Source organism: Pantoea sp. X-Soil-YNGN-785, assembly GCF_059730585.1.
The window spans coordinates 519,042-634,384 of sequence record NZ_AP035942.1 but is presented as its reverse complement, the minus strand read 5'-3'; the positions used below and the strand labels follow the sequence as shown (position 1 = coordinate 634,384).

The 115,343-nt window shown below is 54.7% G+C and carries 100 protein-coding genes, 4 tRNA genes and 2 pseudogenes (1 of these 106 only partly in view); 57 read left to right on the top strand and 49 right to left on the bottom strand.

Going from position 1 to position 115,343, the window contains the following annotated elements; all coding sequences use genetic code 11:
* The 3 genes in view from urtC to urtE are tightly spaced (at most 1 nt apart) and all read left to right on the top strand, a layout consistent with a single transcriptional unit that may run on beyond the window.
* Window positions 1-354, top strand: partial view of an urea ABC transporter permease subunit UrtC gene (gene urtC, locus AC6I8E_RS02825; protein ID WP_497824403.1) — the 3' portion only. The gene continues 720 nt to the left of window position 1, outside the view; the window shows 354 of its 1,074 coding nt (coding positions 721-1,074); the start codon falls outside the window, past its left edge; the stop codon is at window positions 352-354.
* Entirely contained in the window at window positions 351-1,142 is a 792-nt protein-coding gene (gene urtD, locus AC6I8E_RS02820; RefSeq protein WP_497824402.1) for an urea ABC transporter ATP-binding protein UrtD, read from the top strand. Before urtC ends, urtD begins: the two co-directional genes overlap by 4 nt.
* A 1-nt stretch (window position 1,143) precedes the next feature.
* The gene (urtE, locus tag AC6I8E_RS02815) at window positions 1,144-1,842 is read left to right on the top strand and encodes an urea ABC transporter ATP-binding subunit UrtE (protein WP_095706231.1); all 699 of its coding nucleotides are present in this window, start codon (window positions 1,144-1,146) and stop codon (window positions 1,840-1,842) included.
* A gap of 7 nt (window positions 1,843-1,849) precedes the next feature.
* Here the strand turns inward: urtE and AC6I8E_RS02810 are convergent, their stop codons facing one another.
* Genes AC6I8E_RS02810 through rbsK form a run of 3 tightly spaced genes read right to left on the bottom strand, consistent with a single transcriptional unit; the run spans window position 1,850 to window position 5,112 of the window.
* The gene (locus AC6I8E_RS02810) at window positions 1,850-2,863 is read right to left on the bottom strand and encodes an aldose 1-epimerase family protein (protein ID WP_147789372.1); all 1,014 of its coding nucleotides are present in this window, start codon (window positions 2,861-2,863) and stop codon (window positions 1,850-1,852) included.
* Window positions 2,860-4,185 (bottom strand): L-fucose:H+ symporter permease, encoded by a 1,326-nt coding sequence (gene fucP / locus AC6I8E_RS02805; protein WP_013356694.1) that lies wholly within the window; start codon window positions 4,183-4,185, stop codon window positions 2,860-2,862. The genes AC6I8E_RS02810 and fucP overlap by 4 nt, the downstream gene beginning before the upstream one ends.
* Before the next feature lie 9 nt (window positions 4,186-4,194).
* A complete protein-coding gene (rbsK, locus tag AC6I8E_RS02800; protein ID WP_497824401.1) occupies window positions 4,195-5,112 on the bottom strand; it encodes a ribokinase in 918 nt (305 codons plus the stop codon).
* 380 nt (window positions 5,113-5,492) lie between these two features.
* Between rbsK and deoR the strand changes: the two genes are divergently transcribed.
* Window positions 5,493-6,257, top strand: a complete 765-nt coding sequence (deoR, locus tag AC6I8E_RS02795) for a DNA-binding transcriptional repressor DeoR (protein ID WP_033784491.1) — start codon at window positions 5,493-5,495, stop codon at window positions 6,255-6,257.
* Between the two features lie 180 nt (window positions 6,258-6,437).
* Window positions 6,438-8,105, top strand: coding sequence for an energy-dependent translational throttle protein EttA (gene ettA / locus AC6I8E_RS02790; RefSeq protein ID WP_013356691.1), 1,668 nt, complete (start codon window positions 6,438-6,440; stop codon window positions 8,103-8,105).
* A 45-nt stretch (window positions 8,106-8,150) separates the two neighbouring features.
* On the opposite strand, the gene AC6I8E_RS02785 is transcribed toward ettA, so the two are convergent.
* Window positions 8,151-9,047, bottom strand: coding sequence for a LysR family transcriptional regulator (locus AC6I8E_RS02785; protein WP_013356690.1), 897 nt, complete (start codon window positions 9,045-9,047; stop codon window positions 8,151-8,153).
* 186 nt (window positions 9,048-9,233) lie between these two features.
* On the opposite strand from AC6I8E_RS02785, the gene AC6I8E_RS02780 reads away from it, so the two are divergent.
* The gene (locus AC6I8E_RS02780; RefSeq protein WP_095706235.1) at window positions 9,234-10,235 is read left to right on the top strand and encodes a zinc-binding alcohol dehydrogenase family protein; all 1,002 of its coding nucleotides are present in this window, start codon (window positions 9,234-9,236) and stop codon (window positions 10,233-10,235) included.
* Window positions 10,236-10,280: 45 nt separating this feature from the next.
* Here AC6I8E_RS02780 and nadR read toward each other — a convergent pair whose 3' ends face one another.
* The 3 genes from nadR to serB all read right to left on the bottom strand — a co-directional run bounded on the left by nadR (window position 10,281) and on the right by serB (window position 13,967).
* Window positions 10,281-11,522, bottom strand: a complete 1,242-nt coding sequence (gene nadR / locus AC6I8E_RS02775; protein WP_033781789.1) for a multifunctional transcriptional regulator/nicotinamide-nucleotide adenylyltransferase/ribosylnicotinamide kinase NadR — start codon at window positions 11,520-11,522, stop codon at window positions 10,281-10,283.
* Window positions 11,523-11,593: 71 nt separating this feature from the next.
* The gene (gene radA, locus AC6I8E_RS02770; protein WP_003854897.1) at window positions 11,594-12,976 is read right to left on the bottom strand and encodes a DNA repair protein RadA; all 1,383 of its coding nucleotides are present in this window, start codon (window positions 12,974-12,976) and stop codon (window positions 11,594-11,596) included.
* Between the two features lie 13 nt (window positions 12,977-12,989).
* On the bottom strand, window positions 12,990-13,967 hold the full coding sequence (gene serB / locus AC6I8E_RS02765; RefSeq protein WP_312217138.1) for a phosphoserine phosphatase: 978 nt from the start codon (window positions 13,965-13,967) through the stop codon (window positions 12,990-12,992).
* Window positions 13,968-14,074: 107 nt separating this feature from the next.
* Between serB and AC6I8E_RS02760 the strand changes: the two genes are divergently transcribed.
* Window positions 14,075-14,725, top strand: coding sequence for a YtjB family periplasmic protein (locus AC6I8E_RS02760; protein WP_497824400.1), 651 nt, complete (start codon window positions 14,075-14,077; stop codon window positions 14,723-14,725).
* A 325-nt stretch (window positions 14,726-15,050) separates the two neighbouring features.
* Here the strand turns inward: AC6I8E_RS02760 and yjjG are convergent.
* The 3 genes and pseudogenes from yjjG to AC6I8E_RS02745 all read right to left on the bottom strand — a co-directional run bounded on the left by yjjG (window position 15,051) and on the right by AC6I8E_RS02745 (window position 16,572).
* Window positions 15,051-15,731 (bottom strand): annotated as a pseudogene (yjjG, locus tag AC6I8E_RS02755) (pyrimidine 5'-nucleotidase).
* Window positions 15,732-15,749: 18 nt separating this feature from the next.
* Entirely contained in the window at window positions 15,750-16,190 is a 441-nt protein-coding gene (gene rimI, locus AC6I8E_RS02750; RefSeq protein WP_195857379.1) for a ribosomal protein S18-alanine N-acetyltransferase, read from the bottom strand.
* The gene (locus AC6I8E_RS02745; protein ID WP_022625367.1) at window positions 16,162-16,572 is read right to left on the bottom strand and encodes a DNA polymerase III subunit psi; all 411 of its coding nucleotides are present in this window, start codon (window positions 16,570-16,572) and stop codon (window positions 16,162-16,164) included. Before AC6I8E_RS02745 ends, rimI begins: the two co-directional genes overlap by 29 nt.
* Before the next feature lie 106 nt (window positions 16,573-16,678).
* Between AC6I8E_RS02745 and rsmC the strand changes: the two genes are divergently transcribed.
* From rsmC to AC6I8E_RS02725, 4 genes are all read left to right on the top strand, one after another.
* Window positions 16,679-17,710 (top strand): 16S rRNA (guanine(1207)-N(2))-methyltransferase RsmC, encoded by a 1,032-nt coding sequence (gene rsmC / locus AC6I8E_RS02740; protein WP_033731428.1) that lies wholly within the window; start codon window positions 16,679-16,681, stop codon window positions 17,708-17,710.
* Window positions 17,711-17,861: 151 nt separating this feature from the next.
* Window positions 17,862-17,948: transfer RNA gene (locus tag AC6I8E_RS02735), tRNA-Leu, on the top strand.
* A gap of 30 nt (window positions 17,949-17,978) precedes the next feature.
* Window positions 17,979-18,065 (top strand) — tRNA-Leu (locus AC6I8E_RS02730).
* Between the two features lie 28 nt (window positions 18,066-18,093).
* Window positions 18,094-18,180 (top strand) — tRNA-Leu (locus AC6I8E_RS02725).
* A gap of 131 nt (window positions 18,181-18,311) precedes the next feature.
* On the opposite strand, the gene AC6I8E_RS02720 is transcribed toward AC6I8E_RS02725, so the two are convergent.
* Entirely contained in the window at window positions 18,312-18,596 is a 285-nt protein-coding gene (locus tag AC6I8E_RS02720) for a DUF1435 domain-containing protein (protein ID WP_013356681.1), read from the bottom strand.
* A gap of 231 nt (window positions 18,597-18,827) precedes the next feature.
* On the opposite strand from AC6I8E_RS02720, the gene AC6I8E_RS02715 reads away from it, so the two are divergent.
* The 3 genes from AC6I8E_RS02715 (at window position 18,828) to AC6I8E_RS02705 (ending at window position 21,463) form a co-directional block, all read left to right on the top strand.
* A complete protein-coding gene (locus AC6I8E_RS02715; RefSeq protein WP_013356680.1) occupies window positions 18,828-19,925 on the top strand; it encodes a diguanylate cyclase in 1,098 nt (365 codons plus the stop codon).
* 184 nt (window positions 19,926-20,109) lie between these two features.
* Window positions 20,110-20,904 (top strand): siderophore-iron reductase FhuF, encoded by a 795-nt coding sequence (gene fhuF, locus AC6I8E_RS02710; protein ID WP_033781774.1) that lies wholly within the window; start codon window positions 20,110-20,112, stop codon window positions 20,902-20,904.
* Window positions 20,905-20,998: 94 nt separating this feature from the next.
* Window positions 20,999-21,463, top strand: coding sequence for a YbaK/EbsC family protein (locus AC6I8E_RS02705; protein ID WP_013356678.1), 465 nt, complete (start codon window positions 20,999-21,001; stop codon window positions 21,461-21,463).
* A 149-nt stretch (window positions 21,464-21,612) separates the two neighbouring features.
* On the opposite strand, the gene AC6I8E_RS02700 is transcribed toward AC6I8E_RS02705, so the two are convergent.
* The 3 genes from AC6I8E_RS02700 to AC6I8E_RS02690 form a co-directional block, all read right to left on the bottom strand.
* Window positions 21,613-22,599, bottom strand: a complete 987-nt coding sequence (locus AC6I8E_RS02700; protein ID WP_313679506.1) for a nucleoside hydrolase — start codon at window positions 22,597-22,599, stop codon at window positions 21,613-21,615.
* Between the two features lie 11 nt (window positions 22,600-22,610).
* Window positions 22,611-23,633 carry a LacI family DNA-binding transcriptional regulator gene (locus AC6I8E_RS02695; protein ID WP_041457176.1) on the bottom strand — a complete coding sequence of 341 codons (1,023 nt, stop codon included), beginning with the start codon at window positions 23,631-23,633 and terminating at the stop codon, window positions 22,611-22,613.
* Window positions 23,634-23,720: 87 nt separating this feature from the next.
* On the bottom strand, window positions 23,721-25,109 hold the full coding sequence (locus AC6I8E_RS02690) for an MFS transporter (protein ID WP_013356675.1): 1,389 nt from the start codon (window positions 25,107-25,109) through the stop codon (window positions 23,721-23,723).
* A gap of 580 nt (window positions 25,110-25,689) precedes the next feature.
* Between AC6I8E_RS02690 and AC6I8E_RS02685 the strand changes: the two genes are divergently transcribed.
* Window positions 25,690-26,244, top strand: a complete 555-nt coding sequence (locus AC6I8E_RS02685; RefSeq protein WP_033781772.1) for a histidine phosphatase family protein — start codon at window positions 25,690-25,692, stop codon at window positions 26,242-26,244.
* On the opposite strand, the gene AC6I8E_RS02680 is transcribed toward AC6I8E_RS02685, so the two are convergent.
* Window positions 26,226-27,191: a beta-propeller fold lactonase family protein gene (locus AC6I8E_RS02680; protein ID WP_201253220.1), complete on the bottom strand. Its 966-nt coding sequence runs from the start codon at window positions 27,189-27,191 to the stop codon at window positions 26,226-26,228. The two genes, AC6I8E_RS02685 and AC6I8E_RS02680, sit on opposite strands and share 19 nt — an antisense overlap.
* Before the next feature lie 504 nt (window positions 27,192-27,695).
* Here AC6I8E_RS02680 and AC6I8E_RS02675 point away from each other — a divergent pair.
* Window positions 27,696-28,709, top strand: a complete 1,014-nt coding sequence (locus AC6I8E_RS02675) for a glycosyltransferase family 32 protein (RefSeq protein ID WP_013356671.1) — start codon at window positions 27,696-27,698, stop codon at window positions 28,707-28,709.
* Here the strand turns inward: AC6I8E_RS02675 and AC6I8E_RS02670 are convergent.
* Window positions 28,686-29,603: a LysR family transcriptional regulator gene (locus AC6I8E_RS02670; RefSeq protein ID WP_013356670.1), complete on the bottom strand. Its 918-nt coding sequence runs from the start codon at window positions 29,601-29,603 to the stop codon at window positions 28,686-28,688. The two genes, AC6I8E_RS02675 and AC6I8E_RS02670, sit on opposite strands and share 24 nt — an antisense overlap.
* A gap of 102 nt (window positions 29,604-29,705) precedes the next feature.
* On the opposite strand from AC6I8E_RS02670, the gene AC6I8E_RS02665 reads away from it, so the two are divergent.
* Together AC6I8E_RS02665 and opgB are read left to right on the top strand one after the other, a co-directional pair.
* Window positions 29,706-30,095: a tautomerase family protein gene (locus AC6I8E_RS02665; RefSeq protein ID WP_013356669.1), complete on the top strand. Its 390-nt coding sequence runs from the start codon at window positions 29,706-29,708 to the stop codon at window positions 30,093-30,095.
* A gap of 210 nt (window positions 30,096-30,305) precedes the next feature.
* Window positions 30,306-32,597 carry a phosphatidylglycerol--membrane-oligosaccharide glycerophosphotransferase gene (gene opgB, locus AC6I8E_RS02660; RefSeq protein ID WP_013356668.1) on the top strand — a complete coding sequence of 764 codons (2,292 nt, stop codon included), beginning with the start codon at window positions 30,306-30,308 and terminating at the stop codon, window positions 32,595-32,597.
* A 178-nt stretch (window positions 32,598-32,775) separates the two neighbouring features.
* Here opgB and AC6I8E_RS02655 read toward each other — a convergent pair whose 3' ends face one another.
* On the bottom strand, window positions 32,776-33,303 hold the full coding sequence (locus tag AC6I8E_RS02655) for a hypothetical protein (protein WP_418162477.1): 528 nt from the start codon (window positions 33,301-33,303) through the stop codon (window positions 32,776-32,778).
* Window positions 33,304-33,357: 54 nt separating this feature from the next.
* Between AC6I8E_RS02655 and AC6I8E_RS02650 the strand changes: the two genes are divergently transcribed.
* Entirely contained in the window at window positions 33,358-33,531 is a 174-nt protein-coding gene (locus AC6I8E_RS02650; RefSeq protein WP_497824399.1) for a hypothetical protein, read from the top strand.
* A gap of 13 nt (window positions 33,532-33,544) precedes the next feature.
* Here the strand turns inward: AC6I8E_RS02650 and AC6I8E_RS02645 are convergent, their stop codons facing one another.
* Window positions 33,545-34,258, bottom strand: a complete 714-nt coding sequence (locus tag AC6I8E_RS02645) for a GNAT family N-acetyltransferase (protein WP_013356665.1) — start codon at window positions 34,256-34,258, stop codon at window positions 33,545-33,547.
* 100 nt (window positions 34,259-34,358) lie between these two features.
* Here AC6I8E_RS02645 and pdxR point away from each other — a divergent pair, with 100 nt between their 5' ends.
* Window positions 34,359-35,807, top strand: a complete 1,449-nt coding sequence (gene pdxR, locus AC6I8E_RS02640) for a MocR-like pyridoxine biosynthesis transcription factor PdxR (RefSeq protein WP_497824683.1) — start codon at window positions 34,359-34,361, stop codon at window positions 35,805-35,807.
* 5 nt (window positions 35,808-35,812) lie between these two features.
* Here pdxR and AC6I8E_RS02635 read toward each other — a convergent pair whose 3' ends face one another.
* Entirely contained in the window at window positions 35,813-36,898 is a 1,086-nt protein-coding gene (locus AC6I8E_RS02635) for a LacI family DNA-binding transcriptional regulator (RefSeq protein ID WP_497824398.1), read from the bottom strand.
* A 193-nt stretch (window positions 36,899-37,091) separates the two neighbouring features.
* Between AC6I8E_RS02635 and AC6I8E_RS02630 the strand changes: the two genes are divergently transcribed.
* The 4 genes from AC6I8E_RS02630 (at window position 37,092) to AC6I8E_RS02615 (ending at window position 40,649) form a co-directional block, all read left to right on the top strand.
* Window positions 37,092-37,904: an ABC transporter substrate-binding protein gene (locus tag AC6I8E_RS02630; protein WP_013356662.1), complete on the top strand. Its 813-nt coding sequence runs from the start codon at window positions 37,092-37,094 to the stop codon at window positions 37,902-37,904.
* Between the two features lie 61 nt (window positions 37,905-37,965).
* The gene (locus AC6I8E_RS02625; protein WP_013356661.1) at window positions 37,966-38,772 is read left to right on the top strand and encodes an amino acid ABC transporter permease; all 807 of its coding nucleotides are present in this window, start codon (window positions 37,966-37,968) and stop codon (window positions 38,770-38,772) included.
* Window positions 38,765-39,517, top strand: a complete 753-nt coding sequence (locus AC6I8E_RS02620) for an amino acid ABC transporter ATP-binding protein (RefSeq protein WP_013356660.1) — start codon at window positions 38,765-38,767, stop codon at window positions 39,515-39,517. The genes AC6I8E_RS02625 and AC6I8E_RS02620 overlap by 8 nt, the downstream gene beginning before the upstream one ends.
* A 19-nt stretch (window positions 39,518-39,536) precedes the next feature.
* Complete coding sequence (locus AC6I8E_RS02615) at window positions 39,537-40,649, top strand: NAD(P)/FAD-dependent oxidoreductase (RefSeq protein WP_195857383.1); 1,113 nt, start codon at window positions 39,537-39,539, stop codon at window positions 40,647-40,649.
* Between the two features lie 47 nt (window positions 40,650-40,696).
* Here the strand turns inward: AC6I8E_RS02615 and AC6I8E_RS02610 are convergent, their stop codons facing one another.
* Together AC6I8E_RS02610 and AC6I8E_RS02605 are read right to left on the bottom strand one after the other, a co-directional pair.
* Window positions 40,697-41,212 (bottom strand): RcnB family protein, encoded by a 516-nt coding sequence (locus AC6I8E_RS02610; protein ID WP_013356658.1) that lies wholly within the window; start codon window positions 41,210-41,212, stop codon window positions 40,697-40,699.
* A 125-nt stretch (window positions 41,213-41,337) separates the two neighbouring features.
* Complete coding sequence (locus AC6I8E_RS02605) at window positions 41,338-42,534, bottom strand: serine hydrolase domain-containing protein (RefSeq protein WP_497824682.1); 1,197 nt, start codon at window positions 42,532-42,534, stop codon at window positions 41,338-41,340.
* A gap of 286 nt (window positions 42,535-42,820) precedes the next feature.
* On the opposite strand from AC6I8E_RS02605, the gene AC6I8E_RS02600 reads away from it, so the two are divergent.
* The 9 genes from AC6I8E_RS02600 to AC6I8E_RS02560 all read left to right on the top strand — a co-directional run bounded on the left by AC6I8E_RS02600 (window position 42,821) and on the right by AC6I8E_RS02560 (window position 64,804).
* A complete protein-coding gene (locus AC6I8E_RS02600) occupies window positions 42,821-43,489 on the top strand; it encodes a YecA/YgfB family protein (protein ID WP_033781757.1) in 669 nt (222 codons plus the stop codon).
* Window positions 43,490-44,660: 1,171 nt separating this feature from the next.
* Window positions 44,661-55,157 (top strand): beta strand repeat-containing protein, encoded by a 10,497-nt coding sequence (locus AC6I8E_RS02595; RefSeq protein ID WP_497824397.1) that lies wholly within the window; start codon window positions 44,661-44,663, stop codon window positions 55,155-55,157.
* 106 nt (window positions 55,158-55,263) lie between these two features.
* Window positions 55,264-56,736 (top strand): TolC family outer membrane protein, encoded by a 1,473-nt coding sequence (locus AC6I8E_RS02590; RefSeq protein WP_370426005.1) that lies wholly within the window; start codon window positions 55,264-55,266, stop codon window positions 56,734-56,736.
* 28 nt (window positions 56,737-56,764) lie between these two features.
* Window positions 56,765-58,972, top strand: coding sequence for a type I secretion system permease/ATPase (locus AC6I8E_RS02585; RefSeq protein WP_497824396.1), 2,208 nt, complete (start codon window positions 56,765-56,767; stop codon window positions 58,970-58,972).
* Entirely contained in the window at window positions 58,969-60,150 is a 1,182-nt protein-coding gene (locus AC6I8E_RS02580) for a beta-barrel domain-containing protein (RefSeq protein WP_095706258.1), read from the top strand. The genes AC6I8E_RS02585 and AC6I8E_RS02580 overlap by 4 nt, the downstream gene beginning before the upstream one ends.
* Window positions 60,151-60,399: 249 nt before the next feature.
* Window positions 60,400-61,917 carry a BglG family transcription antiterminator gene (locus AC6I8E_RS02575; RefSeq protein ID WP_312216328.1) on the top strand — a complete coding sequence of 506 codons (1,518 nt, stop codon included), beginning with the start codon at window positions 60,400-60,402 and terminating at the stop codon, window positions 61,915-61,917.
* A gap of 15 nt (window positions 61,918-61,932) precedes the next feature.
* Window positions 61,933-62,406, top strand: a complete 474-nt coding sequence (locus AC6I8E_RS02570) for a PTS sugar transporter subunit IIA (protein ID WP_013359990.1) — start codon at window positions 61,933-61,935, stop codon at window positions 62,404-62,406.
* Between the two features lie 107 nt (window positions 62,407-62,513).
* Window positions 62,514-63,938 (top strand): PTS fructose transporter subunit IIC, encoded by a 1,425-nt coding sequence (locus AC6I8E_RS02565; RefSeq protein ID WP_497824395.1) that lies wholly within the window; start codon window positions 62,514-62,516, stop codon window positions 63,936-63,938.
* A gap of 5 nt (window positions 63,939-63,943) precedes the next feature.
* Entirely contained in the window at window positions 63,944-64,804 is an 861-nt protein-coding gene (locus tag AC6I8E_RS02560; RefSeq protein WP_497824394.1) for a ketose-bisphosphate aldolase, read from the top strand.
* Between the two features lie 129 nt (window positions 64,805-64,933).
* Here AC6I8E_RS02560 and AC6I8E_RS02555 read toward each other — a convergent pair whose 3' ends face one another.
* From AC6I8E_RS02555 to AC6I8E_RS02525, 7 genes are all read right to left on the bottom strand, one after another.
* Window positions 64,934-65,209 (bottom strand): type II toxin-antitoxin system RelE/ParE family toxin, encoded by a 276-nt coding sequence (locus tag AC6I8E_RS02555; protein WP_110331313.1) that lies wholly within the window; start codon window positions 65,207-65,209, stop codon window positions 64,934-64,936.
* A gap of 3 nt (window positions 65,210-65,212) precedes the next feature.
* On the bottom strand, window positions 65,213-65,461 hold the full coding sequence (locus AC6I8E_RS02550) for a CopG family ribbon-helix-helix protein (protein ID WP_497824393.1): 249 nt from the start codon (window positions 65,459-65,461) through the stop codon (window positions 65,213-65,215).
* Between the two features lie 303 nt (window positions 65,462-65,764).
* Window positions 65,765-66,583: a CDP-diacylglycerol diphosphatase gene (locus AC6I8E_RS02545; RefSeq protein ID WP_497824392.1), complete on the bottom strand. Its 819-nt coding sequence runs from the start codon at window positions 66,581-66,583 to the stop codon at window positions 65,765-65,767.
* Between the two features lie 73 nt (window positions 66,584-66,656).
* Window positions 66,657-66,959: a contact-dependent growth inhibition system immunity protein gene (locus AC6I8E_RS02540; protein WP_497824391.1), complete on the bottom strand. Its 303-nt coding sequence runs from the start codon at window positions 66,957-66,959 to the stop codon at window positions 66,657-66,659.
* Window positions 66,960-66,977: 18 nt separating this feature from the next.
* Window positions 66,978-67,403, bottom strand: a complete 426-nt coding sequence (locus AC6I8E_RS02535) for a hypothetical protein (protein ID WP_497824390.1) — start codon at window positions 67,401-67,403, stop codon at window positions 66,978-66,980.
* Between the two features lie 129 nt (window positions 67,404-67,532).
* A complete protein-coding gene (locus tag AC6I8E_RS02530; RefSeq protein WP_497824389.1) occupies window positions 67,533-67,889 on the bottom strand; it encodes a putative T6SS immunity periplasmic lipoprotein in 357 nt (118 codons plus the stop codon).
* Between the two features lie 72 nt (window positions 67,890-67,961).
* Complete coding sequence (locus AC6I8E_RS02525; protein ID WP_497824388.1) at window positions 67,962-68,222, bottom strand: hypothetical protein; 261 nt, start codon at window positions 68,220-68,222, stop codon at window positions 67,962-67,964.
* Window positions 68,223-68,439: 217 nt separating this feature from the next.
* Between AC6I8E_RS02525 and AC6I8E_RS02520 the strand changes: the two genes are divergently transcribed.
* Both AC6I8E_RS02520 and AC6I8E_RS02515 read left to right on the top strand, forming a co-directional pair.
* Window positions 68,440-69,486: a hypothetical protein gene (locus AC6I8E_RS02520; protein ID WP_497824387.1), complete on the top strand. Its 1,047-nt coding sequence runs from the start codon at window positions 68,440-68,442 to the stop codon at window positions 69,484-69,486.
* Entirely contained in the window at window positions 69,483-69,755 is a 273-nt protein-coding gene (locus tag AC6I8E_RS02515) for a hypothetical protein (protein WP_041457172.1), read from the top strand. Before AC6I8E_RS02520 ends, AC6I8E_RS02515 begins: the two co-directional genes overlap by 4 nt.
* 374 nt (window positions 69,756-70,129) lie before the next feature.
* Here the strand turns inward: AC6I8E_RS02515 and symE are convergent, their stop codons facing one another.
* From symE to AC6I8E_RS02460, 11 genes and pseudogenes are all read right to left on the bottom strand, one after another.
* Complete coding sequence (gene symE / locus AC6I8E_RS02510) at window positions 70,130-70,459, bottom strand: endoribonuclease SymE (protein ID WP_497824386.1); 330 nt, start codon at window positions 70,457-70,459, stop codon at window positions 70,130-70,132.
* Between the two features lie 225 nt (window positions 70,460-70,684).
* Window positions 70,685-70,865, bottom strand: a pseudogene (locus AC6I8E_RS02505) (restriction endonuclease subunit S); the annotation flags it as partial.
* A gap of 143 nt (window positions 70,866-71,008) precedes the next feature.
* Entirely contained in the window at window positions 71,009-74,071 is a 3,063-nt protein-coding gene (locus AC6I8E_RS02500) for a type I restriction endonuclease subunit R (protein WP_497824385.1), read from the bottom strand.
* A gap of 2 nt (window positions 74,072-74,073) precedes the next feature.
* Window positions 74,074-75,228, bottom strand: coding sequence for a restriction endonuclease subunit S (locus AC6I8E_RS02495; protein WP_497824384.1), 1,155 nt, complete (start codon window positions 75,226-75,228; stop codon window positions 74,074-74,076).
* Window positions 75,229-76,719: a type I restriction-modification system subunit M gene (locus AC6I8E_RS02490; protein ID WP_497824383.1), complete on the bottom strand. Its 1,491-nt coding sequence runs from the start codon at window positions 76,717-76,719 to the stop codon at window positions 75,229-75,231. It lies immediately after the preceding gene.
* A gap of 5 nt (window positions 76,720-76,724) precedes the next feature.
* Window positions 76,725-78,224, bottom strand: coding sequence for a type I restriction-modification system subunit M (locus AC6I8E_RS02485; RefSeq protein ID WP_497824382.1), 1,500 nt, complete (start codon window positions 78,222-78,224; stop codon window positions 76,725-76,727).
* On the bottom strand, window positions 78,224-78,451 hold the full coding sequence (locus AC6I8E_RS02480) for a helix-turn-helix domain-containing protein (protein WP_001608810.1): 228 nt from the start codon (window positions 78,449-78,451) through the stop codon (window positions 78,224-78,226). Before AC6I8E_RS02480 ends, AC6I8E_RS02485 begins: the two co-directional genes overlap by 1 nt.
* Window positions 78,452-78,734: 283 nt before the next feature.
* A tRNA-Leu gene (locus AC6I8E_RS02475) sits at window positions 78,735-78,819 on the bottom strand.
* Window positions 78,820-78,941: 122 nt separating this feature from the next.
* Window positions 78,942-79,973: a DUF1176 domain-containing protein gene (locus AC6I8E_RS02470; RefSeq protein ID WP_312216511.1), complete on the bottom strand. Its 1,032-nt coding sequence runs from the start codon at window positions 79,971-79,973 to the stop codon at window positions 78,942-78,944.
* 150 nt (window positions 79,974-80,123) lie between these two features.
* Window positions 80,124-80,498: a hypothetical protein gene (locus AC6I8E_RS02465; protein ID WP_195857399.1), complete on the bottom strand. Its 375-nt coding sequence runs from the start codon at window positions 80,496-80,498 to the stop codon at window positions 80,124-80,126.
* A gap of 41 nt (window positions 80,499-80,539) precedes the next feature.
* The gene (locus AC6I8E_RS02460) at window positions 80,540-81,001 is read right to left on the bottom strand and encodes a hypothetical protein (RefSeq protein ID WP_195857400.1); all 462 of its coding nucleotides are present in this window, start codon (window positions 80,999-81,001) and stop codon (window positions 80,540-80,542) included.
* Window positions 81,002-81,381: 380 nt separating this feature from the next.
* Here AC6I8E_RS02460 and AC6I8E_RS02455 point away from each other — a divergent pair, with 380 nt between their 5' ends.
* Both AC6I8E_RS02455 and AC6I8E_RS02450 read left to right on the top strand, forming a co-directional pair.
* A complete protein-coding gene (locus AC6I8E_RS02455; RefSeq protein ID WP_312216354.1) occupies window positions 81,382-82,395 on the top strand; it encodes an HNH endonuclease family protein in 1,014 nt (337 codons plus the stop codon).
* Between the two features lie 62 nt (window positions 82,396-82,457).
* A complete protein-coding gene (locus AC6I8E_RS02450; protein ID WP_497824681.1) occupies window positions 82,458-83,069 on the top strand; it encodes a class I SAM-dependent methyltransferase in 612 nt (203 codons plus the stop codon).
* A gap of 99 nt (window positions 83,070-83,168) precedes the next feature.
* Here the strand turns inward: AC6I8E_RS02450 and AC6I8E_RS02445 are convergent, their stop codons facing one another.
* Window positions 83,169-83,300 carry a hypothetical protein gene (locus AC6I8E_RS02445; RefSeq protein ID WP_497824381.1) on the bottom strand — a complete coding sequence of 44 codons (132 nt, stop codon included), beginning with the start codon at window positions 83,298-83,300 and terminating at the stop codon, window positions 83,169-83,171.
* A 129-nt stretch (window positions 83,301-83,429) separates the two neighbouring features.
* Here AC6I8E_RS02445 and AC6I8E_RS02440 point away from each other — a divergent pair, with 129 nt between their 5' ends.
* Both AC6I8E_RS02440 and AC6I8E_RS02435 read left to right on the top strand, forming a co-directional pair.
* Window positions 83,430-84,071, top strand: coding sequence for an Ssp6 family T6SS pore-forming effector (locus tag AC6I8E_RS02440; RefSeq protein ID WP_497824380.1), 642 nt, complete (start codon window positions 83,430-83,432; stop codon window positions 84,069-84,071).
* A complete protein-coding gene (locus AC6I8E_RS02435; RefSeq protein ID WP_033762275.1) occupies window positions 84,052-84,261 on the top strand; it encodes a hypothetical protein in 210 nt (69 codons plus the stop codon). The genes AC6I8E_RS02440 and AC6I8E_RS02435 overlap by 20 nt, the downstream gene beginning before the upstream one ends.
* Window positions 84,262-85,093: 832 nt before the next feature.
* Here the strand turns inward: AC6I8E_RS02435 and AC6I8E_RS02430 are convergent.
* Together AC6I8E_RS02430 and AC6I8E_RS02425 are read right to left on the bottom strand one after the other, a co-directional pair.
* A complete protein-coding gene (locus AC6I8E_RS02430; RefSeq protein WP_497824379.1) occupies window positions 85,094-86,077 on the bottom strand; it encodes a YsnF/AvaK domain-containing protein in 984 nt (327 codons plus the stop codon).
* 16 nt (window positions 86,078-86,093) lie between these two features.
* Window positions 86,094-86,495, bottom strand: coding sequence for a DUF2382 domain-containing protein (locus AC6I8E_RS02425; RefSeq protein WP_095706281.1), 402 nt, complete (start codon window positions 86,493-86,495; stop codon window positions 86,094-86,096).
* A gap of 57 nt (window positions 86,496-86,552) precedes the next feature.
* On the opposite strand from AC6I8E_RS02425, the gene AC6I8E_RS02420 reads away from it, so the two are divergent.
* The 4 genes from AC6I8E_RS02420 to AC6I8E_RS02405 all read left to right on the top strand — a co-directional run bounded on the left by AC6I8E_RS02420 (window position 86,553) and on the right by AC6I8E_RS02405 (window position 88,986).
* A complete protein-coding gene (locus AC6I8E_RS02420) occupies window positions 86,553-86,858 on the top strand; it encodes a hypothetical protein (RefSeq protein WP_497824378.1) in 306 nt (101 codons plus the stop codon).
* Between the two features lie 168 nt (window positions 86,859-87,026).
* Window positions 87,027-87,536 (top strand): YjjA family protein, encoded by a 510-nt coding sequence (locus AC6I8E_RS02415; protein WP_442798192.1) that lies wholly within the window; start codon window positions 87,027-87,029, stop codon window positions 87,534-87,536.
* Window positions 87,537-87,666: 130 nt separating this feature from the next.
* On the top strand, window positions 87,667-88,302 hold the full coding sequence (locus AC6I8E_RS02410) for a hypothetical protein (protein ID WP_497824377.1): 636 nt from the start codon (window positions 87,667-87,669) through the stop codon (window positions 88,300-88,302).
* Between the two features lie 15 nt (window positions 88,303-88,317).
* Complete coding sequence (locus tag AC6I8E_RS02405) at window positions 88,318-88,986, top strand: MarC family NAAT transporter (protein WP_013359964.1); 669 nt, start codon at window positions 88,318-88,320, stop codon at window positions 88,984-88,986.
* 43 nt (window positions 88,987-89,029) lie between these two features.
* Here the strand turns inward: AC6I8E_RS02405 and AC6I8E_RS02400 are convergent, their stop codons facing one another.
* From AC6I8E_RS02400 to AC6I8E_RS02390, 3 genes are read right to left on the bottom strand one after another with little or no spacing between them, the layout of a single operon-like run.
* The gene (locus AC6I8E_RS02400) at window positions 89,030-90,292 is read right to left on the bottom strand and encodes a c-type cytochrome (protein ID WP_033731367.1); all 1,263 of its coding nucleotides are present in this window, start codon (window positions 90,290-90,292) and stop codon (window positions 89,030-89,032) included.
* Between the two features lie 4 nt (window positions 90,293-90,296).
* Window positions 90,297-92,066: a GMC family oxidoreductase gene (locus tag AC6I8E_RS02395; protein ID WP_033731366.1), complete on the bottom strand. Its 1,770-nt coding sequence runs from the start codon at window positions 92,064-92,066 to the stop codon at window positions 90,297-90,299.
* Between the two features lie 30 nt (window positions 92,067-92,096).
* The gene (locus tag AC6I8E_RS02390; RefSeq protein WP_061061491.1) at window positions 92,097-92,825 is read right to left on the bottom strand and encodes a gluconate 2-dehydrogenase subunit 3 family protein; all 729 of its coding nucleotides are present in this window, start codon (window positions 92,823-92,825) and stop codon (window positions 92,097-92,099) included.
* 688 nt (window positions 92,826-93,513) lie between these two features.
* On the opposite strand from AC6I8E_RS02390, the gene AC6I8E_RS02385 reads away from it, so the two are divergent.
* The 3 genes from AC6I8E_RS02385 (at window position 93,514) to AC6I8E_RS02375 (ending at window position 98,031) form a co-directional block, all read left to right on the top strand.
* Window positions 93,514-95,091, top strand: a complete 1,578-nt coding sequence (locus AC6I8E_RS02385) for an ABC transporter substrate-binding protein (protein ID WP_497824376.1) — start codon at window positions 93,514-93,516, stop codon at window positions 95,089-95,091.
* A 121-nt stretch (window positions 95,092-95,212) separates the two neighbouring features.
* Entirely contained in the window at window positions 95,213-96,715 is a 1,503-nt protein-coding gene (locus AC6I8E_RS02380; RefSeq protein ID WP_497824375.1) for a helicase HerA-like C-terminal domain-containing protein, read from the top strand.
* A gap of 26 nt (window positions 96,716-96,741) precedes the next feature.
* Window positions 96,742-98,031, top strand: a complete 1,290-nt coding sequence (locus AC6I8E_RS02375) for a DUF445 domain-containing protein (protein WP_370425995.1) — start codon at window positions 96,742-96,744, stop codon at window positions 98,029-98,031.
* 107 nt (window positions 98,032-98,138) lie between these two features.
* Here AC6I8E_RS02375 and AC6I8E_RS02370 read toward each other — a convergent pair whose 3' ends face one another.
* The gene (locus tag AC6I8E_RS02370; protein ID WP_497824374.1) at window positions 98,139-98,984 is read right to left on the bottom strand and encodes a BtpA/SgcQ family protein; all 846 of its coding nucleotides are present in this window, start codon (window positions 98,982-98,984) and stop codon (window positions 98,139-98,141) included.
* Window positions 98,985-99,013: 29 nt separating this feature from the next.
* Between AC6I8E_RS02370 and AC6I8E_RS02365 the strand changes: the two genes are divergently transcribed.
* Window positions 99,014-99,895 carry a ribokinase gene (locus tag AC6I8E_RS02365; RefSeq protein ID WP_147789332.1) on the top strand — a complete coding sequence of 294 codons (882 nt, stop codon included), beginning with the start codon at window positions 99,014-99,016 and terminating at the stop codon, window positions 99,893-99,895.
* Here the strand turns inward: AC6I8E_RS02365 and AC6I8E_RS02360 are convergent.
* The gene (locus AC6I8E_RS02360; RefSeq protein WP_061061485.1) at window positions 99,888-100,838 is read right to left on the bottom strand and encodes an ABC transporter substrate-binding protein; all 951 of its coding nucleotides are present in this window, start codon (window positions 100,836-100,838) and stop codon (window positions 99,888-99,890) included. The two genes, AC6I8E_RS02365 and AC6I8E_RS02360, sit on opposite strands and share 8 nt — an antisense overlap.
* Window positions 100,839-101,162: 324 nt before the next feature.
* Between AC6I8E_RS02360 and AC6I8E_RS02355 the strand changes: the two genes are divergently transcribed.
* From AC6I8E_RS02355 to AC6I8E_RS02330, 6 genes are all read left to right on the top strand, one after another.
* Window positions 101,163-102,185, top strand: coding sequence for a LacI family DNA-binding transcriptional regulator (locus AC6I8E_RS02355; protein ID WP_033781712.1), 1,023 nt, complete (start codon window positions 101,163-101,165; stop codon window positions 102,183-102,185).
* A gap of 376 nt (window positions 102,186-102,561) precedes the next feature.
* Complete coding sequence (locus AC6I8E_RS02350; RefSeq protein ID WP_162470140.1) at window positions 102,562-103,308, top strand: ATP-binding cassette domain-containing protein; 747 nt, start codon at window positions 102,562-102,564, stop codon at window positions 103,306-103,308.
* 22 nt (window positions 103,309-103,330) lie between these two features.
* Window positions 103,331-104,332 carry an ABC transporter permease gene (locus tag AC6I8E_RS02345; protein WP_187266233.1) on the top strand — a complete coding sequence of 334 codons (1,002 nt, stop codon included), beginning with the start codon at window positions 103,331-103,333 and terminating at the stop codon, window positions 104,330-104,332.
* Window positions 104,333-104,335: 3 nt separating this feature from the next.
* On the top strand, window positions 104,336-105,415 hold the full coding sequence (locus AC6I8E_RS02340; protein ID WP_497824373.1) for a phosphotriesterase family protein: 1,080 nt from the start codon (window positions 104,336-104,338) through the stop codon (window positions 105,413-105,415).
* 12 nt (window positions 105,416-105,427) lie between these two features.
* On the top strand, window positions 105,428-106,183 hold the full coding sequence (locus tag AC6I8E_RS02335) for a glutamine amidotransferase (RefSeq protein ID WP_013359950.1): 756 nt from the start codon (window positions 105,428-105,430) through the stop codon (window positions 106,181-106,183).
* Complete coding sequence (locus AC6I8E_RS02330; RefSeq protein ID WP_041457296.1) at window positions 106,183-107,292, top strand: M20 family metallopeptidase; 1,110 nt, start codon at window positions 106,183-106,185, stop codon at window positions 107,290-107,292. The genes AC6I8E_RS02335 and AC6I8E_RS02330 overlap by 1 nt, the downstream gene beginning before the upstream one ends.
* 96 nt (window positions 107,293-107,388) lie before the next feature.
* Here AC6I8E_RS02330 and lptG read toward each other — a convergent pair whose 3' ends face one another.
* A complete protein-coding gene (gene lptG, locus AC6I8E_RS02325; protein ID WP_033781702.1) occupies window positions 107,389-108,465 on the bottom strand; it encodes an LPS export ABC transporter permease LptG in 1,077 nt (358 codons plus the stop codon).
* Complete coding sequence (lptF, locus tag AC6I8E_RS02320) at window positions 108,465-109,565, bottom strand: LPS export ABC transporter permease LptF (RefSeq protein ID WP_033731353.1); 1,101 nt, start codon at window positions 109,563-109,565, stop codon at window positions 108,465-108,467. The genes lptG and lptF overlap by 1 nt, the downstream gene beginning before the upstream one ends.
* Before the next feature lie 268 nt (window positions 109,566-109,833).
* Between lptF and pepA the strand changes: the two genes are divergently transcribed.
* The 4 genes from pepA to AC6I8E_RS02300 all read left to right on the top strand — a co-directional run bounded on the left by pepA (window position 109,834) and on the right by AC6I8E_RS02300 (window position 115,319).
* Entirely contained in the window at window positions 109,834-111,345 is a 1,512-nt protein-coding gene (pepA, locus tag AC6I8E_RS02315) for a leucyl aminopeptidase (RefSeq protein WP_009092357.1), read from the top strand.
* 65 nt (window positions 111,346-111,410) lie between these two features.
* On the top strand, window positions 111,411-111,869 hold the full coding sequence (locus AC6I8E_RS02310; protein ID WP_008925453.1) for a DNA polymerase III subunit chi: 459 nt from the start codon (window positions 111,411-111,413) through the stop codon (window positions 111,867-111,869).
* A gap of 5 nt (window positions 111,870-111,874) precedes the next feature.
* Complete coding sequence (locus AC6I8E_RS02305) at window positions 111,875-114,730, top strand: valine--tRNA ligase (RefSeq protein ID WP_497824372.1); 2,856 nt, start codon at window positions 111,875-111,877, stop codon at window positions 114,728-114,730.
* Window positions 114,731-114,806: 76 nt separating this feature from the next.
* Window positions 114,807-115,319: a GNAT family N-acetyltransferase gene (locus tag AC6I8E_RS02300; RefSeq protein ID WP_278495315.1), complete on the top strand. Its 513-nt coding sequence runs from the start codon at window positions 114,807-114,809 to the stop codon at window positions 115,317-115,319.
* The last annotated feature ends 24 nt before the right edge of the window (window positions 115,320-115,343 follow it).

The following is a 115,343-nucleotide window of genomic DNA, read 5'->3' as shown; positions in this document are numbered from 1 at the left end:
AACCGCCTGATGTTCTGTGGTTACGATCCACGCGGCTTCAAGCTGTTTGTCTGGACGCTCTCCGCCGTGCTGTGCGGCCTGGCCGGGGCGCTCTATGTGCCGCAGGTCGGCATTATCAATCCGGGGGAGATGTCACCGGCTAACTCGATAGAAGCGGCGATCTGGGTGGCGCTGGGCGGACGCGGCACGCTGATTGGCCCGCTGCTGGGCGCGGCGATTGTAAACGGCGCGCGCAGCTTCTTCACCGTCGCCTTCCCCGAATACTGGCTCTTCTTCCTGGGACTGATGTTTATCCTGGTGACACTGTTTCTGCCGCACGGCGTGATTGGCCTGCTGCGCCGGAGGAAAAAATGAGTGATGCCCTGTTTACCCAACCCCAGCGGGCGGATCGCCACCGGGCGCAGCGCGATCCGGTGCTGCAACTGGAGAAGATCAGCGTGTCGTTTGACGGCTTCCGGGCGCTGAACGATCTTTCGCTGCAGATTGGCATCGGTGAGCTGCGCTGCGTGATCGGCCCCAACGGCGCGGGGAAAACCACGCTGATGGATGTGATCACCGGCAAAACCCGGCCAGACGCGGGTCGGGTGATCTACGACCAGGACAGCGATCTGACCCGTCTTTCACCGGTAGAGATCGCCCGCGCCGGCATTGGCCGTAAGTTCCAGAAGCCCACGGTGTTTGAGGCGTTAACCGTGTTCGAGAATCTGGAGATCGCGCTCAAAGCCGATAAATCGGTCTGGGCCAGCCTGCGCGCTCGCCTCAGCAGCGAACAGCGCGATCGCATTGATGAGGTACTGAAACTGCTGCGGCTGGGCGGCGAACGCCAGCATCGCGCGGGTCTGCTGTCACACGGCCAGAAGCAGTTTCTGGAGATCGGCATGCTGCTGGTGCAGGAGCCGCATCTGCTGCTGCTGGATGAACCGGCGGCGGGCATGACCGACGCGGAGACGGACTACACCGCCGAGCTGTTCCGCAGCCTGGCGGGCAAACATTCCCTGATGGTGGTGGAGCATGACATGGGCTTTGTCGAGACCATTGCTGACCATGTCACCGTGCTGCATCAGGGACAGGTGCTGGCCGAGGGTTCGCTGCGCGAGGTTCAGGCTAATGAGCAGGTTATCGACGTTTATCTGGGGCGCTGAGATGTTACAGGTTACTGAACTGAATCAATATTATGGCGGCAGTCACATTCTGCGCGGCCTGTCATTTGAGGTAAAGATTGGCGAAATCACCTGTCTGCTGGGGCGCAATGGCGTGGGGAAAACCACGCTGCTGAAGTGCCTGATGGGGCTGATTCCGGCGAAGTCAGGCGAGATTCAGTGGCAGCAGCAGCGAATGAATGGTCGTAAGCCGCACCAGCGGGTGCAGGCGGGTATCGCCTATGTGCCACAGGGGCGGGAAATCTTTCCGCGTCTGACGGTGGAAGAGAACCTGCTGATGGGTCTGTCGCGCTTTCCGGCAGCAGTGGCGCGTGAAGTGCCGGAGGAGATCTACCAGCTTTTTCCGGTGCTGCTGGCGATGAAGTCACGACGGGGCGGCGATCTCTCGGGCGGTCAGCAGCAGCAACTGGCGATCGGCCGGGCGCTGGCCTGTCGGCCACAGCTGCTGATCCTCGACGAGCCGACCGAAGGGATCCAGCCTTCGGTGATCAAAGAGATCGGCGCGGTGATCCGCCAACTGGCGCAGCGCGGTGATATGGCGATCCTGCTGGTGGAGCAGTTCTATGACTTCGCGGCGGAGCTGGCGGACAGCTATCTGGTGATGTCGCGCGGGGAGATCGTACAGCGGGGCCGCGGCGACACCATGGAAGCTGAGGGTGTGCGCGGCCTGGTGGCTATTTAAATCCGGCTCACAGTAAACCGGTCTCCACTGAGAAGTGCCGCTGTTCACCGCTGGCCAGAGTGATCAGCGTGCCAGCCTGCTGCGCGGCAAGAAAGCCCTCTGGCCGACAGGTGGCAGGCAGAATGTAGGCCGCCACCTGCTGATCGTGGTTGTGCAGCAGCCAGCGGGTCGCGTGCGGGAACTGCGCGGTAGAGAAGCGCGTCATCAGCGCAAAGCCCTGCGGCGAGTGCAGCTCAAACTGCACCTCATCGCCATACTGCGGCAGATCGTCCGCGAAGAAGACGATCTCCGGATCGCAGAGCTGCGGCTGATCGAGCTGCTGTAACGCTTGTGGATCGCGCGATAAGCGATCCGTGTACTCGCGCCAGGCCGGTGTCGGTTTAAGGTGCGCGGGGATCGAGCGACGCTGCTGGAATGCCTCTTCGGGGATCGATTGCCGGAAGCGTCCCTGATCGACCCACGCGCTATTGAGGTGACACATATACTGCAACGGCATCGGTGCACCGGCGAGATTGGTCACCGTCATCTCTATCGTCAGCCGGGGCCGATCGGCCTGAATGCGGACGGCAGGTGCCGCAAGGTAGTGATGGCCGAACCCTTTAACATATTCACACTCCCCTTCCAGCGACAGCGTCTGATCGTCCAGCACCAGCCAGGCGCTATCCATGCGGGCGCAGGCCATTTCACCGTGCAGCGGATGGTCGTCCTCTGGCGCCGGGCAGCCGTTAGCCAGCAGCCCCGAATGAAACGCAAAACAGCCATAGGTGTCGATGATCGAACTGGCGGGCAGCGGCTGTTTAAAACTGTGGCCCATGGTCAGGTTATGATCGTCGAACTGCACGTCCCAGATCATCTGACCGAGAAACGGCAGCACGGTCACGCTGCCGCGCCGGTTATGAATGCGCACCGCCTCAATGCCCGCCGGATAGCGAAACAGCTCAACCCGGAAGTCATCGCTCTCTAATAGCACCCAGGGCGTGGCGTGAAACTGCTCACGCGCTAAGGGTAAACGGGTTTTCATGATAACTCCTCCACCAGACGACCAGCGGCAACCGGCTGTTTTTTATGGCGCAGTTCGCCATAGAAGTAGAATCCGACCCAGGCAAAACAGAGCAGCGAGACGCCAAACGCCAGCTGCATTGACCCCAGCGTGTCAGACACCAGGCCCTGCAGCGCCGGAACAAAAGCCGCGCCGACAATCGCCATCACGATAAACGCGCCTGCCACTTCGGTATATTTATTATCGACCGTCGCCAGCGTACCGGCATAGATCGTTGCCCAGCAGGGGCCAAACAGCACGCTGACAAACACGGCGGCGTAGACGGCGGTAAAGTTCGGCACCAGCATCACCCAGGCCAGCGTCAGCACGCCCAGCACCGAATAGGCGATCAGCACTTTCTCGGCACGGAAGCGGGTCATCAGGAAGTTCGCCACGAACTTGCCGATAAAGAAGCAGACGAAGCTGTAGATCATAAAGTTCGAAGCGTGACGTTCATTGGCCGCCCCCAGCGTCAGCGCCAGACGAATAGTAAATGACCAGACCGCCACCTGCATGCCGACATAGAGGAACTGGGTCACAATGCCCCGTTTGAAGTGACGATTAGCCGCCAGATAGCGGAAGGTTTCGCCCAGCGACGGCCGGGATTTCTCATTACTCTCTGGTTTACAGCGCGGATAGCGGGTGAACATAAACAGCAGCATCACGACCACCAGCACCATGACCAGATATTTGTAGGGCTCCAGCGTATGTTCCAGCATCGTCAGGCGGAAGGCATGCGCCTGCTCTGCCGTCATCGTCGCCATCTGACTTTCCAGGCTGTCGCCATCCTGGAACACCAGATATTTACCCAGCACGATCCCCATCAGCGCACCAATCGGGTAGAAGGTCTGGCTGACATTAAGGCGCAGCGTGGCGTGGTCCCGATGACCAATCATCGAGCTGTAGGTGTTAGCCGCAGTTTCCAGAAAACTCAGGCCAATGGCGATGGCAAAGATCGCTGCCAGGAACATGGTGTAGGTCGCCATGTGCGAAGCAGGATAGAAGGCGATACAGCCAGCAATGTAGAGCGCCAGGCCAATCATGATCGCCATCTTGTAACTGGTTTTGCGGATCACCAGCGAGGCGGGGATCGCAATCAGAAAATAGCCGCCATAAAAGGCGCTCTGCACCAGCGCACTGGCAAAGTCGCTCAGGGCAAAGACGCTTTTAAACTGGGTGATCAGGATATCGTTGAGACTCGCCGCACAACCCCAGAGCGGAAAGAGGCATGACAGCAGAATGAACTGGAACAGCGGCGTTTTATTCAGATAGCCATCAGATTGCTGAACAATTTTCTGTTGCATAGCAGCACCTCAGTTACGGTTGAGAAAACGCTGGAAAGCCTCGGCGTCGGGATAAGCACACTGCGTGCCGCGCCCGGTGACGCTGCAGGCGGCATAAGCCGAGGCCTGAGTCATGGCGGTGACCACATCGCCGGTTTCCACCAGCAGATACGCAAAGCAGCCGATAAAGGCATCGCCCGCGCCGCTGGTATCGACCGCCTGAACCGGCGTTGCGGCCACACGATGCACCTCGTCGCCGCTCATCCAGACCGAACCGCGACTCCCCAGCGTGATGATCAGATTTTTAAGGCCGCGCTTCAGCAGCGACTGACCGGCGAGGATCACCTCTTCATCAGTGCTGACCGGCAGGCCGGTGAGGATCTCCAGCTCGGTTTCGTTCGGCATGAAGAAGTCGCATTTGCAGGCGTAGTGGATATCCAGCGTGGCGACGGCTGGCGCCGGATTGAGGATCACCCGGATCTGATGCTGGCGGGCAAAATCGATGGCGTAATAGACCGTCTCCAGCGGAATCTCCAGCTGCAGGATGATCAGCTCACAGGCTTTCAGTGTCTCAGCCGCGTCGTCGATATCGGCTGGTTTAAGCTGCTGGTTGGCACCTTTGATAATCAGAATGCGGTTCTGCGATTGATCATCGACAAAAATCGGTGCCACGCCGCTGGAGGTGCCCGGTGCGGTGGTGACAAAACGCGTGTCCACGCCCTGCTGCTGTAAATTGGCTACGGTGTTGGGAGCAAAGAGGTCGTCGCCGACCTTGCTGACCATCATCACGTTGCCGCCCATTTTCGCGGCCGCGACCGCCTGGTTAGCGCCTTTACCGCCGCAGCCAATGGCAAAGTCGGGCGCTTCAAGGGTTTCGCCCGCTTTCGGCAGGCTGTTGGTGTAGGTAATCAGATCGACCATGTTTGAGCCGATGACCGCAATTGTCATGACGAACCTCCCCGATGTTTTTCACATTTAAAATGTTATTAAAGTAACAATAACCTTTCTAAAAGGTTAAATATGTGACAAAAACCACATCCTGAAGCGGCGGAAATTGCCGGGAGACGGCATAAGAAGGGATTCAGGGTGTTACTATTATAACAAGATCACATCATGGAGCGTGGCGACTGAGAGGCGTGATCGTCTGCAGGGAGGGTCCGTTATCACCGTATGGCGGAGGTTTGCGGCCCTTACAGATTGCGGGTAAGATTAACTGCCAGCCTGGCGGATGAGACGCAACTCATTCAAATCTGTGAGGTTTGTAGCGTATCGACGTCGATTATGACGTCCCTTCTCCGCACTGCAGGATAGGTAACAGAGAGATGACCATGGAAACCCGGCGCGACGAACGCATTCACAAGCTGACGCAGGCGCTTAAACGCACCGACAAACTGCATCTGAAAGATGCGGCCCAGCTGTTAGGTGTCTCAGAGATGACGGTTCGCCGTGATTTAACCGAGCCGGGTTCCAGCGTGGTCCTGCTGGGCGGTTACATTGTCAGCGATCCGAAAAGTCATGCCGGCCACTATTTTGTCAGCGATCAGCATGGGCAGAATGCCGCCAGAAAGCAGCGGCTGGCGCAGGCGGCGGCCAGCCTGATCAACGAGAACGATACGGTCTTTTTTGACTGCGGCACCACCCTGCCCTATATCGTCGATGCCATTCCCGACACCCTGTCATTTACCGCCATCTGCTGCGCCATGAACACCTTTCTGACCCTGAAAGAGAAACCGGCCTGCAATGTGATTCTCAGCGGCGGTGAATTTCATGCCGACAATGCGCTGTTTACGCCAATTGGCGTGCATACCATCCTTGACGATCTCTGTCCGACGTTGGCCTTTATCTCTGCCGCGGGCATCGACAAAGATCAGGGTGCGACCTGCTACAACACCAATGAACTGATGATGAAGCATCACGCCATGCTGCGCGCCCGTAAGTCGGTGCTGGTGGCGGACAGCAGTAAATATGGCAAAGTGCTGCCTGCACGCATCGCCGAGCTGCAGCGCTTTGATCTGCTGGTGAGTGATAGCGCGCCCGATCAGGCGTTACAAAACTGGCTGGTACAGCAGGCGATACCGCTGCGCCTGCCCTGAAGCCTGCCCCGGCACTATCGTCAGCGATTGAGCGCGGAAATCAGTCAGTTATCCCGCATGCTGCCCGGCATCACGTCCTACAGGGCATTATTCGCCGCCCCCCGGCTGGGATTAGACGGTGAAAAAGGCTAAACTTCGACATCATTCCAACGACCAACAGACCCAGAGGCTCAAACCAACGTGGCTCAATTCGTCTATAGCATGCATCGCGTCGGCAAAGTGGTTCCGCCGAAGCGTCATATTCTGAAAAACATCTCCCTCAGCTTCTTCCCTGGCGCAAAAATCGGCGTACTCGGTCTGAACGGTGCGGGTAAATCTACCTTGCTGCGCATCATGGCCGGCATCGATAAAGACATCGAAGGGGAAGCGCGTCCGCAGCCAGGCATCAAGATTGGCTACCTGCCGCAGGAGCCGCAGCTTAACCTTGAACACACCGTGCGCGAGTCGGTTGAAGAAGCGCTGTCAGAAGTGGTTGGCGCACTGAAACGTCTCGACGAAGTCTACGCGCTCTATGCCGAAGAGGGTGCAGATTTCGACAAGCTGGCCGCTGAACAGGGCCGTCTGGAAGAGATCATCCAGGCACACGATGGTCACAACCTGAATACCCAGCTGGAACGTGCTGCCGATGCGCTGCGCCTGCCGGACTGGGACGCGAAAATCGCCACCCTTTCCGGTGGTGAACGTCGCCGCGTCGCCCTGTGCCGCCTGCTGCTGGAAAAACCAGACATGCTGCTGCTGGACGAACCAACGAACCACCTGGATGCCGAATCTGTCGCCTGGCTGGAGCGCTTCCTGCATGACTTCGAAGGCACCGTCGTCGCGATTACGCACGACCGTTACTTCCTGGATAATGTGGCAGGCTGGATTCTGGAACTTGACCGCGGTGAAGGTATTCCGTGGGAAGGCAACTACTCCTCCTGGCTGGAGCAGAAAGATGCGCGTCTGGCGCAGGAAGCCTCTTCTGAAGCCGCTCGTCGTAAGTCGATTGAGAAAGAGCTGGAGTGGGTTCGCAAAGGACCTAAAGGCCAGCAGTCGAAAGGCAAAGCCCGTCTGGCACGCTTTGAAGAGCTGAACAACACCGACTACCAGAAGCGTAACGAAACCAACGAACTGTTCATTCCGCCAGGTGCCCGTCTGGGTGACAAAGTGCTGGAAGTCAGCAATCTGCGTAAGTCCTATGGCGACCGTGTGCTGATTGACGATCTCTCGTTCTCCGTGCCAAAAGGCGCGATTGTCGGGATTATCGGTCCGAACGGCGCGGGTAAATCAACGCTGTTCCGCATGATGTCCGGTCAGGAACAGCCTGATTCCGGCAGCATCGTACTGGGTGAGACCGTTAAGCTGGCCTCCGTCGATCAGTTCCGCGACAGCATGGACAATTCCAAAACCGTGTGGGAAGAAGTCTCCGGCGGTCAGGACATCATGCGTATCGGTAACACCGAGATGCCAAGCCGTGCCTATGTCGGACGCTTTAACTTTAAAGGCGTCGATCAGGGCAAACGCGTGGGCGAACTCTCCGGTGGTGAGCGTGGTCGTCTGCACCTCGCAAAACTGCTGCAGGTTGGCGGCAACATGCTGCTGCTCGATGAACCAACCAACGACCTGGACATCGAAACCCTGCGCGCGCTGGAAAACGCCCTGCTGGAGTTCCCGGGCTGTGCGATGGTGATCTCGCATGACCGCTGGTTCCTTGACCGTATCGCGACGCACATTCTGGATTACCAGGATGAAGGCAACATCGAATTCTTCGAAGGTAACTTTACCGAATATGAAGAGTACAAGAAGCGTACCCTCGGCGCCGACGCGCTGGAGCCGAAGCGCATCAAGTACAAACGTATGACGAAGTAATTGACTAAACGGGCGGCAGCGATGCCGCCCTTTTTTATCGCTGTATCAGCGATAAAACTCCCTGAACACCGGGGACTGCAGTGCGAACTCAATAAAGCGCGCCAGCGCGGGTGAGTTCAGCTTTCGCCCCGGATAGACCAGCCATAGCTCATTCCCCTCCACTTCCCAGTCCGGCAGCACCGGCACCAGCCGGGGATCCGCCATCGCGCCATCAGTCAGAAAGTGCGGCAGCAGCGTAATGCCCGCATCGCCCAGCGCCGATTCACGCGCATAGAGTAAATTGTCGGTGAGATGACCCGGCGGCAGCAGCCAGCGGTAGAACTCATCGTCACGCTGCAAAACCCATTCATTCCAGGCGCGATGCGCAATACAGCGGTGAGCCGACAGCTGCTGTGGATGCAGCAGCGGCGGGTGCTGGTTAAGATAGTGCTGAGAAGCCACCAGCAGCCGCGGGCAGTTGCCTATCCGGCGGCCAATCAGTGAAGATTCCTGCGGCTGACCGGTGCGCAGCGCCACATCAAAGCCCTCCTGCACCAGATCGCGCATCTCATCGGAGATCGAGACATCCAGCGTCACATCCGGATAGAGACGTAAAAACTCTGCATTACAGCGCGCCAGCAGCGTAGCGCCAATCCCTGCCGGGCTGGTGATGCGCAGGCGCCCGCTGGGGTTTTCCCGCAGGCTGGCAATCGCCTGATCGGCGCGTTCACTGGCCTGCATCATTTCCTGACAGTGCAGCAGATAACGCTCACCGGCAAAGGTCAGATTGAGCTGGCGGGTGGTGCGGTTCAGTAACCGGATCCCCAGCCGCTGCTCCAGCTGGCTGATGCGCTGACTGACGCTCGATTTGGGCAGACCCGCGCGTTCCGCCGCGCCGGTAAAGCTGCCGCACTCCGCCACCAGCGCAAACAGCGCCATATCCTGCCACTGACGAAACGCCATTGTTCACCTCAGACGAACACTCTATGAAAGATTGTCCATCTTATCACCGCTAAAATCAGGTTCTACACTTAAAGCCTGTCTTCATCATTACAGCCCGTCTGTCCATGGAGAGTATGTACACCGACTCCCGGCCAGGCTGTCAGAGAAAAGAGCCAGACTCTTTGCTTAACTACACAGGAAAACGTTATGTCTATTCGCGCTATCGCAATTAATCCGGAAAATCCTGAACACTTCACTGAAATTTTCCCTGAAACCCCAGCGCCAGGTGAGTATGACCTGCGCGTTGAAGTCAAAGCTGCGTCCGTCAATCCGGTCGATACCAAGGTGCACAAAGGGGCGAAGAAGAATGGCTTACAGCAGCCACGCATCCTCGGCTGGGATGCCAGCGGCGTCGTGCTGGAAGTGGGCAGCTCAGTCAGCAACTTTAAGCCTGGCGATGAAGTCTTCTATGCGGGCGACCTGACCCGTCCTGGCAGTAACAGCACCGAGCAGCTGGTTGACTCACGCATCACCGGTCACAAGCCAGAGAGCCTGGACTGGGCGCAGTCGGCGGCGATCCCGCTGACAGCCCTGACCGCCTGGGAAGGCCTGTTTGAACGACTGAATCTTGAAACAGCATCAGAAGATCAGACGCTGCTGATCGTCGGCGGCGCAGGCGGTGTCGGATCGCTGGCGATCCCGCTGGCGAAGCTGCGCAGCAAAGTGAAGATCATTGCGACCGCCTCGCGTGAAGATTCCGCCCAGTGGTGCCGCGATCGCGGTGCCGATCTGGTGATCAACTACAAAGATATGATTGGTGAGCTGGAGAAACAGGGCATTAAGCAGGTCGATTATATCTTCTGCCTGAATGACACCGACGGTCACTGGGAAACCATGGCGAAGCTGATCGCTCCGCAGGGTCATATCTGCACCATCGTGGAAAACGAACATCCGCTGTCGATGGATCAGCTGAAGCTGAAGAGTGCGGCACTGCACTTCGAACTGATGTATACCCGCAGCATGTTTAACACGCCGGATATGGCGCGTCAGGGTGAGATTCTGGATGCGGTATCAGCATTGCTGGACGAAGGGAAGCTGCAAACCACGCTGAGCGAAACGCTGCACGGTTTAAGCGTTGAGACCTTAACCGCCGCCCACCAGCGCGTGCTGGAAGGCCACATGCGTGGCAAAGTGGTGATGGTCTATTAATGCGCTGACCCGGCTGCCTTTCGGCAGACCGGGCCAATGCATGCGTTACGGCTGGGCGTTTTTCTCGCCCAGCATCGCTTTAACCAGTTCAATGCAGCGCAGGAAGCGAGTGTCATAATCATCTTCCTTCACATGCAGGAATTCGATGTTGTTTTCCCGCAGCATCGTGACCAGCATCGACTGAAACTCCCGTCGATCCACTGAACTGCCCAGGCTGCGCAAGCCATCCGCGACCCAGGGCACATTGTTCTCCAGCAGGATTACCAGATCAAAACGATATTCATCGATCAGCGCCTGCACAAACGGATGCTCACGCCCTTCATACTTGAGACAAAACGCCTGCGTGGTGACAAAGTCGGTGTCGATAAACGCCACTTTGTTGGCATATTTGACGGCGAAATCGATGTACTGCGCCTGGCCCAGCGCGATCTTGTCGTAATCGGAATATTGTAGCGCCATTTCGTCACCGCCCAGATGGGAAAAGACATAATCGCGGCCATATTCCCAGGCACTGGTGGTATTGAAGATGTTGGCGAGTTTATTCACCAGCGTCGATTTACCGCTCGACTCTCCGCCAAGGATCGCCACGGTGCGCACAAAGAACGGTTTCACTTCCGTGGGAATGTAATCCCAGAAGCGGAACGGATCCTGACGAATCTGCGCGCCGCTGATGCTCATAAAGGATCGGTTAGGATCGACCAGCACAGTCTGAATGCCCAGGTGCTGCTGGTACATCTCCGCATCGGGCGCTTCGCTGGTGTAGATGCAGTCTGGCGCAATGCCGTGCTCACTGAGAAACGCGCTGACGCCTTGACTCCAGACATCCCAGCCGTGCGGATAAGGTTCGATCCCCTCCTCATCAAAGGCGTGAATGCGGATATTCTTCTGATACTTAAAGGTCTGCAGCAGCCAGCGCAGGCGATCGCTGACCGTCGGCTGCTGTGACATCGCGCTGTTCTCAAACAGCTCGCGGTCGCGCGGCTCGTCATAACCCATAATGATATGCAGCTCATCCACCTGGCTACAGGCGCGCTGAATCAGATAGATATGGCCGGTATGCAGCGGATAAAACTTACCAAATACCACGCCCACCGTTTTATCACGGCGCGGAAACTCCAGGCCCAGAAAGCGGTGCAGCGCCTCCAGCTTTTGCGCGCTGGGACTTTTGATTTTGGCATTGAGCAACTGGCTCAGATAGCCTTTGGTCATGCCGCTGGCATCAGCGACCTGTTGCAGCGTATGGCCCTGCTGGCGAATGGCCGTTTTCAGATAATCAAACGACGACATGTCGTGCCTCCTGCATCAATGCGGTTAAGGTGGGAGCGGCCAGCCCGCGACGCAGGCTGGCCGCAGGCGCGTTACAGATCGTCCAGAATCGCCAGCGCATCGGCCAGCTTCTTCGCGCTGAAAACCTGCATCCCGGCAATCGGTTTTTTCGGTGCATTCCCCGCCGGTACAATGGCGCGTTTGAAGCCATGCTTCGCTGCTTCAGAGATGCGCTCCTGACCGCTGGGCACCGGACGGATCTCACCGGCCAGTCCCACTTCGCCGAAGATCACCAGATCCTGTGGCAGTGGACGATCGCGCAGGCTCGACACCATCGACAGCATCAGCGCCAGATCCGCACTGGTTTCGGTGACTTTAACGCCACCAACCACGTTGACGAACACATCCTGATCCGCCATCTGCAATCCGCCGTGGCGGTGTAAAACGGCGAGCAGAATCGCCAGACGGTTCTGCTCCAGACCCACCGCCACGCGGCGCGGATTGCCCATCATGGAGTGATCGACCAGCGCCTGAATCTCCACCAGCAGCGGACGCGTTCCCTCCCACAGCACCATGACCGAACTGCCCGAGGTGACCTCTTCGCCACGCGACAGGAAGATAGCGGATGGATTGCTGACTTCACGCATGCCCTGCTCGGTCATGGCAAATACACCCAGCTCATTCACCGCGCCAAAGCGATTCTTATGGCTACGCAGGGTGCGGAAGCGGGAGTCGGCATCGCCATCCAGCAGCACCGAACAGTCGATGCAGTGCTCCAGCACCTTCGGCCCGGCCAGCGAGCCATCTTTGGTGACGTGGCCGACCATGATGATCGCCACGCCGCGCGTTTTGGCGAAGCGCGTCAGGTAAGCAGCGGTTTCCCGCACCTGAGCCACGCTGCCCGGCGATGACTGGATCTCCGCCATGTGCATCACCTGGATCGAGTCGATCACCATCAGTTGCGGTTGCTCCTGCTCGGCGATCAGGCAGATCTGCTCAATGCTGGTTTCCGACAGCATATTCACATTTTCGGTGGGTAATCCCAGACGATGGGCGCGCATCGCCACCTGTTGCAGTGATTCTTCACCGGTTACGTAAAGGGTTTTCATCCCTTCTGACAACCGGCACATCACCTGCAGCAGCAGCGTGGATTTGCCCGCGCCCGGACTGCCGCCAATCAGAATAGCGCTGCCCGGTACGACGCCGCCGCCCAGTACACGGTCAAACTCTTTGAAGCTGGTCGAGAAGCGCGGTAACGCCTCCAGGCTGATTTCAGAGAGCTTCTGCACCCGGCTGGTGCCGGCGCTGCCAGCATAACCACTCAGGCGCTCGTTACGCGCAGCGGCGGGCGAGGCGGCGATGCGCACCTCGGTGATGGTGTTCCAGGCGTGACAGGCGCTGCATTGCCCCTGCCAGCGTGGGTAATCTGCGCCGCATTCATTACAGACAAATGCGCGTTTTGCCGCTTTGGCCAAATCAATACCTCTGTTAACGCTCTTCGTGGATCAGGCTGCCGGTGAGGATGCAGAACACACCCATTAAATCGGCATGGCGAATGGTGACCGCAGTCTGCTCATTCACCTTAGGTTTAGCATGGAACGCAATGCCCAGCGCTGAGGCTTTGATCATCAGCAGGTCATTGGCTCCATCGCCGATCGCCACCGTCTGTTCTGGCGCAATGTCAAAACGCTGCGCCAGCTTCTTCAGGGTATCGGCTTTGTACTGTGCGTCGACAATCGGACCCAGCACGTTGCCGGTCAGCTTGCCGTCGCGAATTTCGAGTTCATTGGCCACCACCGCGGACAGATGCAGCTTGTCGCGCAGGTAGTCGGCGTAGTAGGTAAAGCCGCCGGACGCGATGGCAACCTGCCAGCCCAGCGCCTGCAGTTTCTGCGTCAGCGTCGTTAAGCCTGGCATCAGCGGCAGCGCATCACGCACCTGTTTGAGAATATTGGCGTCCGCGCCCTGCAGGGTAGCGACGCGCTGACGCAGGCTGGCGGTGAAGTCGAGTTCGCCGCGCATTGCGCGCTCCGTCACTTCCGCCACCTGCTCGCCGCAGCCCGCCAGTTTAGCAATCTCGTCGATGCATTCGATCTGAATCGCGGTCGAGTCCATATCCATGACCAGCAGGCCCGGCGTTTTGAGATGCGGGATTTTGCCCAGCGGCGCTACGTCCAGCCCGGCGCCGTGCGCCAGCTTGCTGGCAAACGGCGTCAGCGATCCCGCCAGGCGAATCACCTGATACTCATCGACGTTCCAGGCGCTGACGATCACCATCGCCGCACCCAGTTGGTGCTGGTAATCGGTCAGCCGTTGCTTATCCAGCCCGCGGCCATACAGCAGCCAGCCGGTGCGGCCAGCGCGATAATCCAGCGGCATCACTTCATCACCGCTAAGAGAAAGGGGCAAACCCGGCCAGAGGGAGACATCGGCGGGAAGATCGCACCAGGTTAAACGATTTGGCATCAGAGCTCCTGTAGGGACAACAAAACCACGCAAGAGGCTACCTTGTCTGCGCCGCTTCTGGCAACATAATCTCCAGGCTTTCTGTTGTGATATGACCCGGATGATTAATGGCTAAAACCGCACTGAAATTTCGCTTACATCGTACCGTGATCGTGCTTATCTCGATGGCGCTGCTGGTCGTGCTGATGCAGGGCGCCTCCTGGTTCAGTCTCGGCCATCAGGCGGCGCGTTCTGAGCAGGTCGAGGAGCTGGCGCATACGCTGACCAGCCAGGTGGCATTCAGCCTTAAACCGTTGATGGACAACAGTGAAAATAACCGGAATCAGATCGAAGCCATTCTTAATCAGATGACGGCGAACAGCCGTATTCTGGATGCGTCCGTGTATGACGGCGACGGCAGCCTGGTGGCGCACAGCGGTGAAAACATCAATGTCCGTGACCGGCTGGCGCTCGACGGCAAGCGCGCGGGCAGCTATTTCAACCACCAGATTGTGCAGCCGCTGGCCGGAAACGATGGCCCGCTGGGCTTTCTGCGCGTAACGCTGGATACTCACGTGCTGGTCACCGACTCACATCAGGTCGACAACACCACCAATATTCTGCGTCTGATGATGCTGCTGGCGCTGGCGATCGGCATTATTCTCTCCCGCACTCTGCTGCGCCACCGCCGCACCCGCTGGCAGCAGTCACCGTTTCTGCTTACCGCCAGCACCCCGGTGAAAGAGGACCGGGATGAGGACGACGAGAAGAAAGAGTAACGCGCCGGCTGCGGTAAAGATAAAACGAGAAAGGCCCGCACAGCGGGCCTTTTTTATACTGCTCAAAAAACAAAATCCGGGTTTGTATGACCGCAATGAATAAGCTGAATGCGCAGGGAACACGGGCAGAGGAGGAAAGCGTCCCGCGCCAGGGACGGCGCGGGCCGAGCGGCCAGGGATGGTTTAAGCGACTTTCCGATCTGACCGTGTTTCCTTCGCAGACTCGATCTTACCGCTGGCCCGGACTGAGTTTGTCAAAAATGGAAAAGGCCCGCTGTGAGGGCCTTTTTTATGAGAAAGTTGCGGATTTGCGAGGCAGCTTCAATCAGCCGATCAACAACGTTTCCAGCTCACCCAGCGATTTGACCTGCCAGGTTGGTCTGATGTGTTCCGGCAACGGCCGGGTGCCATGATCGAGCCAGCAGGTTTTCACACCAGCATTCATGCCGCCCAGAATGTCTGATTCTGGCGTATCACCCACCATCAGCACCCGCTGACGATCCGGATTGCCCATCAGATCCAGCGCATAATCAAAGATCGCTGCCGCCGGTTTTGGCACGCCGACCTGCTCAGAGATCACCAGCGCCGAGAAGTAATCACGGAAACCGGTGCGCTCCAGACGCGTCTGCTGCAGCGCGGTAAAGCCGTTGGTGATAATGCCCATCTTTACCCGGCCATGCAGTTGATTCATCAGACTGACCGCACCCGGCAGCGGCGTGCAGATCTCCCCCATTGCGGTGAGAAAACCGCTGTTAAGGATCTCTGGCGCAACGCTGAGCTTTTCGCTCCAGTGGTTAAAACGCTGAGTCTACAGCTGTAACGCTGAGATGGTGCCGTTCTGATAATCGACCCACAGCGGTTTGTTGATCGCCTGATAATCGCTGTAATCCTGGTCAGTGAACTGCACGTCATAACCCGCGAACAGGCGTTGCAAACCAGCATAGGCGTCGAAATGAAAAAGGGTATCGTCGGCATCAAACAGGATGCAATCCCAGTTATCTGACATTAAAGCTCCTTAACACCACTACGGCGTCAGGGCCATGAGAATGGCATCTTCACGGCCGCTGGCGGTGGGATAATAATTGGGGCGACGACTGACCTGATTGAATCCAAGCTGCTCATAGAGCGCGATGGCGGGCAGGTTCGAGGCCCGCACTTCCAGCCACAGCGTCAGCACGTCGCGTTTGATCAGTTCATCGATCAGATGCTGCAACAGCTGGCGGCCCAGTCCCTGGCGCTGAAAGGCGGGATCGACCGCGATGTTAAACAGCGAGGCTTCGTCCAGCACCACCTGGGTAATGGCAAAAGCGGCCATTTTGCCGTCGATATCGAGACGTAAATTGATAAAGCGCTCGCCCTGATTGCTGGCAAACGTCTTTTCACTCCAGGGAAACGCGTGACTACGACATTCAATGGCGTAGGCCTGCGCCAGATCGTCAGGGGTGAGTAAAGAGATGGCTGTCATGGTTACACATCTGTTGCCAGAGCGCGCGTTTGGCGACGCCGCTACTGATCAGTTCATTGAAAGAGGCGCTGGTTAAAGCCACGCCATTAAAAGTCTGTTCGCTCTCTACGCCGAGCAGCCAGCCCGCGCAGTTCAGCGTCTCCGGCAGCATTTGCAGCTGATCCGGCGTCACCGTCATCACCTGAGCGGGTTGCAGGTTGAGAGCATGCAGCACGTCGCGCATCAGCGGTTCATGCAGACCGGGCGGCGCGTCAGCGACAATAATTAACTGCGTGTCCGGTGCCAGCGTGACGGCAATTTCGCCCTGAAGCACGCGCGGGCGGCGCAGCTGGTACTGTGTAATTCCCATTTGCTGTAAAAGCCAGTCGCGCCTGGACGTCATGGTGTTACCTGTTCTGCTGCCTGAATGCGACGCTATGCTAGCAAACCCATCGAACATGCGCCAACAAACCACTATAATCCCCGCTCAGATCTTACAGGAGCCCTACATGTCTGCTTTAACCCCGGCCAGCGAAGTCATTCTGCGCCACAGTGATGAATTTACCGCCCGCCATGTTTTATTTGCTGGCGATCTGCAGGATGACCTGCCCGCTCAGCTGGAAACCGCCTCGTCGCGCGTTCACACCCAGCAATATCATCACTGGCAAAACCTGAGCCGCCGTATGGGCGAGCAGGCGCGTTACGGCATGGTTGCGCAGGCAGAAGATGTGCAGGGCTGCGATACGCTGGTCTACTTCTGGACCAAGAATAAGCCGGAAGTGCAGTTCCAGCTGCAGAACCTGCTCTCTCTGCTGCCGGTCGGCTGTGACGTATTCGTGGTCGGTGAAAACCGCAGCGGCGTGCGCAGTGCCGAAGGCATGGTGGAGTCGTGGGTGAAACTGGAGAAAATCGACAGCGCGCGTCGCTGTGGTCTCTACCACGGTCGCCTGGACAAACAGCCTGAGTTTGATGCCAGCAGCTTTGGTCATCAGTATCAGCTGGATGGTCTGACGATTCATACCCTGCCTGGCGTCTTCAGCCGTGATGGCCTGGACAGCGGTAGTGCCCTGCTGCTCTCGACCTTTACTCCGCACACCAAAGGTAAAGTGCTGGATATGGGCTGTGGCGCAGGCGTGATTGCCGCCTCTCTGCCGGCCCGTTCGCCTAAAGTGCGTCTGTGGCTGTGCGACGTGCACGCGGCTGCGATTGAAGCGAGTAAATTGACGCTGGCCGCCAATGGCATCGAGGGAGAAGTCTTCGCCAGCAACGTCTTCTCTGACGTCACGGGGCGTTTCGACATGATTATCTCGAACCCGCCGTTCCATGAAGGTACCCAGACCAGCCTCGACGCCGCCCAGGCGCTGATCCGTGGCGCAGTGAAACACCTGAACACCGGCGGCGAGTTGCGTATTGTGGCGAACACCTTCCTGCCTTACCCGCAGGCGCTGGATGAAGCCTTCGGCAGTCACGAAGTCATCGCACAGACCGGTCGTTTTAAAGTTTATCGCGCTGTTTACGGTCGCGGAGCCAAAACGCGCTAATCGCTTTTCCCGGCGTTAATGGCGTTGCCGGGCTGAAAACGTTGCTTTTTACAGCGATCGTTTCAGCCCGACGAAATAGTTGTTGACGCAAAGAGTAAAATCTCTAGAATGCGCCTCCGTGGTTGTAACATTCTCAGGGTGTTACGGGTATGCGAAGGTGGCGGAATTGGTAGACGCGCTAGCTTCAGGTGTTAGTGTCCTAACGGACGTGAGGGTTCAAGTCCCTCTCTTCGCACCAAAATCACATGTTTCATATCGCGAGCACTGCGCGAAGGTGGCGGAATTGGTAGACGCGCTAGCTTCAGGTGTTAGTGTCTTAACGGACGTGAGGGTTCAAGTCCCTCTCTTCGCACCATTGCGGTGATATGAACAGACAACTCGATGCGAAGGTGGCGGAATTGGTAGACGCGCTAGCTTCAGGTGTTAGTGTCTTAACGGACGTGAGGGTTCAAGTCCCTCTCTTCGCACCAACGTTGTCATCCTCTGTTTTCCCCGCAATGCCCTTTTGCTTCCCTTGCAGTACCGTTTTATCCCCTGCTCATTTTAGTTTTCAGCTCGCTTTAGCTCACCCGGCACGTCGATTTCACCCTCTTCGCCTCGATTAAATCAGATGAAAATTCACAGAGATTGCCGCCAGGCCACCCGCTAATGCCAGGCAGGATGGCAACAGCAGATAGTGTCGCAGACGCTGATTAAACAGCATCACGACAGTCAGCAGCAGCGCCACCGTCATGACCATCCGCCACTGACTGAAGCTCGGTTCCCATAAGGCGAACAGCGGCAGTGCGATGCAGGGCAGCAATACGCCCCACGCGCTATCCAGTTTTTTACCCAATGCCCAGCTGACTCCCCACAGGCCGCAGGCCGCAATAATCGCTATCCCCATGACGCAAACCTCAAATGATAAGCATTCCCATTATCATATGACAGTTTTAACGGCCTTGCAGCCTGTTTTTGTCACGTCCGGCAACGAAGATGACAGACCAGTTGGAAAATGCTAGATTGCGGCCGATAACACCTTTAATAACAGCAACAGCAATAATTTGCTCACTCTCTGGCAGAATCTTTTTTTGCCGGCTTGCGCTTTGGTATTTCAGGGCCGTCACGAGTATTTATAATGAAATTACAATCATATGAAGAACTGAAACAGAGTAAATACCGGCTTTCAGTGATGCTTTTTCTCTTTTTAAATATCGCCGTTTCGCTATTTTATCTGCTGCCTGTAATGAGCAATGAGACCAATGACGCGACACTGCCGGTAATTTGTGTGGCTGCTTTTAGCGGCATCATGTTAATTACCTATTTAATATGGCCCAGACTAAAACTTCCCCTGTTAAATCCTGTGGCACTACTGCTGGGCATGCTCTGGGCCTGGCACATTAATTATCGCTTTCATCAGGTGTTCTATTTTGATGGTGGCTTTCTTATTATCAGTTTGATCAGTGTGTTATTTATCAGTGCTATCGCCCTGAGCGATTATCTGGGTGCATTTTGTCTGCACGTCGCGCCGCCGGTCTTCACCGTATTACTGCTCGACAATGGACAGCATCTGCCGCTGATCCTGCTGACCATCATCCTGCCTCTGATCGGTTTCTCTTTGCAGCATCTGATGCGCCGCCGTGCCGACAACTTTACCCTGCGTCTGATGCATCAGCTTTATGAAGAGAAAGAGACATTCAGTGACCTCAGCATGCTCGATCCGCTGACCGGACTCTATAACCGTCGCGGCCTGAAGAACCGGCTCGATAATATTCTGGAAAACCACGCCGGCAGCCACTACGTGCTGCTGCTGGATATCGACCACTTCAAGGCCTATAACGATAATTATGGGCATGCGATGGGCGATCAGGCACTGGCGCGTGTCTCTGTCGCGATTCGTGATGCGGTGCGTTCGCGCGATGTCGTCACCCGCTACGGCGGCGAAGAGTTTCTGGTGCTGATGACCAATGTGAACAGTTCGATCGCCATGAAGCTGGCAGAGCGAATTCGCCAGTATGTGCTGGATTTAGAAATCCCTCACCTTTTCAACGAGACCGTTTCCACCCACGTGACTATCAGTGCGGGCATCGCGCCCATTTATGATAATGAGTTCGATCTGGCGGTCGCCAATGCGGACAGCGCGTTATATGTGGCTAAAAATCAGGGTCGCAATACCATTCTCGCCTGGGAAGATTTGCCCCGACAGCAGCCTCAGACCTCCAGCGAACATGCCTGAGTAAGCATAACGCGGTCGTTGCTGACCGGAACAGTGGCGAGCGATGTGCTGCTCTGTCCGGCCTGATGACCGCTCTCAACCCCCGCCGATTTCCCGCCAGCAGCGACGATTTTTTACACGACTTGTAGAGTTAATCAATAACGATTATCATTTGCTTTCTTATCTACACTTTCTGCGAGTCGTCATGGCAACTGCTTCAGCTCAGGAACAGCGTTTTAGCGCTCAGTCGATGATCTTCCGGCAGAATGACCGCCCGCTGGCGGAAAGTCTGCATGAGCGGCTGCAGCAACAGCGCAGCTATCTGCTTGAATCGACGAAGTTAAGCCAGTCTGCTCCGCGCGAAACGCTGACGCTTGCCGACTGGTCGGAATCAGAGGCCTTTGCCCCGCTCATCCAGCGCTATAGCGATTATCTTTATCGCGATCATCCTGATGCCGTTCGTGAAGCGAAACCGGTGCTGTCACTCTGGGCACAGTGGTATTTTGGCCTTCTGCTGCCTCCGCTCATCATGGCGTTATTGCAGGAGTCACGTGCGCTGGACTGCTCGCCTGAGCATATTCGCGTCGGATTTCATGAGAATGGCCATCCGGCCACGTTCTGGATCGATGTGCAGGAAGATGAAGAAGCGCGCTATCTTAATTCGCTGCAGCGCATTGATCGGCTGATTCAGCAGCATCTGATCCCGGTGGTCAAAGGTATTACGCAGCATGGTGATATCAACGCCCGACTCATCTGGAACAACATGGGCTACTCATTCCAGTGGTTCCTGGGTGAGCTGAAAAGCCAGATCGATGAGGCGCTGATCCTGCAACTGGAGCAGGCGCTGTTCTTCAACCAGCGGCTGCTGGATGGCAGCGAAAACCCACTTTACCGCACCATGATCCCGCGCAACGGCGAACTGGTCCGTCGCAGCTGCTGCCAGCGTTATCGCATCCCTGATGTCGAACAATGTGGCAACTGCACCCTGAGCGGCAGCTAAACAGACTTAATTACAGCGAATTCTCCGTTTATCTCGTTTACAGGCACTGAGGCTTGTGGCAATTTTTACGCCTTCGATCAGCCTGGAGAGAAAGATGAGTCTGGAGTCCGTGCGCCAGTTCTTTGCCGAACACGCCCCTGAAATTGAAATTATTGAGCTGGCAGAAAGCACTGCAACGGTCGGGATGGCTGCACGTGCCCATGGCGTGACGCCAGGAGAGATTGCCAAGACCCTGTCACTGAAAGTGAAAAACGACGTGGTGCTGATTGTGACACGCGGCGATGCCCGGCTGGATAATCGCAAGCTGAAAGCGGCTCTGGGCGCGAAAGCGCGGATGCTGAGCGTCGACGAGGTGATTAACTGGACCGGCCACCCGGTGGGCGGCGTCTGTCCGTTCGGTCTGGAGAATCCGCTGACCGTCTACTGTGATGTTTCACTGCGCAGCTTTGAAGAAGTCCTGCCCGCCGCTGGCGCTATCCACAGCGCCGTCCGCATCTCGCCACAGCAGATGGCTGAACTGACTAACGCCCGCTGGATCGACGTATGCGAAGCGATTTAACGCTTTGCATCGGCTCACAAACCCTGCATTTCTGCCTGCGCCCGAATGCTGCTGACAACCTGACAGATTTTATCAGCCGATGATAATCACCGCCCCATCATGGCAGTTAATCACGCGCAGTAAGCGGGCGCAGTTAATCGCCCATGACTTCAGGATATCAGGCGCTTAAATGCCTGTTCGATGATCGACAACAGCAGCGTGTTATCGACGCTATGCAGCACATGCACTGATGCACCGCAGTGATCAGGCACACCGACAGTGAGCCGAAGCGGCTGACGATAACGCCAGCTTTTGCCACGCGTCGCACCGGGACGTAGTTCGATATCAACCCGGTAATCGATACCCGAGGCGACTCGCTGATTCAGCAACCAGGCGACCACCAGCGCATCGTGGATCCAGCATCCTGCCAGCTGACGGGTTTCCATTGAATAGTCGATCCACGGGCGCAGCGTGTCGCGTACAAATTCGGTCAGCGGATGATCGGCCGCGGTGAGACGTGTCAGATCCTGCTGGGTCAGCAGCGTCTGCGTGGTGACATCCATCGGCACCAGTGTTACCGCAGCACCGCTGTGCAACACCTGATGCGCCGCCTCGGGATCCAGACCAAAATTGGTGTCTTTGATGTAATCATCCAGCGAGAAGACGCCGCCCATGATCACAATTTCCGCCACCGATTCTGCCATGGCGGGATAGCGCTGCATCGCCAGCGCCACATTCGTCAGCGGACCAATTGCTACCAGTGTAATCTCGCCCGGATTGTCGCAAATCAGTTTGCCGATAGCGTCAGCCGCATCAAACGCATCCGCCGCAATATCGGCTGGCTGACGCACATCCTGCCAGAGCTTTTCCAGCGCAAGCTGATTGACCCGATGATCCAGCGTCTCGCGCCATGGCGCAGGATCTTCCTGTAACGCCTGCGTCGCGCCCTGTACGACCGGGATAGATAATCCCAGCCGGACGATCAGATCTTTGGCAACGCGTGCACCCACGTCACATGGCGTGTTACCCGCTACGGTAGTGATCAATTCCAGCGACAGGGCTGGTGAAGCTAAGGCCAGCGCAATCGCCAGCCCATCATCGGTGTTGGCACCCGCGATACCATTGCCGGGATCGCAATCAATAATGATTCTTTTCATATTTTTATAAATTAACTCTGACTTTGCGGCTGACAGCCGCAGGATTCACCAATTTCAAGATAGTGTGGAAACTCCTTTAATTGCGCTTCGCTCTGTCCCTCTTTCAGCATCTGAATCGCAGAGCGTGCCATCTCACGCAGTGGCTGGCGCACGGTCGTTAATGTCGGAACATGAAACGACGAGTGATTGGTCCCGTTAAAGCAGACCAGTGCCACATCCTGCGGCACGCGAAGGTGATGTTCGGAAAAGGCGCGAAGCGCGCCAATCGCCTGACCTTCATTGCTGGTAAACAACGCACGAGGCACACAGCCGCGGGCGATCATGGTTTGTGCCGCCTCGTAGCCGCCCTGTGGGGTGTAGCTGGCGGGGAACATCAGCGACTCATCAATCGGCAGGCCACGATCGTGCATGGCATCGCGCCAGCCCTGAATACGATCCTGTGCGTTGAGCATATCGACCGGGCCGCTGATGATCCCTACCTGCTGATAACCGTGACTCAACAGATGTGCCGTCACCTGCCACGCGGCCTGACGCTCATTGACCCGCAGCATGTTCACGCCCGGCTGAGGCTCAACCCGCTCCAGCATCACCAGTGGCGTTCCGCTGGCTTTAATCAGGTCGATGTAAGGATGGCGATCGACGCTATTGTAAAACAAACCATCGACCTGCCGATTGAGCAGCCCCTGAATTAACTCCAGTTCGCGTTTGCGGTCATCACCTGCATCACCCAGCAGCATGACGTGACCGTGGTTCATCGACTCCTGCAACAACACGTGCGCCATTGACGCCACGAAGGGATTGCCGATGTTGGGCACCACCAGCCCAAACGTTTTGGTGTTGCCGGAGGCCAGCGCGCGTGCTGCTGCATTGGGCCGGTAACCGGTGGCTTTAATCGCCTCCAGTACCCGCTGACGGGTCGCCTCAGCGACCGGACGAGGCCCGTTATTGATGACATAACTGACGACTGCCACTGAGGTGCCTGCCGCTTTCGCAACTTCACTGCGGGTCACTTTTCCCGTTAACGACTTAGGCACATCACGTTCCTCCATAAAAAAAACAGGCCGCTTTACACGGCCTGCTGTTTATCGCTCTCTCCTGGCAGACGGCACCTTCAGGTAAATCTAGATGGCATCTTCAGGCAGATTGAGATTCCGCCCTCGCGTCTCAGGAGCGACAAAAGTGGTAAAGAATCCAATGGCGGCCATTGCCGAGAAGTAGACCGCAATCGGCCACCAGTGACCGGTATAAGAGAGCATAGCAGCGGCAATAAGCGGCGCTGTGCCGCCGGATAAAATCGAGCCAAGCTCTTTGGCCACTGCCATTTTGGTGTAGCGATGTTGAACGCCGAACATTTCCACGCCCCATGCCGCCTGCACCCCATAAATACCCAGTGACGCCAGCGCCATACCGACCACGATAACCGGGATCACCAGCATCGGTTCACGCGTGTCCAGCAGCGTAAAGGCGGGCCAGGCATAGATCATCAGTAACAGGCAGAAGACGCGATAAACGATCCGGCGACCAAAACGATCAGAGAGCCAGCCCGCAAACGGAATAATCAGGAAGCCCAGCAGTGAGGCAAGGAACACCGCCGTCGTCGGTACGGACTTATCCACCATCAGCACCTTCGCGACATAACCCACCATGAAGCCCTGAGCAAGATAAGAAGGGCCATTTTCGCCGATGCGCAAACCTATCATGGTCCAGAAAGCGCGGGTACGCTGGAAGAAAGGACGCGAGTCCACGACTGGCGCGGCCAGTACGCCTGCACGTTCCGCTTCCATTTCCGCTTTCCTGCGCTCAAACACTGGCGTTTCACGCAGGTGACGTCGAATCCACAGCGCAACAAGGGCAATTAGCGCACTGCTGAGGAAGGGAATACGCCAGCCCCACTCCAGCAGGCTCTGCTGATCCATCTGCACTACCAGCAGCCAGACCAGCGAGGCCAGCAACGTACCGCTGTTAGACCCCAGAGCAATAACGGATGAAACCAGGCCACGACGCTTAACGGGCGCATATTCACCCAGCATCACCGTGCCGCCCGATAACTCTGCGCCCGCGCCGAAACCCTGGGTAAAGCGCAGCAGCACCAGACAGGCCGGAGCCCAGACACCAATCGCGGCATAGCTCGGTATTAAGCCGATAAAGGTGGTGGAAGCGCCCATCAGAATGATGGTGGAGATCATCACGACCTTTCGGCCTTTGCGGTCGCCGAGCCAGCCGAAAAAGAGTGCGCCGATAGGCCGGGCAACAAAGCCGACTGACCAGGTAGCAAAGCTGGAGAGCAGTGCCATTGCGGGAGTCGATTCCGGAAAGAATACGTCGCCAAAGATGATACCGGCAGCCAGACCGTAGAGCGCGAAATCCGCGTACTCCATTGCCGTTCCGAGCCAGCATGAGAAAGTGGCGCGCCAGAAATCTTTGCGGCCTGAAGAAGTGTTAAACCGCTCGTCGGCGGCTGAGGTGGAAGACAGTGATGCCTGCTGCTTAACGGAATTGTGTGCCGTCATAACCCTATCCCTGAATGAGTATGCAGATTGATAAACGCCCGTCCATGGGTCGATTCCCTGATGAAAGCGGAATTCCCCCGGTGGCGACGTTCAGTTGACTAACCATGATGAAAGGTTAAAGGATTCCCTGGTGTTGGAATCTTGTTCTTCGCCCCGTTTCGCCGATGTATTTTTCACCGGTCGCTTAAACTGAGCGAATGTAACTTAACAATCAATGGAGCCTACTGTGCATCGCACCGTGAGCAATCACTGGGGACCTAGTGTATCTACGCGCGTAGATAAATCAAGAGATCCCGGCGCAAATTGTTAGTAAAACTTCACTATCACATTGCGTCATCACACATTTTCAGCGCAAATTCAGCCAGTTAACTCCACTATATCGCACAATAAAAAATCACTCTGCGCGGTAAGTTAGCATTTTCTCTAATCATTAAGCGTTATAAGCGGGGCTAAAATCCTTTCATCGGGTTCTGTTGTCGCACACCCGGATTACCTGCAGATGACACTTCATCTTTATTCTGAAAAATCGCGGCAAGCGCAGACAATGCGTTACCCTGAAAAAAAGCCTGACAGAGGTGTTATGACCATTATTCTGATGCGACACGGTAAACCTGACCACCAGGCAGCGGGTCGCCAGAGCGTGCAGGCACTGGCAGACTGGTGCGAAGCTTACGATCAGTCCGGAGTCAGTGACGGACCGCCACCGCGCAGTATTAAGATTGCTCGTCAGGCCGCAATTATTGTCTGCAGTCCCCTGCCCCGCGCGCAATCTTCTCTGAGCCAGCTTGGCCTGCAGCCTCATGAGATTGATGCGCTCTACAGCGAAGTCGCCGTACCGCTGCTGCGAACGGGGGATTTTCAACTGCCGACAATCTGCTGGCTGGCCTTACTGCGGCTGTTGTGGTTCTGCGGTTATGCGGGTGAAGCGGAGTCGCTGCAACATGCGCGCAGCCGGGCCTCGGCGGCGGCAGAGAAGCTGATCGAGCACTCACGGCGTGGCACGGTGCTGCTGCTGGGCCACGGCATCATGAACAAGATGATTGCGCGAGAATTACGTAAACGCGGCTGGCAGGCAGAGAAACATGCCAGCAGCCGCCACTGGAGTTCTGCGATCTATCATCGTCCGTTTATCTGACCCATCGGAAAATAGCCCAGCACCTCACAGCCCGTTCCGACACGCGGTGTGGCAATCACTTTACGCTGCGCCAGATCGATCACACTCAGCGTGCCGTCATCCTGATTCGCAATCAGCAGCTGTTGCCTGTCTGGCGTGAAGCAGCCATCCATCGGCATGTTTCCCACGCTGATATCGCCCAGCGGATTCAGCAGGTCGTCAAACAGCGTTACCAGCGGTTCTTGATCGCCAATCGCCACCAGCTGTTCGCCATCGGCGCTGAAGCGAACCACCTGGCAGGGCTGCTGATGACCCGGCAGCGTAATGCGCTGGCGAATACGGTGGCTCTGTCGGTCGATCACATAGAGCAACGGCGCATCTGCTGCGCTGGCGACCAGATAAGGGTGTTTTGGTGAGGCGGCGATACCCGCAATCGGGCCCGGCAGCAGAATCGTATCAATCACCCGTCCCTCTGCTTCACAGAGATCCACGACGGTGATGGTCGCATCCTCTTCGTTATCGGTGAACAGTTTGCGGCCGCTGGGTGACAGCGTCAGGCGATGCGCGTTGTGAGAAGGAATCGGGATGATCTTTTCCACTTTGTCGGTCTGCGGATCGATTACGGCTACGGCGGCGCTCTGCTCACAGCAGAGATAGACTTTGCCATCGCGGCCCAGTTGCCCGCTGTGTGGTGCTCGCAACGGCGACAGATCGATAAAGCCGCTGATCTCACGACGCTGCAAATCAATGATCGCCACTTTGTGACCCGGATGCGGGTTATTGCCATGAACACCGTCACCATAGATAGGCACATACGCTTTACCCCAGGGTGCCAGCATCAGGAGTTCATGCGGCCGCGGTGGAAAAGCGTTCAGCTCGCGCTCGACCGCGAAGGTTTCCGGGTTAAGAAACAGGACGCGATTGCCCTGCTTATCAACCGCCAGTAAACCATAGGATTCACTCTGCATGCGCGCTCCTTTCTCAGTAAGTTCTTCTTAAGCGTAGACAATCTTCTTCAGGCTGTCCGATTCCGCAAATTGTTGAGCCGGGCTTACGCCACACGTTAAGCGCAATACTCACTGTTTCTGAGGTCCGGGCCCTGAGAGAAGCCAAAGGCTTAGCATAATATTCAGACATTCCTTAGTTATGCGTTCCGCCACATTTAAATAACTGATTAACAGTGGCGATATTATTATTCCATTAAGGTGACCGGATTATTTCCGTATTATCCTAAAGTCAAAAAAAGACATAGCTAATGTGTAAATAATGTTTTATTAAAAAGGTGCAGTGCAATTAAAAAGCCGTGAGGAAACTATCGCGCGCTCCCGCACTGCGTCGCCACCAGGGAAAACTATTCATTAATTCCCGCACTCATCGGGATTGCACTCAGTATGCAATGCCGCCCGTTCACGCCTCAGGCACAACGGGCAGAGCCTGCACTATAGCGGGAAAATAAAAATAACAGGTGTACCATGACTTCACATCGCCAACGTCCAGCGCATAAACTCTGGCGTAACTGGAAAAGAATATCGTTCAGTAGCCAGATGTTATGGAATAAGAAACAGCAGAGCCTCTGTCAGGCACCGGAATATGATCCGGGACAGGAAGATAATGTCGTATTGATTGCTCAGCAGAAAGATCTGCCCGAGATTCCAAAGATTGTCTGGATGGTCTGGCATAACGATCAGCTGCCGACGTCAATGGCGCTGAATATCAGTAAAATCCGGCGGGACAACCCCGACCACCAGGTTTATCTGGTCACGCAGCGCACTCTGTCGCAGTGGCTGCCCGAACTCAGCTTTATCTCTTCCGATCTAACGCTGGCACATAAAAGTGAAATAATCCGGCTTGAGCTGATTCACCGCTATGGCGGTATTGGCATCGACTGCAGCACCCTGCTGTTTGAAAATCTTGCCTGGGTGCATCGCGTTCACCATGCGCGGCCAATGGATCTCATCGGCTACTATCGCGAGCAATCAACGCTAAACTTGCTTGCGCCGGTCACCGAGAGCTGGTTTATTGCCGCGCCGCCGCAGAATGCCTTTATTCGCGAATGGCTGAAACAGCTGGCACCGGTTAAAAACGTCGGTATCCGCAACTATTTCCATGAGCTTAAGAAGCGTGATGATTTTCCGCTGATTGTGCAAAATGTAGATAATCCGTCACGCCAGCTTCTGTCGCTGGCGCAGCAGGTCGCGATGCGCGAATACCGGCGGGCTAATCTTTATCTGCGTAAAGGTGAAGCCAGCGCCTGGTACTATCAGCGCCTGCATGCCGACAGCAGCAGCGCGTTTGCGCAGTCTGTGATGTTTCAGCAGCGGCCAGAGACACCACCACCGATTATCAAATTAACCGGCAACGAGCGACTGCATCTCGACTTCAATCTGCGACTGGGTTTGTATAACCGCAGCAGCCTGATTGGCGAGATGATGCACACCCCATCATCTGCGCTGGCATTGCCATCAACGGTCAAAGCGCGCGCGTAGCCACTGCGTAAAAGTGGTGACCGCGCGGGGTACCTGCGCCGCCCAGGGTCGAACGATCCACAGGCGGGCGGCAAAGGCCTCCACCGGCTGCCACTCAGGTAACACCTGCTGCAAAGAGCCTGCGGCCAGCGCTTCACGGGCGCTGAAGTCGGGCAGCATCGCGATTCCCAGTCCCTGCAGAGCGGCATCACGTATCGACTCACTGTTGTTAGTGGCAAAGCAGCCCTGAATCCGCACCTGCACCTCTTCACCATCCGCTGCGGTTACAAACCGCCAGCGCGGTGATTCAACACCACGCGGATAGTAAAGGCAGTTATGCTGCATCAGATCCTGCGGCGTGTTCGGTATACCCTGTTGGTTAAGATAGGCAGGTGAGGCCACCAACACTGTCTGCGTATCACACAGCGGCAGCGCCACATGGGTTTCCGGCAGCGTGTCACTGTGCCGGATGGCCAGATCAAACCCCTCACTGCTCAGCGACACAATGCGGTCGGTCACATCCAGCTGCAGACGCAGCTGCGGATAGTCACGCAGAAACTCACCAATAATCGGCACCAGCTGCTGCCGGGCAAACGCTACCGGCGCGGTAATACGCACCAGACCACGCACTGGCCCGGCGGTATCACGCACGCTGAAAAAACTCTGTTCGATGCGGGCAAAAGGCTCGCGCAACTCCTCCACCAGCTTCTCACCCGCTGATGTCAGTCGTACGCTGCGCGTGGTACGCTGTACCAGCAGTACACCGGCTATCTGCTCCAGCTCTTTGATTTTCTGACTCATCGCAGCTTTGCTGACGTCCAGCCGCTCCGCCGCGCGGGTAAAGCTGCCCTGCTCAGCCAGTACGGTCAGCCAGTGAAGATGATCCCACAGCGTATCCGTTTTCATCTCTTTCATTGCGATTGTTCATTATAGTGAATAATCATTTCAGGCTACGCGCTTTTTCCCGCCGGATAAAGGGGTCACCATAGGCTCATTAATCACGATGAGGAATTCACCATGCCACTGCTGCAATTCGATGTTATTCAGGGTCGTTCAGAATCAGAGCTGCGTACACTGCTGGATGCGGCGCACCGTGCCGTGCTGACAGCCTTTAAAGTGCCTGAACGGGATCGTTATCAGATTGTTCAGGAAAACAAGCGCTATCAGATGGTGTTTCAGGATACCGGCCTGGGATTTAGCCGCAGCGATAATCTGGTGATGGTGCGGGTTTATACCAGCCCACGCAGTCGTGAACAGAAGCAACATTTTATGGCGGAGCTGGCGCGTGAGCTGCGTGAGCACTGTGGCGTGCAGGGCAACGATTTAATGATCAGCTTTATCACCAATGACAAAGGTGACTGGAGTTTTGCCGACGGAGAAGCGCAATACCTCACCGGCAAACTCTGAAAAACGTCCTGACTTCTGCTCTGCTGACGGTGCGCCAGCCACCGTCACGCCTGAAAACCTCACTTCTGAACCAATCTGCTCTCCACCGCACAAATCGGGCCGGATATGTTGCAGCCGGATGACAGCCAATATAGATTGTCGAAAAACTATCCCCCGAAGGTGGCCGGTTGCGTGAAGCCTCGTGCAACCCTGTAGAGAGAGGATTTACCGTTGTCCGAATTGGTCTCCGTCGTGCTGTTTCTGGCCGCTATTGCAATCTATTCCTGTAAAGCCGGGCGTAACAAATTCTGGTTTATTCTTGTTCTTATCATGCTGGTGCTTTTCGTTGTCCTGAACGCCACCCTTTATGCCAGCAACTATTTTACCGGTGACGGCATCAACGATGCGGTGCTCTATACGCTGACTAACAGCCTGACCGGCGCGGGTGTCAGTAAATATGTGGTGCCCGCGATTGGGCTGATTATTGTGCTGTTCCTGCTGTTCTGCCTGCTGTCGTGGATTCTGCGTCGGCGTAAGCGTCCCCATCACATGGGTTGGTCACTGCTGGCTGCCGCCTGCGCGCTCGGTTCGGTGCAGACCACCCCGGCCTTTCGCCAGGTCGCGACGCTCATCGTGTCGCATACCCAGATGGCGGACTCTGACTTCGACAACTTCTATAAAGTGCCGCGTAATCGCATTGAACAGCCGCGCCTTAACGTGGTTTACATCTATGGTGAAAGCTTAGAGCGCACCTATTTCGACCCCATCGCCTTTCCTGGCCTGGCGCCTGAGCTGAGCCGGCAGAAAGAGCAGAGTATCGACTTCAGCGAAACCGAACAGTTACCCGGCACCGACTACACCATTGCAGGCATGGTCGCCTCACAGTGCGGCATTCCGCTGTTTGCGCCGTTTGATGGTAATGCGTCGGCATCGCTCTCCAGCTTCTATCCGCAAAACGTCTGTCTGGGCGACATCCTGAAAAACTCCGGCTACCAGAACTGGTTTATTCAGGGTGCCGATCTGCGTTTTGCCGGTAAAGATGTCTTCCTGAAATCGCACGGTTTCGACCCCAAAAATCTTTATGGTTCGCAGGAGCTGAAAAGCCGCGTTGCCGATCCTGCTTATCGCAATAACTGGGGTTATTACGACGATACGGTGCTGGATGAAGTCTTTGAGAAGTATCAGGAACTCTCGCAGGCCGGTAAACCTTTCGCACTGTTTACGCTGACCGTTGATACGCATCACCCGGACGGGTTTATCTCACGCAGCTGCGATCGCAGGAGCTATAGCATTGATGGCAAACCGAATCAGTCCTTCAGCGCGGTCGCCTGCTCGCAGGAACATGTGGCGCGGCTGATCACACGCATCAAAGCGTCGCCGTGGTTTAAAAACACCGTGATTGTGGTGAGCTCCGATCATCTGGCCATGAACAACACGGCGCATCCGTGGCTGGTCAAACAGCCACGTCGCAATCTGTTCATGGTGATCCGGGGTGATAAACCGCAGGCGGAGCTGATGGAGGCGAAGCGCAGCACGCTGGATAATGGCGCGACGCTGCTGGATATTCTCGGCGGCGATAACGCGATTGGCCTGGGCCGCAGCAGCCTTTCTTCTCTTTCGCTCTCCACCCAGTTCGACGACATGAAGAGTAAGGTGGCGAGCTGGAAACCCGACATCATCCAGCTCTGGAACTTCCCGAAGAAGATAGACAGCTTCACGGTGGATCAGGCGAAGAATACCTTCAGCTTCTCAGGCACCACCTTTAAACTGCCGATTCTGTTCCGCATCAGCGATAAGCATGTTGAGCCGATGCCGGAAGGGGAATATTCGGCCCCGCTGCGCTATCAGCTGGCCGATTTCGCTTCAGCCGATAAATTCCTCTGGGTGGATCGCTGTTTTAAAATGGCGCGACTCTGGCAGCCTTCGCTGGCTCTTTCCGGCGATCTCTGTGTGGCGATGGGGCAGCTCGGCGGCACGCCAACCGTGACACATGTCGACAAACCGCAGTGGAAAGGCAAAGTGCAGTTCCCGGACGGCGCTGTCAGCGAGGCACGTTACCAGCAGAACCTGGCGCAGATCCGCATTGAAGATAATAACATTCGCTATAGCGCCGACAGCTTCCGGCTTGATGTGCCCGGCGCGCCGGAAACGATTAAAAGCTTCAGCGGCATCTCACGGCCAGAGAGCTGGGGGCGCTGGTCAAACGCCAATCTCGCGCCAGAAGTGCATATCGATTATGTCGATGCACTCCCGGCTAAGTTTGATCTGGTCATTACCGCACGCGCGTATGGCCCCAACGCACATCGCGCGATCCCGGTTCGGGTGGGCGATCAGCAGCAACTGCTGTCGCTGGGCGAAGAGGTATCGACGCATACCCTGCATTTCGACAACCCAGGCGCCAGCCATCAACTGGTCATTGCCCCCCCTGAGCCGCAGCTGAGTAACACCGGCAATATCACAGGTCAGGATCCGCGCAAACTGGGCATTGGCATGGTTGAAATTAAAATCGTACCACAGCCTTAAGACCCGTTTTTTCTTCTCCCGCCTCTGCGGATTACCGCAGAGGCGCCTCATCCTGTCATCGACTTCCTGTTGCGAGCCAACCCGCACTCCTCTGCACGTTACCTGTTGTACTAATTGATATTTTTTCGGCAAGGCGCGCAAAATATAACCGACTGAGTGGTGATACGCTTTTTGCCTGTCATAATGCGGTTATCGCCGAAGTACACAGGGAGGTGTCGTGAGACTCATCACAATGATGAGTACCCACAAAGCCTTTAAAGCGCTGCAACAGGCGGGGATCGACGATCAGCAAGCGGAGGCGATGGTGGAGGTGTTTACCGATATGCAGTAGAGGCAGCCAGGCGCACAGGTCGGGAAGCAGCTCGGTCAGATTCAGACCAAAGCCAAACATATTGACGTCCGGATCGGCCAGCTTCAGACAAAAGCCGAACAGACAGACGATCGACTCGGCAAACTTACGACCAAAGTCGACCAGATGGACGATCGGCTCGGCAAGCTTACGATGAAAGTTGACCAGATGGACAATCGACTCGGCAAGCTTACGACGAAAGTAGATCAGATTGACGAGCGGCTCGGGCATCTCACTACAAAGGTTAATCAGATCGACGAGCGGCTCGGGCACCTCACCATAAAAGTTAATCAGATCGACGAGCGGCTTGGGCATCTCACCATAAAAGTTAATCAGATCGACGAACGGCTTTGCCATGTTGAAAGAAAAACCGACAAGCTGGCCATCCGTTTTAATCACCTGGAAATCAAAGTGGATAAGATGGAAGCGATGCTCAGTGAAATGAATTTCCGATTAACGGGCGCTGTCGACAGCCTGAGAAATGACGTTGTGACACTGCGCACTGATATGCGCTGGATCAAACGGTTATCTATCCTCATGACCACCACCCTGCTGGCAGGGGTCCTGAAAGATATTCTACTGTGAGCCCACTACCCAATCAGGGTCTGTCGCGTAGTGCTTCCAGCTTCTCTCGCTGCTGACCGTCGGCGGTAAAGTTATCCTCCGCCAGCCATCGCTGAAAGCCCTTTTTCACCTGCGGCCATTCGCTATCGATAATCGAGAACCAGCTGGTGTCACGAGAACGGCCTTTGTAAACGATTGCCTGGCGGAAATCCCCCTCATAACGGAAACCGAGACGGGCCGCGGCCTTACGGGAAGGCCCATTACAGCTATCACATTTCCATTCATAGCGGCGATAGCCCAGCGTTTCAAAAGCGTAACGCATCAGCAGAAAATGCGCTTCCGTCGCCATGCGGGTCTGCTTCAGCCGGGGCGAAAACGTGACATGCCCGACTTCCACTACGCCATGTTCAGGCTGGATGCGCATTAATGAAAGGCTGCCCACCGCCTGCTCCGTAGCCAGATCGATGACGGCGAAATGTAGCGGATCGCGGCTGGCTTCAAGTTGTGCTGCATGGTCCTGCCACGCATTGTGCCCGGTAAAGGGCCCAACGGGCAGGTAAGTCCAGTCACGCCCATCTTCAGCCAGTGACCAGGCCTCATACAGTGCATCACCATGCCGTGCAGCACTGAACGGCTCCAGCCGACATGACTCGCCGGTGAAAACCTGATGCTGGGGCAAAGGACGGGGTTGCCAGTCTGGTAAAGGCTGGCCGACCGGCTGACCGAATTGATTCAGGTGTTGTGACATATCGCCTCCCGGCTGCAGATGATATCCACAGATTGCCACTATCATGGTGGGTTAAAAAGTACCACAATCAGGAAAAATGATAGATCCACGGGACCCGACTATGAAGCCAGAGATCCCCCCTTTGCTGCTGGCACCATTGATATCCGCCGCCGGGACCACGCTGCAGCAGCAACTTTATCAGCGGATAAAACAGGGCATTTTGCAAGGGCAGCTTGCCGCTGGCGCGATGTTACCGTCTACGCGGCAACTGGCAGTTGAGCTGCAGGTGTCGCGGAATACCGTGCTTAACGTCTGGACCCAGTTGCAGGCTGAGGGCTATCTGATGAGCGATCGACAGGGCAGCCGCGTCAGCCCACTGGCTTTGCCTGCCGGGCAGGCGGATGACGATACGCTAGCCCGCTGGCCGCTGGCAAAACGGATTGAGGCTTTTCACCAAAGCCAGTGGATCGACACCGGCTCATTGCCGCTGCGACCCGGCATACCTGCCCTGAACCATTTTCCGATGGCGGCCTGGCGCCGGGCGCTGAGTCAGGTAATGAGTCACCCGCCACCGTCGCTGCTCGGCTATGGCGATCCCTTTGGTGAAGCAGAACTGCGTGCCGTACTGGCGCAACAGTTGCGTATCACGCGCGGTGTACGGTGTGACCCCGGACAGATTGTGATTACTGAAGGTGTGCAGCAGGCGTTAACGCTGTGCGTCGCCCTGCTGAGTAATCCGGGCGATTATGGCTGGATTGAAGAACCGGGTTATCGTAATGCCAAATCGGCTCTGCAGGCCGGAGAACTTAACGTTGTCCCGATCCGCACCGATGACCAGGGAATGGCCCCCGAGCCGGAACACTGGAAACAGGCTCCACCCCGTCTGATTTATACCACGCCTACCCATCAGTATCCCACCGGCGTCGTCATGAGCGCGGCCCGGCGTCTGGCGCTGATTGCGGCTGCGCAGCAGCACCAGGCCTGGATTATTGAAGATGATTATGATGGCGACTTCCATTACCACGGCGAACCTATAATGGCGATGCAGGGCATGACCGATAATGCTCCGGTTATCTATCTCGGCTCATTCAGCAAGACTCTGTTCCCCGCGCTGCGCATCGGTTTTATGGTGCTGCCCGCGACGCTAGTCAGGCGTCTGCGACCGGCACTGCATCAGATCCTGCGCGGCGGAAACCGGCTGGAACAACAGGCGCTGGCGCGTTTTATTCTCAGTGGTGATTATCGCCGACATCTGGGCAAAATGCGTCGTCTCTATCGTCAGCGACAGGCATGGCTGCGAACCGAACTGCAGCGCGCTGCAGGTCAGGCGATTCCGTTGCTGGGTGGCAACAGCGGTATGCATCTGGTGCTGCCACTCGATCCTCATCGGGATGACGTCACTATTACCCGCACACTGCTCCAGGCGGGCTACGCGCCCACGGCTCTCTCGACCTTCTGTCTGCGCGAACCGGTGAAGCAGGGGCTGGTTATTGGCTATGGTAATTGCAGCGACACGCAAATTACCGCAGCTATGCGCCAGCTAAGTCGCCTGCTCGGCTGGCCCGGATGACCTAATCATTCCGCGCTGACAAGGCTGGCCGGCGCAGCAATCGATTGACGAATCATCAGGCGGGCATCAAAGCGCGGCATCGGCCCGACGGCTTCGCCGCGTATCTCCGCAATCAGGCGTCGTGCGGCTTCCCGGCCCATCTCATACACCGGTTGCGCCACTACAGTCAGCGGCGGCGTGACAATCTCACTCCACGGAAAATTGTCATACATCACAAAGGAGAGATCGGCTGGGATCCGCAGTCCGCGCTGCGTGACTTCCCGCAGCAGCCACATCGCGACCACGCTGTCTGAGGCCACCAGCGCCGTAGGCGGCTGTGGACGCTGCCATAGCTCAGCCACAATACGGGCAATCTCCGCTTCGTCCAGCGCGTTCACTTTCACCAGCGTTGGATCAAACGCCACGCCCGCGGCAGCAAAGGCCTGCATCATGCCGCCAACGCGCTGGGCGACTGGCGTCAGGCCAAAATCGCCCGGCGTGCTGTAGTCGGTTGCCAGCGCCATGCTGGTGACATAGGCGATATGACGATGACCTGCCTCCAGCAATCGGGTAGTCGCCTGTTCAGCGACGTCAGTAAATTCGCAGCAGATTGCTTCCACATCAAGGTCAGTCACTGCGCGATCAAATAATTTCAGCGCTCTGCCCTCTTCCAGTACCTGCGTCAGATGGCTGTTGTGCTGGTGCTCCGAACAGCATGGCGCAACGATAATGCCGTCGACCTGCTTTTCCAGCATCACCCGCACTGCATCCTGCTCAGCCTGCAGTTTCTCATCGCTGTTACTGAGCAGCAGATGGTAACCCGCCGTGCGTGCCACATCGGCCATCCCGCGCAGCGCAAGGCCAAAGTGAGGATTTTCGATATCGCCGACAATCACACCGATGGTATTAGAACGCCCGGTATTCATGCTGCGGGCCAGGGCATTCGGACGGTAGCCCAGCGCAGAGGCTGCGCTGCTGACCCGCTCCTGCACCTCATCACTGACCGCCCCATAGCCTCCCAGCGCACGCGCCGCCTGAGCTTTAGAGACGTTTGCTGCACGTGCCACATCCGCCACGGTAGGCGCTTTCGATTGTCGTTTCTGACTTGTCATAATTATTTTGAATCACAGGTTGATGACAGGAATATTGACGCCGAAAAAAGGCTGTGCTTAAACTCATTGTAACCCCTTGAGACCGGTCTCACAATGCCCACGTCTTAAGGTACCACCTGCGTTGAGACCGGTCTCAATTATAATTGCTGGCTCAACAGTCTCTGATGTTTAAACCTGCAAAAACGGATGAGCTATGAAATCGCAAACCACCCTGGGCACACTGCTCGGCACCGCCCTCGCACTCTGTTCACTTTCGTTCTGTACGCTGGCTGCCAGCGATAGTAATCCTTATGGGCTGATCGAACCCGGTCAGCTTCGCGTCGCCAGCGTCGGCGACTCCAAACCGTACACCTTCACGGATGCCAGCGGTCAGTTCACCGGCTTTGACGTCGAGTTCTTCCGGGATGTCGCCCACCGTATCGGGATCGATAAGGTCGATTTTATTGGTCAGGACTTCTCGGCGATCATGCCGGCCGTGGCTAACGGTCAGTATGACGCGGCGGTGGCGGCTATCGGCATCACGCCTGCGCGGGAAAAGACGGTCGATTTTTCGACGGGTTATCTGGCGGGATTTCTCACCGTTCTCACCCGATCTGACAGCGGCGTGAAGGATGTCGCCAGCCTGGCAAAACACCGGCTCGGCGTCGTTCAGGGTACGCTGCAGGAGAGCTATGCCGTCGAACACTTCCCACAGACCGATCTGGTGCGCTTCCCGGATAACAACAGCGCCGTCTCCGCGCTCAACAACGGCACGCTCGACGCCATCTTCCTGGACTACGAGGCGGCAAAAAGCTACGCCGAACGCTTCAAACTGGTCTCTGCCGCCGACATTCCCTCGTTTGATGCACCGGCTGGCATTGCCATAGCCAAAGGCAAACCCGCCTTTAAGGCCGCGCTGGACGGTGCCATCAAAGCCGCCATGCAGGATGGCACCTGGAAACGACTTTACGAGAAGTGGTTCCCCGGATCGCCGATGCCAAAACAGTATCTGCCTGGCGGGCAATAAAGAGGCGGACGTTCGCGTCCTGAATTAACCGGGGGATGCCCCGCTCTGCATGGAGACGGCGATGGACTTGCTCACGATTATTTCCCGCACCTTCTTTGATTTTCCATCAATGATGGAAGTGCTGCCGCAGATGCTGACCACCGGGCTGGTCAACACGGTGATTATCTCGCTGGCGGCCACGCTGCTCGGCACGCTGTTTGGGCTGCTGCTGGCGCTGATGGGCATTTCGCCCTCACGCTGGCTGCGCCTGCCGGCCCGGCTCTATACCGATCTGTTTCGCGGGCTGCCTTCGATTCTGACCATTCTGCTGATTGGTCAGGGCCTGGCGCGCTTCAGCTATCAGCTGTTCGGTCCGACGCCCTATCCGCTGGGGATCTTCGCCCTCAGCCTGATCGCCAGCGCCTATATGGGCGAGATTTTTCGCGCGGGGATTCAGAGCGTGGAGCGCGGCCAGATGGAGGCCTGCCGGGCGCTGGGGATGAGCTATGGCCGGGCAATGCGGCTGGTGGTGATCCCGCAGGGGATCCGCCGCGTGCTGCCCGCCATCGTTAACCAGTTCATCGCCATCATCAAAGATTCCTCGCTGGTCTACCTGCTGGGCCTGATGACCCAGCAGCGGGAGCTGTTTCGCGTGGGTCAGGATGCGGCGGTGCTCACCGGCAACCTCTCGCCCCTGATGCTGGCCGGGCTGTTCTATCTGATCATCACGGTGCCGCTGACGCACATGGTCAACTATGTCGATGTGCGCTATCGCACCGGCCGCCGTCGCCTGACGGCACCGAAAAGCGGCTTAAAAGAAGTGGATGAAGTCAGAGCGCCCGGCGTTTCACTGGTCACGCAACCCCGAATCGGAGGCACCCATGAATAACCTGAACGGCGCGAGCTGGCACGGCGCCAGTCTGGAGCTACGCGATCTGACGCTGGCCTATGGCCCGATTGAGGTGCTGCGTAACGTCTCGCTGCGGGTCGCGCCAGGCAGCACCACCTGCATTATCGGGCCATCCGGCTCGGGTAAATCGACGCTGCTGCGCGGCATCAACCGGCTGCACGAACCGCAGTCCGGGGATGTCCTGCTGGCTGACCGATCGGTGCTGCACGACAAGCCTGATGCGCTGCGGCTGCGGATTGGCATGGTGTTTCAGCATTTTAACCTCTTCCCCGATCACAGCGCGCTGGAGAACGTGGCGCTGGCCCCGTGGCGGGTCAAAGGCCTGCCCAAATCACAGGCAATGGCGATTGCGCGTCAGCGGCTGGAAGAGGTGGGCCTGGGTCAGCGCGCCGATCACCGGCCACGCGATCTCTCCGGCGGCCAGCAGCAGCGCGTCGCGATTGCCCGTGCGCTGGCGATGGACCCCGAAGTCATGCTGTTTGACGAGGCGACCTCCGCACTCGATCCCGAACTGGTGAAAGGTGTCCTGACGCTGATGGCGGATCTCTGCCGTCGCGGCATGACGATGGTCGTGGTGACCCATGAAATGGGTTTTGCACGCAAGGTGGCGGATCAGGTGGTGTTTATGGATGAAGGCGAGATTGTTGAAGCCGGACCGCCGGGTGCCATTTTTGATGCACCGCAGTCGCCGCGACTGCAACGTTTTCTCTCTGAAGTGCTGTAACTGAGCAAGGAACCTGATAATGGCGTTAAAAACTGAATTGAAAGTGGTGGTACTGGGCGGTGGCGTGATCGGTGTGTCGACGGCGCTGGAGCTGACCAAACGGGGTGCGGCAGTGACGCTCGTGACCGAAGCGGCGCTCTGTTCCGGCGCATCGGGACGTTCACTGTCGTGGCTCAACTCAGCGGGTGAGCGCTCCCTGCCCTACCACGCGCTGCGCATGGCGGGTATCGATCGCTATCGCACCCTGTTTGCTCAACATCCTGACCTCGACTGGCTGCGTTTTGATGGAGGGGTCTGCTGGTTTAAAGACGATGCAGCCGGAACCCAGGCGCGGCATGCCTATGAGAAAGCCCACGGTTACGACTCACAACTCATGACGTCTGACAACGTGGCACAGGCAGATGCGGCCATCGATCCCGACGCGCTGCCGTCGCAGGCGATATTCAATCCCGGCGAAGGCTGGGTCAGCCTGCCGCACCTGACCGATTATCTGGTAAATCAGTTCCGGGCGCGCGGGGGTGAAGTGATAGAGCATGCCGGCAAAGCCAGCGTGCTAACCGAGCAGGGCCGCGCCTGTGGCATCCGCAGTGAACAGGGTGAACTGCGGGCAGATGCGGTGGTGGTCGCCTGTGGCCCCTGGACACCAGATGTAGTAGCACCGCTTGGCGTGACAATCCCCAACGGATCGCCGGTCTCCATGCTGGTTATCACGGAACCGGGTAGCCATGAGTTGAAATCGGTGCTGAACACGCCCCGCGCCGCCATACGTCCCAATCCGGGTAACCGCTATGCGCTGGATCATGACTGGTACGAAGAGGATATCCGGCTGCTGCCCGGCGGTGAGTATCATATTGATGAGCAGGTCGTGGTAAAGCTGGCAGATGAAGCGAGCAGGCTGTTACGGGGTGATGAGCCGCTCAGCGTTCAGAGCTGGAAGATTGGCCTGAAGCCGATTCCGGGCGATGGCGATCCGGTGCTGGGACAACTGCAAAAGGTGCCGGGCTGTTATGTCGCGTTCACGCATTCCGGCGCAACCCTGGCGCTGATTGTCGGGGAATTACTCGCGGAGGAGATCGTAAGCGGTGAAAAGCATCCGATGCTGGCAGGCTTTGGTGCAGAGCGTTTCAGCTAACAAAAAGCCGGTCATCACGACCGGCTGATTTTTATTTATCCACGGAATCAGCCACGGAAGAAGATATCACCCGATTTACCCATGACGATTTTGCCGGTGTCATTGGTAATCAGAATGTAGTTGGCGTTGATATACGCCCAGTGGGTATTTTCCTGCGGTGCAGGCAGATTACGCTTTTGCCACTCGGTGATGGTGAAAGTTTTATCGGTGTACTTCTCTGGCACGATGTCACCGATGTTGTACTGTTTGTAGTCAATGATGATGGTGCTGAGATCGTAATTAGGGCGCGCACCATTGACCGTTGACGGCGTGTTTGGCGTAGTCGGCGTAATACCATCATTAGACTGTGAGCTGGTCGGTGCCTGGTTTTGCGCCGCACCGGCATCCGGCTGAGCGGTGCCGGTATCTGGCGTCGCGGGCTGAGCATCAGGATTAGCGGGCTGGATCTGCGGCGGTGGCGGAACGGTGTCCGTTGCTTCGCCAGCAGCCTGTACAGCGGGGATCAGGCTCAGCGAGCCAACCAGTAATCCCATTGATAAAAGTACACGTTGAGTCCTGCGCATAATGATTTCCACGTTGAATTTTGACAGTCAGGCTAAAGTTTATCGCACTTCAGTTCCATTGTGCTGATGCTATGTGCAGGGAAAACAGCGCGGTTCGCTTTACTGCACACAGGCCAGGTAACGGATCAGACCACTTTATCCTGAGTTGCCAGATCGACCAACAACGCAATGCCTAAATAGTTGCTCCAGTTAAAGCCGTTCTGTAGCACCACGATCGCATTGCCGTGACGTTTATCGTAGCCGATAAAACTGGCGTAGCCGCCAATATAGCCCACCTGATAAGTGATTTGCTGCCCTTCGATGGTGTCGGTAACCCAGGCGATATTCTGCGCCTGCGCCCCCTGCTGATACCACGGCCGGTTCACCGCCGCAAAAGCCCGATCCCGTGCCGTATCACCGGTCGCATCAAGATGCGCGCGCAGATAAGCACTCAGATCGCGCGCATTACTGTAAAGACTGGCCGCGGCCACCATATTGCCGTGAAAATGCCAGTCGGGCGTCAGCGTACCACGGCGGATAAATTTCGGCTGATCGCCGGCATGACCCAGCGCACGCAGTGGATAGCCCGTCAGCCGCTCCGGCACAAAGCTGCTCTGGTTCATCTTTAACGGCGTGAAGATGAGCTGTGACGCGAGCGTCTGAATGTCCTGATGAAAACGGGTGCGCACGATAAAGCCGAGCAGCGCATAGCCGAGATTGGAGTAGTGCGGCATGCGTACCGCAGGTACTGAGAAATGCGCCAGATAACTCAGCAGTTTGTCGCTGTCGAGATTGCCATAGAAGTTCTCCCCCGTGTCCAGATAACGAACGAACTGCAGCAGCATCGGCAGATCCATATCCTGACGCGGCAGACCGGAGGTGTGCGTCACCAGCTGCAGCAGCGTGATGCGCCGCGCGTCAGCGCTGAGGTGAACGTCCTGTGGCAAAAGATCGGCCAGAGTATCGCTCCAGCGCAGCTTACCCTGATCAACCAGCTGGATGATCACTTCTGCCGTCACGCCTTTACTCAGCGATCCCAGCGCAAACAGGGTATCGGGCGTGATCGGGTAGCGATGCACCCGATCGGTGACGCCAAACGGGTAATAACGTGTCGGACCGCCGTGATGAATCACCGCAATGCTGATACCGGGCACCTGCTTCTGCTGCATGTAGTGCTGCACGATGTCATCGACATTTTGGCGAAAGGTAGCGTGCGTCAGATAAACACGGTCGCCCACCGGCGCGGAGGTTTGCGACAGGGTTCCACAGCCCGCCAGCAGGAAGATTGCGGCGAGTATGCATCGCGTTGTTAATCTGCTCATCCACCGGCTGGCAGAAGCCATCCGTGTGAGGTGTACGGCCACAGCCTGCCTGCCGGAAAATCCATTTTTCATTTAATAATCATCAGGTTAATTTTCTTTGATACGCAGCAGACCAGATATAGCGCAAAAATGTACCATAAAGTACTGCGGGCTATCGCGTGCATAACGGGGTTAAAGTGGTGTTAAACACGGTTTAGCCACTGTGTACTGCCCTGGTTAGCTGTGTTGCAGCCCACAAGGGTGTACACTGCTGCGGTTTTGAGGCTTAACGCCGCGCTGAAATTTGATATGCCCGGGAGGCAACCGCATGAAAGAAGGCCCACTGTCCGAAAAAGAGCTGCAATGGCTGGAAGATATGCTGGAAAAATATGGCAGCGAAGCGTCGATTATTGATGTCTCCGAACTGGATGGCCTGCTGACTGCTGTCCTCTCCGGCCCTGTCACCGTCGAACCCAGCCAGTGGCTGGTGGCGCTGTGGGGTGGCGAGAAGCAGATTCCAAAATGGAGCAACGAGCGTGAAATGACGCGCTTTATGTCGCTGTGCTTCCAGCATATGAATGATGTGGCCGATCGCTTATCTGAATTCCCGGAGCAGTTCGAACCGCTGTTTGGCATCCGCGAGATGGAAGGTCTGGAGTTTACCGTGGTGGAAGAGTGGTGCTTCGGTTACATGCGCGGTGTCGCGCTGACTGACTGGTCTGCCCTGCCTGCCGATCTGCAGCCTGCGCTGGACGCTATCGCCCTGCACGGTGTGGAAGAGAACCTCGAAAAGATTGACGCCATGACGCCGGACGAGATGGAAGCCAGCATTGAGGCGATTCGCCCTGCTGCGCTGGCGCTGCACGATCACTGGATTTCCCAGCCGGAAGCCATCCCCGTGCCACAAAAACCTGTCTCCGCTGAAAAACTGCCTGGCCGTAACGATCCCTGCCCGTGCGGCAGCGGCAAAAAATATAAGCAGTGCTGTCTGCATTGATTGACTGATTAGCCCCATCATCTGCCGGGTGTTACTACCGCCCGGCAGGTCTCGCCAGATTATCTATCCGTTACTTTCCCCGATTAGACAGTGCATGCCCTGAGCAACAACAGACTTATCACTGAGGTAAGCGCGATTTTTACCGTCTGTAATAAACATCATTCCCGATTAGGAATAGAAGTTAACAGGCTTTCACGCTGCTTAGTTAAAAAAGTGAAATTTTGCTTTAAAAACTCATCATTAACTTCACATGAGATATAGCCTGCACGGGTTTAACACTCACTACAAGATTTGATAGATATACATCTTTATTTTAACAAAAGTTATAAAATTGCAATCTATTGCTGTTATCAATTAGCTGATTTTGAAAAGTGCATTTAATGCTAAATATGAAAGAGCTTTATTTATTGCCATATAATAACGCACGATTATTTTTTGTTAAAATAACATTAACTCTAATCGTATTTTCTACGTTTAAATTTATAATGAAAACAGTCAACAAGACCGGGAGATTACATATAACTTACTGATATTATTAGTAGTTAATCCCAGGAAAAATCAACGGAAATCATTTCTGCGCTGATAGCATTTTATTAAATACATTTACACAAGATTGACAAAAAAATCCGGCACGCAATGTCTGATTAGTTTTTTTTGGAGTTTAAAATCGCAAAAAATCCATACTAAATAATTTTATCCTGCCTGGGAACCTCAAGTTAGTTTTCTTCTCTACAGCGTGTGGATGAGAGTATGTAAATTCCCTTTCATCATTTTATTTGTAAGAATGCAGATTAACGTTGATGAACTAACTAAATCGTCCATCTCTCTATCAGACAGAAGTGATGAAAGTGATAAACACTTATCTATCCACTCAGATAAGTGCCTGGTCATGAAACAGGTTAAAGCCTTGCTATGGCAATAAACAACCAACCCTATAGCAGAGCTTAGAAAAGACCGATCAGCATTATTAAACAGAGTGTCAAATAACACTGATTATTAAGCGTTAAGATAAAAAATATATTTTTATTCATTTTTATTACACCGCGTTATCGGGTCATGACTTACTGCCATCTGGAGGTTAACTCACTGTTTTAAATTTTTTATGAACATAACACAGCAGTGTCTGGCTGTTTTTTAATCGCCAGATTCATTTCAACACTATTGGTGAAAAATGAAAATACAATTAATTATTAAAGACACGCAGGGCAATGTTATTGCTACACATGCTTTACAACCTGGAAAGTCGCTGGCATTGGAGTCCATGCCACAGGCTGCGTCCTATGAAGTTCACAGTGTTGATGGACGGCCTCCCCAGAAGATCATTGCGTCAAAAGCGAATGGCCAGATGAAATTCAAGCTGGTGGATGATGTCACGGGTGAGCAGTATGACATCATCCTGCAAAACATCAGCGCAGAAGAAATGCCGGTCATGACAGCCTCTGGTTCGGACGGTGTAATCTACGCGTATGACTATGATGCGACGAATAGCGTATATGAACTTGTTTCGACCTCGACGGATCCTCTTATAGCGGACAATGTCTATGTAGCGGGAGGTGTTTTAGGTGGTCTTGCTGCATTGATTGGTGTGGCTGCAGCGTCAAACTCTGGTGGCAGTGGGGGTTCAAGAAATAACAACTCTGTAGCAGCGAATGAAGATAACTCTGCAGCAACCGGTGAAGACAATAGTGCTGCCAGCGTTATTCCTGCCACAACGCCCTCTCTCGTCGACGACGCCGGTAACCCGGTGGCGGACGGATCTGCCACTAGCGACAGCACGCCGACCATCGGAGGCAGCGGCATGCAGCCCGGCTCCACCGTGACCGTCTCCGACGGCGACACCGACCTCGGCACCGCCACCGTTGACGCGGACGGCAACTGGACCTTCACACCGGATGCACCGCTGGCCGACGGCGAGCACGCGCTGGTCGTTGACGGCACCGATGCAAACGGCAACGCCAGCAGCAGCACCGTCGACGTCATCATCGATACCAGCGAAACCGTGCCCGGCATGACCGACGACGCCGGTAACCCGGTCGCCGACGGCAGCACCACCAGCGACAGCACGCCAACGATTGGCGGCGGCGGCATGCAGCCCGGCTCTACCGTGACCGTCTCTGACGGCGATGCTGAAATCGGCACCGCCACCGTGGACGCGGACGGCAACTGGACCTTCACACCTGACGCCCCGCTTGCTGACGGCGAGCACGCCCTGGTCGTTGACGGCACCGACGCGAACGGCAACGCGGTGAACGACACCGTGAACGTGACCGTCGACACCAGCGCCACCGTGCCGGGCCTGACCGACGATGCCGGTAACCCGGTCGCCGACGGCGCAAGCACCAGCGACAGCACCCCTACCATTAACGGCGGCGGCATGCAGCCCGGCTCTACCGTGGTGATCTCCGACGGCAACAGCGAACTCGGCACCGCCACCGTCGATGCGGACGGCAGCTGGACCTTCACGCCGGACGCGCCGCTGGACGACGGCGAGCACGCCCTCGTCATCGACGGCACCGACGCAAACGGCAACGCCAGCAGCAGCACCGTCGACGTCACTGTCGACACCAGCGAGACCGTCCCGGGCATGACCGACGACACCGGTAATCCGGTCGCCGACGGCAGCACCACCAGCGACAGCACACCAACGATTGGCGGTGATGGCATGCAGCCCGGCTCCACCGTGGTGATCTCCGACGGCAACAGCGAACTCGGCACCGCCACCGTCGGCGAGGACGGCAGCTGGACCTTTACGCCGGACGCACCGCTGGCCGACGGCGAGCACGCGCTGGTCGTTGACGGCACCGATGCAAACGGCAACGCCAGCAGCAGCACCGTCGACGTCATCATCGACACCAGCGAAACCGTGCCGGGCCTGACCGACGACGCCGGTAATCCGGTGGCTGACGGCGCGACCACCAGCGACAGCACGCCAACGATTGGCGGGGGCGGCATGCAGCCGGGCTCTACCGTGGTGATCTCCGACGGCGACGCTGAAATCGGCACCGCCACCGTGGACGCCGACGGCAGCTGGACCTTTACGCCTGAAACCCCGCTGGACGACGGCGAGCACGCGCTCGTGATCGACGGCACCGACGCGAACGGTAACGCGGTGAACGACACCGTGAACGTGAACGTCGACACCAGCGCCACCGCGCCGGGCCTGACCGACGACGCCGGTAATCCGGTGGCTGACGGCAGCACCACCAGTGACAGCACGCCGACGATCAGCGGCGGCGGCATGCAGCCCGGCTCCACCGTGACCGTCTCCGACGGCGACACCGAGCTCGGCACCGCCACCGTCGACGCGGACGGCAACTGGACCTTCACGCCCGATGCGCCGCTGGACGACGGCGAGCATGCTCTGGTCATTGACGGCACCGACGCGAACGGCAACGCGGTGAACGACACCGTGAACGTCACCGTCGACACCAGCGCCACCGCGCCGGGCCTGACCGACGACGCCGGTAACCCGGTCGCCGACGGTGCGACCACCAGCGACAGCACCCCGACGATCAGCGGCGGCGGCATGCAGCCGGGCTCAACCGTGACCGTCTCTGACGGCGACAGCGAACTCGGCACCGCCACCGTGGGCGAGGACGGCAGCTGGACCTTTACGCCGGATGCCCCGCTGGACGACGGCGAGCACGCGCTCGTGATCGACGGCACCGATGCGAACGGTAACGCGGTGAACGACACCGTGAATATCACCGTTGACACCAGCGCCACCGCGCCGGGCCTGACCGATGACGCCGGTAACGCAGTGGCCGATGGCAGCAGCACCAGCGACAGCACGCCAACGATTGGCGGCGGCGGCATGGAGCCCGGCTCCACCGTAACCGTCTCCGACGGAGACACCGAGCTCGGCACCGCCACCGTGGACGCGGACGGCAGCTGGACCTTTACACCGGATACCGCGCTGGCCGACGGCGAGCACGCCCTGGTCGTTGACGGTACCGACGCGAACGGTAACGCGGTAAACGACACCGTGAGCGTGACCGTCGACACCAGCGCCACCGCGCCGGGCCTGACCGACGACGCCGGTAATCCGATCGCTGACGGCAGCAGCACCAGCGACAGCACGCCGACCCTCAGCGGCGGCGGCATGCAGCCCGGTTCTACCGTGGTGATCTCCGACGGCGACACCGACCTTGGCACCGCCACCGTGGACGCCGACGGCAGCTGGACCTTCACGCCGGACGCCCCGCTGGACGACGGCGAGCACGCCCTCGTCATCGACGGCACCGACGCGAACGGTAATGCGGTGAACGACACCGTGAATATCACCGTTGACACCAGCGCCACCGTCCCGGGCATGACCGACGACGCCGGTAACCCGGTCGCCGACGGCAGCAGCACCAGCGACAGCACCCCGACCATTAACGGCGGCGGCATGCAGCCCGGCTCCACCGTGGTCATTACCGACGGCAGCACGCCAATCGGCGAAGCTACCGTGGACGCCGACGGCAACTGGACGTTTACGCCAGATACTGCGCTGGACGATGGCGAACACACGCTTATCACTGGTGGTATCGATGCCAACGGCAACAACGTCAGCAATTCTGTAGAGGTCATCATCGACACCAGCGCCACCGCGCCGGGCCTGACCGACGACGCCGGCAACCCGGTCGCCGACGGTGCGACCACCAGCGACAGCACCCCGACCATTAACGGCGGCGGCATGCAGCCCGGCTCCACCGTGACCGTCTCCGACGGCGACAGCGAACTCGGCACCGCCACCGTGGGCGAGGACGGCAGCTGGACCTTCACGCCTGAAACCCCGCTGGACGACGGCGAGCACGCCCTGGTCATCGACGGCACCGACGCCAGCGGCAACGCGGTGAACGACACCGTGAACGTCACCGTTGACACCAGCGCCACCGTACCGGGCATGACCGACGACGCCGGTAATCCGGTCGCTGACGGTGCGACCACCAGCGACAGCACCCCGACCCTCAGCGGCGGCGGCATGGAGCCGGGCTCCACCGTGACCGTCTCCGACGGCGACACCGAGCTCGGCACCGCCACCGTGGGCGAGGACGGCAACTGGACCTTTACGCCGGATAGCGCACTGGCCGACGGAGAACACGCGCTTGTGATCGACGGCACCGATGCGAACGGTAATGCGGTAAACGACACCGTGAATATCACCGTTGACACCAGCGCCACCGTACCGGGCCTGACCGACGACGCCGGTAATCCGGTCGCCGACGGCAGCATTACCAGCGACAGCACCCCGACCCTCAGCGGCGGCGGCATGCAGCCGGGTTCCACCGTGACCGTCTCGGACGGCGACGCTGAAATCGGCACCGCTACCGTCCATGCGGACGGCAACTGGACCTTCACGCCGGACGCACCGCTGGCTGACGGCGAGCACGCCCTGGTCGTTGACGGTACCGACGCTAACGGTAATGTCATGAACGACATCGTGAACGTGACCGTCGACACCAGCGCCACCGTACCGGGCCTGACCGACGACGCCGGCAATCCGATAGCCGACGGCGCAACCACCAGTGACAGCACGCCGACCCTCAGCGGCGGCGGCATGCAGCCGGGATCCACCGTGACCGTCTCGGATGGTGACGCCGAACTCGGCACCGCCACTGTCGACGCTGACGGTAACTGGACCTTTACACCGGATACCGCGCTGGCCGACGGCGAGCATACCCTGGTTGTCGACGGTACAGATGCCAGCGGTAATCATGTCAATGACACCATTAATGTCGTGGTGCAAACCGCGCCGTCTATGGAAATCGTTGATGATAACGGTACCGCTATTCTGGATGGCGACACCATCAGTGACAGTACGCCAACGTTCAATGGTAAAAACTTTGAACCTGGAACCACGATTGTCATCGCAGACGGCGATACCACGCTGACTACTGTGACTGTAGGCGCAAATGGCAACTGGACCTTCACACCAACCGCTGGATTGATTGACGGTGCGCATGCCATCGAGGTCACCGTTACCGATCCACAGGGCGTCAGTGCCAGCGGCGTCTTCAACGTCACTGTCGATACCACACCGCCGGAAGGGGTTGATATCTCTACGGTCACGATGGTCGATAACGACGGTGCCACCATCACCGCAGCCGGTATCACAGCAGATAATACGCCAACCTTCAGTGGTACAGCGCTGGAGCCGGGCGCGACCGTGATTATTCGCGATGGTGAAACCGTATTGGGTGAAACCACGGTCAGCGAAGATGGCAGCTGGTCCTTTACGCCTTCAACCTCGCTTGACGATGGTGAACATCAGTTCACATTCGAAGTCACCGATGCAGTCGGTAACAGCAGTGGCGTATCTGAAGCGCTGGACCTGTCAATCTCCGCAACTAAAGGTATCAACACCGGTGTTGTGGTGACTGATGATGATGGCAATGTGATCGTGAATGGTGAAGCCATTAACGACAGCACACCGACCTTTAGCGGCCAGGATCAGACGCCAGGCGTAACAGTCACCATCGCCGATGGTGAAACCGTGCTGGGCAGTGTCGTGGTTGCTGAGGACGGAAGCTGGAGCTTTACGCCTGATACAGCGCTGGCTGACGGTAACCATGCATTAATCGTGACCGTAACAGATGCGGAAGGAAACACCCGTACAGACACTGTTAACGTCGTGGTCGACACCGTTGCGCCAGAGATCATTGATCTGGCCGCAGTGGTCGTCTCTGATGATGCTGGTAATGCGTTAGCTGCTGGCAGCGCGATCAGTGACACCACGCCGACCTTCAGTGCCTCAGGACTGGAAGCAGGCACCACCGTTATCGTTCGCGATAACGATACGGTATTGGGTGAAGCGCAGGTTGCAGATGACGGCAGCTGGTCATTCACGCCGTCTGAAGCGCTGACTGATGGTGATCACAGCTTTACGTTTGAAACAGTCGATGCGGCAGGTAACAGCAGCGGTAAATCAGACGCTGTCAGCTATGTGGTGGACTCTGTGGCACCTGAAGGCGTGGACATTACTACGGTAGTGATCACGGATGAAGTGGGTGCAACTATCGATACAGCCGAAATCCAGAGCGACAGCAAACTCACCTTCAGCGGCAGCGATCTTGAGCCGGGTACCACTGTCACAATGTACGACAAAGGCCAGGTTGTCGGTGAAACCACCGTCGCCGAAGATGGCAGCTGGACTTTTACCGCCACTGACGGATTGTATGATGGCAGCCATGAAGTGACCTTTACTGTCACAGACGCGGCAGGCAACAGCAGCGATCCATCCGGCACGCTGGATCTGAATGTGCAGGCCATTACGCTGACGGCCTCCGACAATGTCAGCTCAGGTGCCGCGGTAGGCTTCACCTATCCGGTTGATGTCAGTGAGGATCTGGGAACCATCCTGCAGGACGGCGGGTTAATCGCGTTCAACAATAAGATCGTCAGTGATCCGATTGTGGTCGCAGACGGCACCATTATCGATCTTGATGTAACCGCGACTTCTTCTGCCTTCATTAACGTCGCCAGTAACTCGACACTGGTGTTGCAGAAGTATGACTCGTCAACCAGCACCTGGGTCACCGTGTCTGAAGAGAACAGCGGAAACCTGTTTGGCATGTTTGGACTGGGCGCATCGACGTCCACCATCACGCTAACCGGGCTGACTGCCGGCCAGTATCAGCTGGTTTACACCACCAGCGGTATTAACGTCGGCGTAAGCTTTAATCTGGACGCCTCTAAAACCGTCTATACGCTGGCGGAACAGGGCACACCGACCGACTACACCACCGCAACCGGCAATGTGATAACAGACGTCGACAGCGTTTATGGTGCAGATGGTATTCCGCACAGTGCCTACACCTCTGTGAGCGCGGCGAGCGTGACCAACAGTGATGGCACCGTGACCTCTGTCACGCTGGATGCTACCACCAAAACCGCCACGCTGGTCGGTCAGTATGGCACGCTGGTCATCAACGCTGATGGCAGCTATGTCTATACCCCGATCTCATCCATGGATAGCATCGGTAAGGTGGATTCGTTTACCTATACCATTACTGACTCTGCGACGGGACTGAGCTCATCAGCTCAGATTCACGTACAGATTGGTACAACAAACGAAGCGCTGGATCTGAGCTGGGATGCTACCGATCCTTCTGCAACAGCCGTGACGGATATCGCTTCCAGCAACGAGGCGAATGCCAGCGTTACGGTGACTTACGAGTCATCCAGCGCGACGAATACCGACGTTAAGCTGGTCGCAGGCGGGACCGAGAACTACAGTTCGACCTTTACCCTTGCAGGGAGTGACGACCTGGTTACCGGTTCGCTGACGTTAACCACCGAGTGGGGATTATTCGGCAACAACTTTGACTCACCATTGAACATCACTTATGCCGTGCAAATGCAGAATAGTGATGGCACATGGACCACGGTGAAAACGCAGACTGCCGTCGTAGCAGCCGGACAGCACAATGAAGAAGTTATCCAGAACCTGGAGATGTCGTCGCTGCTGGACGGCCTGGGTGAGGGGACCTACCGCGTGGCGATTTCAACAACTGGCGCAACAAACGTGGTGAAACTGGATATGTCAGTTCAGACAGTCAGCCCCACCGAGTACGTTATCACCGCGAATGAGGTCGCAACCGGCAACGTGCTGACCGACGAAGGCACAGACGGTGCAGTTGATAAGCTCAGCTCTATCTATACACGGATGTATGCCAAGGCCGGTGACAGCACCAACGATGTAACGGTCGATGACAGTTATACCTGGGTCACCGAAAGTGGCGTCTCCATAGCGGGTCAGTATGGCACCCTGGTGATCTATAACAACGGTGCTTATACCTACACCCCTGCCACGACTACACTGCCAGCCGGCTCTGAAGACGTCTTCACCTATGCGCTGAAAGGGGCCAATGGTGAAGTGGTTAATGCCACGGTTACGATCCATCTGGGTGTTGAAGTCAACGGCAGCAATGGCGGTGCGCTGGTGTTCCACGGCACTGAAGTCAATGATGTGTTTGATGTGTATGACACCAGCTTCTCCTCAGTAGATGGCGCGGCTGGCGACGATACGCTGGCATGGCATGGCAATGGCCAGCTGGTCTTGAGCGACGTCGCGGCGAAAGTCAGCAATATCGAATCAATCATGCTGACCTCAACCACCAGCAGTGACAACCTGGTACTGGATGCGCAGAGCGTGGAAGATGTCACCAGCGAAAGTAATGCTCTCTATATCAAGGGAATCGCTGGCGACAGCGTGACGCTGGAAGGCACCTGGATCAACAGTGGTACGGTGATTGTCGACAGCATCACTTACACGCACTACACCAGCACCACTGCTGCCGGTACCCTGGTCGATATCTACGTGCAGCAGGGGGTTAATCTCTCTTCAGCCACCTATACGGATAGCCAGAATGGGACGGAATATACCGTTACCGCTGCGCAGGATGTAACCGGTACGGCAAGCGACGATATCTTTAACGTGAGCGATACCAGCTTTACCCACATTGATGGTGGTGAAGGTCTGGATACGCTGGTGTGGAGCGGTACGGGCACACTCACACTCAGCGATCTGCAGTCGAAAATCAGTAACATCGAAGAGATCGAGCTGGTGAATGACAGCGCAGTGAATAATCTGGTGGTCACCGCGCAAAACGTGGCGGACATCACCGATGCTGATAACACGCTGTTTGTTAAAGGTGCCATCACAGACACACTGACGCTCTCTGGTAGCTGGACGCTGTCAGGCAGTGAAGTGGTCAACAATGTGGATTACGTCCATTACGTTGGTACCACCGCTGATGGTCAGACGGTGAATCTCTATGTTGATCGCGACATGAAACTGAGCAGCACCGAAACCGCGTCTGAAAACAATGCGGCCGACGTAACGGGCGATGTTGCCCTGCTCAGCGACAGCGTGGCACAGAGCACCACGATGAACACCGCAACCAGCAGCTTTACCAGTGAGAGCTTCACGGTTAACAGCATCAGCGATCTGCAGGAGATTAACGTCAGCGTGACCGGGGCGTCGATCAATGCCAGCAATACTGTTTCGGTGAACTGGTCGTTGCAGGTTTACAACGAGCAGACGCTGCGCTGGGACAACGTGACCACCGGCACACAGGCGATCACCAGCGGTAGTCCGCTGAATGTTTCGCTGGCGGGTCAGAATGCGGGAACCTACCGCATCGTGGTCGACAGCACGCAGTCCGGACATCCTGGCTTCCTGTGGTCTACCAGCTATGACGCGCTCACCGTGAAAGTGGCAGTGAACATCGTCAGCACCACCGACTATAAAGTCAGCACCAGTTCCAGCGTCAATGGTTCGGTCTTTACCAGCGACAGCACCAGTGACAGTTCGCTGGTAGTGACGTCGATAACGGCGGGTATTGTGACCGGTGCCGCAAGCTATACGTTGGTTGCCGCTGCGGGAACTACTATCGCGGGTACTTACGGCACGCTGACGATTAAGAACGATGGCAGCTATAGCTACACACTGAATAGCGACTCGGTGATCAAACTGACCGGCAGTGAAGATTCATTCACCTATGTTCTGGCGGATGGAAGCACCAAAAATCTGGTGATCACGCTGGGTGTCTCCGTGGATGGCTCTGAAGGTGGCGCGCTGATCTTTGCCGGTACCGTTGGCGATGACAGCTTCACCGTTCACGACACTCAGTTCACCTCGGTGGACGGGAAGTCGGGTCAGGATACGCTGGTCTGGAATGGCACAGGCGAGCTGAATGTCAGTGAGATTGCGGACAAAGTGAACAATATCGAAATCATCGATCTGCAGGATAACGCCCAGGCAACGGCGCTGCTGATTGGTGCCGATGATATTGAGAAAATCACGGATGCCAGCAATGTGCTGTATGTCAGGGGTGGCAGCAATGACTCCCTTTCACTGCAGGGCGTGTGGGCTGTTAACGGCGTGGAAACGCTGAATAACATCACCTACACCCTCTACACCAGCACGGCGCTGGATGGCACGGCAATCAAACTCTATGTTCAGCAGGGTCTGCAATTCAACGAAGTGACAGAGCATCTTGCCGGTTCTATCCAGGATGCCTCCGCCGATCTGACCGTGGTATCGGTGAGCCAGAACGGTGAAACCACCGCGATCACTGACGATGCGGTGAGCGTCAAAGGTGCCTACGGCACGCTGGTTATCGATGAAGCGGGTCACTACAGCTACGTGGTGGATGATGCGTATGCGCACAGCGGCAACACTGACACCTTCACCTATGCCCTGTCAGACGGCAGCAATGCTTCTCTGAGCTTTAACCTGGGCGTTGATGTTGATGGCAGTGCGGGCGGCGAGATCACCTTCACCGGTACCCGCGGTGGAGATGTTTTCGAAGTCTATGACACCGATTTCACCTCTATCAACGGTGCAGAGGGTAACGATACGCTGGCCTGGCATGGCACAGGAACACTGAACCTCAGTGATATCTCGGCCAGGGTCAACAATATCGAAACCATCGACCTGATGACGGATGCCGGAAAAGACAATCTGGTCGTAAGTGCAGAAAGTCTGCTGAAGGTCACTGATAACGATAATACGTTATATGTCAGAGGGGAAAATGGCGACACGGTGACGCTGAATGGTAACTGGGAGCAGGCAGACGGAATAGTGGCAAATGGGGTTAACTATAACCATTACACCAGTTCTGCAGCCGATGGCTCCGTGGTACAGTTATATATTGAAGACGATATCACCATCGGATAATTAATATCCGCATTAAAAGCAGGCTGGGTTATTTATACCAGCCTGCTACTTCCCCGCGCTTTAAGCCACCTTTTATGACGGAGATATATTTAATTATCTAAACATCATGAAAAAAATTATTATCATTTTGCACTGCATTCTTATTACCCAATATTCTTTTGCTGCCGATAAAAAACTTTTCTCAGGCAGCGAGCCAGCCATTAATGAAGCACCGGCAGGTTTCTGGGGCGTATTTTCTAAAACGCCGGATCCCGGAACCTTACCTGCAGGCGGCTCTGCGCTGGCAGACAAATTACAAATTAATCCGGCAGAAATTGAAATGCAGCCTGCGGCGTCGAACGGGGCTGAAAGCTTTCCGGCTGACTGGCAGGCGGCTATCCAGCTGGCGGTGAATCATCATCCCTCCATCAGCAGCAGCATTGCGACGCTGGAGTCATCAGGGTTCACCATTGATGCTGCAAAAGCGGGCTATCTGCCCTCTATAAAAGCGGGCATCACAACCGGTCGACAGCAGGATGAAGGCAGCGGCCATATCGCCACCGTCGGCCTCTCTCAGATGCTTTACGACTTTGGTAAAACCGGCAGCGCGGTCGATCAGGCCAGCGCGAAATATCTGCGCCAGCAGGCCACTGTTCTGATGCAGATCGACACCATTATCGAACAAACCGCACTGGCGCTGAATGAAGTTTATCGCTCGACGCAGCTGCTTGATAACTCTAGGAAAGAGGTGAAAGCCCTGCGGGATATCCTGGCGCTGACGCAAATGCGTGCCGATGCCGGAGCCAGCACACGGGTGGATCCGGTTCAGGCGCAGGCGCGTGTTGAAGCGGCCCAGGCAGAGCAACTGGATCTGGAAATCAAACTCCAGCAGCAGAAATACCATCTGCAATCCTTGCTGGGACAGCCGGTTGCCGAAAAGAAAATATCCGCGCCGATCTCGCTGCTGCCGCTGATTGAGCGTCAGAATGCCCGGATTGATTTAAACCGTAACCCGACTATTTTAGTTGCCCAGGCCGATGCCGCCGTGGCACTGGCCGAGTTACGTAATTACAAAGCGCAGCGCTATCCCACTTTATCGCTTGAAGCCAATACTAATAAATATATCGGCGATATTGCGGATTATCAGCGCCATAGCCAGTACCAGAACGTTTATCTGTCTGTTAACAGCACGCTTTATCAGGGTGGTGCATTAGTGGCGCAGGAAAGTGCCAGTGCCCGCGCACTGGAAGCGGCCAGAACCACTATAGCCAGTAAAAAACTGGAGATCAGCGATCAGCAACGGAATTATTTCCAGAGCGTAACGGGATTACAAAAAAATATCAGCCTGCTGACGCGTCGTATGAAAACGATTATGGAGACGCGCTCCCTTTATCGTGAGCAATATTTATCACTGGGTAACCGAAACGTACTCGACTTACTTAACGCCGAACAGGAAATAAGCCGTGCTCAGCAGGATTTAATTAATGCCCGCTGCGACCTGTGGGCCTCATCCGTTAATTATCTGGTAGTAACCGGTATGGCACGCGAAGCGTTTGATTTAAATAATAAGGTCATTCAGGGACTGCGCATTGCGCCGTAATTCTGTCAGCAATTAAGAGAAGATGATAATGAACACGATATCTGACAGCGAAAATGCATCAGCACAGCCTGAGGCTAAAAAGGCTTACACCCCCTGGCTCGACGCGCTGCTGCTGGTGGCGAAACATTACCGCCTTGATGGTTCACCTGAACGGGTGAAAGGCGAAGCGGAATGGCACATGCAGCACCTTTCACAGGATGCCCTGATTGAAAATATGGCGCGCCAGCTCGGCCTGCTGGTGATTTTTGACGCGTTTGACCCGGATCAGCTCGATCCGTGGCGCATGCCGTTGATCGTCGATTTCGGTCCTCGCGGCGTCGGCGTCATCACCACGGTGGATGAGGATGACCAGGTCAGCGTGATGCTGAGCGGTGAAAAACAGCTGCAGACCACGCTGAGTATTGAAGATCTGTCGCAGCATGCACAGCGCGTACTGCTGGCGAAGCCGGAGTCTTCCGTGCCGGATGCGCGGGTGGATGACTATATTAAGCCGCATCGTGCTGACTGGCTGTGGCAGACCATTCTTCGTGAGTGGCCAGCCTATGTAAACGTCATGTTTGCGTCGTTGATCTCCAACGTGCTGGGCCTCTCAGCGATGCTCTTCACCATGCAGGTGTATGACCGGGTGATCCCTTCCCAGTCCGTTCCCTCTCTCTGGGTACTGTTTGGCGGCGTCATGATCGCCCTGACCTGCGTGTTTGTGATGCGCATTATCCGCACGCATATCTCTGATGCAGCCGGTAAAAGCGCGGATCTGCGCATCTCCGATCGCGTCTTTGGTCACGCGTTGCGGATCCGTAACGATCAGCGTCCCAAATCGACCGGATCGTTTATTGCTCAGATCCGCGAGCTGGAACAGATCCGTGAGCTGATTACCTCGACCACCATTTCAGCAATTGCCGATCTGCCTTTTTTAATCATCTTTCTGTTTATCCTCTGGTTACTGGGTGGATGGCTGGTACTGGTTCCGCTGGCGGCGATTCCGCTGATTGTTATTCCGGGCCTGCTGGCGCAGGGTTCGCTGGCGAAGCTCTCCAAAGCGACCATGCGCGAGTCCGCAGTGCGCAGCGCTATGCTGGTTGAGACCGTACAGGGCATGGATGACATCAAGCTGCTGCGCGCAGAGCCCTACTTTCAGAACCAGTGGAATCACCTGAATGAGGTGATCAGTAAATCTTCACAGAAGCAGCGTTTTGTCAGCGGCCTGCTGATGAGCTGGACCAGTGAAGTCCAGACCGTTGCCTATGTCAGCGTGGTGCTGGTGGGTGCCTTTTTTGCCATGAGCGGTGACCTCTCTACCGGCGTGTTAATTGGCTGCTCGATGCTGGCATCACGCATGATGGCACCGCTGGGCCAGCTGGCGATGATATTTGGCCGCTGGCAGCAGGCCAAAGTGGCGCGTGAAGGACTGGAGAACCTGCTTAATAGCGAGGTCGATCAGCCAGAACGCAGCATCCGCATTCATCGCCCGCGCATTAACGGCGAATATGCTCTCTCTGACGTCATCTATCGCTACGACCCGAACTCCCCTGAACCGGTGCTGACGGTGAAAAAGCTGACCATTAAAGCGGGTGAGAAAGTGGCGCTGTTGGGGCGTAACGGATCCGGTAAATCAACGCTGTTGCAACTGATGGCAGGTCTGTTGCAGCCGGGCGAAGGTGCCCTGCTGCTGGATGGCGTGCGGCTTTCCTCCATTGACCCGCTGGATGTAAGGCGTGACGTCGGGCTGCTGACCCAGAACGCATCCCTGTTCTACGGCACGATCCGCGAGAACTTACGCCTGGGCATGCCACTGGCGACGGAAGAGGAGATGCTTCAGGCCCTGGAGATCAGCGGCGCCCTCGACTTTATTCAGCGCCTGCCGGAAGGCATGGATTATCTGTTACAGGAAGGCGGCAAAGGCTTATCTGGCGGGCAGCGTCAGCAGCTGCTGCTCGCGCGCACCCTGCTCCGCCAGCCCAGCGTGTTGTTGCTGGATGAACCTACCGCCTGGCTGGATGATGCTGCTGAAAAACATCTGATTGAACGACTGATGACGTGGATGGGCAACCGCACATTAATTATCGCCACTCACCGGCCGGCGGTATTGCAGCTGGTTGACCGCATCATGCTGATCGATAAAGGCAGGATCGCGCGGGATGGCTCAAAAGCAGAGATGCTGGTTACCCGGCCCGAAGCCAGTGCCGCGCCTCATCAGGGCAAAGTCAATGTTAAACCGCAGGGAGCACAGGCATGATTTTCTCCTTATTCCGTAAAAAGAAGCATCAGCGTTCCCGTCAGCGCGTCTCTTCCGGCGGTCTGATTATTATGTCAGTGCTGATCATGCTGCTGTTGTTCTTTATCTGGGCTTCGAACTTCGAACTGGATGAAGTCACCGTCGGTGTCGGCAAAGTCGTACCCAGTTCACACGAGCAGATCATCCAGTCACTGGAGGGCGGGATCCTGAAAGAGCTGAAGGTTCACGAAGGCGATGTGGTTGAGGCGGGTCAGGTGCTGGCATTGCTGGATCCCACCCAGATTGACTCGGGTGTGCAGGAGAGCACGTCGCGTTTACGTGCTGCGCTGGCGACGGCGGCCCGCTTGCAGGCTGAGACCGCAGGCACGCTGCTGATATTTCCGCCTGAGGTATTAGCGGATCCGCCACTGGTGGCTGCTGAGACGGCGCTTTATCACTCGCGTCGTGAGAACTACAGCAAAACCATCAGCGGCCTGACCGAAGCGCTGAGTCTGATTAACCGCGAGCTGCAGCTGACCTCATCACTGGTGGCAAAAGGCGCGGCAAGTAACGTGGAAGTACTACGCCTGAAACGTCAGGCTAACGACCTGCAAAGTAAGCTCAACGACGCGGAAAATAACTATATCGTGCAGGCCCGTGAAGAGCTGGCAAAAGCCAACGCCGAAGCGGCATCTCAACGCTCCATTATCATCGGGCGAGCGGACTCACTGAAGCGCACAGTCGTTGTCACGCCGGTCAGAGGGATCGTTAAAGATATCGAGGTGAACACCGTTGGCGGCGTGATCCCGCAGCGCGGCAATCTGATGGAGATTGTGCCGCTGGATGAGCAGTTGATGATTGAAGCGCAGATCGCCCCGCGCGATGTCGCCTTTATCACGCCCGGCCAGCGTGCAGTGGTGAAGCTGACCGCGTATGACTACAACATCTATGGCGGTCTGGAGGGCAAAGTGGCTTCTATTTCACCCGACACCATTCAGGATGAAGTGCATCGCGACCAGTACTATTATCGCGTCTACATCCGCACTGATAAGGATTATCTGGTGAATAAAAAGGGCAAAAAGTTTCCGGTTTATCCGGGGATGATCGCAATGGGTGAGATCCATACCGGCAGTAAAACCATCATGGAGTATCTGATGAAACCGCTGAACCGGGCGAAAGAAGCGCTGCGGGAGAGGTAAACATAAGATTTGCTGCCCCTGCTGGTGGGGCAGCTAACACCGGATTTCATGCCCTGCCCATCAGGCACCCACTCATCTTCCACTTCCCTGTTCTGATATTCTTTAACCTCCTCTCAAAATATTTCGAAAATTCACTTTCAGGTGGTCAGCCTGACCGTCGGGTTGTGGCCATGTTTTAATATTTACATGGCATAGTCCCTTTGCTTAGATGATAACTGACAAGGTGAATAACTGATTAAGCGGACCCTGATGATGATGAAGGCGCTGACTGAGCGGCAACTGACGATTATGCGACAGCTTATTTCTCATAACAGTTATGTGAGCCTGCACACTATTTCAGAAAAAACAGCCATCACCACCCGAACCTTACGCCGCGACATCGCTGATATTAATGAAAAACTCTCTGACCAGGGAATCAACCTCAGCGGTAAAAGTGGGAGAGGCATCACAATTAAATTTGCTGACGCACAGTCAGAAATAGCCGCACGCCGGATTTTCTCAACAGAAGCGGATGATTTCAGCAGCAACTTCAGGATGCTGAAAATAGCGTCAGACCTGTTAATGCTGTCACCCAGAAGTTCATCGATCAGTGAACTGGCAGACAAATATTTTATCAGCCGGGCTTCGATAGTAAATGATTTAAAAACATTAGAAGCCTGGTTACATCAGTTTGATTTAACCTTATTAAAAAGTCGGGTCGGCACCAGCATAAAAGGCAGTGACCAGAATATTCGCATGGCGATGAAAGCGCTGGTATTAAAATCCATTTATAACCGTCAGGACATGATGGAAAGCCGCCTGGATGAAAGCACGTTGCAGGAGCTTTCAGAGAAATTTGGTCAGCAGGCTGTCCACTTTACCCTGCAATTAATTAATTTTATTGAACAGCAACTGCAATATACGATTAGCGATCCTTACTACATCAATTTATTTACTCATATTCTGGTGCTGATCCATCGGAGTCATTCGCCGATGCACAGGACCGATGCCCGCGCGGTGACCATGAGCCGGGTCAGCGACCATCACGCCTGGCAGGTTTCGCTGGCAGTGATAGAACGCATCGAAACCGCTTACAACACGGTACTGGTAGCTGAAGAGTCTCACTCTATCTATCAGTATCTGGTCTCCTCCGGTAAGGCGGGCGGCGAGATGCCACAGCATGATGACTCGCTGATATCCGAACGTGAAACCCGCTTTGCTGAGGCGCTGATTGCCCGCGTAGCGCAGCGCATCAACATCGAAATCACCACTGACCAGAAACTGCAGGCTTCGCTGTCCTCGCATATCAAGCCGATGCTGAACCGCCTCCGATATCACATCCGGATTAAAAATCCGCTACTGCATGATATCCGGACCGAGCTGGGAACGGTCTTCGCCGCCGTCAAAGCGGTCATCAGCCAGCTGACGGAGGAGTACAGCCTGGATGAGATCAGTGACGATGAGGTGGCGTACCTGACCGTGCATATTCAGGCCGCCATCGAAAACAGCATCAAGGTCAAGCGGGTATTGCTGGTCTGCTCCAGCGGTTTGGGCACCTCACAGCTGCTTTACGGGCGGATTATCCGCGCCTTTCCCGACTGGAAGATTATCGACATCGTGCCAGGGAAAAACATCGCGGATTCCCTGAAACGACATGAGTGTGACGTGGTGATCTCCACCATCCGGCTGGAGCCGCTGGAAAAACCGGTGGTCTATGTCTCGGCCCTGTTTTCAGCGAAAGATATCGCAAGAGTAACGGAGTGTCTGGTATCGAATTCGATTAATTAATAATGGAGAAGCAACATGACGACAGCTGTAGCTATTAATGAAGTCCTGAAAGAAGAATGTATTATTCTCGATGTCGACTGCCAGACAAAAGAACAGATTATTTCTCAGCTGACTGACCTGCTCTGCCAGAGCGGCGCGGTCACTGATAAAGCTGCGTTTCTGAACGATGTGTATCTGCGTGAGGAATTAGGCTCAACAGGTTTTGAAAATCACATTGCTATTCCGCATGGCAAATCTGCTGCCGTGGCCAAAACCCGGATTGCCGTCGGGCGTTTACGCCAGGATATTCCCTGGGAGACTATTGACGGCACCAAAGTCCGGCTGGTTATTCTTTTCGCAGTGAAAGAGTCTGATAAAGATGTCGGACATATCAAAATGCTCGCCAGAATATCCATCGCGCTAGGTGATGAAGATGTGGTCGAACAATTACTGAATGTGGAACACCGCGAAGAGATGTTTCATTTACTGCTATCCCGATCGGGGGCCTGAATAAACCGAAGCTATTTATGAAATAAAAGATTAAGGAGGTATTCCAGGTTGTAGCCATCCCTTCAGACCGAAAAACATAAATATAAAATTTTCACTGGAGAACGTTTATGAACATCATTGCCATTACCGCCTGTCCTACAGGTGTCGCCCACACCTACCTTGCCGAAAGTAATTTAAAAAAAGCGGCTAAAAAACTGGGCCTGAATGTATTAGTTGAAACCCAGGGCGCGATTGAGAGCGAATATATTTTCAGCGACGACGATATTCATCAGGCCGACGTGGTGTTAATCGCCGCAGATAAGAAAGTTGAGATGGCGCGCTTCCAGCACAAAAACGTGATCGAGGTCCCCGTCACCCGTGCCGCGAAAGACGCTGAAGGATTACTCAGCGCCATTGTGAACGGAGAATTGGCGCCCAGGCTGGTCGATTCCGCCCCTCAGAACAATACGTCTGAACCGGCTAACAGCGCGCGCGAGGCGTCAGGTTCCCGTTCCTGGATCTCAGAGTTTTATGTGCACCTGATCACCGGTGTGAACCTGATGATCCCGTTTGTAGTGGCTGGCGGTATTCTGATCGCCCTGAGCTTTTCATTCGGGATTACGGCGGCCACACCAGGGGACGCTAATTTCAGCCCGATAGCGAAGATGCTTTCGGACATCGGGGGCGGTTCGGCCTTTGCCCTGATGCTGCCGATTCTTGCACTGGGGATCAGCCAGTCTATCAGCGGCAAAGCGGGCATCGTGGCGGGCGCGGTGGGCGGGATGATGGCGATCCACACCGGCTCCGGCTTCCTCGGTGCGCTGATTGCCGGCTTTCTGGCCGGATATATCACGCTACTCATCACCAACCATATTCATCTGCCCAAAGCGGTCGCCGGGTTAAAACCTATTTTAATCGTGCCGCTGCTGAGCGTGCTGCTGACCGGCGCACTGATGGTGCTGCTGATTGGTGAGCCCATCAAAATGCTGCTCGGCTGGCTGACCGCCTTCCTCAGTTCACTGGGTAACACCAACGCAGCCATCTTCGGCCTGCTGTTCGGCATGATGGTGGCCTTTGATATGGGCGGCCCGCTGAATAAAACCGTCTGCATGTTTGCGATTGGCCTGATGTCGAGCGGCATTTATGGACCGATTGCGGCCTGTATGGCGGCGGGCATGGTACCGCCGCTGGGCATCGCGCTGGCGACCACCCTCTTCCGCCGCAAGTTTACCGAGCAGGAGCGCGAGACCGGCAAGGTCACCTACATCCTCGGCCTGTCATTTATTACCGAAGGCGCTATCCCTTTTGCGGTCGCCGATCCGCTGCGCGTCATCCCGGCCATTGTGGCGGGTTCCGGTTTAGCGGGCGCCCTGTCAATGATGCTGGGCTGTGCTTCCCGCGCGCCGCACGGCGGCATTTTCGTCATCTTCATTCCCAACGTGATCAGCAATGTCATGGGTTATCTGTTTGCGATTGCCGCAGGCAGTTTACTGACGGCGCTCATCCTGTTGTTCCTGAAAAAAGATATCTCCGTTCCTGCAAAACAAGGATAAAACCTATGCTTTACAACATGAAAGATCTGCTCAGCGTTGCCCAGCGTCATCAGTTTGGTGTGGGCGCGTTTAACATCGCCAGTGCGGAGTTTGGCCGCGTGGCGGTTGAGACAGCCGAGCGACTGGATTCCCCGCTGATTCTGGAGATTCATCCCGAAGAGATGGCGTTTACCGGCCCGGAATTTATCGGCTATCTGCGGACGCTGGCGATTCAGGCGCGTGTGCCGGTGGTGATCCATCTGGACCATGGCCGCTCTCTGGAAGAGGTGATGAAGGCGATCTACGCCGGTTTTACCTCGGTGATGATTGACGCCTCATCTCACCCTTTTGAGCAGAACATTGCACTGACGAAGAAGATTGTCGAGATAGCGCACACGATTAATGTCTCTGTGGAAGCGGAGCTGGGCACCATCGGTGTGGCAGAAGGCAGCGGCGAAGGCGGCAGTAACGAGATTCTCTATACCGATCCACAGCAGGCCGAGACTTTTGTGCGCGAGACCGGCACCGACACGCTGGCCGTCGCTATCGGCACCTCGCATGGCCTCTACCCCAAAGGGAAGCAACCGAAGCTGGATATCGAGCGCCTGCAGCAGATCCGTAAGGTGGTGGATATCCCGCTGGTGTTGCATGGCGGTTCGGGAAATAAAGACAGTGAGGTCGCGGAGTCGATCCGTTACGGCGTGGGTAAAATCAATATTTCCAGCGACATGAAGAAAGCGTTCTTCGTGGCGCTGGAACAGGAGCTGAAACAGGGCGGACACGAGCCTAATGCTCTGTTTGTTAAACCGATGCAGGCGGCGAGTGAAGTGGTCGCGGCAAAGATGGCGTTGTTTAGTTCGGTGGGGAAAGCGGCGCTGTATCGGTAAGGGGTTTTGGTGGTCGATGGGCTGCGAGTTGAGATTGGGAAAGGCACTGATGGAACGGTGTCTTTTTTGGATTTAATAGATGAGCTTTAAAATACGTTTCAGGCGAGTCGGCAACAGCTATCAACGTGCTCATCGCTCTTCTTTTGTATGCCAGAAATCCACAATATAGATGGCGTTATCACGGAGTTCGTAGTGAATCTCGTAGTCATCCAGTATCACCTTTCGAACTTCCCGAGGTTCATATCGAACCTGCTTAATGCCGATTGCTGGGTGCGCCTTGAGGCCAGCACTGCCGGTTATCAGACGGTCTAAGACATCATTAGCATGCTGGCGGCTGTACTGAAGAGCAAAACGGTAGATGCGTTCCAGGTCATCCTGAGCTTTAAGCGTCCAGTAAATTTCCATTTATCAGGTTTTCTTTAAACGATTACCCAATTCAACCATGTCCGAGTGACTCACGACACGCCCGGCATCCACATCGGCAAGACCAGCCTGAATGCTCTGATGTCGCCGTTCCCTTTCAGCCAGCATAGTGGTCAACGCTTCCTTGATGATCCAGCTTTTAGAACGATCCAGCTCAACAGCCAGATTTTCTATAGCATTAGCCAGCTCGGCAGGTATCTGTGCGCTAATGGTCTGTTTTGTAAGAGAACCCATAGGGAACACCTCGATTAATAACAGTTAATAACTTCTATTAAGTTTAGCATGCGTTTGTTTATAAAAACATCGGATCGCATTTTATGGGCAGCATCCTGAGGTTGGTTTTGCCCTTAAAGTCACCTATTGACGGGTCTGACAAACCACTACAAGACCTTACTATACCGGCAGATACGAACCTGATTCATTGTTTACGGAACCGATGCTCGGGCGATCGTCTTCGTCAGCAGGTTCGTGCTATCAGAGGGTTTGATTACACCAGAGTGGCTGGGTCGGAAGAGGATTCCGGGGGATGAGGTTTAGTTACTCCGCGGCTGAAACGTCAGCTGGCGGCGCTGAAAGAATAGCGCAGCGTTTATCCAGTAGCGACTCAACAGACGCCCGGTTACCCTTATCCCAGCCGCGCCGGGTGGTTAGCAGGATAAACCCTTTTTCTCCCGAGAAAGTCGTCGGGATAAGCGCCACCCCAGACTCTGCCAGCTGCGGCGGCGACAGATGGAAATGGCGCGCCACGGAGGAAACAGGATAGATATCCATCGCCGTCGGCTGCAAAACGCGACGGGCATAGTAGGTGTGATTCAGCAAACGGTCAGGCAAGGGCCGCCAGTCATTATGAATAAAGGGGCGCTGGGCCTGAAGCTGGCGATACACATCCTCCCGCAGGCAGGTCAGATGAATATGTAGTTGATTCTGGCTGCGGCCATAAGCGGAATTCAGCGCCATGCCGAGACGATCCTCAGGCACTTCAGCACCATAGGCCGCCATCAGACGATAACGCATTAACCAGGCGTAGCCGAAATAATCGGGACGTCCGGGGCGCGACAACGCAATGCTCTCAATGCCGGACATCGCCACCGTCGGCACCAGAATAAAGTGCAGCTTATGTCGAGGATTCTGGATGATGCTGTAGCCCTGGGTTTTGTCCTGCGGCAGATAGATTTGCTGGCAGGGTGCCGGATCACGACGATAGTGATAGTTATTCATGCAGAGATCATGCGTAACCGTCCACAGCGCGTCAGAGCGGGCACATCCTGTGAGCAGCAGCGCGATGCCCAGCGGCAGAGATCGGCATCGCCACAACCATTTCCCGTTCAGTGGATTGCGTCCGGTCAGGCGACTCAATGCAGGTACAACCTCATCAGCAAGGGTTCATATTGGGGGAGCGTTTATCCGAATGGCAAATCAGCATTTAGCCTTAAGAGAGAGATGCACTAACCTTTTGCCTCAAAAGATTCAGGAATTCTGCAGGCGTAGTTTCCCATAAGTCTGTAGAAAATTCCGCGCCATAGCGGTTTTTGAAGTCCTCCTCCAGGTTGTCACACTCTCTCATAAACTGCTCAATGTCACCAATCAAGCCATGTCGGGAAGCAGCGGTGGAATCTGCAATCCATGCGTTTATTTGAGCATCTACACTTTCACCACTCCCGAACAGGTCATAGTCTTGTCCAAAGTAGATGGCAATAAGACTATCCAGTCCGGCTATGTTAATGTTTTTCATAATTGTAGCCAGGGAACCTCATTTATTCAGAATCTTAGTCAGCTCAATCTCACGGGTAGTAGGGTTAACGTACAGATAAAACAGATCCCCATCCAGCTGATCAGGCTTTGCCCATATCTCCTTCTCACCCAGACTACGCTTTTGCTTCTCGTATCCCAGCTTTTCGAGATAAGTGCGCAGCGATGCAGTATCGGAAGCTCCTTTAAATACGATGCTATTTGAAGGGGAATAACCGTCACCAGGATGCGATTCGAAGTAGTAGTTGTCCGTTATACGCGGGGCATTTTCAATATCCGGGTCTGTCAGCATATGGTAGTTAAAGAAATCATTTTCTTTATAAACAGTCGCCTCATCAGAGCCCGATTCAACAAACCAGACAAACAAGCCGCCACAAACAAGCATGGTGACAGCTATAAGTGCGAACCACTTAAACAGGTTTTTCATTGCTTCGTCCCTATGAATGAGAGTGATGTCCCATCATTGGTAACGACCTTAACTATCGCAGATGTGAAGTCGTTAAGCCTTGCCTGATGACATGCGTGCGTTTATGAGAATCAAAAGGCCATTATGCCCCTATTCTTTTGGATAAGAAAAGTCAGCAGTGACTAAATGCGACATTGATTTATCAGATTGAATATCATAGGCGAAATAGTAACGCTCTCCCGTTGTAAACTTAAATCCGAACACAGGAAGGCACTCACCTTTTGGAACATAAACAGGTTTGTCATCAAAAACCTTGTGAAAGGAGTTGCTTTTATCGCTGTTGATTTGAATGGCAGTAATCCTTTCTTGTGGCTCCAGTGGCGAAACCACACAAACTTGCTTGTCTTTGATAAATGCCGTTGTAGATTCGCGCTCCATCATTCGGTCCCCAGGTCCAGGGCATCCCGTTAAGAGAAATACGACACCTAGCATCATTTTGTTCTTCATGATTAACGACCTTTCCCTGTTACAATTTTCTGATAAAGCGAGGGGACATAAACTACTTTACTCGTTATAAATTTATTTATTATTAATTTTCTTCTCTATCGCTCTGATTATAATCTGATAACCGATGAGCGTTACCACTGTACAGATGACTATTAACGAGGTGCCTACAAAACCCTCGATATCACGTTGATTAAATAGCTTTGCTAACGCTGTCCAGAACTGCCGCTCTCCTTCTGTCGAGGGATCTGACGGCCTTGCAATAAGAAAAGTAAACACAAACAAGGATAATGCGACCAGGATTCTAAACCCCACCGGTACACGTTTTGCTGCCATTTATAACCACCTCAATTGTTCCAAAAGACATTAGTCCATTACGTAATTTCACTTGTGCAGTAGAGAGTAATGCTTGCCGGATAGCGATGAAATCAATTTTGTGTCGCTTAGCGATCATCCAACACTTCCCCTTTCTTAGGCCAAAGGGTAGGCTTAAATTTTGTTCAACATCGATTAGCTTAAAATCGATGCGCGACGATGGCGCTAAAGGGACATTATGCTTCATCACTATCAGGCAAAGTCACTGGAAAATATATACCTCGAGGACATTCCTCACATAATCCACCCGGACTATGCGGCACGAGATCTAGCGGATACCACCCTGCCAAACCGGAACATCCAGGAGTGGAATTTACCTCAGGGCTACAGCTATTTTGTCAGCCGGTATCACCAGTTTCACTGGCAACGCCCCTGGATGTCATACCGTGACACACTGGACGACATCAAATCCGGAAAGGTTGTTCTGCTGAAAAAAAACATGAGCGGCAATGCCTTAATGGGTGTGCTGACCTCCTCCGGCAACCTCCGAAATGATCTGCCCTTGTTCCTTAACTCCCACCTGAGCTATCTCATATCAAAGCAACAAAAACGCCCGTTGTACTACGTTCACCCGTCAGCGCCCGTGCAACACGCTCAAGCAGCAAAAACCATCAACAGCAAATCAGCGGGCAGGCTTTTGGCCGCGGGAGGCGTTTATAACGGCAACATAGATGGATTCAGGAAGACAGCAGAGCAACTCGGCGGGGATGCGCCAGCAGGTTACAATCAGGTAGTGGATAACAAAGGTCTGCTGATTGCAGGTGCATCTCTTACCGCCGGGCTGACAATGGGAAGAATGCGTTTTCCTGAAATAGAGGAGCTTGAGCATTTTGGGGCCAGAGGCGCTGCCTCTGGAAGAGAGTTTGATCCTGAAAAAGCTGGTGGGCCGATTGAAAACCTGACAACGGATGGCGTTAATATAACTCATGAAGGGATCGCAACCGTTGAGAAACATATATCTCGTTTTGACCACGACCCGGCAAATGACGTAATGGTAGGCAGGCTGAAAAACATCGCAAAAGGAGAAATGCCCCCTGAGCAAGTGGATTTAAACTACTACACTCATGAATGTCGGGAATATCAGCGTTACTGTAACCTGGGATGGGAAGCAGGTGAACCAGACGGTGTTGCAGGTTATGATATGTGGAACAATGCCCATACGGCAACACTGGAAGATTTTAAACTCAAAGACGGTGATTTATTCCACCCGGATGCACTGAAATGAAAATAACGAATACAGAATTTAATGTATTGAAAGTCATGGCAGAAAAAGACATAGACTGGACATGGATGATACTGGATCGCACTCTTGCTACAAGGGATATTCCAGGGTTTAGCAATGTCGCGAACATAGTAACCAACCTGATGAATGAAGGGATGGTCGATGCTGTTCATAACGAAAGCTCATCGAGACCACGTTATCGCGTATCAGAGCAAGGTCATCAGTTGTTGGGACAAATGGCCAGGGATACAAAAAATTACGATATCTCATGATTTTTTGCGACACGCGGCTCCATGATTAAGGTAAACACCGCCGTAACGCCTACTGATCCTTCAAACGGAAGGTGGTCTGTGCCCCAGCTAATCTTCCACATCATCATGCATAAGTTGACGATAATCTTTGAGGATGATCAGACAAGGAATGTTCACTTCGATTAAGAAACTTGCTACTGACGCGTTAACTTTGTATCACAGCGGAATAATTTCTAAACCAGTGATGAATTTTTTCAGGCAGGTAATATGGCGCTGGCCTTAAGGAAGGAAATATGGCCGACAGTGAAGAAAGCCCGGCAACGAATGTGTTGGTGGAGGTTATCGCGTCCTGATAATTAACCGCTCCCGATGCGATATCGGAAGCGGCTTTGCATTCAGACGACTTTCTGTTTACCGGATATCACCTGAATAAACTCCTGCACCTGCTTTTGTTTCCGCGCCGACAGCTTGCATACCTGGCGCAGCGACTGCATCAGTTCGCTCTCCTGCCGGGCGGTAAGCACAATACAGCCTTCCATTACCTTTACATCTACTGCTGTGCCAGTGGCAAAACCGGCAGCTTCCAGCCATTGTCCTTTCATGGTGATGGCGGGAATCCGGCTATAGTCCGGATAGCGACTCGCGTAGCCAACCGTTAATTGACGGTTATTTCCCGGCGAGACTTCTGGTTCAGACAGTTGTGCAATAGAATGGGCGTCAGTCATGATTACTATTCTCCGTAAATAGTGATTGTGATTAGCGGTGCGGATGTGTTGCAGCACATCCGCACCGCGCTAAATACCTGTATATATCATCAGGAAAGAGAAGAAAAGTCCAGTTTAAAACAGCCCTTAATAAGCTATTTATAAAATCATTTGAATATAAAAATTAAGGTTTATCTGATAGGAAATAATAAGATCCGCACCTGTAAGATGTGCATTAAATAAGAATCAGAATTTTTTACGCCAGGCTTTTTTACCTGCACTGGCTGCCCGTTCGGCTTTTTATTTTTTCCAGCAACGCGGCGGCACTGTTTTCTCCGCTAATCAATTCCAGGTTTTCTACACGCCACAGGGCAGTGAGTTCACCACGGAATAGTTTTGCCAGGATGGATTGAGTGGGTGAGGTTATTGACGCGGACCTTATCATCTCACCAACTTATCCGTTTATAAGCTAACTTAACTATCACTTAGAGTTCAACCCAGACCAATAATGCTCAAAGCGTCTCAACTGTACTCTGTAATCAGCGAATAAATTTAATTCAGTGAATAAAATTAATAATACTCCACAATGTATCCATAGGCCTTCCGGAACAACTCTTTATCTTTCCCTAGTCCAAACTGGGCCAAGGTCAACAAAAGCGCCTTTTGGATTTCACGCGGGCCACTGTTGGAGTTTTGCCAGCCATCAAAGCGTGTAGCTTTGACGATTTTATCAATTTGCTCTACAACATCACCGATTAACTTAGGGGTAGTTTCCGGGCGTGTTTCCAGGAAAAGCTTGGTCAACGCCTGTTTATTATCAGCTTCAGTTACTGGGCGCTCGCCCGTTTCGCGCTCGGCTTGTACGGTATCTTTCGCAGCATCCAACAGGCCTTTCAACCAGTCGATGGCCTTGATAACACCAGCTTCATAGTCCTGACGCAGTTTTTCCAGACGCTCGCCCAATGCCACAAATTTAGGGTCATGACTGCCGCGCAAACGCCCCATAAGATCAATCTCTAGGCGCTTGGCGCGTTGTTCCTGTTCTTTAGCGGTCAGGGTAAAAATTGCGTGCTCATCCATGATCAACTCGTCAATATCATCGCGAATACGATTGATATCAGTATGCTCATGGATCATTTTGATGGTTTCAGGACCAAGCGCAGCCCAAACAAGCGCACCTGTCTGCCCCACCGGACGCACCGATTCATAAATTTGCGCCAGCCATTTATAGTCCTGACGATAAGGGGTTAAAAAAGGATCTGGATTGATAGCTGACCATAACTTAGATAACACTCCAAAGCTGGCAGCGAATTCATCACGCTTCTCGTTAGTTGGCAGACATTCTTGCGCAGCCATAATACCTTCAAAACCTTCTATGGAACGATCCACACCAGGGAAGAAGGCCAGACATTTATTCAGTTGTAACGGCAATAGCTCTTTAAATGCCTCGATTCCCTCTACAACCCCTTCAATTTCTTCAGGGTTGTAGGCCAGAGCGGTACGCAGATTTTCGAAAACGCCGAGGTAGTCGATAATTAATCCCATGTCTTTTCGTGCATCATCGGTTTCATACAACCGGTTGGTACGGCACATGGCCTGAAGAAGAGTATGATCGCGTAGAGGCTTATCGAGGTACATGCAGTAGCAAATTGGTGCATCAAAGCCCGTAAGCAGCTTGGCGGTAACGATGATAAGCTGTAACGGATGCACAGGATCTTTAAAGCATTCAATCAGATCCTTTTGTACCTGCTCTTCTGCATCAATGTGCTGCCAGCGTTCGAAATCAGCTTGTTTAACAGGTAGCTCCAGTTCGTCATGCCATTTGAGCCAGTCCTTGTTGAGCTTATCTTTTTTACCACCCTCTTCAGCTTTAACCGGAGCCTGGTCAACGTTCATAACCACTTCAACTGCATCAAAACCGAGCTTTTCACCGAGCAAATAATACATCTGCACACAGGCTTCGCGATCGTATACCACAACCATGCCTTTCATCTTTTTCGGCATAACATGGCTGGTAAAATGCTCAACAATGTCATTACTCACCGCAGCCATGCGTCTCGGAGATTTCAGCATGATGGCCAGCTTGCCGGCGCGTCTGGACAATGCTGCTTTTTCTTCTTCATCCAGGTTGTTTTCGGTAGCCAGTTGCTCGAATTCTTCGTTGATAGCATCACGATCCACTCGGAGTTCAGCCAACCGAGGTTCGAATTTCACCGGGTTAGTCGCGCCGTCACGGATCGACTGCTTATAGCTATAGCGGCTCATATAGCGGCCAGGATCTTCTTCGGCACCGAACAACTTAAATGTATTACGATCAATGCCAGAAATCGGAGTACCCGTCAGGCCATAGAAGTGGGCATTGGGCAACGCCCAGCGCATTTTCTCGCCTAACCCACCTTCTTGGGTACGGTGAGCTTCGTCAACCAACACAATGATGTTGTCACGGTTGTTCAGGCCATTGGGGTTGCTATCGTCAAATTCGATATCTTTAAATTTAAAGATGGTGGTGATTAAAATGCCACGGCTATCTTGCTCAATGTATTCGCCAAGTTTTTTACAACTTTGCACTTTAATCAGATTCTTAACGTCGGCCCCACCAAAGGTCTCATTAATTTGGCTGTCCAGATCTCGCCGGTCCACAACGATGAGTACCGTCGGATTTTTCAACGCATTGTCGGCACGCAGCATTTTAGCAGCGTAAAGCATCAGCAAGGATTTGCCCGATCCCTGGAAATGCCAAATCAGACCTTTTTTTGGATAGCCTCTGCGAACACGCTCAACGATTTGTTTTGCTGCTTCAAATTGCGGATAACGCGGCAGGATTTTAACGCGTTTAGGTGGAGTATTTTTGCCCGTTTTGACGGTTGAAAATAACGCAAATGATTCCAGTAGCTGCAATAAGGTCTGTGGATTTAACAAACTCTCGCAACTGTTGAGTACTGATGCTAATCCCGGCAGAATCTCATCACGAAGCTCAGTATTATGCCAGGGCCCCCAGTCTTTAACTCGGGCATTAATTGCACCATAGGCAAAAGTTTTACCTTCGCTGGCAAAGCACAACAGGTTAGGTACAAAGAAAGATTCAACATTTTTCCAATAGTACTTTTTGCCCCCCATGAAGTCGGCGGCACCGTCTTGCCAGGTCACACTAGGGCGCGTTGCAGTTTTAACTTCGCCCACGACCAGTGGTATACCGTTCACATAAAGGACAATATCAAAATAGACTTCAGTGGCCGCGATATAGTGGACCTGCTGTGCCACCACAAAGTGGTTGTTATCTATATTGTCAAAATCAATCAGATTGATGGTGATATGGTCGCCATTCTCGCCAAAAGGCAAGGTTTTGTCAGCCATCAACCATTCCTGGAAGTTTTCATTGGCCTTTACCAGACCGGTATGGCGGGCTTCTAAAACCACTCCCCTCAGTTTATAGATAACCTCATCGGCATAGTCAGGCTGTCTGCCGATATCAGGGTTTAACGAACAAAGCGCATCTTTTAGCCACTCATCAACGAAGATATCCTGAGCTTGTTTAGGCAGATTTTCTCCGTGGCAGTATGCCCACTTGACCCCGCTTAAACCTTTTAAACGGTCGATAATTCCATTTTCTGTGACGGTTTGTTCGTTAAACATTATTATCCAACCTTTGTTCCCAAATAGTTTTTCTTTATAGTATTAACTTTTCCTAAATAACACTCCAAGGATAAACCTGTATTTTTTATATTAAGAAGTATCTTGGACAAATTCAACTGTTCCTCAATGGCAGGAACAGGTATTTTCAATCGCTTTAGATTCTTTAAACTTATTCCAGCCTTAGCGCCACCATCATTTAATGATAGCAATAGTTTTTGACCATATTCAGATGAAAGCATGAATGCCAAATAATAAGGAGATATTTTTTCTGGCTTAGGCCTTAATAAGGCTATATGCTGATTAACATATGCTACAGGGAAATCTTTTTCTATAATTGAAACTAGCCCTAAATCAGCAGTAATTGAAACCAGAACGTCACCTTCCTGGACTTTTGTTCTTACGCCCTCGGTACTACCTTCCGGTAAATTAACAAACTTGTTATCTGAAAGATTAATATCTATCCTACCTCTTTGCATATTAGTTATTCTTAGGAACAGATCGCCTTCATCACCGCAAAACTTAGCCCAACCTCTAGAGCCACTAGTAACAAACTCCACCACATCTTCAATTAAAGCAAATGCATTTACATTAGCAAATTGTTTTCCAAGTGTTTTTTTAAGCGAAATATTTCCATCAATAGTATTGACGATTTTTTCGTTAGTTTTAGCAATTGATTGGCAAATACTAACAATACGCTTTTGCTCTTCCTTATCTGGTAATGGAAATTTCTGTTCAGCAAGAACTTTCCATTTTATCGTAGGCGAAAGGGAGCCCTCAGAGATCGCTACCGCACGATTCATAAATACATCAGACTGCATAAATACTGGCAAAAAATCCGGTATTACAGTCTTTGAATTTGCCTCCAGCACCATGGCATGAGCCGAACAGATACAGTCCCAATCCGCTACTGCAACTTTACGTTGATAAGCACGACGCTTGCCAAAAATTATCTGGCCTTTTTTCACTAAAAGCTTCTGTCCTTCAACGTCGCTAGGTGTACCATGACGTTTGATCTTCAGGCTATCAGGGTCTAAATGCTCCAAACCGACATAAATTTCAAGGTCTGTCTCGCTCGGTTCCACTCGTTTAGAGATATGTTTCGCGATATCGCCAAACTTCACCATTTGCCAGCCTTCCGGTAATTGCTGTTTCGTCATTTACTGCTCCACCTTGCTTTCAACGTTATATCCAAGCTCTGCAAGGCTCTGGAATAATTTATTAGTTTGCTTTTTCAACTGAGTACGGCTTACTTTCCACGCTTCAATCGCATGTTCAATATTATGTACTTCACCGTTGTTTTGTGCTTGCACATACAGTGGAATTGACAGGTTATAAAGGTTTTCTTTAATAGCTTCGATATCCACTAAAGCGGTTATATCTTTTTTTTTCTCCGGATTAAAATAAGCCTCGCATAATACCTCCAAATCCTCATCGGATAGGCGACTATGAGCGCGTTCACGGGTAACATGCTCAACCCCGTTGATAAACAATATCTTGTTTTTGCGTTCGGCTGGCTTATTGTAATTAAGCACAACCACGCACGATTCCATCGGCGAGTTATAAAACAGGTTCGGCCCTAACCCAATCACCGCTTCAATAATGCCCGATTCAATCACCTGTTTACGGATAGCCTGCTCAGAATCGCGGAACAGCACGCCATGTGGCCAGAGCATAGCAGCACGACCGTTATCGGGTTTTAAACTTTTCATTATATGGGTATAAAAAGCATAATCAGCGCAGCCTTGCGGCGGCACGCCATAAAGGTTACGACCATATGGATCGGCAGCAAACTTGTCACGATTCCATTTCTTGATGGAATATGGCGGGTTGGCAAAAATCACATCAAACTGCTTGAGCCGATCGTTTTCAATAAACTTAGGTTCGGCCAGAGTGTCTCCACGTAGCACATCAAATTCTTCGATATCATGCAGGAACATATTCATACGGGCGATAGCGGAGGTCAACAGGTTCACCTCCTGACCATAAAGGTACACTGAGCGCCACTCTTCTCCTCTAGCACGAAGATCCATCACCGCATTTAGCAACATCCCGCCAGTGCCGCACGTTGGATCATAGGCAGTTTCACCCGGTTTTAAGCCCATAATGCGCGTCATTAAATGTACGACTGTTCGGTTGGTGTAGAACTCTGCTGCCGTATGACCGGAATCATCAGCGAACTTTTTAATCAGGTATTCGTAGGCTTCACCAAGATCATCCTGGGCGACAGATTTAATACCGAGCGGAATTTTACTGAAATGTTCAATCAGATCAGCCAGCAGATGATCGGGCAGGCGCTCTTTATTGGTCCACTGCGCATCACCGAAGACGCCATGTAAACGCGGGTTATTGGCTTCAATCAGTCGAAGCGCATTCTGGATCGCTTCACCAATGTTTTTACTGGTATTGCGGACCTTTTCCCAGGCTGCCTCAGAGGGAATATTGAAACGGTGAAACATCGGCATGGCGGCGTATTCAGCATCACCTTCATGGAGTTCTAGCGCTTCGGTATATTCTTCCAGATAAACATCTGACAGACGTTTGTAAAACAGCAAGGGGAAGACATACTGCTTGTAGTCTGATGCGTCAATTTGACCACGAAGAAACTCAGCTGCTCCCCAGAGCAGCTCTTCCAGCTTTTTATTACTCATAGTACTCATACCTCGAACCCTTCTTTGATAAGCAGGGCTTCCAGCTCCTCTTCTGCTTTTTCCAGCTCAGCCAGCTTACATTGAAAATCTTTTAGCGCTTCTTCCACAGTGATGGTTTCTTCTTCGAGTGGTTTTTGCACATAACGAGCAATATTAAGATTGAAGTCATTCTCTTCAATCTCCTTCAGAGGAACCCAGCGCGCTACGCCTTCAATTTCTTTTGCATCTGGCCCCTGCTGAGCCTGGTCATGGTAGATTTTGTATATGTCATCAGCCTGTTTGTTGGACAGCGTGTTCTGTGCACGTCCCTTTGTATAGATTTCTTCGGCATTGATGATCAATACATGATTTTCATGAGCTGCCGAGCGAGATTTGCGCAGCACCAAAATACACGCAGGAATACCAGTGCCGTAGAATAGATTGGAAGCGACACCAATAATCGCCACAATGCGATTTTCTTGCAGCAATTTGGTTCGAATTACCCCCTCAGCTCCGCCGCGAAACAGCACACCATGAGGCAATACGACAGCCATACGTCCATTGTCGTTAAGTGAAGCAAACATATGCTGCACCCAGGCAAAATCACCATTTGTTTTAGGTGCCAGACCATATTGCTTACGGCCATAGGGATCGTTCGACCACAGATCGTATCCCCATTCCTTTAAGCTAAATGGTGGGTTGGCAACAACGCAGTCGAAGGTTTCTAAACGATCGCTTTGTAAAAACTTAGGTTCCCGTAATGTATCACCCCGAACAATATCGAAATCCTCCTGACCGTGCAGGAACAGGTTCATACGCGCAATAGCTTCCGTCGTCAGGTTTTTTTCCTGACCCTTTATTTTTAGCAAGCGCGGATCGCCACCGTTTTCTTTAACATGGTGAATAGTCTCAAGCAGCATACCACCAGTACCACAGGCGGGATCGTAGACACTCTCACCGGCTTTTGGATCAAGAATGTTAACCATCAAGCGAACGATAGTGCGTGGGGTATAGAACTCACCGGCTTTCTTGTTAGCTTTGTCTGCAAAGCGTTTGATCAGATACTCGTATGCGCGCCCCATATCATCGTCACGGACACTTGAAACGCCAAGGTTCACCTTGTTGAAGTGATTGAGTAACGTAGCCAGTAACTCATCAGAAAGGCGTTCTTTATTGGTCCAGCTGGCATCCCCAAAAATGCCATGTAGTTTAGGGTTTGCCAGTTCTATACCACGGAAGGAGTCTTTCAATGCCTGGCCGATGTCTTTGGTCTCAGCAAAAACATCACGCCAGTGGCAATTTTCAGGTATCTGAATACGGTGAAACATCTTACCCTTGGCAAGCTCTGCATCCCCAACGCTCTCCATCGCATCGGCAAATTCTTCGTCATATACGTCACAAATGCGCTTGAAGAACAGGATGGGGAAAATGTACGTTTTGTAATCTGACGCATCGATAGGCCCGGTGATAATATGGGCAGCATGCCAAAGATGGGCTTCGAGATCTTTTAGGTTAATCAGTGTCATTAATTTTTCTCTGTACGATTCTGCGAAGCAGGAACCTTTTGCAGTAAATCGTGTATTTCACAGTCAAAAAGCACGCAAAGCCTTTCTAATGTATCCAGGTCAACTTTCTGAGCCGTCTCTTTGTAAAGCAAAGTGATAGTGTTGCGACTCAGGCCAGTTTCCCTGACAACATCAGCTATTCGCATCTTATGTTCGCCCATGAGCCGAGCAAGATGGCAGCGGATCATAATGGTCCTTATCGTTGTGCTTAACGATGCGAATCGTAACCAAAAATGCGAAAAAAATAAAAAAATTCAAGCTGAAATGAAATTACATAAGTTGATGTAAGCATTTATTGATATGTGAAAATAATTTTCAAGCAATATATAGCCCCGAATTTACTAGCATCGGCGGCCTGACTCAAAGAGGTAGACGCTGACTTAGATGGAGAAAAAAGGTATGAAAAGTTTTGTTTGGCACAGATTTCAGGTACAAAAAAAGCCGCCCTTAAGCGACTTTAATTTCCATACCTGGTGCCGAAGGCCGGAATCGAACCGGCACGCCTCGCGGCGGTTGATTTTGAATCAACTGCGTCTACCGATTTCGCCACTTCGGCACTGAAGGGTATGCGGAAAACGTTGTGGATTATACCGTTACCCCCTGTTTCCGCAACCCTTATCCGCAGGCTGAGGTGCAACTGCTGAAAAAAACGTCTTTTGGGATCTCAGGTTCACCGGCTTAACCCGAAACAGGCTTCACATCCGTTACCAGCGTCGGCAGATCCCAGGTGCCGCCCGCATGGATGTAACGGCACATACCGGTTCCGCCGTCGTAGCTTTTACGGAAAGCCTTGCCGTCCCATACCCAGCTTTCCTGGCTCATGCAGTCCCCGATCCCCCGGCCTTTCTGCACACTGGTAATCTCGCCCTTGTCGTAATCAGACCCGGAAATGGTCACCAGCTCAGGCTTGCCTTTCAGCTGGTTATCAATGACCCAATAGCCATATCCTTCATTATAAGCGGCACGCCAGCAGAGTGCTGAAAGCAGAGCGTGGCTGTCATCCAGTGGCGTAAGGGTGAGTCCGTCGGTTTCCGGATCACTGTTTTCTGCAGGTGAATAGAGACTGTCGCACGTGTCATCATCATTATGATTGACCGTTGCAAGCAGTCGGGTTTTCAGTGCGTCGCTTTCTGTAGCGGTCAGCAAACGCGGTTCGCCGCCGAGGGTTTTCGCTGCCTGGATAACCGGTGCGGGCACAGCCTTAACCACGCTGCTTTCCGGTTTATTGCCCTTTTTGGTGAGCGCACCTGGCGTGCCGATACGGCCCTGTACGTCGTCCGCTTTCAGCAGCACGGCATACGCACCCTCGCCAGAAAGCTGGAATGGCTTGGTGCCGCCTTTAAACTCGACTTTACCGCTGCCTTTCACGGCGCTGATTACCGCAGAGGTCTGGCTGGCCGACATTCGCCAGTTGTCATCAGCCGCAACCAGATCACCGGCTGATTTCCCGTTGATCCACAGCGTCAGCTTTTCCGCCGGTTCGCTGTCATCTTCGGTGTCGCCCAGCGTCACTTCGCCCACTGTCTCCGTTCCCGGTCCAGCAGCACGGGTGAGCAGGATGGAGCCGGAGGGATCCTCTTCTTTGGCATAACCCGCAATACGGCAGGTCAGGGTGTTATCACAGACCACTTCCCAGTCTTTGTGCTCGAGCGTTTTTCCGCTCTGGGCGGCCTGAGCCGACAGGGAGAGCATTGCCAGCACGAAAAGCATCGGTTTACAGTTCACTTTAATCCCTCAGGTTTTATTTCTGATATCAGTGCTGATATCACTCTTACACCACGAGTGCGAGGAAACCAACAGCCATCGTTTATTGCCGCCAGACTTTGACGAGAGGATACGCCGCGTTCCTGGGCAATGCGGCTACAGGGCAACTCTCTCTTTTTTGTTACGAGCTTCTACCAGCACGCTGTGCAGCTGGCCGACAGAGAGATCGCGGATGACAGGCGCAGGAATGCCGCGTAGTCGTCTGCAAAGATAAACAATACCCAAAAAGTCGATACCTTCACTGTGGAAAAGATATTCATTTTCTTGCAGGGAAAACGCCTTCCGGAAATCATCTTCTTCTGCAAAAAAGCTCACGCCGAAAACTTTTTCTGCTTCTTCCAGCAATTCAACACCATCATCGCCGGTAATACCCAAATCGTTTTCCAGGCAGGTATTTTCATCGATGTTTTCACGTCTGCATCCTGAAAACTCACGAACAAAAGCGATAACGTCAGCCAATGAAGGTTCCATATCCTTGCTCCTGCTAACGCGCTCCGCGCCTTTCTGTCATTTTACACTCGCCACAGAGTCATTTTCTGTACCTCAGCCGCTGGATTGGCCTCTCTCACGGCGGCAAGAAAACCCGCAAAATCCCGATTAAAAAGGGTGTAGTTGTTCAGGACTCTGAACTCCCTTTCGGTGCGATAAGACCCGGTGACGTATCGCACCAACCATACCCGGCGGCTGCTGACTTCAGTTCCGGTGACTTTTATCCTGATGATATTTTCCAGCGGAACTTTGCAAAGCGTTTCGCCTTGACGCTGCTGATACAGGAAGTCGCTGTCATAGTAATAATCTTCCGTGTTCATGCCCAATTTTTTTAATATCGGGGTGTTAGCCGATATTTTTTTCATCTCGCCTTTAGACGGAAAGAACGACTCTTTATTGAATAACGGCCAGAAGAAACACCTGATGATCCAGATGACAAAAACCAACGTTAATAGAGTGGACAGGATAGCGGAAATATCGTGCATTTAAATGACCCGGACTGCGCGGAGATTTGCTGATTATATCGAATGAGTTATGATACCGTTATCCGTTTTTTTTACCGCCCTGCCCGATCATCTTTCAGTGCAGTACAATCTGTCTAACCAGTGCCAGTTCCAGACAGCGCTGAGCGCCTGCCTTACGAATAAGTTGCCTTAATAAAACCGGCAATGACCCAACGCTTTAGCCTGAACATCCTCCCTCTACTTACCTCTCAGGCCGATGCTGTCTCAATCGACTTACAACGCTTGTTCGCCTTTAGAAACGCCTAACCCCCTACCCACCTTTACGGTTTACATTTATCGGTATTTGTTATGTGATCCTGTTACGTGAATTCTTCGAGCCGTCTCGCAAAACAGGATCCTGCATGCGCTTTTACCAGGCCGATCCCCGCCTTGAAAACTACTGGCGCGGCGTTATTCTTTTTGGCAAAAACGTCGCGTCCTATAAATTTGCTCTTGCCCATGCGCTGTACGACCTGAAGCAGCCGGACAACGATTTGATTACGCTGGACGAGCTGGCCGTGCCCTTTGTGCGGCATTTATGCGCCCACCTGCGCCATGCGCCAAAGCAGATCACCAGTAAAAGCAGTGAGTTTCTGGAGGCATGCAGACAATTCAACGCAGGCGAAATCAGCGAAGAACAGTTGATCGCTATTACCGTTAAGCGCGGTTTTGCTAACGTCATCGATGCTTTTCATAATGTGAATCACGCTGAGATCGACAAACGCTTTTTCCTGGATGAACGGCGAAGCCATAAAGGCATCCGGCTTACGGACAACTTTTATCAGCTGACGGAAACCGAACAGTTCGCCAGTCTGGAAGCGGAAACGGATGCCAGATGGCGGCTGGTTGAAGAAGCCTGGGCGATGAACGTTTCACGCAACCTGATTGCGGTTGATTATGACGATAATGACAAGATGCTTTTCAGCCGTCAGAGCGGTCGCCGCATCAACATTACCAGCTGTCGCAGCAGCCTGAACGGCTACCAGAAAGGCCTGTGCTTTTACTGCTTCCGTACCATTGGCGTGACGGGCGGCGAGGAGAATCTGGCTGATGTCGATCACTTCCTGCCTCTGATGCTCAGCGAGCAAATCGGCAATCTCAACGGTGTCTGGAATCTGGTGCTGGCCTGCCAGACCTGTAATCGTGGCGCTCAGGGTAAGTTTGCACGCATCCCATCGATAACGCTGCTGCAGCGGCTGCATGATCGAAACGAGTACTTTATTAACAGCCATCTGCCATTGCGGGAGACGTTACTCCGCCAGACCGGCGCAACGCCGATGCTGCGGCACAGCTTCCTGCAAAACAGCTGGGATACGGCAAAGTTTGCCCTGCTCCACGAGTGGCAGCCAACGGCACAGGGAGGCAGTCTGTTTTGAGCAACGAAGAGTATTACCGGCAGAACGCTCAGCGGTTTTTTACCGATACGGCAAGCGTGGATATGTCTGCGCTCTACCCCCCTTTTATTGACTGCCTGCCGCCAGGCGCGCGCATTCTGGATGCGGGCTGTGGTTCAGGTCGTGACGTTAAAGCCTTCAGCGAAATGGATTTTGACGTCGAAGCCTTTGATGCCTCGGCGGAGCTGGTGACGCTGGCGCGTCAGTTATCCGGAAAGCCTGTAGTGCAGATGCGATTTCAGGATGTTGATGCGATTGAAAGATATGACGGTATCTGGTGCTGTGCATCGCTGCTGCATGTTTCCGACACTGAACTCCCTGAGGTCATGACAAAGCTGGCCATAGTGCTGAAACCTGGCGGCGTATGGTATCTCTCTTTCAAACATGGCCGCGGCGAACGGGAAAAGGATGGGCGCAGATTTACGGATATGGATAGGGCTGGGTTACAGAAACTGGTCGAGAGGATAAATACTCCCGGCGGCGGCCCCCTGACTAAAAATATGACGGAGATAAAAAGTGAGGCTGGCTCTGAGGACATAACGGTAAAGGGATTTGCTCTTGAAATAGATAAAATCTGGCAGACCGGCGATGTTCGTATCGGACGCGGCGGCGAAGTGTGGCTGAATGCGATTATCAGGAAAAGTTTAATCTTCTAGCTGCACTGTAAAAGGCCCTGGCTCTTTCTTGCATATCACATGCTCAGCATCAGACATTATCAGTGCCCATCAGCGCCTGTCGTTGTCAGGATGAGCGCCTCAATGCGTATGGTCATGATGCAATTTGTTTTCGACTTTATCTTTCACTTCGCCAGCTTTGTCCTTCACCTTCTCAGTCAGGCTCTCTTTGTGGTCATGGTTATGCGCGCCGGGTACCCGCTGAAAGTTCATGGAAAGTTTTTTACATAAAATCTTTAACAGCTGTCATTTTGGCGCGGTCAGGCCCCTCAAAAGATTGCCATGACAATTACAATATTTTAATGTTAATTCACCAATGGACACGGTTTCCGAGGAAAAGCAATGGACGCAACAATGCTCGCCAGTTCAGTCTTATCGGGCGTAGTTTCAGTACCGATGGATTTTTATCTGGGACTGGAGCGAACCTTTCAGGATTTAAACCTTTCTGATGGCGGCAGAGGTATCCAGTCACGCAATATGCATGACGACGTCCGCGTTGGCCGGGCTGTCTATCAGGCCTTCAGGGACAGAAATAAGATAGCGAAAATCGTTAATATCATCATTGATGATTCGTTGCAGTACCTTCCCGAACCTGCACTGCGTAAGGTTTATGACAAACTGATAGGCAACGCAACGTCAATGACCAGCCGGACGGCTACGCAACTTACATTTTCTTCTTACCTGGGATCAAAGGTCGTCAGTGGTGTCATGCTGTCATTCATTTCCCGCGTGGCACTCCGGGGACTGACCGGTGGCCTGACTGGCGGCGTCATCGCTCAGGGCGTGATTTCTCGCGCCTGTGAAGCCTCCAGACGACTTCAGATACAAAACCCTGAATTGTGGCGAAAACTACGGATTAACGACTACGACATGCTCTATTTCATGTTTGAAGAGCCTCTGCAGAATTTCATCAAAATGGGTGAAATGTTACGTAAAAACCCCTCAGCCTCCAGAGAGTTTATTAATGCTATCGAAACTTATTAGACTTCTTCGTAAGCTCATCGCCGAAGTATCCGGCGGTCTCGTATTAATGGCTATGGTTGTGGGCATTTTTTTGGCAGCCACGCTGAATGAGGGTGCCATGCGCATCATTGTTCCGCTGCTCGTTCTTGTCGCGGGACTGGTTGTTTACGGCCTGACGTGGCTGATAGCTGAAAAACCAGACCGCCGTTAACCCTGTGCTGACTAAAGCCCGGACAACAAGCGTAAGTCGCCATAAGTTCAGACCAGATATCTAACGAACACGCTGTCCTTGCCTCCTGCGTAATCGGTCTGTCAGGAGGTATATATGGCGATTTTCGCAAAGCAGGATAATAAACAAATCTTTCAACCTTAAATTAATCGCGGCATTCAATTCATCAGCATGCCTATTACTCTATTAACAATAAGAGAACTAAAACGAAGACTCGGCAAATATAACTTCAAAGATAAGTATCACCCAGCCCGACGAAGACGCTTATAAAACAAGCTACAAGTAAAGCGGAAATTTAATTTTAATCAGGCCAGCTCATGATGAAATCAGAAGGGATATTAAATAATTTTTCAGCTGAACGTGATTATTACTGAATTAAAAAATCACTTAACGAAACAATAATAAGCACAATCATCTGAATATTTTATCATTTTTAATACAAAAGATTCCCAGAGCGCTATTTAATGAAGAAAGTCAGAAACGTTCTGCTACTCAGCCTTTTTTAAGAACACTGAATAAGTACATACCGAGGTTGAGATGGAACAAGCACAATGCAGTGCGTAGGGATGGGAACTGGTGGCATGTCTGTTAGCAGGCAGTGCATCAGCGGTAAGCTGGCAGGATCAGCGGAGCAATGCAGCGTTACTGCTCAGCCAGTAAAATAACGGCAGCACCACCTTAACAAGCCGCAACCTTAACCACTCATCTCCCCCACAACGCAAAAGAGCCAACCTAGCGGTTGGCTCTTTCTTGCATCTTCAGCATCGAATATCAGCGATACCCATCAGCGCCTGTTGTTGTCAGGATAAGCGCCTCAATGCGAATGATCATGCAGCTTATGCTCCACCTTATCTTTCACTTCGCCAGCTTTGTCCTTCACTTTCTCAGTCAGGCTCTCTTTGTGGTCACGGTTATGCGCACCCGGCGACTGCGTACCTGCGGCAGGTTTCACCCCTGCTGTTGTACCCGGCAGTTCGCTCTCCAGACCACCTCGTGCATGGTCGATGTCCACTTCCTGACGACGCACTGTGTCGTTGATGGTCTCAGTACGATCGCTGCCGTCGGTACGCACCACCACTTCTTCTTTCACGTGGGTCGTTTTGTTAATCACCGGTTGCTCATGTGTCTCAGCGACTTCGACGGTTTTTTCGGACCAGTCCACTTCGCCGGCCAGCGCGGGTTCATTCACCGAGCGGCGGAAGATGTCAGCGTGCTGCTCATGCAGCGAGATATCTTCAGATACGGTATCGGTCACGGTATAGCGGCGTACACGGGTTGAACCTTCGCTGACCAGACGTTTACCCACTTCCACCTGCTCTTCGGCCAGACGAAGAATATCAGCTTCACTCTCATCACCGGTCAGTGAGGTGCGTAGTGGCTCAGCCGGGCGGTCGTTAGTCTCACCGGCAAACTGCTTCCCAGCTGTCGGGTTGATGCCCGGCGCGGTAGTGCCGTTATTAACTGAACTTTGCATACGTGACGGCACATCCACTGAATCATGAGAATGGAGAATCGTCATGGCGCGGGCCAGCTTCTCTTCCTCGGTGCGGATGGTCAGCACTACGCCGCCCTTGTCCATTGCTCGGGTATACACATCCGCCTCATCTTTATCGACGTCGTGCCCAAACAGACGCTGCCACAGGCTCGGATGGCGGATAGACTGCCCTTCCTGCTGCAAACGTTCTCCACTGATAAGACTGATGTCCCGATCAGAAAAGCCTGCTTTCACGAGATTTCTTTTCGCGGCCTCTGCCTGAATTGCAGAATCGAACAGTGTTACGATTTTTTCCTGTGCCATGATAGGTTCCTCTCTGTTAGCTGATTTGATCGTCATCTCTCTCAACGTTCACCTGCTGCTCACGTCGGGTCACCACCTCCTGAAAAGGAACATTCTCCTGCACTTTTCGGATGTGGATTTCCTCTTTAAGCACCAGCTTTCTGACGATTTCGATTTCTTCCTCTACTACCGGGACAATCAGTACACCGTTCTCTTCCCTGATTTCGGGCATCGTTTCAACGGGCTGTGCTTTCGCTACATGCTTAACCTCAACCTTCTCCTGGGTAAGCAGTGTACTGATGACCTCGTCATGCTCAGTTGTGGAACGGGTAACGCGGACATGTCCATCCACAATCTTTTGCTTCGTCAGGGCTATTTGCTCTTCAGCGAGTTTAAGCGTGACCTCTGCATTATTATTGTGCTCTGGCTGTCCAGCCATAATAACTCTCCCGTTAATTTAAATATCGGCCACAACTGCCTGACACAGTGATTAAGCATGAACACCCTCACGATTTTCGCAAGGCGGAATAATAAAATTTTTTGCGGAACCAATTTAATTACGGCACGAAAAAACCAGAATAAAACCAGTAAATCCTCTTTCACTACCGCTACGCTAAAAATAAAAAATCCATATAAAACTGAATCCTGCGAAGAAGTAGTTGCGAAGGTAAATATTAACACCGCAGACACAAAAACTTATAAAATCGCTTATAGAAAAACGAATTATTTAATTCAGACCAGGACAATTCCTGATAAAACCGCCGAGAATATTAAAGAATGTTTCAGCAAAATAGATAATTAACGCATCAGGGCAAGTCATCTCACGAAATAATAACACCTGTGCTCATCCGGATATTTCATTGCCTTTATTACAGAAGATTCCCAAAGCGTTATTTATGAAGGAAGTTCAGGAACTTTCTGGTCGTCAGACTCTCTTAGCAAAACTGAATACGCAGATACTGAGGTTAAGATGAAACAGGCACAACGCAGTGCATGGATGTTGGGCATGGCGGCACTTCTGGTGGCAGGCAGTGCATCAGCGGCAAGCTGGCAGGATCAGCTGAGCAGTGCAGCATCGCAGCTCAGCCAGCAGAACAACGGCAGCACCACCAGCACCACGCAGCAGAATGGCGGCATGTCGCTCTCTTCTATTACCAGCATGCTGGGCGGCGGCGACAAAGCGGTCAGCGCCAACAGTATGACCAATGCGGCCGGTGTAATGCAGTATTGCGTCGAACACAACGTGGTGAAAAATAATGTGCAGTCGGTGAAAGATCAGGTGCTGAGCAAGCTCGGTCTGAACACCACCACCGCGCAGGAGCAGAAAACCGACTACACCCAGGGCGTGGCAGGACTGCTGAATACCGGGAACGGCCAGCAGCTGAATCTGCAAAGCCTGAGCAACTCACCGATGGGTGAGAAGCTGAAAACCAAAGCCTGCGACGTGGTCCTGAAGCAGGGCAAAAACTTTATCTCCTGATCCCTCTCCTCTTCTCTCCCCTCTCTTCTCAGAGGGGAGCGTTAAACCCCGCTTTGCTGTGATGCCTGACATTCCCTTAACCTGGGGTTGAGCGCTATAGTGTTGTTTTGGTTTCTACAGGACAGCACGCATGAAAGGCATCAACATCGCACTTTACTTCGACCCCGATCAGATTCAGGCCTGCGTTCACGAACAGGACGACAGCTATCTCAGCAAAAAATTCGAGTATGACGATGGCGTGATTGAAGAGATCTACCAGTGGCTGGAGCAGTACGAACCTAAACGCACCCACATCTGCCTGATTGAAAACGAAACCGCCGAGTTGCTGGCCGATGAGCTGGTCGACAGCGGCTATCGCGTCCATCAGGTCACTATGCATCAGCTGCTGAGCTGGTTTGCTACCGAGCCGCCCTCCACGCCAGACGGCACGCCGATGCGCGCCATGCTGCGCTTCCTGGAAGATGAACATCCGCGTGAATATGAGTCGCGCACGCCGCAGACCGAAGCGCTGATGGAGATGTTCGACGAGCTGGATGCGCTGGAGATGGTCGATGACGCCGATGATGAAGACGCGCTGCCAGGCGATCTGCTGCGCGCCATGAAGAAGCACAAAATCACCGCCAGCGCCGCGGCCCAGCGCCTGCTGCCGGACGTTAATGAGCGTATCCGCGAACATCTGATGCAGTATCCCGAACTGATGACGCCCGAAATCCTGCAGGACTTCTTCCCGGAATTGCTTGAGGCGCTGGAGCGCCCGAAACACTAATCAGGGAGATCGGACATGCTGGAGCTGATTAAAGCGGTCAGCCTGGGGCTGGTCGTCATCCTGCCGCTCGCGAACCCGCTCACCACCGTGGCGCTGTTTTTAGGGCTGGCGGGTGAGATGAACTTCCAGGAGCGCAACCGCCAGGCGCGGCAGGCTTCTATCTATGTTTTCGCCATCATGATGGTGGCGTGGTACGCGGGCAGTGCGGTGCTGAATACCTTCGGCATCTCCATTCCTGGCCTGCGTATGGCGGGCGGCCTGATCGTCGCCTTTATCGGCTTCCGGATGCTGTTTCCGGCGAAGCCGGCGGGTCATTCGGTCGAAGCGAAGCACAAACTGGATGAACAGGAGGCAACGAAAGAGCCGGTGAATATCGCCTTTGTGCCGCTGGCGATGCCAAGCACGGCGGGACCGGGAACCATTGCGATGATCATCTCTTCCGCCTCAACGGTGAGAAGTGGCGTCGATTTCCCCGCCTGGGTGATCAGCGTGGCACCGGTACTGACTTTCCTGCTGGTGAGCCTGATCCTGTGGATCTCGCTGCGCAGTTCGGGGGCCATCATGAAGCTGGTGGGTAAAAGCGGTATTGAGGCGATTTCACGCCTGATGGGATTTTTACTGGTCTGTATGGGCGTGCAGTTCATCATTAACGGCGTTCTGGAAGTGGTGCGCACCTTCCATTAATGCGGGTTTTCCCCTCTCCGGACAGGCAGAGGGGAAAGCGCGATTACTTCAGCGTTTTACGCACTTCAGCAACCTGATCTTTGCTCACCGCAGGCGCGGTGTTGCTCCAGCCCTGACGAATAAAGGTCGCCAGCTGCGCGACTTCATCATCATTCAGCCGCTGGGCAAAGCCCGGCATCGCCAGTTTAGACGGTGCTTTCTCGGTAGAAGGCTGCTGCGCGCCGGCCAGAATGGTGTGGATCAGGCCGGTTGGATCCTTAGCATTGACGATGGTTGCGCCATCCAGCTCCGGGAAGATCCCGGGTGCGCCTTTGCCGGTCACGAAGTGACAGGCGCCGCAGTTATCCAGATAGAGACGCTCGCCTTCGCTGAGGTTCTTCGCGGCAGTGAGTTTCGCTTCCGTTGCCTGCTGCGCCTGCACGTTGAAGGCCTGCAGTGGCGGATTGCCGCCCAGGAACTTCAGGTAAGCCGCAATGGCTTTGAGATCGGCATCGGTCATGTGTGAGCTGCTGTGCTCAACCACCGAGGTCATCTCGCCGCCGACTGCCGCTTTATCGTTACGCCCGGTCTGCAGGTAATCAATGACTTCCTGCTCGCTCCAGTGTGGCAGGCCACGCAGTGACGGGACATCCCAGTTGTTCAGGCTGCCGCCCGCCAGGAATTTATCGTCACCGCTATCCAGCGCTTTCTCGTTCATGCCCAGACCGCGCGGCGTATGACAGCTGCCGCAGTGACCCAGACTCTCCACGATATAGGCACCGCGGTTAACTTCGGCTGATGCACCGCCAATCGGCTGGAACGGTTTATCGGACGCGAACGCCCAGTTCCAGAACCGCATGCCCCAGCGCTGACTGAACGGGAAGCTCAGATCGGTTTCCGGTGGCTGTTCTGCGCTCGGCTGCACGCCTTTCATAAAGTAGACGTAGAGCGCGTGCATATCGGCATCGCTGATTTTGGCGTAGTCAGGATACGGCATGGCCGGATAGAGATGCGATCCGTCCGGTAATACGCCCTTGCGCACCGCGTCAGAGAACTGCTGCTCGCTGTAGTTGCCGATACCGTGCTGCTTATCCGGCGTGATGTTGGTCGAGAAGATGGTGCCGAGGTTCGACTCAATCGCCAGACCACCCGAATAGGCCGGTTTGCCGGGCAGCGAGTGGCACGCCATACAGTCGCCCAGCCGCGAGAGATACTCGCCCTGCTTAATCAGTTGCGCTTCATCTTCGGCGTGAACCGGCAGCGCAAATCCGCTGGCCAGCAGCACCGCGTTGGCAAAAATAAAAGACTTCAGTTTCAGCTTATTCATGCGCTTATGCCTGTACCAGTGGGCCGGGATTTTTCAGGTAGTGATCTTTGATCGCCTGCGCCGCCATCAGAGTAATCGCACCGATGGTATCGGTCGGGTTCGCCTGGAAGTTCTGCGGGAAGGCGTTGCCGCCCGGCACAAAGACGTTATGCACATCCCAGCTCTGCAGATACTTGTTCAGCGCCGAGGTTTTCGGGTTATCGCCCATCACCGCGCCGCCCACGTTGTGGGTAGAGACATACTTGGTGATATCGAAGTCCGCGCCCATCGGCAGGAAGCTCATGCTCATGCTGTCGGGGTTCAGTTCTTTAGCGATGTTGCCGACGATGCCTTTCAGATGCTGCTGCAGCTTCAGCTCATTCTCTTTCCAGTTAAACGTCATACGCAGCAGTGGCAGGCCACGGTGATCGTTGTAGTTCGGATCGAGATCCAGATAGATGTCGCGATAAGACTGGCAGGTGGTGGTGATACTGATCTTCATCGAATGGCCGTACCACTCTTCCAGACCTTCCTTGTAGCCCATGCCCCAGGTCGGCGTGCCTTTTGGCAGCGCGGTACTGATCGGCGTGCCGGTCGCCTGTGAGCTGTGGATCTTCGCGCCGCCCAGGAAGCCGAGCGAAGGACCGTCGAAGTTGCCTGGCGAGATATCGTTAAACATCTGGCCGGTCGCGCCCGCAGTCGCATACGGATTGAAGTTTTTATCTTTGAAGAACAGCGTTGCGCCGCCGTTCGACAGGAACGCGTAGTTACGGCCGACCACGCCCTCTTCGGTAATCGGGTTGTAAGGCTTGCCGATGCCGGAAAGCAGCATCAGACGCACGTTGTAAAGCTGGAAGCTGCTCAGCACCACGATTTTGGCGGGCTGGAAGCACTCGTTGCCCTGTGCATCGATATAGATCACGCCTTTGGCGGTTTTCTTATCATCGTTCAGCACGACCTTAATCACTTCCGCATTCACTTCATAAGAGAAGTTCGGCATACGCTTCAGCGAATCCATCACCGCGGTCTGCGGCGACGCTTTGGAGTAGTTCAGGCACGGATATTTACTGCAGTAACCGCAGTAGTTGCACGGTGCGATCTGGTTGCCGTACGGGTTTTTCCATGCGCGCGACACACAAGCTGACGGGTTCGGGAACGGGTGGTAACCGAGCTTCGTCGCCACCTCTTTGAACATCACGTTGTTCAGCGTGTCATCCAGCGCGGGCAGCGGATAAGGCTCGGAACGCGGGCCTTCAAACGGGTCGCCGCCTTCCAAAATTTTGCCGCGCAGGTTGCCGGTGTTACCAGACTGGCCGCAAATCAGTTCAAATTTGTAGTAATAGGGCTCGATCTCTTCCCAGCTGAACGGGAAGTCCATCACCCGCATATCATCCTGCAGAATGCCGGGCTTGTAAGCCTCGTCAACGTAGGTTTTAAGTTTGATATCGGTCGGCGTCGGACGGATCAGTACTGCCGTCCAGTGCAGGCCGGAACCGCCTACGCCGGTGCCCGGTGCGAACGCGCCCCATTTACGGGTTGGCAATGCCGTCTGGCTGCTGTTGTAGCGCACGGTGACCGCCACTTCGGCGGGTGTCGCAAACACTTTGTTGCGCACCGCATAGGCGTATTCATCCGCCGGTTTAGGGTAGGCGAACTCGTCATAATCGCGATCGCCGCCGCGCTCCAGGGCGCGCACGTCCAGACCTGCCAGTGCCAGCTCGATGCTCATCAGCGAGCCTGCCCAGCCGAGGCCGCAGACCACGACGTCGACTTCTTTTTTAGTAACCTGTGCCATGATAATCCTGTTTACCTGATGTGGAAGCGCTTATGCGCGTTCACCTTTGATGCTGACCGGGCCGAGTGGATAAGGAACGTTGTGCTGTTTCACCCATTCGGTGAAGCTGGCACGCGCCCCCGGGAAGCCGATGGCGATCCAGGCTTTCATGCCTTTATTACCGCCGTACATCGGGTCGGCCAGGTAGCCATGCTTGGTATCGGAAAGCAGCTGGCTGAAGAAATGGGAAGGCTTAAGATCGGCTTCGCCCAGCGCGGCAAAGTCGATCTCGTTTTTGTTGACCTGGGTCAGCACCGCATCTTTCTCTTCCAGCGTCAGCGCATGAAACGCTTTCTGGTGCGTAGTCTGCGACCACTGATTGATCAGCCGGATACCGGTCTGATACATCTGCTGGGGACGGAACGGGATCTGATAACCCATCGTGGCGGGTGCTTTCGTGTTGAAAGGTCCCTGCATATAGATTTCGCTGCCAAACGCTTCGCTGTGCAGCTGCTGATCGATAAAGATCGGCACGTTAGTTTCCAGCGCGCCTGGCGCTTTGCCTTTGCCGCCCGCCGGAATCAGGCGGTCGGTGGCGGCCAGAATAAACTGCCACTCATCGGCACTAAAAAAGATCGGTTTGTAATCGGCTAACTCGGGTGCGGCCATCTCTGCAGCCTGTGCCGCAGTCATGCCTTTCAGGACCAGCTCACTTAATGGCAACGCCAGCAGTGAACCGAGCAAAAATTTACGCCTGGTGGTGGGTTTTTCTAAAAGCATATCCGCACGACTCTCATCTGCTAAATACCCGCTTACGGTGTTATGACGCTGAAAGGCCTGGTGCAGGCAGAAAACTTCCCGCAGGGATGAACGCACACAGCACAGACAACGGCAGAACAGAGAAGGCAGGTAGAATTATGGTTCGGTGACTAACGGAACATATCGGTTAATAACCTGGCAATATTAGGGATATAACTATGTCTGAATGTAAAAATTGAATTTAAAATGTGTCGCAGTGAAAGTTTATCATGGTGTTGCGGAAGGGTTACGGATAGGTAAAAGATTTACAGCGAGGAAATTGCGTCTAAAACCGCATAAACATCGGGTATTTAGCCGTTTTAACGCAGGAGCGACGGATATTATTTTCGTCCTGTCATCATCACGCTGAATAACCGATAAAAAAATATCATACTTCCATACCAGAGAATCATTCTCATCGATAACACTATAGTGACTTTGATGGTCATACAATCAGACAGTGCGCAAATTGTGATCGCCTGGATAAATCCGGCTTTATTCCGCCTGCTGTAAAATGACGCTGAAATAATAACTGACCGACATTATCTTAATTCGTCTTTTTGCCTGAATAACTAAGCATGTAATTGTGCAAAGCTCATAACAAACCGGCATTTTGAGATTATCCGGCGCCCGATAGAGTAGAGCGATCAACGACTCAGGATAACTCTCGATGCGCAAATCGCTACTCTCACTCTCCTTATTGACTGCACTGGCACTGGTTCACCCGGCACACGCCGCGACGCCTGCCGACACGCTGGTGGTTGCCGTTCCCCTGGATGGCATCATTAGTTTCGATCCGGCGGAAAGTTTTGAAATGGTCAGCAACAGCAGCCAGCGCAATATCTATCAGAGGCTCGTGGAGCCGGACCATCAGAATCCGCAAAAATTATCGCCGCTGGCCGCTACGCACTGGCAGGCCGGGAAAACGCCGCACAGTCTCGTTTTTGATCTCAATCCGCAGGCCCGCTTCTCCAGTGGTAATCCACTGACGGCTCAGGATGTGGTGTTCTCATTAACCCGTGCGGTAAAACTCAACAAGGCGCCCTCCTTTATCCTGGGTGAGTTTGGCTGGACGCCGGAAAATATCGATCAGCAGTTCACGGTGATCAACGATCACCAGATTGAGCTGCGCTGGCCGGCTGAGATCGGCAGCGATCTGGCGCTGCGCCTGCTGACTGCGCCGGTCGCCTCCATCGTTGACAGTAAACTGGCACAGCAGCACGTCAGCAACAATGATTACGGCAACGCCTGGCTGAAAACGCATTCGGCTGGCAGCGCGGCATATGCCATCAAACAGTTTGTCCCGCTACAGGCGCTGGTGCTGGAAGCTAACCCTTACAGCACGCAGAAGCCGCATCTGAAGCGGGTATTGCTCAAGGGCGTCGCCGAAGCCGGCAGCCGCCGACTGCTGCTTCAGCAGGGTGACGTGGATGTCGCCTACCAGCTCGGCCCGGACCAGATTGCCGCGCTGAAAAATGTGGCCAATGTGCGGGTCGACGCCTTCCCGTCCAGCCTGGTTTACTACGTTGGCTTTAATACTCAGAGCGCGCAGCAACCGGCGCTGGGCAATCCGGCCCTGTGGCAGGCGGCACGCTGGCTGGTGGACTATGACAGCCTGGCAAACCAGTTGCTGAAAGGTCAGTACCGCATCCATCAGAGCTTCCTGCCGGACGGCTTCGATGGTGCGCTGAACACCACGCCGTTCCATTACGATCTGAAAAAAGCCCAGGCCATTCTGCAAAAAGGCGGCATCAAACCGGGCACCCATATTGCGCTGACGGTGGTGAACCAGCCGCCGTATATCGATGTGGCGCAGGCGCTGCAGGCGAGCTTTGCCAAAGCGGATGTGCAGCTCGATATCCAGCCGGTGGCGGAGTCAGAGCTGTGGAGCAAAATGCGCAGCCGCGACTTCCAGGCCATCTTCACTTACTGGGGCGCGGACTACGTCGACCCCAACACCAATGCCAGCACCTTTGCTTCTAACGTGCCAGGCGGCGGTAAAACCCTGGCGTGGCGCGTCGGCTGGACCATTCCGGAGCTGAGTGCGCAGACCCGCGCCGCCGCCGGAGAGAGCGATGCGGCTAAACGCCGTAGCCTCTATACCGGGCTGCAAACCCGTATCCAGCAGGATTCGCCGTTTATCGTACTGTTACAGGGCGCGACTCAGGTGGCGGTGCGCAGCAACCTCAGTCACCTGCAGCAAGGCATCGGCGTCAGCCTGCTCAATTTCGAAGAGGTGCAGAAGTAATCCCGCGTTTCAGGCCGCTGCTCTAGGGGCAGCGGCCGCGTTTTTGACGAATTGTTCTCCTCCTGTCTATGCTCCGCTTGCTATCCTTCAGGCATAATCCTTTGACTGAGAGTGGAAAACCATGACTTCCCCGCTACTGATTGCCCGTACGCCAGACGTCGAACTTCATCTGTTACCGCAAATGGCCAACCGTCACGGTTTAATTACCGGTGCGACCGGCACCGGGAAAACCGTGACGCTGCAGAAGCTGGCCGAATCGTTCTCTGCGAGTGGCGTACCGGTCTTTATGGCTGACGTCAAAGGTGATTTAACCGGTGTGGCGATGGCGGGCCAGTCCAGCGAAAAGCTGCAGGAGAGGCTGGCGAAAATCGGCGTCACCGACTGGCAGCCGCAGAGCAATCCGGTAGTGCTGTGGGATATCTTTGGCGAGAAAGGCCATCCGGTGCGCGCCACCGTCTCCGATCTCGGTCCATTACTGCTGGCGCGGCTGCTGAACCTGAATGAAGTCCAGAGCGGCGTGCTGCAGATTATTTTCCGCATCGCCGATGACCAGGGCCTGCTGCTGCTGGACTTCAAAGATCTGCGCGCCATGACGCAATATATCGGTGACAACGCCAAAAGCTTTCAGACGCATTATGGCAATATCAACAGTGCCTCAGTCGGCGCGATTCAGCGCGGATTACTGACGCTGGAGCAACAGGGTGCGGAACACTTCTTTGGTGAGCCGATGCTGGATATCGCCGACTGGATGCGCGTCGACGACAACGGCAAAGGCGTCATCAACATCCTCTCTGCGGAGAAGCTCTACCAGATGCCAAAACTCTACGCCACCAGCCTGCTGTGGCTGCTGTCGGAGCTTTACGAGCATCTGCCGGAAGCGGGCGATCTCGATCAGCCAAAGCTGGTGTTTTTCTTTGATGAAGCGCACCTGCTGTTTACCGACGCGCCAGCCGTGCTGCTGGAGAAAATTGAGCAGGTGATGCGGCTGATCCGTTCCAAAGGCGTTGGCGTCTGGTTCGTCACTCAGAACCCGGCAGATATTCCCGACCGGGTGCTGGGCCAGCTCGGCAACCGCGTCCAGCACGCCCTGCGTGCCTTCACCCCGAAAGATCAGAAAGCGGTGAAAACGGCCGCCGATACGCTGCGCGCCAATCCGGCGTTTGACAGCGTGGAAGCGATTCAGGCGCTGGGCACCGGCGAAGCACTTATCTCTTTCCTGGATGCCAAAGGCAGCCCGTCGGTAGTAGAACGCGCCATGGTCATTGCGCCAGGCTCGCGCATGGGTCCGGTCACCGGCGATGAGCGTAACGGCCTGATCAACCATTCGCCACTTTATGGCAAATATGACACCGAAATCGATCGCGAATCGGCGTTTGAAAAGCTGCAAAAAGGCTTTCATGCCGCCAGCGATGAGGCGAGTGCACCCCCGGCCAAAGGCGATGCTGTCGCGGTCGACAATGGCATTCTCGGTGGTCTGAAAGAGATTCTGTTTGGCCGCACCGGCCCGCGCGGCGGCAAACACGACGGCGTGGTGCAGACCATGGCGAAAAGCGCCACGCGTCAGATTACCAATCAGATCATTCGTGGGGTGCTCGGCAGCCTGCTGGGTGGCCGTCGCCGATGACCCCCGCTCTCTGCTAAGATCAGGTTATGGATAAACACTACGAACTGAAACGGATGAAACGTCTGGCGCTGCTGCTGTTGCTGCTCGCCGCCGCGACCTTCATCGTCACCCTTTTCCTGCCGCCCGGCTTCTGGGTCAGCGGCGTCAAAGCGATTGCGGAGGCCGCAATGGTCGGCGCACTGGCGGACTGGTTTGCGGTGGTGGCGCTGTTCCGGCGCGTGCCGGTGCCTTTTATCTCGCGCCATACCGCTATCATTCCGCGCAACAAAGATCGTATCGGTGAAAACCTCGGGCGCTTTGTGCAGGAGAAGTTTCTTGATACCGACTCCCTGCTGAATCTGATTCGCCGTCACGATCCTTCAAACCTGCTGGCCCAGTGGCTGAATGCGCCAGGCAATGCCGACCGCGTTGGCCGCCATTTGCTGCAGGTGATGCGCGGCTTCCTTGATCTCACCGATGACGCGCGGATCCAGACCTTTATGCGCCGCGCCGTGCATCGCGCCATCGACAAGGTCGATCTCACCCAGACCAGCGCCATGGTGCTGGAGAGCCTCACCAAAAATAACCGTCATCAGGCGCTGCTGGATGCGGCCATTGAACAGCTGCTGAAGCTGCTGCATAAACCCAGCACCCGCGAGTTTATTGCGATGCAGCTGGTGCGCTGGCTCAAACGCGAGCATCCGATCAAAGCCAAAATGTTGCCGACCGAATGGCTGGGCGAACACAGCGCCGAGCTGGTGGCCAATGCGGTCGATTCCCTGCTGGATGATGTGGCGCTGGATCAGGGCCATGAGCTGCGCCTCGGCTTCAACCGGGCAGTTGATAAACTGATCGTTAAGCTGCAGACCGACCCGGAAATGGCCGAGCGCGCCGAAGAGATCAAAGGCTGGCTGAAAGAGGATGCCTCGTTCAATCGCTACATCGGCGAGCTGTGGAATGATATGCGTAACTGGCTCAAGGCCGACCTCAGCAGTGAGGATTCGCGGGTGCAGGAGAAAGTGCGCGGTGCGGCTCTGTGGCTGGGCGAAACCCTGGCCGCCGACCCGGCGCTGCGTGACTCCATGAACCAGCATCTGGAACAGGCGGCGCGCAGCGTTGCGCCGGAGTTTGCCAGCTTCCTGACGCGTCACATCAGCGACACCGTGAAAAGCTGGGATGCGCGCGACATGTCGCAGCAGATCGAACTCAATATCGGCAAAGACCTGCAGTTTATCCGTATCAACGGCACGCTGGTCGGCGGCACCATCGGGCTGATTCTCTATCTGCTGTCTCAGCTGCCCGCCGTGCTGCCGGTGGTAAAAAGCTGGCTGATCTGAACCTGGTGTAGCACGGTGGCCGCCACACTCCACCGTGCTCACCTGAACAAAAAACGTTGCCTCATCTACGGGATTTTCTGTTGCCTGCGTCAGGTGCTAAACGGCGGCTACGCCGGGTACAGCGCAGCCTGCGCCACCGCCATAAAATGTTTTACCCTGTCCCGATCCACATCGTTCCACCAGACGCCATCGACTTTGAGCGCGCTGGCCACAATGACAGCCTGCGTGCGTTCCAGAATCTGGCAGACGTTGGCAGGCGTCACGCCCGATCCCACCAGCAGCGGCAAAGTGGTGGCGGCGCGGATCTCGTCGATTTCCTCCAGCGTGGCGCTGTCACCGGTACGTTGTCCGGTGGCGATAACCGCATCCGCTTCGAAGAAATCGACATCGCGGGTCAGCTCCTGAATGGAGCGATCGGCCACTATCGCATGGCTGCCGTGTTTAACGTGGCTGTCGGCGAACACCCGGATATGTTCGGCGCGAAGCTGGCTTCGGTAGCGCAGCGCTTTTGCCGCGGCCCCTTCAATAAAGCCTTCATTGGCGATATACGCATTGGCCCATTGATTGACGCGGATAAAATCCGCCCCGCCCGCCAGCGCGGTGGCAAAAGCAGGTAAGGCTGCGTTCGCCAGCACGTTAATGCCCAGCGGCACGCCGAAACGCTCCCGCACTTTTTCCGTAATTACCGCCATCAGCGCCGGCGTTTCCGGGCCAATATCCTCAGGTTTTGAAAAAGGAATATCGCCATGATTTTCCACAATCAGGCCGTGAACACCGCCAAGAATATAATTTTCGGCATCACGTAATGCCCGATCAATTATCGCGCTGACGGATTTACCGCGATATTTTGGCGAACCCGGAAAGGGGTCGCAGTGAATAACGCCAATAACCGCTTTAGGGCGTGAAAATATCGCTTGTATTGCATCAATTTTTTCTGCTGATATAGCAACCATCGCTTCTTTATCCTGTTCAGGAAAACACTATGCGTGTTTATGTGGCTGGTAATATTACTGTCGATGAAACCTGGTCTGTCACAGACATTCCGGCTAAGGGCGCCTCTGTTCACGGTTATCAACGTTCGCAGGATATCGGCGGTAAAGGCGCGAATCAGGCGATACTTTTATCCCGTTGCGGCATTGAAACCTATTTAATTGCCGCGACCGGTTATGACAGCAATGGAAAATGGATCCGCCAGCAGCTCATGAACGAGCCCGTGACGTTATTGCCCACGCAGCCCATGACTGCGTTGAGTGATACCTCGCTTATTCTGCACAGCGCCGATGGCGATAACGCCATTATTACCAGTACAACGGCGGCAGATGCGCTGGACATCGATACGCTTAAGCACCATCTTGCCAGCTCGCGTCCGGGCGATCTGCTGGTGCAGCAGGGCAATTTCTCGCCCGATAAAACCTATGCGCTGTTCAGCCTGGCCAAATCCCACGACCTGATCACCGTATTTAACCCCTCGCCCGTGCACGCAGGGTTCAGCGCATGCTGGCCGCTGGTGGATATTGCGGTGGTCAATCAGCACGAAGCCCAACAGCTGCAGCCCCGCGTAGTGAAAACGTTAGTGACCACATTCGGCAGCGCCGGTGCCTGGCTGACGCAGGGTGACCAGCGAACCTTTTACCCGGCACAACCCGCCAATGCCGTCGATACTACCGGCGCAGGTGATACCTTTCTGGCCGTGATGCTGGCGTCCGCACTCCTGCGTGGGGGTGAAATTGATACCCTGGCACTGACTCATGCCAGTCAGGCTGCTGCGCTGACCGTCAGCCGTCATGGGACACTTCAGGCCTTCCCCACCGCAGAGGAACTCGCCGCGCTGCTCCAGACAGGCGGCGAGTCAGCGATTACTTAAATATCGCGCGGTAGCTGTCCACATTGGCTTTGGTGACCACCGTGGCCGGCACCAGAATGGTTTTTGACACGGTTTTGCCCGACGTAAGCGCGTTCAGGGCCTTAACCGCCTCTTCACCCATCTTTTTCGGATCCTGCTGCAGCACGGCCTCGACATAACCGCCATCAATTCCGCTAATGGCTTTTGACGTCAGATCCCAGCCAAAGACTTTGATCTCCTTCTGACGGCCCTGGTTTTCAACAGCAGCAATCGCCCCCAGGAGTGCCGGTTCACCGGTCGCATAGATAGCGGTTAAATCCGGGTTACCGGTCATCAGGTTTTCTGCCGCCGTCATTGCGGTATCCTGCACGTTCTGGCCATCAACCACGTCTGCCACGGTGATGCCCGGATTGCTCTTAATGGTGTCTTCAAACCCTTTCTGACGCTGGTTCTGCACGGCTGAATTCAGCGCGCCCACAATGCCCAGTCGCGCTTTGCCGCCCATACTTTTCGCCACGTAGTCGACAAAATATTTACCGATAATTTTGCCGCCTTCCAGATTATCCACGCCCACCTGCGCCGCCTGAGGGCCCGCCGGTAATACCGCATCAATCGCAATCACCGGTATTTTAGCGGCGGCCGCTTCTTTTATGGCTGGCATAATGCCGTTGACGTCAATCGCATCCACCAAAATACCCTTCACGCCCTGTTGAATATAATTTTCGATCGCATCGTTTTGCGACACAGGATTATCGTTGGCGTTAAAGATCACTAACTTTTTACCGCTGGCGTTTGCTGCGTCCTGGGCGCCCTTATTCATCTGATTAAAAAACAGGGCCTGCTGATTAATCTGAACCAGCGCATAAGTGGGAGCGGCCTGCGCCAGTGAAAATAAAGAACCCGCAGACAGTAAGCCGGTTGCCAGCGCAACAGCACGCAGTTTTCTGGTGTTAAATGCCATCATCTTAAAATTCCTCGTCGGGAATGAGCGATAACCAGTTGATCTCCGCATCGAAATGCAGAGGGAATAGTGTTGGCGGGCAAATATCGTCTGAATGGCTGCTTGAGCCAGAACCTGAATAATCGACTTTCTGCACACCGTCCATTATGGTGCACGTGTGAAAGGGATTAATCGGGTTTGGGAGTGACTCCCGGGTAATGCGGTAAACTGCCTTTAACATTCGCTTTTGGCTAAATTTTGTCAAGCGATTATTTTATCGTCAGCGGGCAGAGAAAAACTGTATTCGCTGCGCGCAACGGTGTTAACTGAGAGCCGATTCCGGGCAAGATGGCAGGTGATATGAGTAAAAAACGGGTGCTGTTATCCGATGTCGCAGCGCTGGCTGGACTGTCTAAAGCGACCGTATCCCGCTATATGAATCAAAGCATTATGCTGCCGCAGGAGACGATTAACCGTATCGAAGCGGCGATTCGTCAACTGGATTATCGCGGTAACAGCCTGGCACGCCGACTGAGTAAGGGCGGTAGTGAAACCCTGGGGCTGGTGCTGCCTGATATTACCAATCCCTTCTTTGCCGAACTGGCAGATGCCGCCGAAGAAGCCGCCTCTGCCCATGGCTACAGCCTGGTGCTGTGTATTACCCGCAACCATCCAGACAAAGAGAGCCAGTTTATCCGCTGGCTGGATACCTGCCAGGTAGACGGCCTGCTGTTTACCACCAACCATCCTGATAACGGCCTGTTGTGCAAAGAAATTAACCGCCACCAGCGCATCGTGCTGCTGGATGAGGACATTCCTGGCAGCGAAGTGCCCAAGGTGTTTGTCGATAACGTTCAGGGTGGCCGGATTGCTACCGAAAAGCTGATCGCTGCGGGTCACCGGCATATCGCCTTTGTCGGCGGTCCGGACGAACTGATGAGTGTGCGCGAACGCTTCCAGGGGTTTTGCACCGCTATGGAGCAGGCTGGCCTGTGTATCCCGCCCGAATGGGTGATGTACGGCGAATACCAGCGTGAGTTCGGTAAACAGGCGCTGGAACAGCTGTTTAGCCGCGCTAAACGCCCTACTGCCGTCTTTGCCGCGAGCGATTTTCTCGTGCTGGGATTGATGGATGGCCTGCGCGCGCGTGGACTCAACGCGCCCGACGCGCTGTCGCTGGTCGGCTTTGATGACGCGACCTATGCTGACTTTACCCAACCCCGTATTTCAACCATCCGCCAGCCCGCCCGTGAACTGGGCCGCACGGCGGTAGAGATCATGCTGCGCATTCTGAATGACGACCTCCCCGTCCCCGCCGAAACCCGTCTGCCAGTAGAATGGGTGGCGCGCGATTCAATACAAATGTGTTAACAACGTCCCGAAATGGCGCAAAAGCGCACAGTTTTAGCGCAAATAACGCGCTTTTTAATTTCTCAGCATTATAGTAAGTAAACCGGTTTACCTGAAGTTAACATTTAAATGTTCTTCATTACAAAAGGTTAGACCGCGAGTGTAGCGCCTGTTCCCAGGCTGGCACGGAAGCTGCAATGTCTTACCCGGCAAACAAATATCGTTGTAGCGTGTTGTTCTGTGTGTTGTGACAAAGGTTTTATTCTGCAGGTAAACCGGTTTACATGGGCGTAAACCGTGCTGGATAACCCTTTTTTGCATACAGAGTAACGGTCCCGTTAATGGTGATGGGAGTAATCACATGCAGCAAGCACAAACTGCCCGGACTCGGGTAGAGATGGTGAATATTACCAAGACCTATGGCGCGATACGGTCTCTGCGCGGCGTCAATCTGCAACTGGCGCCGGGTGAAGTACTGGGCCTGGTGGGCGACAACGGTGCGGGGAAATCCACCCTGACCAAGGTGCTGTCAGGTGCGGTCGTACCGACCAGCGGCACGATTCGTATTGATGGTGAGGCTCAGCATTTCAGCAACCCGGCGGATTCACGCCGCTGCCATATCGAGATGGTTTATCAGGATTTGTCGCTGTGCGACACCGTCGATGTGGCAGGCAATCTGTTTATGGGACGTGAGCCGATGAAATCGATTCTCGGCATTCCGTTTCTGGATGAAGAGAAAATGCACGCTGACGCACGGGAGATGCTGAAGGGACTGGGGATTTCTATTCCGGACACACGACTGCTGGTGCGCAATTTATCCGGCGGACAGCGCCAGGCGATTGCCATTGCGCGCGCCGCCGCCTTCGATCCCAAAGTGCTGATCATGGATGAACCCACCGCCGCGCTGGCCGTCGCCGAAGTAGAGGCGGTGCTGGAGCTGATCCGGCGGGTATCGGCACGTGGCGTGAGTGTCATCCTGATCACGCATCGCCTGCAGGATCTGTTCCTGGTCTGCGATCGCATCATGGTGATGTACGAAGGCACTAACGTGGCGGAACGCCGGGTGGCCGAAACGGATCTGACCGAGATCGTCAATTTGATCGTGGGTGAGAAATTTGTCGCCCGCTCGGCCGCAGCGCACTGAGCGAGGTAACAGGATGACTATTATGAATCTGAGCAGTTCCCGTATGGCACAGCACTCGCTGCCGCGTCGCCTTCTGCACAACCACTCTGGCGTGGTCAGCATCGCGCTGTTTTTCGTTTTCTGCTGCGTGGTGTTTTCCCTGATCACCGGCAACTTTCTCAGCAGCGCGAACTGGCTGAATATCATTCGTCAGAGTGCGCCGCTGCTGATCGTCGCCACAGCGATGACGCTGGTGATCACCACCGGTGGGATTGATCTTTCGGTGGGATCGACACTGGCGCTGGTCGGCGCGCTGTCCGCTATCGCCCTGAATAACTGGGGCCTGCCCTGGCCGGTGGTGTTGCTGGGCGGTCTGCTGCTGGGCGCGCTGGTCGGTGCCATCAACGGCTTCTTTATTGCTTACGAAGGCATCCCGGCCTTTATCGTCACGCTGGCGACGCTGGCGGTGGTGCGCGGCGTGGCGCTGCTGGTCACCCAGGGTTACTCCATTCCTATCCCTGCCGACAGCCTGTTCGCCTTTATGGGACGCGCCTGGGTGCTGGGCGTTCCGATGCCCGCACTGATTGGCATCGTGGTGCTGGTGGTCGGCCATATCGTGCTGAACCATATGCGTTTTGGTCGTTATGTCACGGCAATTGGCGCGAATGCGGAAGGCGCACGCCGTAGCGGGATTAACACCAAAGCCGTGACCATGAAGGTCTACATCCTCAGCGGCATGGCGGCAGCGCTGGCGGGCATGATCATCACCGCCCGTCTCGGCAGCGGATCCTCTAATCAGGGCGAAGGCTTTGAGTTGCAGGTGATCGCTGCGGTGGTGCTGGGCAGTACCAGTCTGTTCGGCGGCTTCGGCACCGTTATTGGCACGCTGTTAGGCGCGCTGTCGATTGCCATCATCCAGAACGGCCTGATTTTGTCGCATATCTCCCCGTTTTACACGCAGATCGCCACCGGTACGATTATTCTACTGGCGATCTGGCTGAACACCCGCATTCTCAACCCGACGCGATCGGCGGCGAAAGGATAGCTGATGAAACATTCGATTTTTCGTCATCCTGACCCCCTGCCGCTGGGCATTAACAGTGGCTATGTGATGACCGTACTCGGCCCGCTACCTGTCTGTGAGATGGGTGTGACGCTGATGCACGAACATATTTTGCTGGATGCCTCCGGCAAATGGGTGCCGCCCTGCTGCTGTAGCGATCGTCATCTGGCGGAATTGCCCGTCAGCATCGAAAACCTGGGCGAGCTGTCGCTTAATCCCCTCATCAGCCGCGATAACTGCCAGCTGTTTGATGTCGATTTAGCGGTTGAGGAGCTAATGAAGTTCCGGGCGCTGGGCGGCGATACCGTGGTGGACCCCACTAATATTGGCATTGGCCGCGATCCCAAAGCACTGCAACGCATCGCACGCCTGACCGGGCTGAATATCATCATGAGCACCGGGTTATATCTGGAACCGTCGCATCCGGATTGGGTGAAAACGATCAGCATCGAAGCCCTGACTGAGAAGCTGATTTACGACCTCGGCGGCAGGGAGGAAAAACCCGAGGTGCTGGCTGGCCTGATTGGCGAGATTGGCGTGTCCAGCCGCTTTACGCCCGACGAGGAGAAATCCCTGCGGGCGGCGGGCCGTGCCAGTGCCGCGACACGTGTGCCGGTTGAGGTGCACCTGCCCGGCTGGGCACGATTAGGCCATCAGGTGCTGGATATCCTTGAAGATGAAGGGGCAGACCTGCGCCATGTGGTGCTGTGTCACATGAACCCCAGCTTCGCCGACAAACGTTACCAGCGCGAACTCGCGCAGCGCGGAGCCTTTCTGGAGTACGACATGATCGGCATGAGCTATTACTATGCCGACGAGTCCGCACAGTCACCGTCCGATGAGGAAAATGCCCGTGCTATTCGCGAGCTGATCGATGACGGCTTTATTGAACAGATTTTATTGTCGCAGGACGTGTTCCTGAAAACCATGCTGACCCGCTACGGCGGTCATGGCTATGGCTACATCCTTAAACATTTTGTTCCGCGTCTGAAACGCCACGGCGTGAGCGGCGAACAACTTGAAACCTTACTGATTGATAACCCACAGCGCGTTTTTGGTGGGTAAGGGAGAACCGTAATGCAGAAGAAAATTTTACTGGTCGGCGAGTCCTGGACCAGCACGTCTGTTCACGTCAAAGGCTTCGATCAGTTTGCCACCGCTACCTGGCATAATGGCGCAACCGACTTTATGGCGGCGCTGGCCGACAGTGATTATGCCATTACCTACATGCCCGCCCATGCTGCTGCCACCGAGTTTCCTTTAACACCGGACGGGCTTCAGCAGTGGGACGCGATCATTCTCTCCGACATCGGCGCGAATACATTGCTGCTGCACCCGGATACCTGGTTGAAGAGCCAGCGCACGGCGAACCGTCTGACGCTGATTCACGACTATGTGGCCGCGGGCGGCGCGCTGATGATGGTGGGCGGCTACTTTAGTTTTCAGGGTATTAATGGCGGCGCGCGCTATCGCAACACGGCAGTTGAGAAAGTCCTGCCGGTGCGCTGCCTGGCCTGGGATGACCGTATCGAAACGCCCGAAGGCGTTTACCCCAGCGTGACGGAATCCCACGCGCTGTTCACCGATATGCCAGACGAATGGCCGTGGTTGCTGGGTTATAACGAAGTAGAAATGCACCCTGAAGGCACATTGCTGGCAACCATTGATGGTACGTCACATCCGCTACTGGCGGTGCGCGAGTATCAGCAGGGCCGCTCACTGGTCTGGACCAGCGATATGTCTGCGCACTGGCTGCCGCAGGAATTTGCCCGGTGGCAGGGTTATCGCCAGCTGTGGATCAACTGTCTGGACTGGTTAACGGTGCGCGGATGATGAGCCAAAGCCAGACGCTGGCGCAGCAGCTGCTGCGCTTTGACACCATTAATCCACCGGGCAATGAAGCGGCCTGCATGCACTTTCTGGCGAACTGGCTGATGGAACAGGGCTTTGACGTCACCTTGTCCTCCTTCGGTGAAAACCGCCTGAACCTGATGGCCAGTCTGCCTGGCAGTCAGCCCGGACCGCAGCTGGCGTTTACCGGCCATCTGGATACCGTCCCGCTCGGCAATGCTGACTGGCAGTACGATCCTTTCGGTGAAATCGTGGGTGACAGACTTTACGGGCGCGGGTCGAGTGACATGAAGGCCGCTGTCGCGGCGTTTGCTGTTGCCTGCGTGACTAATCAGCAGGCGATTCTGCAGGGTTCCGGCGTAGTGCTGTTGATCACCGGTGGGGAGGAAACGGGCTGTGACGGCGCGCGGGCGCTGATTGATACCGCTGACCTGCCCGATATTGGCGCATTGATTGTCGGCGAGCCTACCGCCAACTATCCGGTTATCGGCCACAAAGGAGCACTATGGCTACGCTGTGAAACCCGCGGGAAAACAGCCCATGGCGCAATGCCGGAACTGGGCATCAATGCCATTTATCTGGCGGCGGAGGCACTGGGAAAGATTCAGCACTTCTCACCTGGCGCACCCCATCCGCTGATGAAGCAGCCGACCATTAACGTCGGACGCATTGCAGGCGGCCTGAACATTAACTCGGTGCCCGATCGCACACATTTTGACGTGGATATCCGCAGCGCACCCAATCTGCAGCACGCCACCATTCGTCAGCAACTGACAACCTTACTGGGAGACAGCGTAACGGTGACGACGCTGGTGGATCTGCCGGCGGTGCTGAGCGAAGACAATCAGGCCTGGATTCATTCTGTTTATCAGCATTGTCAGGCGTTACATGACGCCCCGCTGACACCGCGCATTGTGCCCTACTTTACAGATGCGTCACTGTTGTTACCCGCGCTGGGTTCGCCGCCCTGCATTATCCTCGGTCCCGGCGAGCCGTCAATGGCGCACCAGACCGATGAATACTGCCTACTGAGCCGGTTAGCGGAAGCGGAAGTGTTGTATGGTGCGTTGATTAACGACTGGATGAGGTAATGGAGAGATGCATCAGACGACTGGACGAATAAACTGACGCACAGTGCCTGCCATAAAAAAGGCCGCCCTGAGAGGCGGCCATTTGCGTGATGACGGTCAGCGCCGCTTAATCAACATAAACATGCTGATAGCAAAGAACGCAAAGCTCGGCAGAATCGCCCCCAGAATCGGCGGCAGGCCGTAAACCAGGCTTAGCGGACCAAAAATCTGGTCCAGCACGTAGAACAGGAAACCGAAGCTGATACCGGTTACGACGCGCACACCCATCGACACGCTTCGCAGCGGACCAAAGATAAACGACAGCGCCATCAGCATCATCACCGCGACGGACAGCGGCTGGAAAATCTTGCTCCACATATTCAGCTGATAACGTCCCGCTTCCTGACCGCTCTGCTTCAGATACTTGCTGTAGCTATGCAGACCGCGAATCGACAACGCGTCAGGGTCCAGCGCCACCACACCCAGCTTGTCTGGCGTCAGATTGGTTTTCCATTCGCCACTCAGACTCTGTGAACCGGTAATCTGCTTCGGATCGGTCAGGTTTGACTCATCGACCTGTGACAGCATCCAGCGCTTTTTAGCCGCATCCCAGGTCGCCGTCGCCGCGTAACGCACGCTCTGCAGACGACGCTGATCGTTGAAGTTATAGATGCTCACACCATCAATTTCATTGTCGCCTTTGATGCGCTCAATATAGATGAAGTTATTACCATCTTTCGCCCACAGACCATTCTGCGTTGAGACCAGTGCGCCGCCATAAAGCTGCTGCGCCCGATAGTTACGCGCCATCTGCTCGCCCGAAGGCGCAACAAACTCACCAATTGCCATGGTCAGCAGCACCAGCGGAATCGCCGTTTTCATAACGGACAGCGCCACCTGCATGCGGGTAAAGCCCGCCGCCTGCATCACTACCAGCTCACTGCGCTGCGCCAGCGCGCCCAATCCCAGCAGCGCACCCAGCAGGGCCGCCATTGGGAAGAAAATCTCAATATCTTTTGGCACGCTGAGCAGGGTGTAATAACCGGCACTCAGCGCGCTATAACTACCCTGGCCGGTTTTACGCAGCTGATCGACGAACTTGATGATGCCGGAAAGCGACACCAGCATGAACAGCGTCAGCATGATGGTATTAAAGATGGTTTTACCGATATAGCGGTCAAGTACGCGAAACATCAGACCGACCCTCCGCGGGTAAAGCGGGCGCGAATCCGACGCATCGGCACCGTATCCCACAGGTTAAGCAGCACCGCCAGCACCAGATAGCTGATATTCACCACCCACATCCAGAGCGCCGGATCGAGCCGCCCTTTCGCTCCGCTCGACTTCAGCGAGCTCTGCAACAGGAAGAAGATCAGATAGAGCAGCATGGCGGGCAGCATCGATAGCACACGACCCTGACGCGGGTTCACCACGCTGAGCGGCACCACCATCAGCGCCATCACCAGCACCGCAAATACCAGCGTCAGACGCCAGTGCAGCTCGGCCTGGAAATCCGGTGTCTTATTCGCGAACAGGTCGGTCATGCTGGCCTGCTCGGCATCGTTAGGATCGAGCGTTGCCGCTTTATAGCCCACGATGGCCTGATAGTTAGTGAAGTCGGTGATACGGAAGTCACGCAGCAGTGCGGTGCCCTCAAAGCGGGTGCCTTTATCCAGCGTTACCACCTGCGAGCCATCTTTATGCTGCTCCATGTGACCGCTGTCAGCCAGCACCACCGAAGGACGCGCGTTGCCTTTTGGCCGTAACTGCGCCAGGAATACGTTGCCAAAGTTGTTGCCCTTCACATCCTCGACAAACAGCACGGCGCTGCCGTCGCTGGAGGTCTGGAACTGCCCGGCGGCCATCGCCGCAGCACCTGGATTCGCTTTGGCGTTCTGCGTCACCTCATCCTGATAGCGGGATGACCATGGCCCCAGCCAGATGACGTTCACCGCTGCCACCACCGAGGTAAACAGCATCAGTACCATCGCCGCTTTTACCAGGACGGCCTTACTCAGACCGCAGGCGTGCATCACGGTAATTTCACTTTCCGTGTAGAGACGCCCCAGCGTCATCAGGATCGCCAGAAACAGACTTAAGGGCAGTATAAGTTGTGCCATTTGAGGCACACCGAGTCCTAACAAGGTCAGAACGAGGTTTGTCGGCACTTCGCCATCCACCGCGGCTCCCAGGATCCTGACTAACTTCTGGCAAAAGAAGATGAGTAGCAGGATAAACAGGATAGCCAGCTGGCTTTTGAGCGTTTCCCGAACCAGATATCTAATGATGATCACGCTTAGTACGCCTGTGAAAACTTGTCTTTTTGCAGGAAAATCGCTAGTTTCAACGCTTATCAGCCATTTTTCTTCATCAATGGCCGTCGCCGTAGCTAAATTTGTATGAAAAACGCGTCCGGGTGGTGAAAAAACAACATCTTGTCACCCTGATTCATTATGACCTCCAGCGGCAGAATGTCATGCTGCGACAATGAATAAATGGGTCATGAGCGCGCTACATTCTAGCGGCAGCAGCGGCCGTTGTCTTTAAGATTCAGGAGAGTGCATGGAGTTCAGTGTAAAAAGCGGAAGCCCGGAAAAACAGCGCAGTGCCTGCATTGTCGTTGGCGTTTTCGAACCGCGTCGTCTGTCACCGATTGCCGAGCAGCTGGATAAAATCAGCGACGGCTACATCAGCGCCCTGCTGCGCCGCGGCGAGCTGGAAGGAAAAGTGGGCCAGACACTGCTGCTGCATCATGTGCCAAATATCCTGTCCGAGCGTATTCTGCTGATTGGCTGCGGTAAAGAGCGTGAGCTGGATGAACGCCAGTACAAGCAGGTCATTCAGAAAACCATTAATACGCTGAACGACACCGGCTCCATGGAAGCGGTCTGCTTCCTGACCGAGCTGCATGTCAAAGGCCGCAATACTTACTGGAAAGTGCGTCAGGCGGTGGAGACCTCAAAAGAGGCGCTCTATAACTTCGACCAGCTGAAAAGTAACAAAGCAGAGCCGCGTCGTCCGCTGCGCAAGCTGGTGTTTAACGTGCCGACCCGCCGTGAACTCACCAGCGGCGAACGCGCTATCCAGCACGGATTAGCGGTCGCTGCCGGCATGAAAGCCGCTAAAGATCTCGGCAACATGCCGCCAAACATCTGTAACGCTGCCTATCTGGCGTCGCAGGCGCGCCAGCTGGCCGATGCCTTCAGCAAAAACGTGACGACCCGCGTGATCGGCGAACAGCAGATGAAAGAGCTGGGCATGAACGCCTATCTCGCCGTCGGTGCCGGTTCGCAGAACGAATCGCTGATGTCGGTAATTGAATACAAAGGCAATCCGGACGCTGAAGCGCGCCCGATTGTGCTGGTGGGTAAAGGACTGACCTTTGACTCCGGCGGCATCTCCATTAAGCCTGCCGACAGCATGGACGAAATGAAATATGACATGTGCGGCGCGGCTGCCGTCTATGGCGTGATGCGGATGGTGGCCGAGCTGAATCTGCCGCTGAACGTAGTGGGCGTGCTGGCGGGCTGTGAAAACATGCCGGATGGCCGCTCGATGCGTCCGGGCGACGTGCTCACGACCATGTCGGGTCAGACGGTTGAAGTACTGAACACCGACGCCGAAGGCCGTCTGGTGCTGTGCGATGCGCTGACCTACGTGGAACGCTTCGACCCGGAAGTGGTGATTGACGTGGCAACGCTGACCGGAGCCTGTGTGATTGCGCTGGGTCATCACATCAGCGGCCTGCTGTCGAACCACAATCCGCTGGCGCATGAGCTCATCAGCGCCTCGGAACAGTCGGGCGATCGCGCCTGGCGTCTGCCGATGGCGGATGAGTTCCAGGAGCAGCTGGAGTCCAACTTTGCCGATATGGGCAACATCGGTGGCCGTCCAGGTGGCGCGATTACCGCCGCCTGCTTCCTGGCACGCTTTGCCCGCAAATATAACTGGGCGCACCTGGATATCGCCGGTACCGCCTGGCGTTCCGGCAAGGCCAAAGGCGCGACCGGACGTCCGGTGCCGATGCTGTCGCAGTTTCTGTTGAATCGGGCAGGATTGAACGGCGACGACTAACCGCCCTCTTTTCTGACAGCAGGGGCGGATCTGAATCCGCCCCTGATCTTCTGATGAGCTAACCGATGAAAAACGCAACCTTCTACGTGCTGGAAACCGATGCAACGAGCGATGGCCTGAGTGCCGTTGAAGCGCTGGTGTGCAATCTGGCGGAAACACGCTGGCGGGCCGGAAAGCGGGTGTTGATCGCCTGCGAAGATGAACAGCAAGCCATTCGTCTCGACGAAGCGCTGTGGCAACGACCGGCAAACGCCTTCGTGCCGCACAACCTGGCGGGTGAAGGCCCGCGCTACGGTGCGCCGGTCGAGCTGGCCTGGCCACAGCGTCGCGGCAGTTCACAGCGCGACCTGCTGATTAGCCTGCTGCCCCACTTCGCAGATTTTGCTACTGCTTTCCATGAAGTGATAGACTTCGTTCCTTACGAGGACGCTCTCAAACAACTGGCGCGCGACCGCTACAAAGCGTATCGCAGCGTTGGATTCCAATTGAATACGGCAGCGCCACCACAGCCGCAAACGACATAGCAGAAATGGAAAAGACATATAACCCGCAAGATATCGAGCAGCCGCTTTACGAGCATTGGGAAAAGCAGGGCTACTTCAAACCGAATGGCGATACCAGCCAGGAAAGCTTTTGCATCATGATCCCGCCGCCGAACGTCACCGGTAGCTTGCACATGGGTCACGCCTTCCAGCAAACCATCATGGACACCATGATCCGTTACCAGCGCATGCAGGGGAAAAATACCCTGTGGCAGGCCGGTACTGACCACGCGGGCATCGCCACGCAGATGGTGGTTGAGCGCAAAATTGCGGCTGAAGAGGGCAAGACGCGCCAGGATTATGGCCGCGATGCGTTCATTGAGAAAATCTGGCAGTGGAAAGCGGAATCCGGCGGCACCATTACCCGCCAGATGCGCCGCCTGGGTAACTCCGTCGACTGGGAGCGCGAGCGCTTCACCATGGACGAGGGTCTTTCCAACGCCGTAAAAGAGGTGTTTGTTCGCCTCTACAAAGAGAACCTGCTCTACCGTGGCAAACGCCTGGTGAACTGGGATCCTAAGCTGCGCACCGCAATCTCCGATCTGGAAGTGGAAAACCGCGAGAGCAAAGGCTCTATGTGGCATATCCGCTATCCACTGGCTGATGGCGCAAAAACCGCCGACGGTAAAGATTACCTGGTCGTTGCCACCACCCGTCCGGAAACCCTGCTGGGCGATACCGGCGTGGCCGTTAACCCGGAAGATCCACGTTACAAAGATCTGATCGGCAAATTTGTGCTGCTGCCGCTGGTTGGCCGTCTGATTCCAATCGTTGGCGACGAACACGCTGACATGGAAAAAGGCACCGGCTGCGTCAAGATCACCCCGGCGCATGACTTCAACGACTACGAAGTGGGTCGTCGTCATAAGCTGCCAATGATCAACATCCTGACCTTCGATGGTGATATCCGCGACCGCGCTCAGGTATATGACACCAACGGCGAAGCCAGCGATGCCTGTTCCGATGAGATCCCGGCCGCTTTCCAGAACATGGAACGCTTTGCCGCGCGTAAAGCCATCGTTGCCGCTGTCGATGAGCTGGGCCTGCTTGAAGAGATCAAGCCGCACGATCTGACCGTCCCTTACGGCGATCGTGGTGGCGTGGTGATCGAGCCGATGCTGACTGACCAGTGGTATGTGCGTACCGCGCCGCTGGCAAAAGTCGCCGTTGAAGCCGTTGAGAATGGCGACATCCAGTTCGTGCCGAAGCAGTACGAAAACATGTACTTCTCCTGGATGCGTGATATTCAGGACTGGTGTATTTCCCGTCAGCTCTGGTGGGGTCACCGCATCCCGGCGTGGTATGACAACAACGGTAACGTCTACGTTGGCCGTACCGAAGATGAAGTTCGCGCCGAGAACAACCTGGCCGCCGATGTGGCGCTGCGTCAGGATGATGACGTGCTGGATACCTGGTTCTCCTCAGGTCTGTGGACCTTCTCCACCCTGGGCTGGCCGGAAAACACCGAAGCGCTGCGCACCTTCCATCCGACCAGCGTGCTGGTCAGCGGCTTCGACATCATCTTCTTCTGGATTGCCCGCATGATCATGCTGACCATGCACTTCATCAAAGATGAAAACGGCAAACCGCAGGTGCCGTTCAAAACCGTCTACATGACCGGTCTGATCCGCGATGAAGAAGGTCAGAAGATGTCGAAATCCAAGGGCAACGTGATTGACCCGCTGGATATGGTCGACGGCATTTCGCTGGAGGCGCTGCTGGAAAAACGCACCGGCAACATGATGCAGCCACAGCTGGCGGAGAAGATACGCAAACGTACCGAGAAGCAGTTCCCGGACGGTATCGAGCCATCAGGCACCGATGCGCTGCGTTTCACTCTGGCGGCGCTGGCCTCAACCGGTCGCGACATCAACTGGGACATGAAACGCCTGGAAGGGTATCGCAACTTCTGTAACAAGCTGTGGAACGCCAGCCGCTTCGTACTGATGAACACCGAAGACCAGGATTGCGGACAGAATGGCGGCGAGATGACGCTGTCGCTGGCGGATCGCTGGATCCTGACCGAGTTCAACAACACGGTGAAAGCATACCGTGAAGCGCTGGATAGCTACCGTTTCGACATCGCGGCTAACCTGCTGTATGACTTCACCTGGAACCAGTTCTGCGACTGGTATCTGGAGCTGACCAAGCCGGTGATGAACAGCGGCAGTGAAGCTGAACTGCGTGGCACCCGCCATACGCTGGTTCACGTGCTGGAAGCGCTGCTGCGTCTGGCGCATCCGATCATTCCGTTTATCACTGAAACCATCTGGCAGCGCGTGAAGGGGCTGAAAAATATCAGCGACGACACCATTATGCTGCAGCCTTTCCCGCAGTACGATGCGGCGAAAGAAGATGCCGAAGCGAAAGCGGACATCGAATGGATGAAGCAGGCAATCGTCGCGGTGCGTAATATCCGTGCCGAGATGAATATCGCCCTGAGCAAGCCGCTGGATGTGCTGCTGCGTGACTGCTCGCCTGCGGCGCTGCGCCGCGTTGAGGCTAACCGCAACTTCCTGTCGCGCCTGGCGCGTCTGGAAAGCCTGACCATTCTGCCTGCAGGCGAGAAAGGCCCGGTGTCGGTGACCAAACTGGTTGAAGGCGCAGAGCTGCTGATCCCGATGGCAGATCTGGTGGATAAAACCGCCGAGCTGGAGCGTCTGGCGAAAGAGCTGGTTAAGCTGGATGTCGAGATCGAGAAGATTGAGACCAAGCTGGCAAACGAAGGCTTTGTGTCACGTGCGCCGGAAGCGGTCGTCGCGAAAGAGCGCGAACGCGTGGCAGACCTGCAACAATCAAAAGCAAAACTGATTGAACAGCAGGCGGTCATTGCGGCATTGTAAGCGTCTTAGCTGACAGCTTATTCATAAAGCCGGGCTTGCCCGGCTTTTTTATTGACCTCGTACAAATCCGGAAGAGATGATGACGACCAGTACCATCCCGCGTTTTGACCTCCAGGTGCGGCCAATTACGGCCGCCGATAATCCGCATATTGCCCAGGTGATCCGTGATGTTTCTGCGGAGTTCGGCCTGACGGCTGACAAGGGCTACACCGTCTCCGATCCGCAGCTCGACCAGCTGTTTGAGCTCTACAGTGCAGAACAGAGCGCCTACTGGATTGTGGAGTATCAGGGCAAAGTGGTCGGCGGCGGCGGGGTTGCACCTCTCGCCTGCAGCGCGCCCGATATCTGCGAACTGCAAAAGATGTACTTCCTTCCAGAGGTGCGCGGTCAGGGCCTGGCGCGCGAGCTGGCGCTGAGGGCGATAGAATATGCACGCAGCCACGGCTTCCGTCGCTGCTATCTGGAAACCACCGCCAGCCTGACGCGAGCGATTAAACTCTATGAGTCGCTGGGCTTTGAGCATATCGATAGCGCGATGGGCTGCACCGGCCATGTCGACTGCGAAGTGCGGATGCTGAAACTACTGTGACAGACGGGGCTGCCCGCCCCGCCC

Bases quoted from the DNA above. Each gene is read 5' to 3' on its own strand.
- AC6I8E_RS02530 (WP_497824389.1), bottom strand. From the start codon at position 67,889: ATGAAGAACAAAATGATGCTAGGTGTCGTATTTCTCTTAACGGGATGC.
- AC6I8E_RS02670 (WP_013356670.1), bottom strand. From the start codon at position 29,603: ATGAAAGAGATGAAAACGGATACGCTGTGGGATCATCTTCACTGGCTG.
- AC6I8E_RS02495 (WP_497824384.1), bottom strand. From the start codon at position 75,228: ATGACGAAACAGCAATTACCGGAAGGCTGGCAAATGGTGAAGTTTGGC.
- AC6I8E_RS02635 (WP_497824398.1), bottom strand. From the start codon at position 36,898: ATGACAAGTCAGAAACGACAATCGAAAGCGCCTACCGTGGCGGATGTG.
- AC6I8E_RS02340 (WP_497824373.1), top strand. From the start codon at position 104,336: ATGAAACATTCGATTTTTCGTCATCCTGACCCCCTGCCGCTGGGCATT.
- AC6I8E_RS02465 (WP_195857399.1), bottom strand. From the start codon at position 80,498: ATGGAACCTTCATTGGCTGACGTTATCGCTTTTGTTCGTGAGTTTTCA.
- AC6I8E_RS02585 (WP_497824396.1), top strand. From the start codon at position 56,765: ATGAACACGATATCTGACAGCGAAAATGCATCAGCACAGCCTGAGGCT.
- AC6I8E_RS02420 (WP_497824378.1), top strand. From the start codon at position 86,553: ATGAACACCCTCACGATTTTCGCAAGGCGGAATAATAAAATTTTTTGC.
- AC6I8E_RS02450 (WP_497824681.1), top strand. From the start codon at position 82,458: ATGTCTGCGCTCTACCCCCCTTTTATTGACTGCCTGCCGCCAGGCGCG.
- AC6I8E_RS02350 (WP_162470140.1), top strand. From the start codon at position 102,562: ATGGTGAATATTACCAAGACCTATGGCGCGATACGGTCTCTGCGCGGC.
- rsmC (WP_033731428.1), top strand. From the start codon at position 16,679: ATGTCTGCTTTAACCCCGGCCAGCGAAGTCATTCTGCGCCACAGTGAT.
- nadR (WP_033781789.1), bottom strand. From the start codon at position 11,522: ATGTCGTCGTTTGATTATCTGAAAACGGCCATTCGCCAGCAGGGCCAT.
- AC6I8E_RS02620 (WP_013356660.1), top strand. From the start codon at position 38,765: ATGAATAACCTGAACGGCGCGAGCTGGCACGGCGCCAGTCTGGAGCTA.
- AC6I8E_RS02355 (WP_033781712.1), top strand. From the start codon at position 101,163: ATGGCAGGTGATATGAGTAAAAAACGGGTGCTGTTATCCGATGTCGCA.
- AC6I8E_RS02745 (WP_022625367.1), bottom strand. From the start codon at position 16,572: ATGACGTCCAGGCGCGACTGGCTTTTACAGCAAATGGGAATTACACAG.
- AC6I8E_RS02600 (WP_033781757.1), top strand. From the start codon at position 42,821: ATGAAAGAAGGCCCACTGTCCGAAAAAGAGCTGCAATGGCTGGAAGAT.
- AC6I8E_RS02490 (WP_497824383.1), bottom strand. From the start codon at position 76,719: ATGAGTAATAAAAAGCTGGAAGAGCTGCTCTGGGGAGCAGCTGAGTTT.
- AC6I8E_RS02400 (WP_033731367.1), bottom strand. From the start codon at position 90,292: ATGAATAAGCTGAAACTGAAGTCTTTTATTTTTGCCAACGCGGTGCTG.
- AC6I8E_RS02345 (WP_187266233.1), top strand. From the start codon at position 103,331: ATGAATCTGAGCAGTTCCCGTATGGCACAGCACTCGCTGCCGCGTCGC.
- AC6I8E_RS02535 (WP_497824390.1), bottom strand. From the start codon at position 67,403: ATGAAAAACCTGTTTAAGTGGTTCGCACTTATAGCTGTCACCATGCTT.
- symE (WP_497824386.1), bottom strand. From the start codon at position 70,459: ATGACTGACGCCCATTCTATTGCACAACTGTCTGAACCAGAAGTCTCG.
- AC6I8E_RS02645 (WP_013356665.1), bottom strand. From the start codon at position 34,258: ATGTCACAACACCTGAATCAATTCGGTCAGCCGGTCGGCCAGCCTTTA.
- AC6I8E_RS02580 (WP_095706258.1), top strand. From the start codon at position 58,969: ATGATTTTCTCCTTATTCCGTAAAAAGAAGCATCAGCGTTCCCGTCAG.
- AC6I8E_RS02540 (WP_497824391.1), bottom strand. From the start codon at position 66,959: ATGAAAAACATTAACATAGCCGGACTGGATAGTCTTATTGCCATCTAC.
- AC6I8E_RS02485 (WP_497824382.1), bottom strand. From the start codon at position 78,224: ATGACACTGATTAACCTAAAAGATCTCGAAGCCCATCTTTGGCATGCT.
- urtD (WP_497824402.1), top strand. From the start codon at position 351: ATGAGTGATGCCCTGTTTACCCAACCCCAGCGGGCGGATCGCCACCGG.
- rbsK (WP_497824401.1), bottom strand. From the start codon at position 5,112: ATGACAATTGCGGTCATCGGCTCAAACATGGTCGATCTGATTACCTAC.
- AC6I8E_RS02390 (WP_061061491.1), bottom strand. From the start codon at position 92,825: ATGCTTTTAGAAAAACCCACCACCAGGCGTAAATTTTTGCTCGGTTCA.
- AC6I8E_RS02605 (WP_497824682.1), bottom strand. From the start codon at position 42,534: ATGGCTTCTGCCAGCCGGTGGATGAGCAGATTAACAACGCGATGCATA.
- AC6I8E_RS02460 (WP_195857400.1), bottom strand. From the start codon at position 81,001: ATGCACGATATTTCCGCTATCCTGTCCACTCTATTAACGTTGGTTTTT.
- urtE (WP_095706231.1), top strand. From the start codon at position 1,144: ATGTTACAGGTTACTGAACTGAATCAATATTATGGCGGCAGTCACATT.
- fhuF (WP_033781774.1), top strand. From the start codon at position 20,110: ATGGCAACTGCTTCAGCTCAGGAACAGCGTTTTAGCGCTCAGTCGATG.
- serB (WP_312217138.1), bottom strand. From the start codon at position 13,967: ATGCCAAATCGTTTAACCTGGTGCGATCTTCCCGCCGATGTCTCCCTC.
- AC6I8E_RS02515 (WP_041457172.1), top strand. From the start codon at position 69,483: ATGAAAATAACGAATACAGAATTTAATGTATTGAAAGTCATGGCAGAA.
- AC6I8E_RS02435 (WP_033762275.1), top strand. From the start codon at position 84,052: ATGCTATCGAAACTTATTAGACTTCTTCGTAAGCTCATCGCCGAAGTA.
- AC6I8E_RS02705 (WP_013356678.1), top strand. From the start codon at position 20,999: ATGAGTCTGGAGTCCGTGCGCCAGTTCTTTGCCGAACACGCCCCTGAA.
- AC6I8E_RS02680 (WP_201253220.1), bottom strand. From the start codon at position 27,191: ATGCAGAGTGAATCCTATGGTTTACTGGCGGTTGATAAGCAGGGCAAT.
- AC6I8E_RS02375 (WP_370425995.1), top strand. From the start codon at position 96,742: ATGGATAAACACTACGAACTGAAACGGATGAAACGTCTGGCGCTGCTG.
- AC6I8E_RS02700 (WP_313679506.1), bottom strand. From the start codon at position 22,599: ATGAAAAGAATCATTATTGATTGCGATCCCGGCAATGGTATCGCGGGT.
- AC6I8E_RS02625 (WP_013356661.1), top strand. From the start codon at position 37,966: ATGGACTTGCTCACGATTATTTCCCGCACCTTCTTTGATTTTCCATCA.
- AC6I8E_RS02610 (WP_013356658.1), bottom strand. From the start codon at position 41,212: ATGCGCAGGACTCAACGTGTACTTTTATCAATGGGATTACTGGTTGGC.
- AC6I8E_RS02575 (WP_312216328.1), top strand. From the start codon at position 60,400: ATGATGATGAAGGCGCTGACTGAGCGGCAACTGACGATTATGCGACAG.
- AC6I8E_RS02520 (WP_497824387.1), top strand. From the start codon at position 68,440: ATGCTTCATCACTATCAGGCAAAGTCACTGGAAAATATATACCTCGAG.
- AC6I8E_RS02525 (WP_497824388.1), bottom strand. From the start codon at position 68,222: ATGGCAGCAAAACGTGTACCGGTGGGGTTTAGAATCCTGGTCGCATTA.
- AC6I8E_RS02410 (WP_497824377.1), top strand. From the start codon at position 87,667: ATGAAAGGCATCAACATCGCACTTTACTTCGACCCCGATCAGATTCAG.
- fucP (WP_013356694.1), bottom strand. From the start codon at position 4,185: ATGCAACAGAAAATTGTTCAGCAATCTGATGGCTATCTGAATAAAACG.
- AC6I8E_RS02715 (WP_013356680.1), top strand. From the start codon at position 18,828: ATGAAATTACAATCATATGAAGAACTGAAACAGAGTAAATACCGGCTT.
- AC6I8E_RS02590 (WP_370426005.1), top strand. From the start codon at position 55,264: ATGAAAAAAATTATTATCATTTTGCACTGCATTCTTATTACCCAATAT.
- deoR (WP_033784491.1), top strand. From the start codon at position 5,493: ATGGAAACCCGGCGCGACGAACGCATTCACAAGCTGACGCAGGCGCTT.
- AC6I8E_RS02480 (WP_001608810.1), bottom strand. From the start codon at position 78,451: ATGATCCGCTGCCATCTTGCTCGGCTCATGGGCGAACATAAGATGCGA.
- AC6I8E_RS02570 (WP_013359990.1), top strand. From the start codon at position 61,933: ATGACGACAGCTGTAGCTATTAATGAAGTCCTGAAAGAAGAATGTATT.
- AC6I8E_RS02395 (WP_033731366.1), bottom strand. From the start codon at position 92,066: ATGGCACAGGTTACTAAAAAAGAAGTCGACGTCGTGGTCTGCGGCCTC.
- AC6I8E_RS02810 (WP_147789372.1), bottom strand. From the start codon at position 2,863: ATGAAAACCCGTTTACCCTTAGCGCGTGAGCAGTTTCACGCCACGCCC.
- AC6I8E_RS02780 (WP_095706235.1), top strand. From the start codon at position 9,234: ATGTCTATTCGCGCTATCGCAATTAATCCGGAAAATCCTGAACACTTC.
- AC6I8E_RS02690 (WP_013356675.1), bottom strand. From the start codon at position 25,109: ATGACGGCACACAATTCCGTTAAGCAGCAGGCATCACTGTCTTCCACC.
- AC6I8E_RS02675 (WP_013356671.1), top strand. From the start codon at position 27,696: ATGACTTCACATCGCCAACGTCCAGCGCATAAACTCTGGCGTAACTGG.
- AC6I8E_RS02685 (WP_033781772.1), top strand. From the start codon at position 25,690: ATGACCATTATTCTGATGCGACACGGTAAACCTGACCACCAGGCAGCG.
- AC6I8E_RS02630 (WP_013356662.1), top strand. From the start codon at position 37,092: ATGAAATCGCAAACCACCCTGGGCACACTGCTCGGCACCGCCCTCGCA.
- AC6I8E_RS02405 (WP_013359964.1), top strand. From the start codon at position 88,318: ATGCTGGAGCTGATTAAAGCGGTCAGCCTGGGGCTGGTCGTCATCCTG.
- AC6I8E_RS02430 (WP_497824379.1), bottom strand. From the start codon at position 86,077: ATGGCACAGGAAAAAATCGTAACACTGTTCGATTCTGCAATTCAGGCA.
- pdxR (WP_497824683.1), top strand. From the start codon at position 34,359: ATGAAGCCAGAGATCCCCCCTTTGCTGCTGGCACCATTGATATCCGCC.
- AC6I8E_RS02445 (WP_497824381.1), bottom strand. From the start codon at position 83,300: ATGAACTTTCAGCGGGTACCCGGCGCGCATAACCATGACCACAAAGAG.
- AC6I8E_RS02305 (WP_497824372.1), top strand. From the start codon at position 111,875: ATGGAAAAGACATATAACCCGCAAGATATCGAGCAGCCGCTTTACGAG.
- rimI (WP_195857379.1), bottom strand. From the start codon at position 16,190: ATGACAGCCATCTCTTTACTCACCCCTGACGATCTGGCGCAGGCCTAC.
- AC6I8E_RS02425 (WP_095706281.1), bottom strand. From the start codon at position 86,495: ATGGCTGGACAGCCAGAGCACAATAATAATGCAGAGGTCACGCTTAAA.
- AC6I8E_RS02665 (WP_013356669.1), top strand. From the start codon at position 29,706: ATGCCACTGCTGCAATTCGATGTTATTCAGGGTCGTTCAGAATCAGAG.
- AC6I8E_RS02655 (WP_418162477.1), bottom strand. From the start codon at position 33,303: ATGGCAAAGCCGTTCGTCGATCTGATTAACTTTTATGGTGAGATGCCC.
- AC6I8E_RS02595 (WP_497824397.1), top strand. From the start codon at position 44,661: ATGAAAATACAATTAATTATTAAAGACACGCAGGGCAATGTTATTGCT.
- AC6I8E_RS02500 (WP_497824385.1), bottom strand. From the start codon at position 74,071: ATGTTTAACGAACAAACCGTCACAGAAAATGGAATTATCGACCGTTTA.
- AC6I8E_RS02470 (WP_312216511.1), bottom strand. From the start codon at position 79,973: ATGCTTTTCGTGCTGGCAATGCTCTCCCTGTCGGCTCAGGCCGCCCAG.
- AC6I8E_RS02615 (WP_195857383.1), top strand. From the start codon at position 39,537: ATGGCGTTAAAAACTGAATTGAAAGTGGTGGTACTGGGCGGTGGCGTG.
- AC6I8E_RS02300 (WP_278495315.1), top strand. From the start codon at position 114,807: ATGATGACGACCAGTACCATCCCGCGTTTTGACCTCCAGGTGCGGCCA.
- AC6I8E_RS02785 (WP_013356690.1), bottom strand. From the start codon at position 9,047: ATGGCGTTTCGTCAGTGGCAGGATATGGCGCTGTTTGCGCTGGTGGCG.
- AC6I8E_RS02720 (WP_013356681.1), bottom strand. From the start codon at position 18,596: ATGGGGATAGCGATTATTGCGGCCTGCGGCCTGTGGGGAGTCAGCTGG.
- lptG (WP_033781702.1), bottom strand. From the start codon at position 108,465: ATGTTTCGCGTACTTGACCGCTATATCGGTAAAACCATCTTTAATACC.
- AC6I8E_RS02760 (WP_497824400.1), top strand. From the start codon at position 14,075: ATGGCTAAAACCGCACTGAAATTTCGCTTACATCGTACCGTGATCGTG.
- AC6I8E_RS02555 (WP_110331313.1), bottom strand. From the start codon at position 65,209: ATGGAAATTTACTGGACGCTTAAAGCTCAGGATGACCTGGAACGCATC.
- AC6I8E_RS02560 (WP_497824394.1), top strand. From the start codon at position 63,944: ATGCTTTACAACATGAAAGATCTGCTCAGCGTTGCCCAGCGTCATCAG.
- AC6I8E_RS02310 (WP_008925453.1), top strand. From the start codon at position 111,411: ATGAAAAACGCAACCTTCTACGTGCTGGAAACCGATGCAACGAGCGAT.
- pepA (WP_009092357.1), top strand. From the start codon at position 109,834: ATGGAGTTCAGTGTAAAAAGCGGAAGCCCGGAAAAACAGCGCAGTGCC.
- AC6I8E_RS02455 (WP_312216354.1), top strand. From the start codon at position 81,382: ATGCGCTTTTACCAGGCCGATCCCCGCCTTGAAAACTACTGGCGCGGC.
- AC6I8E_RS02335 (WP_013359950.1), top strand. From the start codon at position 105,428: ATGCAGAAGAAAATTTTACTGGTCGGCGAGTCCTGGACCAGCACGTCT.
- AC6I8E_RS02565 (WP_497824395.1), top strand. From the start codon at position 62,514: ATGAACATCATTGCCATTACCGCCTGTCCTACAGGTGTCGCCCACACC.
- AC6I8E_RS02365 (WP_147789332.1), top strand. From the start codon at position 99,014: ATGCGTGTTTATGTGGCTGGTAATATTACTGTCGATGAAACCTGGTCT.
- AC6I8E_RS02360 (WP_061061485.1), bottom strand. From the start codon at position 100,838: ATGATGGCATTTAACACCAGAAAACTGCGTGCTGTTGCGCTGGCAACC.
- AC6I8E_RS02415 (WP_442798192.1), top strand. From the start codon at position 87,027: ATGAAACAGGCACAACGCAGTGCATGGATGTTGGGCATGGCGGCACTT.
- AC6I8E_RS02550 (WP_497824393.1), bottom strand. From the start codon at position 65,461: ATGGGTTCTCTTACAAAACAGACCATTAGCGCACAGATACCTGCCGAG.
- AC6I8E_RS02380 (WP_497824375.1), top strand. From the start codon at position 95,213: ATGACTTCCCCGCTACTGATTGCCCGTACGCCAGACGTCGAACTTCAT.
- AC6I8E_RS02440 (WP_497824380.1), top strand. From the start codon at position 83,430: ATGGACGCAACAATGCTCGCCAGTTCAGTCTTATCGGGCGTAGTTTCA.
- AC6I8E_RS02330 (WP_041457296.1), top strand. From the start codon at position 106,183: ATGAGCCAAAGCCAGACGCTGGCGCAGCAGCTGCTGCGCTTTGACACC.
- AC6I8E_RS02370 (WP_497824374.1), bottom strand. From the start codon at position 98,984: ATGGTTGCTATATCAGCAGAAAAAATTGATGCAATACAAGCGATATTT.
- AC6I8E_RS02385 (WP_497824376.1), top strand. From the start codon at position 93,514: ATGCGCAAATCGCTACTCTCACTCTCCTTATTGACTGCACTGGCACTG.